Annotated in this window: 122 protein-coding genes and 1 pseudogene (1 of these 123 only partly in view); 63 read left to right on the plus strand and 60 right to left on the minus strand. The window is 69.1% G+C overall.

Translation table 11 applies throughout. The features are described from left to right. Nucleotides 1–426: 426 nt before the first annotated feature. Both BM140_RS12905 and BM140_RS12910 read right to left on the minus strand, forming a co-directional pair. A complete protein-coding gene (locus tag BM140_RS12905; protein WP_091946621.1) occupies nt 427–1,605 on the minus strand; it encodes a complex I NDUFA9 subunit family protein in 1,179 nt (392 codons plus the stop codon). A 156-nt stretch (nt 1,606–1,761) separates the two neighbouring features. Continuing rightward, nucleotides 1,762–2,370 (minus strand): alpha/beta hydrolase, encoded by a 609-nt coding sequence (locus BM140_RS12910; protein WP_244535429.1) that lies wholly within the window; start codon nt 2,368–2,370, stop codon nt 1,762–1,764. Nucleotides 2,371–2,640: 270 nt separating this feature from the next. Here BM140_RS12910 and BM140_RS12915 point away from each other — a divergent pair, with 270 nt between their 5' ends. From BM140_RS12915 to BM140_RS12925, 3 genes are all read left to right on the plus strand, one after another. Next, on the plus strand, nt 2,641–3,795 hold the full coding sequence (locus BM140_RS12915) for an MFS transporter (RefSeq protein ID WP_091946627.1): 1,155 nt from the start codon (nt 2,641–2,643) through the stop codon (nt 3,793–3,795). 27 nt (nt 3,796–3,822) lie between these two features. Then, nucleotides 3,823–5,997 carry a primosomal protein N' gene (locus BM140_RS12920; protein ID WP_091946629.1) on the plus strand — a complete coding sequence of 725 codons (2,175 nt, stop codon included), beginning with the start codon at nt 3,823–3,825 and terminating at the stop codon, nt 5,995–5,997. A 63-nt stretch (nt 5,998–6,060) separates the two neighbouring features. Beyond that, nucleotides 6,061–6,423 (plus strand): SpoIIAA family protein, encoded by a 363-nt coding sequence (locus BM140_RS12925; RefSeq protein ID WP_056242302.1) that lies wholly within the window; start codon nt 6,061–6,063, stop codon nt 6,421–6,423. 136 nt (nt 6,424–6,559) lie between these two features. On the opposite strand, the gene BM140_RS12930 is transcribed toward BM140_RS12925, so the two are convergent. From BM140_RS12930 to BM140_RS12985, 12 genes are all read right to left on the minus strand, one after another. Continuing rightward, nucleotides 6,560–6,940 carry a hypothetical protein gene (locus tag BM140_RS12930; protein ID WP_091946631.1) on the minus strand — a complete coding sequence of 127 codons (381 nt, stop codon included), beginning with the start codon at nt 6,938–6,940 and terminating at the stop codon, nt 6,560–6,562. 522 nt (nt 6,941–7,462) lie between these two features. Beyond that, nucleotides 7,463–7,714, minus strand: coding sequence for a hypothetical protein (locus BM140_RS12935; RefSeq protein WP_091946633.1), 252 nt, complete (start codon nt 7,712–7,714; stop codon nt 7,463–7,465). A gap of 66 nt (nt 7,715–7,780) precedes the next feature. Continuing rightward, nucleotides 7,781–8,002 carry a hypothetical protein gene (locus tag BM140_RS12940; RefSeq protein ID WP_091946635.1) on the minus strand — a complete coding sequence of 74 codons (222 nt, stop codon included), beginning with the start codon at nt 8,000–8,002 and terminating at the stop codon, nt 7,781–7,783. Nucleotides 8,003–8,050: 48 nt separating this feature from the next. After that, nucleotides 8,051–8,227, minus strand: a complete 177-nt coding sequence (locus tag BM140_RS25875; protein WP_091946637.1) for a hypothetical protein — start codon at nt 8,225–8,227, stop codon at nt 8,051–8,053. A gap of 29 nt (nt 8,228–8,256) precedes the next feature. Beyond that, nucleotides 8,257–9,258, minus strand: a complete 1,002-nt coding sequence (locus tag BM140_RS12950; RefSeq protein WP_091946639.1) for an SDR family oxidoreductase — start codon at nt 9,256–9,258, stop codon at nt 8,257–8,259. A gap of 92 nt (nt 9,259–9,350) precedes the next feature. After that, the gene (locus BM140_RS12955; RefSeq protein ID WP_091946641.1) at nt 9,351–9,965 is read right to left on the minus strand and encodes a cysteine hydrolase family protein; all 615 of its coding nucleotides are present in this window, start codon (nt 9,963–9,965) and stop codon (nt 9,351–9,353) included. Between the two features lie 45 nt (nt 9,966–10,010). Next, nucleotides 10,011–11,183 carry a zinc-dependent alcohol dehydrogenase gene (locus BM140_RS12960; RefSeq protein ID WP_091946645.1) on the minus strand — a complete coding sequence of 391 codons (1,173 nt, stop codon included), beginning with the start codon at nt 11,181–11,183 and terminating at the stop codon, nt 10,011–10,013. A 166-nt stretch (nt 11,184–11,349) separates the two neighbouring features. Further along, nucleotides 11,350–12,003: an FUSC family protein gene (locus BM140_RS12965; RefSeq protein WP_091946648.1), complete on the minus strand. Its 654-nt coding sequence runs from the start codon at nt 12,001–12,003 to the stop codon at nt 11,350–11,352. 861 nt (nt 12,004–12,864) lie between these two features. Continuing rightward, the gene (locus BM140_RS12970) at nt 12,865–13,143 is read right to left on the minus strand and encodes a hypothetical protein (RefSeq protein ID WP_244535416.1); all 279 of its coding nucleotides are present in this window, start codon (nt 13,141–13,143) and stop codon (nt 12,865–12,867) included. A gap of 98 nt (nt 13,144–13,241) precedes the next feature. Continuing rightward, nucleotides 13,242–14,498, minus strand: coding sequence for an NAD(P)/FAD-dependent oxidoreductase (locus BM140_RS12975; RefSeq protein ID WP_091946651.1), 1,257 nt, complete (start codon nt 14,496–14,498; stop codon nt 13,242–13,244). Next, nucleotides 14,495–14,791: a c-type cytochrome gene (locus BM140_RS12980; protein WP_425287061.1), complete on the minus strand. Its 297-nt coding sequence runs from the start codon at nt 14,789–14,791 to the stop codon at nt 14,495–14,497. The genes BM140_RS12975 and BM140_RS12980 overlap by 4 nt, the downstream gene beginning before the upstream one ends. 313 nt (nt 14,792–15,104) lie before the next feature. Beyond that, entirely contained in the window at nt 15,105–15,353 is a 249-nt protein-coding gene (locus BM140_RS12985) for a hypothetical protein (protein ID WP_091946654.1), read from the minus strand. 98 nt (nt 15,354–15,451) lie between these two features. Between BM140_RS12985 and BM140_RS12990 the strand changes: the two genes are divergently transcribed. Continuing rightward, nucleotides 15,452–16,423, plus strand: a complete 972-nt coding sequence (locus BM140_RS12990) for a LysR family transcriptional regulator (protein ID WP_091946656.1) — start codon at nt 15,452–15,454, stop codon at nt 16,421–16,423. Here the strand turns inward: BM140_RS12990 and BM140_RS12995 are convergent. From BM140_RS12995 to BM140_RS13010, 4 genes are all read right to left on the minus strand, one after another. Next, nucleotides 16,408–17,097: a haloacid dehalogenase type II gene (locus BM140_RS12995; RefSeq protein ID WP_091946659.1), complete on the minus strand. Its 690-nt coding sequence runs from the start codon at nt 17,095–17,097 to the stop codon at nt 16,408–16,410. The genes BM140_RS12990 and BM140_RS12995 overlap by 16 nt on opposite strands. A 121-nt stretch (nt 17,098–17,218) precedes the next feature. Beyond that, a complete protein-coding gene (gene trpS / locus BM140_RS13000; protein ID WP_091946662.1) occupies nt 17,219–18,280 on the minus strand; it encodes a tryptophan--tRNA ligase in 1,062 nt (353 codons plus the stop codon). A gap of 227 nt (nt 18,281–18,507) precedes the next feature. Further along, nucleotides 18,508–19,224, minus strand: a complete 717-nt coding sequence (locus tag BM140_RS13005) for a PhoH family protein (RefSeq protein ID WP_091946665.1) — start codon at nt 19,222–19,224, stop codon at nt 18,508–18,510. Between the two features lie 380 nt (nt 19,225–19,604). After that, nucleotides 19,605–21,953 carry an ATP-dependent helicase gene (locus BM140_RS13010; protein WP_244535417.1) on the minus strand — a complete coding sequence of 783 codons (2,349 nt, stop codon included), beginning with the start codon at nt 21,951–21,953 and terminating at the stop codon, nt 19,605–19,607. 119 nt (nt 21,954–22,072) lie between these two features. On the opposite strand from BM140_RS13010, the gene BM140_RS13015 reads away from it, so the two are divergent. The 3 genes from BM140_RS13015 (at nt 22,073) to BM140_RS13025 (ending at nt 26,303) form a co-directional block, all read left to right on the plus strand. Then, nucleotides 22,073–22,330 (plus strand): hypothetical protein, encoded by a 258-nt coding sequence (locus BM140_RS13015; protein ID WP_091946668.1) that lies wholly within the window; start codon nt 22,073–22,075, stop codon nt 22,328–22,330. 89 nt (nt 22,331–22,419) lie between these two features. After that, nucleotides 22,420–25,368 (plus strand): bifunctional [glutamine synthetase] adenylyltransferase/[glutamine synthetase]-adenylyl-L-tyrosine phosphorylase, encoded by a 2,949-nt coding sequence (locus BM140_RS13020; protein ID WP_091946671.1) that lies wholly within the window; start codon nt 22,420–22,422, stop codon nt 25,366–25,368. 47 nt (nt 25,369–25,415) lie between these two features. Continuing rightward, nucleotides 25,416–26,303 (plus strand): 3'-5' exonuclease, encoded by an 888-nt coding sequence (locus tag BM140_RS13025; protein ID WP_091946674.1) that lies wholly within the window; start codon nt 25,416–25,418, stop codon nt 26,301–26,303. Here BM140_RS13025 and BM140_RS13030 read toward each other — a convergent pair. Both BM140_RS13030 and BM140_RS13035 read right to left on the minus strand, forming a co-directional pair. After that, a complete protein-coding gene (locus tag BM140_RS13030) occupies nt 26,281–29,805 on the minus strand; it encodes an AsmA family protein (protein ID WP_091947130.1) in 3,525 nt (1,174 codons plus the stop codon). The genes BM140_RS13025 and BM140_RS13030 overlap by 23 nt on opposite strands. Nucleotides 29,806–29,971: 166 nt before the next feature. Further along, the gene (locus BM140_RS13035) at nt 29,972–30,934 is read right to left on the minus strand and encodes a GlxA family transcriptional regulator (protein WP_091946677.1); all 963 of its coding nucleotides are present in this window, start codon (nt 30,932–30,934) and stop codon (nt 29,972–29,974) included. Nucleotides 30,935–31,092: 158 nt separating this feature from the next. Here BM140_RS13035 and BM140_RS13040 point away from each other — a divergent pair, with 158 nt between their 5' ends. Together BM140_RS13040 and BM140_RS13045 are read left to right on the plus strand one after the other, a co-directional pair. After that, the gene (locus BM140_RS13040) at nt 31,093–31,707 is read left to right on the plus strand and encodes an alpha/beta fold hydrolase (RefSeq protein ID WP_207549457.1); all 615 of its coding nucleotides are present in this window, start codon (nt 31,093–31,095) and stop codon (nt 31,705–31,707) included. 376 nt (nt 31,708–32,083) lie between these two features. Next, nucleotides 32,084–32,572, plus strand: a complete 489-nt coding sequence (locus tag BM140_RS13045; protein ID WP_091946680.1) for a DUF302 domain-containing protein — start codon at nt 32,084–32,086, stop codon at nt 32,570–32,572. Between the two features lie 94 nt (nt 32,573–32,666). On the opposite strand, the gene BM140_RS13050 is transcribed toward BM140_RS13045, so the two are convergent. The 6 genes from BM140_RS13050 to BM140_RS13075 form a co-directional block, all read right to left on the minus strand. After that, nucleotides 32,667–34,139 carry a methyl-accepting chemotaxis protein gene (locus tag BM140_RS13050; RefSeq protein WP_091946683.1) on the minus strand — a complete coding sequence of 491 codons (1,473 nt, stop codon included), beginning with the start codon at nt 34,137–34,139 and terminating at the stop codon, nt 32,667–32,669. Then, on the minus strand, nt 34,136–34,474 hold the full coding sequence (locus BM140_RS13055) for a hypothetical protein (protein ID WP_091946687.1): 339 nt from the start codon (nt 34,472–34,474) through the stop codon (nt 34,136–34,138). The genes BM140_RS13050 and BM140_RS13055 overlap by 4 nt, the downstream gene beginning before the upstream one ends. 213 nt (nt 34,475–34,687) lie before the next feature. Then, nucleotides 34,688–36,106: a sensor histidine kinase gene (locus BM140_RS13060; protein ID WP_091946689.1), complete on the minus strand. Its 1,419-nt coding sequence runs from the start codon at nt 36,104–36,106 to the stop codon at nt 34,688–34,690. Then, complete coding sequence (locus tag BM140_RS13065; protein ID WP_091946692.1) at nt 36,103–36,792, minus strand: response regulator transcription factor; 690 nt, start codon at nt 36,790–36,792, stop codon at nt 36,103–36,105. Before BM140_RS13065 ends, BM140_RS13060 begins: the two co-directional genes overlap by 4 nt. 140 nt (nt 36,793–36,932) lie before the next feature. Beyond that, on the minus strand, nt 36,933–37,442 hold the full coding sequence (locus BM140_RS13070) for an OsmC family protein (protein WP_091946695.1): 510 nt from the start codon (nt 37,440–37,442) through the stop codon (nt 36,933–36,935). Between the two features lie 64 nt (nt 37,443–37,506). Beyond that, nucleotides 37,507–38,286, minus strand: coding sequence for an ABC transporter ATP-binding protein (locus BM140_RS13075; RefSeq protein ID WP_091946698.1), 780 nt, complete (start codon nt 38,284–38,286; stop codon nt 37,507–37,509). Between the two features lie 202 nt (nt 38,287–38,488). Between BM140_RS13075 and BM140_RS13080 the strand changes: the two genes are divergently transcribed. Beyond that, complete coding sequence (locus BM140_RS13080; protein ID WP_091946701.1) at nt 38,489–40,486, plus strand: methyl-accepting chemotaxis protein; 1,998 nt, start codon at nt 38,489–38,491, stop codon at nt 40,484–40,486. Nucleotides 40,487–40,543: 57 nt separating this feature from the next. Here the strand turns inward: BM140_RS13080 and BM140_RS13085 are convergent, their stop codons facing one another. From BM140_RS13085 to BM140_RS13095, 3 genes are all read right to left on the minus strand, one after another. Beyond that, entirely contained in the window at nt 40,544–41,380 is an 837-nt protein-coding gene (locus BM140_RS13085) for an ABC transporter permease (RefSeq protein WP_091946704.1), read from the minus strand. Between the two features lie 66 nt (nt 41,381–41,446). Continuing rightward, a complete protein-coding gene (locus BM140_RS13090) occupies nt 41,447–42,079 on the minus strand; it encodes a LysE family translocator (protein ID WP_091946707.1) in 633 nt (210 codons plus the stop codon). 4 nt (nt 42,080–42,083) lie between these two features. Further along, a complete protein-coding gene (locus tag BM140_RS13095; protein ID WP_091946710.1) occupies nt 42,084–43,058 on the minus strand; it encodes an aliphatic sulfonate ABC transporter substrate-binding protein in 975 nt (324 codons plus the stop codon). A 165-nt stretch (nt 43,059–43,223) separates the two neighbouring features. Here BM140_RS13095 and BM140_RS13100 point away from each other — a divergent pair, with 165 nt between their 5' ends. Together BM140_RS13100 and grpE are read left to right on the plus strand one after the other, a co-directional pair. Beyond that, nucleotides 43,224–46,010 carry a [protein-PII] uridylyltransferase gene (locus BM140_RS13100; protein ID WP_091946713.1) on the plus strand — a complete coding sequence of 929 codons (2,787 nt, stop codon included), beginning with the start codon at nt 43,224–43,226 and terminating at the stop codon, nt 46,008–46,010. Between the two features lie 268 nt (nt 46,011–46,278). After that, nucleotides 46,279–46,890 (plus strand): nucleotide exchange factor GrpE, encoded by a 612-nt coding sequence (grpE, locus tag BM140_RS13105; RefSeq protein WP_091946717.1) that lies wholly within the window; start codon nt 46,279–46,281, stop codon nt 46,888–46,890. A 6-nt stretch (nt 46,891–46,896) separates the two neighbouring features. On the opposite strand, the gene BM140_RS13110 is transcribed toward grpE, so the two are convergent. After that, nucleotides 46,897–47,568 carry a spermidine synthase gene (locus BM140_RS13110; RefSeq protein WP_091946720.1) on the minus strand — a complete coding sequence of 224 codons (672 nt, stop codon included), beginning with the start codon at nt 47,566–47,568 and terminating at the stop codon, nt 46,897–46,899. Between the two features lie 149 nt (nt 47,569–47,717). On the opposite strand from BM140_RS13110, the gene BM140_RS13115 reads away from it, so the two are divergent. Next, nucleotides 47,718–47,972: a hypothetical protein gene (locus tag BM140_RS13115; RefSeq protein ID WP_091946723.1), complete on the plus strand. Its 255-nt coding sequence runs from the start codon at nt 47,718–47,720 to the stop codon at nt 47,970–47,972. A 117-nt stretch (nt 47,973–48,089) separates the two neighbouring features. Here the strand turns inward: BM140_RS13115 and BM140_RS13120 are convergent, their stop codons facing one another. From BM140_RS13120 to BM140_RS13130, 3 genes are all read right to left on the minus strand, one after another. After that, complete coding sequence (locus BM140_RS13120; RefSeq protein WP_091946725.1) at nt 48,090–49,961, minus strand: HAD-IIIC family phosphatase; 1,872 nt, start codon at nt 49,959–49,961, stop codon at nt 48,090–48,092. Between the two features lie 3 nt (nt 49,962–49,964). After that, a complete protein-coding gene (locus BM140_RS13125; RefSeq protein WP_091946728.1) occupies nt 49,965–50,213 on the minus strand; it encodes an acyl carrier protein in 249 nt (82 codons plus the stop codon). A gap of 70 nt (nt 50,214–50,283) precedes the next feature. After that, nucleotides 50,284–51,393: a hypothetical protein gene (locus BM140_RS13130; RefSeq protein ID WP_091946730.1), complete on the minus strand. Its 1,110-nt coding sequence runs from the start codon at nt 51,391–51,393 to the stop codon at nt 50,284–50,286. Nucleotides 51,394–51,580: 187 nt separating this feature from the next. Between BM140_RS13130 and BM140_RS13135 the strand changes: the two genes are divergently transcribed. Beyond that, nucleotides 51,581–51,760 (plus strand): putative motility protein, encoded by a 180-nt coding sequence (locus BM140_RS13135; protein WP_091946733.1) that lies wholly within the window; start codon nt 51,581–51,583, stop codon nt 51,758–51,760. Nucleotides 51,761–52,091: 331 nt separating this feature from the next. On the opposite strand, the gene BM140_RS13140 is transcribed toward BM140_RS13135, so the two are convergent. The 16 genes and pseudogenes from BM140_RS13140 to BM140_RS13215 all read right to left on the minus strand — a co-directional run bounded on the left by BM140_RS13140 (nt 52,092) and on the right by BM140_RS13215 (nt 60,280). Next, on the minus strand, nt 52,092–52,739 hold the full coding sequence (locus tag BM140_RS13140; RefSeq protein ID WP_091946736.1) for an HNH endonuclease: 648 nt from the start codon (nt 52,737–52,739) through the stop codon (nt 52,092–52,094). Next, nucleotides 52,700–53,785, minus strand: a complete 1,086-nt coding sequence (locus tag BM140_RS26090; protein WP_091946740.1) for a tyrosine-type recombinase/integrase — start codon at nt 53,783–53,785, stop codon at nt 52,700–52,702. The genes BM140_RS13140 and BM140_RS26090 overlap by 40 nt, the downstream gene beginning before the upstream one ends. Nucleotides 53,786–53,802: 17 nt before the next feature. Further along, nucleotides 53,803–53,967: pseudogene (locus tag BM140_RS26695) on the minus strand (helix-turn-helix domain-containing protein); the annotation flags it as partial. After that, entirely contained in the window at nt 53,960–54,472 is a 513-nt protein-coding gene (locus tag BM140_RS13155; protein WP_091946747.1) for a hypothetical protein, read from the minus strand. The pseudogene BM140_RS26695 and the gene BM140_RS13155, both read right to left, overlap by 8 nt. A 63-nt stretch (nt 54,473–54,535) precedes the next feature. Next, nucleotides 54,536–54,823 (minus strand): hypothetical protein, encoded by a 288-nt coding sequence (locus tag BM140_RS13160; protein WP_244535418.1) that lies wholly within the window; start codon nt 54,821–54,823, stop codon nt 54,536–54,538. Nucleotides 54,824–54,885: 62 nt separating this feature from the next. Then, nucleotides 54,886–55,791, minus strand: coding sequence for a hypothetical protein (locus tag BM140_RS13165; protein WP_091946754.1), 906 nt, complete (start codon nt 55,789–55,791; stop codon nt 54,886–54,888). Between the two features lie 6 nt (nt 55,792–55,797). Next, entirely contained in the window at nt 55,798–56,613 is an 816-nt protein-coding gene (locus BM140_RS13170) for a DNA cytosine methyltransferase (RefSeq protein WP_091946757.1), read from the minus strand. Continuing rightward, nucleotides 56,610–57,059, minus strand: coding sequence for a hypothetical protein (locus BM140_RS13175; RefSeq protein WP_091946759.1), 450 nt, complete (start codon nt 57,057–57,059; stop codon nt 56,610–56,612). Before BM140_RS13175 ends, BM140_RS13170 begins: the two co-directional genes overlap by 4 nt. Then, the gene (locus BM140_RS13180) at nt 57,053–57,361 is read right to left on the minus strand and encodes a helix-turn-helix domain-containing protein (RefSeq protein ID WP_280142591.1); all 309 of its coding nucleotides are present in this window, start codon (nt 57,359–57,361) and stop codon (nt 57,053–57,055) included. The genes BM140_RS13175 and BM140_RS13180 overlap by 7 nt, the downstream gene beginning before the upstream one ends. A gap of 72 nt (nt 57,362–57,433) precedes the next feature. Then, nucleotides 57,434–57,820: an HNH endonuclease signature motif containing protein gene (locus BM140_RS13185; protein WP_091946766.1), complete on the minus strand. Its 387-nt coding sequence runs from the start codon at nt 57,818–57,820 to the stop codon at nt 57,434–57,436. Then, nucleotides 57,817–57,978 (minus strand): hypothetical protein, encoded by a 162-nt coding sequence (locus BM140_RS13190; protein ID WP_244535420.1) that lies wholly within the window; start codon nt 57,976–57,978, stop codon nt 57,817–57,819. Before BM140_RS13190 ends, BM140_RS13185 begins: the two co-directional genes overlap by 4 nt. Before the next feature lie 44 nt (nt 57,979–58,022). Continuing rightward, entirely contained in the window at nt 58,023–58,319 is a 297-nt protein-coding gene (locus BM140_RS13195) for a hypothetical protein (RefSeq protein ID WP_091946771.1), read from the minus strand. Beyond that, on the minus strand, nt 58,316–58,636 hold the full coding sequence (locus BM140_RS13200) for a hypothetical protein (RefSeq protein WP_091946774.1): 321 nt from the start codon (nt 58,634–58,636) through the stop codon (nt 58,316–58,318). The genes BM140_RS13195 and BM140_RS13200 overlap by 4 nt, the downstream gene beginning before the upstream one ends. Then, entirely contained in the window at nt 58,636–58,932 is a 297-nt protein-coding gene (locus BM140_RS13205; RefSeq protein WP_091946777.1) for a hypothetical protein, read from the minus strand. The genes BM140_RS13200 and BM140_RS13205 overlap by 1 nt, the downstream gene beginning before the upstream one ends. A gap of 5 nt (nt 58,933–58,937) precedes the next feature. Next, a complete protein-coding gene (locus BM140_RS13210) occupies nt 58,938–59,504 on the minus strand; it encodes a hypothetical protein (protein ID WP_091946780.1) in 567 nt (188 codons plus the stop codon). 92 nt (nt 59,505–59,596) lie between these two features. After that, nucleotides 59,597–60,280 carry a hypothetical protein gene (locus BM140_RS13215; RefSeq protein WP_091946783.1) on the minus strand — a complete coding sequence of 228 codons (684 nt, stop codon included), beginning with the start codon at nt 60,278–60,280 and terminating at the stop codon, nt 59,597–59,599. Nucleotides 60,281–60,487: 207 nt separating this feature from the next. On the opposite strand from BM140_RS13215, the gene BM140_RS13220 reads away from it, so the two are divergent. Both BM140_RS13220 and BM140_RS13225 read left to right on the plus strand, forming a co-directional pair. Next, nucleotides 60,488–60,736 carry a hypothetical protein gene (locus BM140_RS13220; RefSeq protein ID WP_091946786.1) on the plus strand — a complete coding sequence of 83 codons (249 nt, stop codon included), beginning with the start codon at nt 60,488–60,490 and terminating at the stop codon, nt 60,734–60,736. Beyond that, the gene (locus BM140_RS13225; protein WP_091946788.1) at nt 60,726–60,983 is read left to right on the plus strand and encodes a hypothetical protein; all 258 of its coding nucleotides are present in this window, start codon (nt 60,726–60,728) and stop codon (nt 60,981–60,983) included. Before BM140_RS13220 ends, BM140_RS13225 begins: the two co-directional genes overlap by 11 nt. 9 nt (nt 60,984–60,992) lie before the next feature. On the opposite strand, the gene BM140_RS25400 is transcribed toward BM140_RS13225, so the two are convergent. The 3 genes from BM140_RS25400 to BM140_RS13230 all read right to left on the minus strand — a co-directional run bounded on the left by BM140_RS25400 (nt 60,993) and on the right by BM140_RS13230 (nt 62,918). Then, nucleotides 60,993–61,868, minus strand: a complete 876-nt coding sequence (locus tag BM140_RS25400) for a hypothetical protein (RefSeq protein ID WP_131803814.1) — start codon at nt 61,866–61,868, stop codon at nt 60,993–60,995. After that, nucleotides 61,831–62,040: a hypothetical protein gene (locus BM140_RS25405; RefSeq protein WP_131803816.1), complete on the minus strand. Its 210-nt coding sequence runs from the start codon at nt 62,038–62,040 to the stop codon at nt 61,831–61,833. Before BM140_RS25405 ends, BM140_RS25400 begins: the two co-directional genes overlap by 38 nt. A 146-nt stretch (nt 62,041–62,186) precedes the next feature. Further along, complete coding sequence (locus BM140_RS13230; protein WP_091947133.1) at nt 62,187–62,918, minus strand: S24 family peptidase; 732 nt, start codon at nt 62,916–62,918, stop codon at nt 62,187–62,189. A 94-nt stretch (nt 62,919–63,012) separates the two neighbouring features. Between BM140_RS13230 and BM140_RS13235 the strand changes: the two genes are divergently transcribed. Next, nucleotides 63,013–63,255: a helix-turn-helix domain-containing protein gene (locus BM140_RS13235; protein WP_114435994.1), complete on the plus strand. Its 243-nt coding sequence runs from the start codon at nt 63,013–63,015 to the stop codon at nt 63,253–63,255. Nucleotides 63,256–63,290: 35 nt separating this feature from the next. On the opposite strand, the gene BM140_RS25410 is transcribed toward BM140_RS13235, so the two are convergent. After that, entirely contained in the window at nt 63,291–63,914 is a 624-nt protein-coding gene (locus BM140_RS25410; protein ID WP_131803817.1) for a hypothetical protein, read from the minus strand. 62 nt (nt 63,915–63,976) lie between these two features. On the opposite strand from BM140_RS25410, the gene BM140_RS25885 reads away from it, so the two are divergent. Both BM140_RS25885 and BM140_RS13245 read left to right on the plus strand, forming a co-directional pair. Continuing rightward, the gene (locus tag BM140_RS25885; protein ID WP_165616454.1) at nt 63,977–64,123 is read left to right on the plus strand and encodes a hypothetical protein; all 147 of its coding nucleotides are present in this window, start codon (nt 63,977–63,979) and stop codon (nt 64,121–64,123) included. Beyond that, the gene (locus BM140_RS13245) at nt 64,120–64,344 is read left to right on the plus strand and encodes a hypothetical protein (RefSeq protein ID WP_091946796.1); all 225 of its coding nucleotides are present in this window, start codon (nt 64,120–64,122) and stop codon (nt 64,342–64,344) included. The genes BM140_RS25885 and BM140_RS13245 overlap by 4 nt, the downstream gene beginning before the upstream one ends. A gap of 106 nt (nt 64,345–64,450) precedes the next feature. Here BM140_RS13245 and BM140_RS13250 read toward each other — a convergent pair whose 3' ends face one another. Next, nucleotides 64,451–64,699 carry a hypothetical protein gene (locus BM140_RS13250; RefSeq protein WP_091946798.1) on the minus strand — a complete coding sequence of 83 codons (249 nt, stop codon included), beginning with the start codon at nt 64,697–64,699 and terminating at the stop codon, nt 64,451–64,453. A 290-nt stretch (nt 64,700–64,989) separates the two neighbouring features. Between BM140_RS13250 and BM140_RS13255 the strand changes: the two genes are divergently transcribed. The 13 genes from BM140_RS13255 to BM140_RS13310 all read left to right on the plus strand — a co-directional run bounded on the left by BM140_RS13255 (nt 64,990) and on the right by BM140_RS13310 (nt 73,437). Continuing rightward, nucleotides 64,990–65,382, plus strand: coding sequence for a hypothetical protein (locus BM140_RS13255; protein ID WP_244535421.1), 393 nt, complete (start codon nt 64,990–64,992; stop codon nt 65,380–65,382). Then, on the plus strand, nt 65,379–65,666 hold the full coding sequence (locus BM140_RS13260) for a hypothetical protein (RefSeq protein WP_091946803.1): 288 nt from the start codon (nt 65,379–65,381) through the stop codon (nt 65,664–65,666). Before BM140_RS13255 ends, BM140_RS13260 begins: the two co-directional genes overlap by 4 nt. 61 nt (nt 65,667–65,727) lie before the next feature. Next, nucleotides 65,728–66,246 carry a Ros/MucR family transcriptional regulator gene (locus BM140_RS13265; protein ID WP_091946806.1) on the plus strand — a complete coding sequence of 173 codons (519 nt, stop codon included), beginning with the start codon at nt 65,728–65,730 and terminating at the stop codon, nt 66,244–66,246. Between the two features lie 68 nt (nt 66,247–66,314). Beyond that, nucleotides 66,315–66,653 (plus strand): VRR-NUC domain-containing protein, encoded by a 339-nt coding sequence (locus BM140_RS13270; protein ID WP_091946809.1) that lies wholly within the window; start codon nt 66,315–66,317, stop codon nt 66,651–66,653. Continuing rightward, complete coding sequence (locus tag BM140_RS13275) at nt 66,650–66,868, plus strand: hypothetical protein (RefSeq protein ID WP_091946811.1); 219 nt, start codon at nt 66,650–66,652, stop codon at nt 66,866–66,868. Before BM140_RS13270 ends, BM140_RS13275 begins: the two co-directional genes overlap by 4 nt. Then, nucleotides 66,852–67,145 (plus strand): hypothetical protein, encoded by a 294-nt coding sequence (locus BM140_RS13280; RefSeq protein ID WP_091946825.1) that lies wholly within the window; start codon nt 66,852–66,854, stop codon nt 67,143–67,145. The genes BM140_RS13275 and BM140_RS13280 overlap by 17 nt, the downstream gene beginning before the upstream one ends. After that, the gene (gene dnaN, locus BM140_RS13285; protein ID WP_165616455.1) at nt 67,142–68,257 is read left to right on the plus strand and encodes a DNA polymerase III subunit beta; all 1,116 of its coding nucleotides are present in this window, start codon (nt 67,142–67,144) and stop codon (nt 68,255–68,257) included. The genes BM140_RS13280 and dnaN overlap by 4 nt, the downstream gene beginning before the upstream one ends. A gap of 11 nt (nt 68,258–68,268) precedes the next feature. Continuing rightward, complete coding sequence (locus BM140_RS13290; RefSeq protein ID WP_091946831.1) at nt 68,269–69,654, plus strand: DEAD/DEAH box helicase; 1,386 nt, start codon at nt 68,269–68,271, stop codon at nt 69,652–69,654. Beyond that, nucleotides 69,651–70,712 (plus strand): DNA methyltransferase, encoded by a 1,062-nt coding sequence (locus BM140_RS13295; protein WP_091946834.1) that lies wholly within the window; start codon nt 69,651–69,653, stop codon nt 70,710–70,712. The genes BM140_RS13290 and BM140_RS13295 overlap by 4 nt, the downstream gene beginning before the upstream one ends. 7 nt (nt 70,713–70,719) lie before the next feature. Further along, the gene (locus BM140_RS25415) at nt 70,720–71,604 is read left to right on the plus strand and encodes a hypothetical protein (protein WP_131803820.1); all 885 of its coding nucleotides are present in this window, start codon (nt 70,720–70,722) and stop codon (nt 71,602–71,604) included. After that, entirely contained in the window at nt 71,576–72,187 is a 612-nt protein-coding gene (locus BM140_RS13300; protein WP_131803822.1) for a hypothetical protein, read from the plus strand. Before BM140_RS25415 ends, BM140_RS13300 begins: the two co-directional genes overlap by 29 nt. A gap of 51 nt (nt 72,188–72,238) precedes the next feature. Then, nucleotides 72,239–72,934 carry a transcription termination/antitermination protein NusG gene (nusG, locus tag BM140_RS26280; RefSeq protein WP_244535422.1) on the plus strand — a complete coding sequence of 232 codons (696 nt, stop codon included), beginning with the start codon at nt 72,239–72,241 and terminating at the stop codon, nt 72,932–72,934. A gap of 176 nt (nt 72,935–73,110) precedes the next feature. Further along, complete coding sequence (locus BM140_RS13310; RefSeq protein WP_091946840.1) at nt 73,111–73,437, plus strand: HNH endonuclease; 327 nt, start codon at nt 73,111–73,113, stop codon at nt 73,435–73,437. On the opposite strand, the gene BM140_RS13315 is transcribed toward BM140_RS13310, so the two are convergent. Next, nucleotides 73,432–73,800 carry a hypothetical protein gene (locus BM140_RS13315; RefSeq protein WP_091946843.1) on the minus strand — a complete coding sequence of 123 codons (369 nt, stop codon included), beginning with the start codon at nt 73,798–73,800 and terminating at the stop codon, nt 73,432–73,434. The genes BM140_RS13310 and BM140_RS13315 overlap by 6 nt on opposite strands. A gap of 161 nt (nt 73,801–73,961) precedes the next feature. Between BM140_RS13315 and BM140_RS13320 the strand changes: the two genes are divergently transcribed. The 17 genes from BM140_RS13320 (at nt 73,962) to BM140_RS13395 (ending at nt 86,189) form a co-directional block, all read left to right on the plus strand. Then, nucleotides 73,962–74,552, plus strand: a complete 591-nt coding sequence (locus tag BM140_RS13320) for a hypothetical protein (protein ID WP_131803824.1) — start codon at nt 73,962–73,964, stop codon at nt 74,550–74,552. Next, on the plus strand, nt 74,552–76,237 hold the full coding sequence (locus tag BM140_RS13325; RefSeq protein WP_091946847.1) for a terminase large subunit: 1,686 nt from the start codon (nt 74,552–74,554) through the stop codon (nt 76,235–76,237). The genes BM140_RS13320 and BM140_RS13325 overlap by 1 nt, the downstream gene beginning before the upstream one ends. A gap of 10 nt (nt 76,238–76,247) precedes the next feature. Beyond that, nucleotides 76,248–78,020 carry a phage portal protein gene (locus BM140_RS13330; protein ID WP_244535423.1) on the plus strand — a complete coding sequence of 591 codons (1,773 nt, stop codon included), beginning with the start codon at nt 76,248–76,250 and terminating at the stop codon, nt 78,018–78,020. A gap of 157 nt (nt 78,021–78,177) precedes the next feature. Beyond that, on the plus strand, nt 78,178–79,098 hold the full coding sequence (locus BM140_RS13335) for an HK97 family phage prohead protease (RefSeq protein ID WP_091946850.1): 921 nt from the start codon (nt 78,178–78,180) through the stop codon (nt 79,096–79,098). A gap of 20 nt (nt 79,099–79,118) precedes the next feature. Further along, nucleotides 79,119–80,471: a phage major capsid protein gene (locus BM140_RS13340; RefSeq protein ID WP_091946854.1), complete on the plus strand. Its 1,353-nt coding sequence runs from the start codon at nt 79,119–79,121 to the stop codon at nt 80,469–80,471. A gap of 6 nt (nt 80,472–80,477) precedes the next feature. After that, entirely contained in the window at nt 80,478–80,807 is a 330-nt protein-coding gene (locus BM140_RS13345; protein WP_165616456.1) for a hypothetical protein, read from the plus strand. Between the two features lie 5 nt (nt 80,808–80,812). After that, entirely contained in the window at nt 80,813–81,313 is a 501-nt protein-coding gene (locus tag BM140_RS13350; protein ID WP_091946862.1) for a hypothetical protein, read from the plus strand. 195 nt (nt 81,314–81,508) lie between these two features. After that, nucleotides 81,509–81,673, plus strand: a complete 165-nt coding sequence (locus tag BM140_RS26285; protein ID WP_244535424.1) for a hypothetical protein — start codon at nt 81,509–81,511, stop codon at nt 81,671–81,673. Between the two features lie 107 nt (nt 81,674–81,780). After that, on the plus strand, nt 81,781–82,017 hold the full coding sequence (locus BM140_RS26290; protein WP_114435996.1) for a hypothetical protein: 237 nt from the start codon (nt 81,781–81,783) through the stop codon (nt 82,015–82,017). Beyond that, the gene (locus BM140_RS13360) at nt 82,014–82,667 is read left to right on the plus strand and encodes a hypothetical protein (protein WP_091946868.1); all 654 of its coding nucleotides are present in this window, start codon (nt 82,014–82,016) and stop codon (nt 82,665–82,667) included. Before BM140_RS26290 ends, BM140_RS13360 begins: the two co-directional genes overlap by 4 nt. Further along, nucleotides 82,664–83,011: a hypothetical protein gene (locus BM140_RS13365; protein ID WP_131803825.1), complete on the plus strand. Its 348-nt coding sequence runs from the start codon at nt 82,664–82,666 to the stop codon at nt 83,009–83,011. Before BM140_RS13360 ends, BM140_RS13365 begins: the two co-directional genes overlap by 4 nt. Further along, entirely contained in the window at nt 83,012–83,689 is a 678-nt protein-coding gene (locus BM140_RS13370) for a hypothetical protein (protein WP_091946873.1), read from the plus strand. Nucleotides 83,690–83,691: 2 nt separating this feature from the next. Further along, complete coding sequence (locus tag BM140_RS13375; protein WP_091946876.1) at nt 83,692–84,117, plus strand: phage tail terminator-like protein; 426 nt, start codon at nt 83,692–83,694, stop codon at nt 84,115–84,117. A gap of 98 nt (nt 84,118–84,215) precedes the next feature. Beyond that, entirely contained in the window at nt 84,216–85,145 is a 930-nt protein-coding gene (locus BM140_RS13380) for a phage tail tube protein (protein WP_091946879.1), read from the plus strand. Nucleotides 85,146–85,213: 68 nt separating this feature from the next. Continuing rightward, nucleotides 85,214–85,435 (plus strand): hypothetical protein, encoded by a 222-nt coding sequence (locus BM140_RS13385; protein WP_091946882.1) that lies wholly within the window; start codon nt 85,214–85,216, stop codon nt 85,433–85,435. A gap of 62 nt (nt 85,436–85,497) precedes the next feature. Further along, nucleotides 85,498–85,851, plus strand: coding sequence for a hypothetical protein (locus BM140_RS13390; protein ID WP_131803827.1), 354 nt, complete (start codon nt 85,498–85,500; stop codon nt 85,849–85,851). A 47-nt stretch (nt 85,852–85,898) separates the two neighbouring features. Continuing rightward, nucleotides 85,899–86,189, plus strand: a complete 291-nt coding sequence (locus BM140_RS13395) for a phage tail assembly chaperone (protein ID WP_091946889.1) — start codon at nt 85,899–85,901, stop codon at nt 86,187–86,189. Here BM140_RS13395 and BM140_RS13400 read toward each other — a convergent pair. Then, a complete protein-coding gene (locus BM140_RS13400) occupies nt 86,186–86,605 on the minus strand; it encodes an Arc family DNA-binding protein (RefSeq protein ID WP_091946892.1) in 420 nt (139 codons plus the stop codon). The two genes, BM140_RS13395 and BM140_RS13400, sit on opposite strands and share 4 nt — an antisense overlap. A gap of 103 nt (nt 86,606–86,708) precedes the next feature. Between BM140_RS13400 and BM140_RS26590 the strand changes: the two genes are divergently transcribed. From BM140_RS26590 to BM140_RS13415, 3 genes are all read left to right on the plus strand, one after another. Beyond that, a complete protein-coding gene (locus BM140_RS26590) occupies nt 86,709–86,957 on the plus strand; it encodes an Arc family DNA-binding protein (RefSeq protein ID WP_091946895.1) in 249 nt (82 codons plus the stop codon). Then, complete coding sequence (locus BM140_RS13410) at nt 86,854–87,828, plus strand: ORF6N domain-containing protein (RefSeq protein ID WP_207549459.1); 975 nt, start codon at nt 86,854–86,856, stop codon at nt 87,826–87,828. Before BM140_RS26590 ends, BM140_RS13410 begins: the two co-directional genes overlap by 104 nt. A 75-nt stretch (nt 87,829–87,903) precedes the next feature. Continuing rightward, nucleotides 87,904–88,704: a hypothetical protein gene (locus BM140_RS13415; protein WP_091946901.1), complete on the plus strand. Its 801-nt coding sequence runs from the start codon at nt 87,904–87,906 to the stop codon at nt 88,702–88,704. 63 nt (nt 88,705–88,767) lie between these two features. Here the strand turns inward: BM140_RS13415 and BM140_RS25425 are convergent, their stop codons facing one another. The 3 genes from BM140_RS25425 to BM140_RS25890 form a co-directional block, all read right to left on the minus strand. Beyond that, nucleotides 88,768–89,151 (minus strand): hypothetical protein, encoded by a 384-nt coding sequence (locus BM140_RS25425; RefSeq protein ID WP_131803829.1) that lies wholly within the window; start codon nt 89,149–89,151, stop codon nt 88,768–88,770. 103 nt (nt 89,152–89,254) lie between these two features. Then, nucleotides 89,255–89,830, minus strand: coding sequence for a hypothetical protein (locus BM140_RS13420; RefSeq protein WP_165616457.1), 576 nt, complete (start codon nt 89,828–89,830; stop codon nt 89,255–89,257). Next, complete coding sequence (locus tag BM140_RS25890; protein ID WP_165616458.1) at nt 89,802–90,263, minus strand: hypothetical protein; 462 nt, start codon at nt 90,261–90,263, stop codon at nt 89,802–89,804. Before BM140_RS25890 ends, BM140_RS13420 begins: the two co-directional genes overlap by 29 nt. A gap of 9 nt (nt 90,264–90,272) precedes the next feature. Here BM140_RS25890 and BM140_RS13425 point away from each other — a divergent pair, with 9 nt between their 5' ends. The 5 genes from BM140_RS13425 to BM140_RS13445 are packed head-to-tail and all read left to right on the plus strand — an operon-like array spanning nt 90,273 to nt 101,650. Beyond that, a complete protein-coding gene (locus BM140_RS13425; RefSeq protein ID WP_165616459.1) occupies nt 90,273–97,226 on the plus strand; it encodes a tape measure protein in 6,954 nt (2,317 codons plus the stop codon). Continuing rightward, a complete protein-coding gene (locus BM140_RS13430; protein WP_091946909.1) occupies nt 97,226–99,034 on the plus strand; it encodes a hypothetical protein in 1,809 nt (602 codons plus the stop codon). Before BM140_RS13425 ends, BM140_RS13430 begins: the two co-directional genes overlap by 1 nt. Then, a complete protein-coding gene (locus BM140_RS13435; RefSeq protein WP_091946913.1) occupies nt 99,034–99,888 on the plus strand; it encodes a hypothetical protein in 855 nt (284 codons plus the stop codon). Before BM140_RS13430 ends, BM140_RS13435 begins: the two co-directional genes overlap by 1 nt. Further along, nucleotides 99,888–101,198: a glycine-rich domain-containing protein gene (locus BM140_RS25895; RefSeq protein WP_165616460.1), complete on the plus strand. Its 1,311-nt coding sequence runs from the start codon at nt 99,888–99,890 to the stop codon at nt 101,196–101,198. Before BM140_RS13435 ends, BM140_RS25895 begins: the two co-directional genes overlap by 1 nt. Nucleotides 101,199–101,209: 11 nt before the next feature. Beyond that, nucleotides 101,210–101,650: a hypothetical protein gene (locus tag BM140_RS13445; protein ID WP_091946916.1), complete on the plus strand. Its 441-nt coding sequence runs from the start codon at nt 101,210–101,212 to the stop codon at nt 101,648–101,650. Nucleotides 101,651–101,723: 73 nt separating this feature from the next. Here BM140_RS13445 and BM140_RS26595 read toward each other — a convergent pair whose 3' ends face one another. Continuing rightward, the gene (locus BM140_RS26595) at nt 101,724–101,858 is read right to left on the minus strand and encodes a hypothetical protein (protein ID WP_280142592.1); all 135 of its coding nucleotides are present in this window, start codon (nt 101,856–101,858) and stop codon (nt 101,724–101,726) included. A 158-nt stretch (nt 101,859–102,016) separates the two neighbouring features. Between BM140_RS26595 and BM140_RS13450 the strand changes: the two genes are divergently transcribed. The 6 genes from BM140_RS13450 to BM140_RS13485 all read left to right on the plus strand — a co-directional run. Further along, complete coding sequence (locus BM140_RS13450; protein ID WP_091946919.1) at nt 102,017–102,676, plus strand: lysozyme; 660 nt, start codon at nt 102,017–102,019, stop codon at nt 102,674–102,676. A 196-nt stretch (nt 102,677–102,872) separates the two neighbouring features. After that, on the plus strand, nt 102,873–103,382 hold the full coding sequence (locus BM140_RS13455) for a hypothetical protein (protein ID WP_091946922.1): 510 nt from the start codon (nt 102,873–102,875) through the stop codon (nt 103,380–103,382). A gap of 189 nt (nt 103,383–103,571) precedes the next feature. Further along, on the plus strand, nt 103,572–103,934 hold the full coding sequence (locus BM140_RS13460) for a hypothetical protein (RefSeq protein WP_091946925.1): 363 nt from the start codon (nt 103,572–103,574) through the stop codon (nt 103,932–103,934). 8 nt (nt 103,935–103,942) lie between these two features. Then, nucleotides 103,943–104,431 carry a hypothetical protein gene (locus BM140_RS13465; protein WP_165616461.1) on the plus strand — a complete coding sequence of 163 codons (489 nt, stop codon included), beginning with the start codon at nt 103,943–103,945 and terminating at the stop codon, nt 104,429–104,431. Between the two features lie 272 nt (nt 104,432–104,703). Further along, the gene (locus BM140_RS13470; RefSeq protein ID WP_165616462.1) at nt 104,704–104,994 is read left to right on the plus strand and encodes a hypothetical protein; all 291 of its coding nucleotides are present in this window, start codon (nt 104,704–104,706) and stop codon (nt 104,992–104,994) included. A gap of 893 nt (nt 104,995–105,887) precedes the next feature. Continuing rightward, a protein-coding gene (locus BM140_RS13485; protein WP_165616463.1) for a helix-turn-helix domain-containing protein crosses the window boundary here: on the plus strand, nt 105,888–106,668 show its 5' portion. Its footprint extends 401 nt past the window's final position; 781 of the gene's 1,182 nt are visible here — the first part of the coding sequence; its start codon is at nt 105,888–105,890; its stop codon lies beyond the right edge, outside the window.

Genomic DNA, 106,668 nt, shown 5'->3' on the forward strand with positions numbered 1-106,668 from the left:
CTTCTGCCGAGAACGCGCCATCGCTCCGGTTGCCCGGCCCGATCAGCCCCGTCTTCAGCGATAGTACCGCGGCGGTCCCGTTCACGCAGCGACCGCAGTCGCCGCCGGGAAGTCCGCCCGAGCGGTCCGTGGCGTCTAGAGCCGGCGAACCGTCCTGTCAACCGTCGATCCGGCTGACACATCCGAGACACCGAGGACAGCGATCGTCCGATCCAGTCGCCCGGATCAGCCGTGCCGCCAAAACAGTCCCGAAGACCTCAAGACCACCGTGCCACCCAGTGGGTGGGCCGCGGCGCCCCGTCGGTGAGGTGCTTCTACGAGCCCCCAACCCCGGCGTCAATCGAAAAATCCAGAAAAGTGCGAGAAACGCCGCTGGCGGCCCTTCTGGTGCAATCGAAGGGCGTTTGGCGGTTCGGGCGCACGCCCTCAGGCGCGCGTGCCCCAACGCTGACCCATGCGGCTCGCGCCAGCGGCGTCGGCACCGATCGCCGGGCCGCTGGCGCGGGCGGGGCGATGCTGCGATTCCGGTGCTTCCGTGCGCGATGCGATCAGGTCGGGCACCTCGGCCATCACCTCGGTGCCGCGGCCTTGCGCGAACTGGCCGGCCTTGCGGAAGGGCCAGAGATAGCCGGGCACCACCGCTTCGACCGCAGTCGGGACGATGCCGAGCCCCTCGATCGTGCGCCCCTCGAACTTGGCGGCTTCCGAGACGACGTTGTCGCTCTGAAGCAGCGTGACCTGATCGCGGGTGAGCTTGAGGCTCGGCGGAAGCAGCCCGAAGGTGAGCGTGTCGACGATCTCCAGCACGCGGGCTTGGAGCCGAGCCGCAGGCTCGGGCAGATCGATCACCGCGCGACGGCGCATGATCACCTCGAGCATGTAGCGCACGAAATATTCGAGCGTGTTCACCTCGGGCCCGCCGAGTTCATAGGCCGCGCCCGGCTTCGCGTCTCCATCGACCGCGCGAGCGATGGCCTCGGCGACGTCGCCGACGAAGACCGGCTGGAACCGCGATTGCGCGCCGGCCAGCGGCAGCACCGGCAGGAAGGTCGCGAGCCCGGCGAAGCGGTTGAAGAAGCCGTCGCCGGGGCCGAACACCAGGGAGGGACGGAAGATCACCGCCTCCGGGCTGGCGCGGCGCACCTCCGCTTCGCCGAGCGCCTTGGAGCGGGCATAGAGCGAGGGCGAGGCTTCGTCGGCGCCGATGGCCGAGACGTGGATCACTTTTGCCCCCACTGCCGCGGCGGCGCGGGCGATGGTGCCGGCGCCTTCGGTCTGCAGGGTCGAGAAGCGCTGGCTGCCCTGCTCCTGCAGGATGCCGACGAGGTTGATGACGATGTCCGAGTGCTCGACCGCGCGGCGGACGGACTCGGGATAGCGGAGGTTCGCCTGCACGGCGACGATCTGGCCGACCTTGCCGAGCGGCTGAAGGAACAGCGCGAGGTCGGGCCGGCGCACGGCGACGCGGATGCGGTAGCCGCGCTTGGCCAGGGCCCGCACCACGTGGCGTCCGAGGAAGCCGGAGCCGCCGAACACGGTCACGAGCTGCGATTGCGGGCGCAGCGGCGCGCCGTCGTTGCCGGGTCCGGTGCTGGGGCTGGTCATGGCCGACGAAAAACCTCTCTCGCGGAACACCGCGAGACCGGCATCACGGGCCGGCCGCGCGGCCGACGGGCCACGGACGGGACCCTCGGCAGCACGCTCCTTAGACCAGTTTCAGGGCGGAGGGCAGTCGGTAGCGGGGACGAAATCGGCGAAGTCTCACGCATCCGTGCATCCCGCGCCGAAGCGGCCCTCCGCCAGGAAGCGCAGCGTCTCGGCCTGGACGCGGGGCGCGCGCATCATGGTCGGGTGGGCCACCGGCAGGACGCGGTGGTCGGCCATGCCGTCGAGCCGGGTGCGGGCGACGGTAACGCGGCCGTCGTTCGGCCCCCGCAGCCAGAGCCGCGAGGCGAGCAGGTAGAAGCTGCGGCTGCCGGCGATGATGCCGAGGGGATAGTCGACGACCCCGAGGCGTGCTTCGAGCGCCGCATCGCGTCGCGTGACGAGTTCGAGGCCGGCCGGGCCGAAGATGCGGCGATAGAGGGTCAGGCGGCGCAGGGCGTCGGCGACTTCACTCCCCTGGTTCGGCGGCCCGAGCATCACCACCCGCCCGAGATTTTTTGGGCGATGGCGGCCGAGCAGCACGCGGGCGACGAGGCCGCCCATGGAATGGGTGACGACGTGGAGCCGGGCGCAGTCGCTCGCGAAGGCCGCGACCGCGGGGGCGATGGCCTCGGTGCAGCCGGCGAGGTCGGCCTTGCGGGCCGGATAGCCGAGATTGAGCGTGCGGTAGCCGGCAGCCGCGAGACGCCGTTCCATCGGGCGCATCGAGGCCGGGCGCCGGGCGATGCCGTGCAGCAGGAGGACGCCCTCGCGGGCGGGGTCGGTGGCGGTCACGCTAAAGCATCGGCCCGAAAGGTGGATACCGGCTTTTCAGAGAAAGCCGATGCGGCACAGCAACTTAGACAATTGTCCTGGATTTCGTATCCAGGACGATTGTCTAGACGGTGGATCGCCGCGCCGGCCCGCGTCAAGGGCGGCGCTCTTCCAGGCGCGGCGCCCCGCGCCAGATCGGGGATGGGGTGAGCGGGGGTATGCGTGAGCGAGGGGGGCATCGGACGGGCGGTCGCGCTCTACGCGGCGCTCTACGGCGGATACGGCGCGCTCTCGCCGTTCCTGCCGGCCACACTCGCCGCGCGCGGGTTCGCGGCGTCTCAGATCGGCACGCTGCTCGCCGCGGCGATGCTGGTGCGGCTCGTCGTCGGCCCGCCGACCGGGCGGCTCGCGGACCGGTACGCTGCCGTGCGGGGTTTCCTGGCGTTCGGCCTCGCGGCCTCGAGCGGGCTGACCCTGGGGCTGCTCGCGGGCGACGGGCTCGCCCTGCTGGTCGTCCTCGTGCTGATCCATGCGGCGACGAGCGCGGCGCTGAGCCCGCTCGCCGACGCGCTCGTGCTGTCGAGCCGGAGCGGTGCGGTCTACGGGCGCATCCGCGGCGCCGGCTCGGCCGCCTTCATCGCGACGACCGTGCTGACCGGATGGCTCGTCGGGCGCTTCGGCAACGGAGCGGGGCTCACCGCCTGCGCCGTCCTGTTCGGGGGCGCCGCGCTGGTGACGCTGGGATTCGCGCCGGGTGCGCCCGCCCCGATGCGGGGCGATGCGGGCGGCGTTCGCGCGCTCCTCGCCAACGGCCCCTTCCGCCGCCTCGTCCTCGCCGCCGCCCTGGTGATCGGCGCGCATGCCATGCACGACGCCTTCGCGGTGATCGCCTGGACCGGGGCCGGGATCGGCGCCAGCGCCGCTGGCCTGCTCTGGGCGGAGGCGGTGGCCGCGGAAGTTCTGGTGTTTCTCTGGCTCGGGCCGCGGCTGCTCGGCCGGATCGGACCAGCCCGCGCGCTCGAACTCGCGGCACTCGCCGGGGCGTTGCGCTGGGCGGTGCAGGCGCAGACGACGTGGCTGCCGGCGCTCGTCGCGATCCAGGCGCTGCACGGGCTGACCTTCGCGCTCCTGCACCTCGCCTGCCTGCGGATTCTCACGCGCGCGGTGCCGGAGGGGCTGCGCGCCACCGCGCTCACCGTCTACGGGAGCTTGGGCCTCGGGCTCGCCTCGGCGCTGGCGACGCTCGCCGCCGGCCCGCTCTACGGAGGCTTGGGGCTGCCGGCGTTCTGGTTCATGAGCGGATTGAGCCTCCTGGCGGTGCCGGTCGCGCAGCGGCTGCGGCCCGACAGTCGCCAGAACGAGGTGGGACATATATAGAACGAGCGTTCGAAGACCCGTGATGCCATGCCCGCCGTCGCCGACATCCTGATCCCGCTGGCGCTCGACACCGCCTATAGCTACGCGGTGCCGCACGGCCTGACGCTCGCCGCCGGCGACGTGGTTCAGGTGCCGCTCGGGCCCCGCGAGACCATCGGCGTGGTCTGGGGCGTCGAGGAGCGGGCCTCTGGGGGCAATCTCCGGCCGGTGACGGGGCGGGTCGAGGCCCCTCCCCTGTCCGAGCCTTTGCGCAAGCTGGTCGATTGGCTCGCCCGCTACACCCTGGCGCCGAAGGGCTCGGCGCTCGCCATGGCTTTGCGCCTGCCCGACGAGGCGGCGCAGCGCGAGACCTCGCGCATCGGCGTGCGTGCTTCCGGCCGCCCGGCATCCCGGCCGACGACGGCGCGGGGCAAGGTGCTGGCGGTCGCCGCGGACGGGGCGGTGCGGGGCAAGAGCGCGCTCGCCAAGGAGGCGGGGGTGTCGCTGAGCGTCGTCGATGGGCTGATCGACGACGGGGCCCTGGAGGCGGTGGCCCTGGTGCCGGAGCCGGTGGCCCTGCCGCCCGATCCGGATCATCCGCGTGTGCCGCTGTCGGAGGCGCAGGCGGAAGCGGCGCGCGATCTCATCGCCGCCCCCTCCCCTTCCCCGGCCGAGACCGGAGGGACGATCCTTCTCGAAGGCGTCACCGGCTCGGGAAAAACCGAGGTCTATTTCGAGGCGGTGGCCGAGTGCGTGCGCGACGGGCGCCAAGCCCTGGTGCTGATGCCGGAGATCGCGCTGACGGCGCAGTTCCTCGACCGGTTCGCCGGCCGCTTCGGCGTCCGCCCGGCGACGTGGCACTCCGGGATCGGGGGAAAACGGCGCGAGCGCATCCGCGCGGGCGTGGCCTCGGGCGAGGTGTCGGTGGTGGTGGGTGCCCGCTCGGCGCTGTTCCTGCCCTTCGCGCGGCTCGGCCTGATCGTGGTCGATGAGGAGCACGAGAGCGCCTACAAGCAGGAGGACGGGGTCCATTACCACGCCCGCGACATGGCGGTGGTGCGCGGGCGCTTTGAGCGCTGCCCGGTGGTGCTCGCCTCGGCCACGCCCTCGATCGAATCGCGGGTGAACGCTCAGAGCGGGCGCTACCGCCACGTCTCGCTCCCCGGCCGCTTCGGCGGGCGCCCGCTGCCGGACATCAAGGCGATCGACATGCGCCTCGACAAGCCGGAGGTCGGCCGCTTCCTCTCGCCGCCGATGGTCAACGCCGTGAAGGCGACGCTGGCGGCGGGCGAGCAGGCGCTGCTGTTCCTCAACCGCCGCGGCTACGCGCCGCTGACGCTCTGCCGCGCCTGCGGCCACCGCTACCAGTGCCGCAACTGCTCGACCTGGCTCGTCGAGCACCGCTTCCGCCGGGCGCTGGTCTGCCATCAATGCGGCTATGCCGAGCGCAAGCCCGAAGCCTGCACCGAGTGCGGCGCCTTCGACCACCTCACCCCCTGCGGTCCGGGCGTCGAGCGCATCGCCGAGGAGGCGGCGGAGCTGTTTCCCGACAAGCGCATCGTCGTGCTGTCGAGCGACTTTCCCGGCGGGGCCGAGCGGCTGCGCCAGGAACTGGAGACGGTGGCGGCGGGCGAATGCGACATCGTCATCGGCACGCAGCTGGTCGCCAAGGGCCACAATTTCCCGCACCTGACGCTGGTCGGCGTGCTGGATGCCGATATCGGCCTCACCACCGGCGACCCGCGGGCGGCGGAGCGGACGTTTCAGCTTCTCCAGCAGGTGACGGGGCGCGCGGGGCGCGGCGAGCGACCGGGGCGGGCCCTGGTCCAGACCTACCAGCCCGATCATCCGGTCATCGCCGCCCTGCTCTCGGGCGATGCCGAGCGCTTCTACGAGGAGGAGATTTCCGCCCGCGAGGCGGCGGGGCTGCCGCCGTTCGGGCGGCTCGCGGCGCTGATCGTGTCGGGCGAGGAGCGCGAGAAGGCCGAGGCGCACGGGCAGGCGCTGGCGCGGGTCGCCGACCCGCCGCCGGGCGTCATGGTGCTGGGGCCGGCGGAAGCCCCGCTGGCTCTGGTGCGCGGACGCTGGCGGTTTCGCCTGCTCGTGAAGACCGAGCGCGGCATCGACGTGCAGAGCTACCTGCGCGACTGGCTGGCGCGAGGGCCCAAGCCCCGGGGTAATCTCAAGGTCGCAATCGACGTGGACCCGCAGAGTTTCCTATAAGCGGCCTCCCGCGCGGCCGGTGCGGGTCTCCTGCGCCGGCGCCATTTCGAGGAGCGCCGCGCCTTGCTGACCTACGAGAAGAAGCCCGATTCCGCGATCGCCGAGATCGTCGTCGACGGCAAGATTTCCGACGAGGAGATGAACGCGGTCATGACCGCGATGAAGGCCGACCTCGACAAGGGCGGCAAGCTCAAGCTGTTGGAGGACGTGCGCGCCTTCGAGGGCATGGAGCCGGCGGCCTTTTTCAAGGACCCGCGGTTCGGCCTCTCGATGATGAAGGGCGTGAGCCACGTGGCCCTCGTCACCGACGCGACCTGGCTGCGCGCGGTGGCCGAAACCTTCGGCTTCGTCTCGCCGGTGCAGATCAAGGTGTTCGAGCGCGCCCGGATCGCCGAGGCGCGCGCTTGGTTGGAGGCGGGCGTCTAAGGCTTTTGCCGAGTTGCGCGGAATAGGACCGATGGTCCTGCTCCGCGCGTCCGGCGGACGACCGCCGCCCCGCCCTCGTGGGGGCCATCGATGATGATGCTCATCATCATCGATGGATGCTGAAGATGCGGGCGGATCACTCCGCCTGCGCGGTGCGGACGGTGTGGCGGCGGGCGGTCCAGCGGCCGGTGCAGAGGCCGCCCGAAACGCGCCACGTGCCGGAGCCGCCGCGCACCTGAAGCCGGCCCGAGGCGGTGCCGTTGGCCGCCGCCGTCGCGACGGTGAGGCCGACGCTACCATCGCTCCCGACCCGGCCCGACACCGTGGTGCCGTTGGTCGCCGCGGTGGTGATCGGGCGAACCTGACCGTCCTGAACGCTCAGGGTGTAGCTGTACTGCGCCTCGCACAGCCCGCCTTCCGTCACCAGCTGGACCGACCACGTGCCGTCGAACCCGCCCGCGACGGCCGGAGAGGCGAGCAGGGCGGCCAGGGCGGTCGTCAGAGCGAGCTTGGACATGCGTCATCCGGTGCAGCGACGAGGGTAAGGTGACCGGATGCGCCGTCGCTCGCGCTCCGAACCGTCGATCCGTGAGATGCCCGCACCATAAGAGAACAAGAGGCGAGAATATGACGGCAGCCCATGGCAGGGTTGCCGATATAGCGCGCCTCGTCGTGGAACTTTTTACGCGCAAGTCGCGCGGAAGTTCCGCCGATGCGCTCGTTCCGAGGTATTTGTGTTGAAGCTTGAGCGCCCGGCTCGGATATAAACTTGCATGACCGAGGAGGTATGGGCGCTCCGTGTCGGCTGGGGCAAGGACAGTGCAGGAGCCTGCGGCGGGTGACGATCGCGCTTCCCGCGACTTGTCATCGAGCAAAAGGATGCCGCCGTGACGGCGGCATCCGGAACAGTTTCATTTCGAGAAATATACGGACCGGTCGACCTATGGCGCCGACACCGGGAACATCGAAGTTCATCGAACGGTCATCGGCCCCGAGGGGACGCCCGTCTTCGACTTCGATGTCGTGAATTGAAGAAGGATCAGGCCGAAGGCTCGGACAGCCGGGCCCGGTGTCGGTCGAGGGCGTCCCGCAGGAGCGGCATGAAGGCCGAGGCGGCGTCGAGCCCGGCCACAGCCCGAACCAGGCGGTCGAGGGCCTGCATCTGCGCGGCGAGACCCTGGATCGGGGCGAGATAGGCCCAGATCGCCTCGTCCGCCGCGCCGACATCGGCGGGCGGCGCGCTGGCGAGCAGAGTGGAGAACACGTCGAGGGTCGATTCCAGGCTCGCCACGGCTGATCCCCTCGTTGAATGAAGAGGAACTCCCGGCCACGGGCGGCCGGGAGCGGGTCGATGCGGTCAGTGCGAGCGAGGGCCGTCGTTCTTGCCGGATTCGCTGCCGCGGTGGTGGCGGTCCTGCTCGCCGCCGCCGCCGGAGACGTTTGCGTGCGATCCGCTGGTCGAAGCGCCCGGTTGCGGTCCCCGGTCCTCCGTCGGGTCCGGCCGGTCGGAGCGCTGGTGGCTGCTGCCGGGGCCGCCATGGTGCCGGTTCGCGGCGGGCGTCTTGCTGGACGTGCTCATGCGCGTCGTTCTCCTGAAGCGATCAGGCCCGGTGGGGCCCGGTAGGGCTCAGCGATCCTGCTGGTGGCCCTGATGGGTCGTGTTGACCTTGGAATTGCCCGCCTGCCCGGTCTTGTCCGGGTCGTTGGGAGCCGTCTTCGTGGTGTCCTTCGGCGCGGCCTCGGCGCTGCCGGGACCCTTGTCGGAGCGGTTGGCCGGCGGAACCGGCGGCGGCTTGGTCGACATCGTGCGTCTCCTTGTTCGGGATCGAAGGCTCAGCGGTGGCGGGGGCCGTTGAGGAGGCTCGCGGCGGCGAAGCCCATGCCGGCCACGACCGCGGCGGTCGTGAGCGGATGCAGGCTTGCGCGGGTGTAGAGGCTGCGGCGCATGACGTATCCGGGATGCCCGCCCTTCACGTTGCCGCCTTCGCGGGGAGCGTAGAGGGCGCCGTCGCGGTGGGTGGCCGGCTTGTCCTGCAATTGCTGGCCGATCATCGTGCGCCCGATCCGATCGAACGTGCGCGGCGCCACCGCCTGCGCGGCGCTCATGATCCGGCCGGCGCCGCCGACATAGATGTCACGGCGCGGGTTCTCGGCCGCGTGAAGGATCGCCTCCGCCACCTCCTCGGTGCGGTAGACCGGCGGCGGGAGCTTGGGGGCCCGGCCGGTGTAGTTCTTGGCGTTCTCGGCGAACGGCGTGTCGATGGCCGCGGGCTTGATCAGCGTCACGGCGACGTCGGCGCCCTCCTCCTCCAGCTCGATGCGCAGGGCATCGGTGAAGCCTTTGATGGCGTGCTTGCTGGCGCAGTACATGCCCTGGAGCGGGAAGGCGACGTCGGAGGCGACCGAGCCGAGATTGATCAGCGTGCCGCGGCTCCGCTTCAGATGCGGCAGGCTCGCCAGGGAGCCGTGGACGAGGCCCCAGAAATTGGTCTCGAACAGCCGGCGGTGATCCTCGAGCGAGACCTCCTCGATCCGCCCGAAGATCGAGAGGCCGGCATCGTTCACCCAGGTGTCGATGCGGCCGAACCGGTCGATCGTCGCCCGCGCCAGGGCCTCGACCTGGGCGCGGTCGGTGACGTCGGTGACGATGGGGAGCGCCTCGCCGCCGGCTTGCTCGATCTCATGGCGAATCTCGGTCAGCGCCCCCGCGTTGCGGGCAGCGAGCACAATCTTGGCGCCGCGCTCCGCGGCCATCCGGGCGCTGGCGAGCCCGATGCCGCTCGATGCGCCGGTGATGACGACGACCTGCCGGTCGAGCGGCTTCTTGCTCGGCATGGGTCTCTCCTGGTTTTTTGGGATTCTCGCGTCGGCGAGGTGCCGGTTCGTCGGGGTGAACCCCGTCGGGAACGGCGCAGTTTCCGGACGTCTCAGCCCGGCCAGGCGTCGAGGATTTCGGCGACCGGCGCCGTCTCGATCTGGGTGCCGAAACGCGAGTGGTACAGGAACATCATCGCGTCGTAGGTCGGATCGGCGGAGGAGCAGACGGCGTCGCAGGCGACGATCACCCGGTAGCCGCGATCGACCGCGCCCATCACGGTGGCGAGCACGCAGACATCCGTCTCGCCGCCGGTGACGATCAGGGTGTCGATTCCCTCCCCCGCAAGGATCGCCTGGAGGTCGGGCTCCATCCAGGGCGAGTAGGCGCGCTTGTCGACCACCTTGGCCGGCGGGGCGAAACGGGTGAGTTCCGGCAGGAGATCGACCATCTCGGGGCCGAGCGCACCGAGCGTCATTCCCTCCCAGCGCTCGTAGTAGCGCCGCCACGTGCCTCGGCCCTCCTCGGCGCGGTGGGGCGGAACGAACCGCGTGAACACGGTCCGCTCCGGATGCGCCGCGCAGAGGCGTTCGAGATTGGGCAGGATCTTGCGCAGCCAGGGCGTGTGCCAGTCGGTCTCTTCCGAGAACAAAAGCTGGGCATCGACGCAGACATGCGCCGCCCGGTGCCCGATGCTGCCGAACTTCAGGCCGTCGTCGCCCGCCATGGTCTTTGCCCTGAATGATGCCGGTTTCTTGGGGTGCCGGAACGATCAGGTCGGGTGGAACACCACCTTCACGCAACCGTCCTTCTTGTCCCGGAACGTCTTGTAGAGGTCCGGGCCGTCGGCGAGGTCGGTCGAGCGGTGGGTGATCAGGGAGGCGGTGTCGAACTTGCCCTGCTGGATCAGCTTGGTCAGCGGATCGAGGTAGCGCTTCACGTGGGTCTGGCCGCTTTTCAGCGTCAGGCCCTTCTGCACGATCGAGCCCATATTGACCGGGATCGGCCCGCCATAGACGCCGGGAACCGAGACGATGCCGCAGGGGCGCACCGCCTTGATCGCCTCGGTGAGCGCGTAGGGGCGCTCGGTCGAGGTCAGCTTCTCCTGAAGCGTCGAGATCACGCTGGAGAGGCCGTGGCCGGCGGACGCTTCCATGCCGACGCAATCGATCACCGCGTCCGCACCCTCGCCCTTGCTGATCTCCTTGATGCGCTCGAACACGTCGTCCTGCGCGTAGTCGATGATGTCGGTCGCGCCGTATTTCCGCGCGAGGGACAAGCGCTCCGGCACGGTGTCGATGGCGATGATGCGCTCGGCGCCCATGATCTTGGCCGACTGGATCGCGAACAGGCCGACGGGCCCTGCGCCCCACACGGCGATGATCTCGCCTCCTTGGATCTCGCAATGTTCGGCGCCCTGCCAGCCGGTCGGCAGGATGTCGGTGAGGAACAGGACCGATTCGTCGTCCATGCCGTCCGGCACCTTCATCGGCGCGACGTCGGCCATGGGGACGCGGACATACTCGGCCTGTCCGCCCCAGTAGCCGCCGGTGATGTGCGAGTAGCCGAACAGGCCGGCGGTGGTGAAGCCGAACTGCGCCGCCGCCATCTCGGCGTTGCGGTTCGAGCGCTGGCAGACCGACCAGTTGCCGAGCTTACATTGGCGGCACTCGCCGCAATTGATGTTGAAGGGCACGACGATGCGGTCGCCCTTCTTGAATTTGGTGAAGCCCGGCGCGGTCTCGACCACCTCGCCCATGAATTCGTGGCCGAGCACGTCGCCCGACTTCATGGTGGGCATCTGCCCGTCCATCAGGTGGAGATCCGAGCCGCAGATCGCGCAGGAGGTCACCTTGATGATGACGTCGCGGGAATCCTCGATGGTCGGGTCCGGCACCGTATCGCAGCGGATGTCGCCCTTGCCGTGCCAGCACAACGCCTTCATGGACCATCCTTCCCCGGATCGAGCCGTCACCCCGAAGGGCTGTCGCGGCGGGAACCCCGGGCGCGTACGGCCAAGTTCCTCGGCAAGTTTTTCGGCGAGTTTCTCGGCAGGTTCCTTTGCAGGTTCCCTGGGTCGCGTTCCCCAGGTCAGGATCTGCCGGGAAGGCTCAGGCCGAGGTTTCGGGCGCGAGGCGCCGGCCGGCCCGCGTGACGATCCAGACCGTGGCGATGGCTACGCACACGCCCCAGCCGACCTCGACGACCCGCGAGCCGGCCATGCGCTCGACCGGACCGACATGGGGCACGAGCAGGATGATGGTGGCGGTGATGCCGGCGAGCCGGCAGGCGCTCGCGACGTTGACGAGCCAGCAGGCGAGCGTTGCGAGCACCACCGCGGCGGCGTAGGCCCACAGCGAGGGCCCGAGGCCGAGATAGGCCGAGAGCCCGACCCCGCCGCCGATCGCCGCCCCGGTGAACTGGTCGCGCGCCGTCGTGCGGGTGGCACCGAACTCGGTCTGGGCCACCGCGACCGCGGTGATCGCGGCCCAGAATCCCTCACGCAGGCCGAGGATCTGCGTCGGGACGTAGGCCGCGACCGCCGCGAAGGCCGACATCAGGCCGTGGGCGAGGCCGCGCGAGAAGCGGCGGCGCAGCGGCAGGCGCTTGGTGAGCCGCACGACCTGTCCGCGCAGCCAACGGATGCGTCCGACATCGCGGTCGACCTGGCGGTCGGCCCGGCGGGTCGCCGCACGGTCCGCTTCCTGCACCACCTTGTCCGCGGCGATCTCCGCCGTTTCCTCGTCGACCGCCCGCGCGTCCATCGATCCCTCGCCCCCGCCACTTGCGGAATCGGCTCACCTGGCTCGAACGCCGTTCCCCCCGCGTCGTTGCCGTGCGAAACCGATCGGGAAACGGCGGGGCGGGGAAAGTACGCTTGCCCTGGCAGGCCCATCCCCAATCAAGCCAAGCGAGGCCGGGCGACGGACAGGTCGTGATCGTCATGCGCGGCCTTCGGACACCGGTCGGTCCGTGGCTCAGGCCCTGTCGACGAGACGGCCGCCCTCACGACGGCCGGTTCGATCGCCACCGTGTCGGCCACGGCCCGCCTCCGAAGGGTCGAACGACCGTTCCAGCTCCTCCGTCAACCTCGTGGGCCGGCACGCCGATCCTCTGACCGGGAGGGGTAAGATAGCCGATTCTCACCGGCGCTTCTGAGAGCTCCGTTCACACCTGCGGGACCATCGCCCTCCATGGCATTTCGAGATGGCGACGGCCCGCAGGTTCCAAAGGATCAACGTGAGCCCGTCTTCGTCTTCTGAAATTCTTCCTTTGCGATCTGAACGATCTTGCGATTGCGAAACTCTTCTGATTCTAAATAATTCTTCAAGACATCGGCTAGGTCGTTGCCGATATGCGCTTTTGCATGAACGGAAATCTCTTCGGCTGACGGCTCTCGACCGAGGATAATTCTAAAACACGCGGCGATATCCGATAGGGTTGCCTTCACGCTCTGCCCCCTGTGGTCATCGAAGGGGTAAAAGCAGATTTTGCGTCGCAGCGAAATGGCCGTGCGTCTCAAAAATCGCAACGGTATCGGTCTTTCCGACCGCCTCCGTAAAAAAATGGCCCCGCCACGGCCGAGCCGAGCGGGGCGCCTTCCGGGTGGGCGGAAGTCTCGCCCGTCAGTTGTTGCCGCCGCTGGCGCCGCCGCCGCTGCCCTGGGGGACCGAGCGGGCCGGCTGGTTGGCGTTGCCGCCGACCGCGGAGTCCGACTGGAACGTGTCGGCCCCGGTCGCGCCGAACGGAACGGTCACGTTCGCGTCGCCGCCGGTGTTGTTCTGGCCGCGGGCGATGGTGCCGGTGGTCGCCGGCTCGTCGAGGGGCAGCGGATAGGCCGTCTGCGCCAGGGCAGGCGCGGAGAAGGCCATGACGCCCAGAAGGGCGAGGCTGAACTTGGTCATCGTCGATCCTGAGACAGTTGTTTTCACCTCAACGGTGGACAGCCGGCAAATATCCCCCCGGTCCCGGCACATGATGCCGCAGTGCAGCATCGAGGGGGTCACCCAAAGAGCTGGCGCGTCATGCCGTCGTACCAGGACCGTCCGAGCTTCGCCTCCCGCGCCCGGACCTCCGGCGGCGCATCGTCCGGGCTGAGGCCGTCCGAGCCCGGCACGGTGACGAGCCGATCCCATTCGGGCTGGTAGACCCCTGCGATGGAGAAACCGTAGTCCGGTGCGGCGAGGCTGTAGCAGACGTTGATCAGCCTCGGATCGGGCGGCGTGCGGCCCTCCAGAAGGTCCGTTACGCCGCGCGCGCAGACCTGGGCCTGGCTGTAGGCGGCGAAAGCCGATTTCGGCATGGCGCCGGCGATCGCCGCGTCGCCGATGACGTGGATGCCGGGTTGGAGGGTCGATTCGAACGTCACCGGATCGACTGGGCACCAGCGGCTGGCATTCGTCAGCCCGGCGGCGAGGCAGAGGGCCGGTGCGGTCTGCGGCGGGATCACGTTGATCACCGCCGGGCGGAACACCCCTGCTCCCGTCCGCAGGGTCCGGGCGGCGGCATCGACCGCCTCCACCGCTCCCCCCTGCGCGAGCGGCACCCATTCGAGATGGTCGGGATAGAGCGCCGTCCAGGCCGCCTGGAACAGCGGCTGCTTGGAAAAGCTGTCCTTGGCGTCGAGCACGATCACCTTGGAGCGGGGCTTACGCGTCTTCAGGAGATGCGCGATCAGACTCGCCCGCTCGTAGGGGCCCGGTGGGCAGCGATAGGGCAGAGCCGGCACCGTGAGGGCGACGAGACCGCCGTCGTCCATGGCCTCGATCTGGCGGGCCAGCAGCGCGGTCTGCGCCCCCGCCTTCCAGGCATGCGGGATCGTGGCGGCGGCGGCTTCGTCGTAGCCGGGGATCGCGTCGAAGCGCAGACCGATCCCGGTCGAGACCACCAGCCGGTCGTAGGCGAGGCTCCCGCCATCGGCGAGCCGCACCCGGCGCGCCGCCGGATCGATGGCCGTGACGGTGTCGTGGATCACCGTGACGCCGGCCCTTCGCACGCCGTCATAGCCGAAGGTGATGCTCGAGAGCGGCCTCAGCCCGGCGATCACCGCGTTGCTCGACGGGCAGGTGGCGTAAGCCGTCGCAGGCTCGATCAGCGTCACGGTGATGCCGCCTCGGGCGAGCGCGCGGGCGGCGGCCACGCCGCCGAACCCGCCGCCGACCACCACCACGCGCGGCGCCGCGCGGGCCAGTGCCGGCGCGGCCACCGTCGCGGCGGTGAGGCCCGCGAGGAGCCGGCGGCGCGTGGGGCCGGCGCTCATCGGCCCGCCGCCCCGGTCCGGCCGAGCGATTCGGCGATGGCGCGGGATTCGTCCGCGGAAAAACCCTTGGCGAGGCGCGGCATGACCGTGCCCTGACGCGTGCCGTCCCGATAGGCCGCGAGCGCCGCCTCGATCGCCTGCGGCGGCAACGCAGCGAGATCGGGCAGACCGCCACCCGGCCCATGGCAGGCAAGGCAGGAGGCGGCGCCGGGGGCGAGCGGATCGGCCGAGGCCGCCGGGACGAGCGGGGCGGCGGCCGCCATCGCCAGCGCGGCGCGGATCACGCTTCTCAACCGGCTCCCCCTTCGATTCCGAGCGATCACGATGTGCTCGCCCGTGCCGAGGCGGGACGCAAGGGGCGGTTCGCCGCGCTCGTCGGAGCACCGAGGCGAGGGGTGCGAACGAAATGCCCCGCCGGCCCGTGGACGCACGGATCGGCGGGGCTATTCATTGTTTCTTAACCCTATCGGTCTCACCTTGCGGTTATGCCGATCACGATTCCGTCGTTCGATCGGACACGGCCACGAAGCCGGGATTTCGGGTGACGCCGGATGTACGCGCACCCTGGATCCCGGCCTCCGTGGCCGTTCCCTTTTTCGAATCCGCTCAGAACGCGGCGGCCTGCTTGATGCGGTCGTCGGTGGCCGGGACCTTCCACTGAACGGCGCCGGGCAGGGCGTAGCCGCCCTGGCGGTGCACCGAGCCGGTGTCGGTGGCGAGACCCTGGGTCTCCAGGGTCAGCGCGCCGACCGTCTTGGCGTTGTCGATGCGGCCCGGCTCGCCTGCGAAGGCGGCGGTGGTCAGGAGGGTCAGCGCGAGGCCGGTGACGGTGCGCACGACGATCTGCTTGGACATGTCAGCCTCTTTTTCGGTTTTCGCGGCGGGCCCCCCGTCGCTTCGTGAGACCGAATGTGCTGATGTCGAGCCCATGAATCAAATGGGCTGATTTCATAATGCGCATCGATCACGTGCATCTTGCCCGTCTCGACCTCAACCTGCTCGTCGCCCTCGACGCGCTGCTCACCGAGCGGAGCGTGACGCGGGCGGCGGCGCGGATCGGCATCAGCCAGTCGGCGATGAGCCACGCGCTCGGGCGCCTGCGCACCACCTTCGCGGACGAGCTGCTGACGCGGGGGCCGGACGGGATGCGCCCGACGCCGCGGGCGCTGGCGCTGATCGAGCCGATGCGGGCGGCGCTGGCTCAGATCCAGCAGATCACCGCGCCCCCTGCCGCCTTCGATCCGGCGAGCGCCGACATCACCTTCACCCTCGGCATCCCGGATTCCACCGAGGTGCTGCTGATGCCGAACCTCATCGCGCATCTTCAGGAGCATGCGCCCGGGGTGAAGCTCCTGCTGCACACCGTCGATCGCCACCGCATCCTCGACGACCTCGACAGCGGGCGGGTCGATGTCGGCATCGGCGTGTTCGAACAGGGGCAGACGCACCACAAGCGGCGCATCCTCAACAAGGAGAGCTATCTCTGCCTGTTCAACGCCGACCTCGTCGGGCTCGAAGCCCCGATCTCGCTCGACGACTACCTGCGCTTCCCCCACCTGCTCACCAGTCTCGTCGAGAGCGCGCACGGCGTCGTGGACGATGCCCTGGCCAAGATCGGCCGTCGCCGCGTCATCGCGCTGACTTCGCCGCGCTTCTCGGTGATGCCGTTCGTGGTGCGCCAAGCCCCGGTCATCGCCACGATGCATTCGCGGCTCGCCCGCTTCTTCGCCGACAGCATGGGGCTGACCGTGAGCCCGGCCCCGGTCGATCTGCCCGACGTGTCAATCTCGATGATCTGGCACGCCTCCAACGACGACGTGCCGAGCCAGCGCTGGCTGCGCGAGACCATCGTGGCTCTGCGCCGGGCCGAGCGCCGGCCGCCCCCCCTGCGCGAGGGGAATGGCACGGTTCAGGCGCCGAGCTGACGCGCCAGATCCGCGAGGTCGCGCGCCGCGAAGGTGACCGCCACGGCGGGCCCCGTCTCGCCGCCCGCGGGGCCGTTCTCCGAAGGGCGCGCGACGTGGGCGGTGGAGAGCCCCTCCCCGGCCGCCGCGGCGAGGTCGTCCGAGTGGGCGGCGACCATCAGGGTTTCGTCCGCGCAAAAGCCCAGGGCGGCGACCGCGTCGCGGTAGAGGGCGGGTTTGGGCTTGTAGTCGCGGGAGAACTCGGCGCCGAGCACCGCGTCGAAGACGAGGCCGTTGCGGCGGGCGAGCGCGACGATCAGCCGGACATGCCCGTTCGAAAGCGGCGCCAACACGAACGCTTTCCGCAAGTCGGCCATCGCGGCCGGCACCTCGGGCCACGCATCGAGGCGGTGCCATGCGAGGACCAGTTCGCGCTTCACCGCGGTGCCGGCATCGGCACGGCCGAGATCCGCCAACAGGCCGTCCAGGCTCTCGGCCTGAAGCGTGTCGAGATCGACGAAGGGGCGCTTGCCCGAGCGCACCGCCTCCATCGACGGCTGGTAGCGCGCCCGCCACGCATCGGCGAAGGCGCCGCCGTCGAGGCCGGGGATCAGGCGCTCGGCCTCGCGGGCGACGCCCGAGCGCCAATCGACCAGCGTTCCGAACGTGTCGAAGACGAGCGCCCGGATCGCCACGGGCCTATACCGAGCGGCACCGAACAGGACCGACGGTCCTGTTCAGTGCGTCCGGCGGACGCCCGCCGCCCCGCCGTCGCGGGGGCCATCGGTGATGAGTCACAATCATCGCCGATCGAAATTACACGGCCCGCAAAGCCGGCCCGCGCCGGACGAACCCGACGATGTCCTTGACGGCGTCCAGCGTCGGCGCGGCGATGGCCTCGGCGCGCGCGGCACCGTCGGCCAGCACCGCATCGATATGGGCCGGGTCGGCCACGAGCCGCTTCATCTCGGCGTTGATCGGCGCCAGGGTCTCGACCGCGAGGTCCACCAGCGCCGGCTTGAAGCTCGAGAACTGCGCGCCGCCGAAATCCTTCAGCACGTCCTCGCGGGTGATGCCGCGGAGCGCGGCGAAGATGCCCACGAGATTGTCGGCCTCGGGCCGGCCCTTCAGGCCCTCGACCTCGGACGGCAGCGCCTCCGGGTCGGTCTTGGCCTTGCGCACCTTCTGGGCGATGGCGTCGGCGTCGTCGGTGAGCGCGATGCGCGAATATTCGGACGGGTCCGACTTCGACATCTTCTTCGTGCCGTCGCGCAACGACATGACGCGGGCGGCCGGGCCGCCGATCAGCGGCTCGGTGATCGGGAAGAACTGCTCGCCGTGGCCGTGCGCCTGAATCGAGCTCCCGAAATCGTTGTTGAACTTCTGGGCGATGTCGCGGGTCAGTTCGAGATGCTGCTTCTGGTCCTCGCCGACGGGGACATGCGTTGCCCGGTAGGCCAGGATGTCGGCGGCCATCAGCACCGGATAGTCGTAGAGGCCGATCGAGGCGTTCTCGCGGTCCTTGCCGGCCTTGTCCTTGAACTGCGTCATGCGGTTGAGCCAGCCCAGCCGGGCGACGCAGTTGAAGATCCAGGCCAGTTCCGCGTGCTGCGGCACCTGGGACTGGTTGAAGACGATGGAGCGCTTCGGATCGATGCCGGCGGCCAGGAACGCGGCGGTGACCTCGCGGATCTGTCCGCGCAAGGCCTGCGGGTCCTGCCAGAGGGTGATCGCGTGCAGATCGACCACGCAGTAGAGGCACTGCGCGTTCCGCTCCTGCATCTCGACGAAGCGCTTGATGGCGCCGAGATAATTGCCGAGGTGGAGGTTTCCGGTCGGCTGGACGCCGGAGAAGACGAGTTCGTTGAACGCGGCCATCGGCTCGGGTCCCAGGTGCAGGCCGGGCCGAGGCGATCTCGCATCCCGTTCGAAGGGGCGTTCTCTGGCCCGGCGCTGCCGCCGGGTCAAGGCGAGGGGGCGCGCGTTCCCCTCCCCTTGCGGGGAAGGGTTAGGGGTGGGGGGCGGGCAGAAGGCACCCTTACGGTTCCGCCTGAACCACCCCCACCTCCCTCTCCTCCCCGCAAGGGGGAGAAAAGTGCCCTTCCTTACAGGCTCGCCTCCTCGAACGCCCGCACCCACTCGGCGCAGATGCCGGAGCGGACGATGTCGTCGAGGGTGAATTCCACGATCGGAATGTTCATCATCCGGCTCTTTGCCAGATGGATCACGGTGCGAAGCCCCGAGGTCTCGCGCAGGTCGGTCTGCGAGACGTCACCGTTGATGATGACCTGGCAATCGTCGCCGATGCGGGTCAGGAACATCTTGATCTCGGCGGTGGTGGTGTTCTGGGCTTCGTCAAGGATCACAAGGCAGTTCTTGAAGGTGCGCCCGCGCATCACCTCGAAGGGGACCACCTCGATGTCGCCGGCCTTGACCGCGACGTCGAAGGCGCCGGGACCCATGCGCTCCTTCATGGTCTCGGTCAGCGGCGCGACCCAGGGGGCGATCTTCTCTTCCAGCGTACCGGGGAAGAAGCCGAGCGAGCGGCCGGAGGGAACGTTGGGGCGGGTGATGACGACCTTGGCGATCCGGCGCTGGCGGAGCTGGTCGGCGGCGCGGGTGCCGGCGATGAAGGTCTTGCCGGTGCCGGCGGGGCCCAGGACGATGACCTGGGGCGAGGTCGCGAGAGCGTCGAGGTATTGGCCCTGTTTGTCCGTCAGGGGTTGGATCGGGGCGGGATTGCGTTCCTCGTCGAACCGGGTCCGATGCATCCGGATCGGTCGGTCCTCAACCAGTTCAAGCCGTGCGCGTCGTCTCTTCATGGATCAACACTCCACCTGACTCGTGCGTGACTTCAGCAGCCTCGATGTCTCAACCGGCCTCGACTGTCCTAAAACCCCCTGAAGATTGTACAGCATCGCGGCCAGGGCCGCCCCTGCGATTGCAAGAGCAAAGCCAACCCTGCCGAGTCGGTTCCACGCCCGCGATGAATCGTTGTGGATGCGTCTTGGAGGTCACGCCGCTCCTCCCGCGAAGCTTTTCAGCCGCGGGCGACGATGGCGTGACGGGTGGGCGAAGAAGCGATGACGCGGCCCTTTTCGGACCGGAGCCGGCGGATCGGGACGATCCAGGCATCGTCATCGCGGGCGTCGCCCTCCTCGGGCGAGCGGCACGCCAGGGGCAAAGCCACTGGCCGGAGGCTTCATCCGGGCTGGAGGAAACTCTCGAGAACCATCTTCCGACCGGCCTTGTCGAAGTCAACGGTGAGCTTGTTGCCGTCGATGCCGGCGACCGTGCCGGGGCCGAACTTGGTGTGGAAGACCCGCGCCCCGTTGGTGAAGGCCGAGACGGTGGCGGTGGATTTGGCCACCAACTCACCTTCGATCTGCCGCGGGCCGCCGGAGCGCCCGCCGCCGCGATTCCCGCTTCCCAGATTTCCCGAAAAGTTGCCGGAGGTGTTGGCCTGCGCCCGTTGCCAGCCGGGCGTGGCGTAGGAGGAGCCGAACGGGGCCGGGTTGCGGTCGAACCGCGAGGCGCCGGCCGAGAAGTGGGCGGGCGCCTCGATCACGTCGACGGCCTGGGGCGGCAATTCGTCGATGAAGCGCGAGGGGATGGTCGAGGACCAGAGCCCGTGGATGCGCCGGTTGACCGCGAACGATAGCTTCGCGCGCTTGCGGGCCCGCGTCAGGCCGACATGGGCGAGCCGCCGCTCCTCCTCCAAGCCGGCGCGCCCGCTCTCGTCGATGGCACGCTGGTTGGGAAACAGGCCGTCCTCCCAGCCGGGCAGGAACACGGTGTCGAATTCCAGACCCTTGGCGGCGTGCAAAGTCATCAGCGAGACGCGATCTGCTCCCTCGGCCTCGGAGGCTTCCATTACCAGCGAGACGTGTTCGAGGAAGCCCGCCATGTCCGGGAATTCCTCCATGGAGCGGACGAATTCCTTGAGGTTTTCCAGCCGCCCGGCGGCGTCGGCCGAGCGGTCCTTCTGCCACATCTCGGTGTAGCCGGACTCTTCCAGGATGGTCTGCGCCACCTCCGGATGGGGCTTCGACTCGATCAGCCGGGCCCATCGCGAAAAGCTCTCGACGAGACCCCGCAGCATCGAGCGGGCGCGGGGCTTCAACTCGTCGGTCTCGATCAGCCGTCCCGCCGCCGCGAGCAGGGGAATCCGGTCGGCGCGGGCGAAAGCGTGGAGGGTCTGGAGCGTCGCGTCGCCGAGGCCCCGCTTCGGGGTGTTGAAGATGCGCTCGAAGGCGAGGTCGTCGGCCCCGTTCATGGTGACGCGCAGATAGGCCAGCGCGTCGCGAATCTCGGCCCGCTCGTAGAAGCGCGGGCCGCCGATCACCCGGTAGGGCAGGCCCACCTGCACGAAGCGGTCCTCGATCTCGCGCATCTGCGCCGAGATGCGCACCAGCACCGCGATCTCGGAAAGCGGGTGCTGCCTGCGCTGGAGCGACTCGATCGCCTCGGCGATCTGGCGTGCCTCTTCCTCCGAATCCCAGGCGCCGGAGACGGTGACGGGTTCGCCCGCCTCGTCCTCGGTGCGAAGCGTCTTGCCGAGCCGCCCCTCGTTCTTGGCGATCAGCCCGGAGGCGGCGGCCAGGATGTGGCCGGTCGAGCGGTAGTTGCGCTCCAAGCGGACCACGGTGGCGCCGGGAAAGTCGTGCTCGAAGCGCAGGATGTTGTCGACCTCGGCGCCGCGCCAGCCATAGATCGACTGGTCGTCGTCGCCGACGCAGGCGACGTTTTTTCGAAGTTGCGCGAGCAACCTCAGCCAGAGGTATTGCGCGACGTTGGTGTCCTGATACTCATCGACCAAAATGTATTTGAATCGATCTTGGTAGTTGCGGAGAATGTCCGGATTCTCGCGCCACAGCTTGAGGCAGAGCAACAAGAGGTCGCCGAAATCGACGGCGTTCAGCGTCGCGAGCCGGGCCTGATAGGCGGTGTAGAGCGCGCCGCCCTTGCCGAAGGCGAAGGCCTGCGCCTCGCCCGGCGGCACCTGCTCGGGCGAAAGGCCGCGGTTCTTCCACCCGTCGATGGTGTGGGCGAGCGCGCGAGCCGGCCAGCGCTTCTCGTCGATGTTCTGGTCGGCGATGACCTGCTTCATCAGCCGGATCTGGTCGTCGGTGCCCAGGATCGTGAAGTCGGATTTCAGCCCGACCAGCTCGGCATGGCGTCGCAGGATCTTGGTGCCGATGGCGTGGAAGGTGCCGAGCCACGGCATCCCCTCGCCGGCCGGCCCGATCAACGCACCGATGCGGTGCTTCATCTCGCGGGCGGCCTTGTTGGTGAAGGTCACCGACAGGATGTCGTAGGGCCGCGCCTTGCCCGTCGCGATCAGGTGGGCGATGCGGGTCGTCAGCACGCGGGTCTTGCCGGTGCCCGCGCCCGCCAGCACGAGAACGGGACCTTCGGTGGCCTCCACGGCGCGGCGCTGCTCCGGGTTGAGGCCCGACAGGTAGGACGCGCTCTCGGGCCGCAGGGCCGCCATCGCGCGGGCGGCGATCGAAGCGGGCGCGCTCGGCCCGGTGTCACGGTCTTCCATCATGCCCGCATCCCTGGACCAAAAGGCGAACGCCGTCGAGACCCGCCCCGGAACCGGCCCCCGCCCTCGGGCGTCACTCCCTCGAGACACCCCCCTCACCTCCTCAAAGGAACAGCGAGGCCATGAGCGCCCGGCACCTTTCGACAATCAGCGTTGCCGTTTTCACGTTGCTCGCCGGCTTCACGGCGGCCGAAGCCCAGGTCCTCGGACAGGGCGGCAACAGCGGCACCAGCCGCATGAACCAGAATTTCGAGGTTCAGAACCAGAACCGCAACTTCCAGCAGCGCCAGACGCTAGAGAACAGCGCGATCCGCAACCAGATCCAGCGCGCCCCGCTCAACCAGCCGCCGCCGAGCGGCCCCGGCTACATCCGGCGCTGAGGCACGACGCGCCCCTTGAAGGCGCCCCGATTGCGCGTTTCAGTGGCAGCGCCGCGGTACGGGCGGCGCTGCGAACGCTGCGGACCGGCATGAACAGGCGAACGAACGGGCAGGATGCTCAAGCAGGCGGCAGCGACGGGCCGCTGGCCGAACGCCTCGGCCCGCCCCCGCCGCTGTCGGACGGGCCCCGCGCGGAAGAGCGCTTCGCCGAGATCGCTGATGCCCTTCCGACCGCCTTGCGCGAGGGGCCAGCCCGCAGCCTGCTCCTGGCGCTCGCCGACCACTCGCCCTTCCTCTGGTCGCTCGCCGCCCGAGAGCCCGATCGGCTCGCGCGCCTGCTCGGCGAATCGCCCGAAGCGTCGGATGCACGCATCCTCGCCGACCAGCGCGCGGCCGGACGCACCGCCCCCGATCTCGATGCTCTCGGCAAGACGCTGCGCCGGAATCGGGCCGAGCACGCGCTTCTCGTGGCGCTCGCCGATATCGGCGGCGTCTGGCCGCTGGAGCGGGTGACGGCGGCGCTCTCCGATTTCGCCGACGCCTCCGTCTGCGCGGCCTTCGACGCGATGCTGCTTCAGGCCGCGGCTGCCGGCCGCTTCCTCCCGCCCGACCGTGAGAATCCGCAAGCCGGCTCCGGTCTCGTGGTGCTGGGGCTGGGCAAGCTCGGCGGGCGCGAGCTGAACTATTCGAGCGACATCGACCTGATCGTCTTCTTCGATCCCGAGGCCGCCCCCCTCAAGGAGGGCCTGGAGCCGACGCCGTTCTTCACCCGCCTCGCTCAAGGGGCGGCAAAGCTGCTGCAGGAGCGCACCCGCGACGGCTATGTCCACCGGGTCGATTACCGCCTGCGGCCCGATCCCGGCTCGACGCCCACCGCGCTCAGCCTCGCCTCGGCCTACGTCTATTACGAGACGACCGGGCAGAACTGGGAGCGCGCCGCCTTCATCAAGGCCCGGCCCATCGCCGGAGACATCCCGGCCGGGGAGCGATTCCTGGCCGAGCTCACGCCCTTCGTCTGGCGCAAGTATTTCGATTTCGCGGCCATCGCCGACGTCCACGCGATGAAGCGCCAGATCCACGCCGTGCGCGGCCACGAGGCGCTCGCCGTCGCCGGCCACGACATCAAGCTCGGCCGCGGCGGCATCCGCGAGATCGAGTTCTTCGTCCAAACCCAGCAACTCGTCTTCGGCGGACGCCGCCCCACCCTGCGCGGGCGCTCGACCGTGCCGATGCTGGGTCGCCTCCACGAGGACGGCTGGATCTCTGGGCAAGCCCGCGACGAGCTGGCGCAAGCTTACGCTTTCCTGCGCACCATCGAGCACCGCCTGCAGATGGTGCGCGACGAGCAGACCCAGCGCCTGCCGACCGATGGGGCCGAGCTCGACGCCTTCGCCCGTTTCGCCGGTTTTTCCGACCGGCCGGCCTTCGAGGCGGCCCTGCTCCACCACGCCCGGCGGGTGCAGGCGCATTATGCCCTGCTGTTCGAGGCCGGCCCCGATCTCTCCTCGGAGGTCGGCGATCTCGTCTTCAGCGGCGCCGCCGACGATCCGGCGACGCTGGCGACCCTGCGCAGCCTCGGCTTCCGCGAGCCGGAGACCGTGGCCGAGACCGTGCGCGGCTGGCATTTCGGCCGCCGCGCCGCCGTGCGCTCGCCGCGCGCCCGCGAGGTGCTGACCGAACTCGTGCCCGCGCTCCTCAAGGCGCTCGCCGGCACGCCCGACCCGGACGCGGCTTTGGCCAACCTCGATCGCGCCTTCGGCCGGATGCCGGCGGCGGTCGAACTGCTCACCATCCTGCGCGAGCACGAGCGCCTGCGCCTGCTCTTCGCCGACCTGCTGGGGAGCGCGCCGCGGCTCGCCGGCACCGTCGCCTTCAGCCCGCACGTGCTCGACGCGGTGATCGACCCGGATTTCGGCGATCCGGTCATCGATCCCGCGGGGATCGCCGCCCATTACCGCGCCTCGCTCGGCCAGCCTGCCGAGCACGAAATCTTTCTGGACCGCAGCCGCGATGCGGCCCGCCAACTGCGTTTCGTCGCGGGCGCGCGGCTCCTGTCCGGCATCCTCACGCCCAAGGGCGCAGGCGAAGCCTTTTCCGCCATCGCCGACGCAGCGGTGACGACCGCGCTCGAGGCCGTCAGCCAAAAATTCTTTGCCGAACACGGGGCGGTGCCGGGGGGACGCCTCGTCGTCATCGGCTTCGGCCGCCTCGGCAGCCGCCAGCTCACGGCGGAATCCGATCTCGACCTCGTCGTGCTCTACGATTTCGACCCGGAGGACCGCACCAGCGCCGGCCCGAAGCGGCTCGACGCGGCGGTGGCCTATAACCGGCTGACCCAGCGCCTCGTCGCCGCGCTCACGGCGCCGACCCGGCGGGGCCTGCTCTACGAGGTGGACTTGCGCCTGCGCCCCGGCGGCGGCCAGGGCGCGACCGCGACGCAGTTCCGCAGCTTCCGAAGCTACCAGAGCGAGGAAGCCGAGTTGTGGGAGCACATGGCGCTGACCCGCGCGCGCGTCATCGCGGGCGATGCGAGCCTCGCGGAGGAGGTCTCGGGCGTGATCGAAGTGGCCCTGCGCCGACCCCGCGAGGCCAAGGCCGTCTACGCCGCCGTGCGCGACATGCGCGCCACCGTCGAGCGCGAGAAGGGCGATCACGGCCCCCTCGACCTCAAGCTCGCCCCCGGCGGCCTGCTCGATCTCGATTTCCTGGGTCAGGCCCTCGTGCTGGCCCATGCCCACGAGCATCCCGATCTCGTCGGCCTCGACGCCCCGGCCCTGTTCGCCCGCGCGGCGGAAGTCCGCCTCCTCGACGGCGACGAGGCGGAGCGGCTGGCGCAAGCCTACCGCCTCCTCGACGACGTGCATCAGTGGCAGCGCCTGATGGTCGAGGGCGACCCGACCGAGGCCTCGGCCGTCGCGATGGCGCGCCTCGCCCGCGCGGCCAACCTCCCCGACGCCAAGGCGCTCGCCGCGCAGCTGGAGGCCGAGCGCCGCGCGGTGCGGGCGATCTTCGACCGGCGGCTCGGTCAGGCGGGGTAAAGGATGTCGCCTTGCCGGCACCCCACCCCACCTCCTAATCTCCCCCGATGAGCGTCGTCGCGATCGATTTCGAGACCGCCAACGAGCGGCGCGACAGCGCCTGCGCGGTCGGGCTCGCCTGGATCGAGGGGGGCCGCGTCGTACGGCGGGAATCGCGGCTGATCCGACCGCCGCAGATGCGGTTCTCGCCGGGCAACATCCGCATCCACGGCATCCTGCCCGCCGACGTGCGCGAGGCCCCGACCTTTCCCGAGGCGATGGCGCCGTTCCTGCCCGATCTCGCGAAGGGCATCGTGCTCGCCCACAATGCCGGCTTCGACATGGGCGTGCTCGCCGCCTCGCTCGGGGCCTACGGCGAGTCGGTTCCCCAGCTCACCGGTCACTGCACCCTCCAGATCGCCCGTCGCATCTTCCCCGATCCGGCGGGCTGCGGGCTGTCGAAGGTGGCGGGGCGCCTCGGCATCCGCTTCGAGCACCACGATGCGGGCGAGGACGCCTATGCCTGCGCCGAGATCGCGCTCGCCGCCGTGCGCGAGACCGGCGCCCGCGACGTGCCCGATCTCGTCCGCGGCCTCGGGCTGACGCCGATCCGCGCGGTCGACGCCCCGCGCCGCGACCTCGTGCGCTCCACCTCGGCCCGCGCGCTCCGCGTGGCGGGCGTCGCCGCGGCCCCGGTGGAACTGCGCTTCTCCCTGCGCGGCAGCACCGGCAACCGCTACGTCGTCGTGCTGGAGGAAAATACCGGCGGGCCGTATCTGCGCTGCTCCTGCCCGGCCGGCACCCACCGCCGCCGCTGCCGCCACGTCGATGCGCTGGTGGACGGCGACATCACCGACCTGATCTCCAACAATCCCGACGACGTGGAACGCCTGCGCCTGCGCATCGGCGAGGCCACGGTGGGACCGGTGCGGGTCAAGGGCGCGGCGGCGGCGTGATATCGAGGGGCGCGGGCGCCTCCGATGAGGGCGCCGGCTCCGCCTCCTGGCGGGCGCGTCGGGCCGCCTCGTCCGCCTCGCGCTGGCGCTTGGCGGCTTCCTTTGCCGCCTCCCGTGCAGCCTCCTCGGCGGCCTGCTGCGCCTTGATCCGGGCCTGGCGCGCGGCCTCCTCCACGGCGGCGCGGGCGCGGTCCATCTCGATGCGGGCGCGGCGCCGCTGGCGCTCGGCCTGATCGGCGTCGAACAGTTCGATCTTCTCGAGTTCCCGCTGCAGCACCAGGGCGGCGAGCCCGGTCGTCAGCGGCGCGGCGTCGACCCGGCGCTCGGGCGAGGCCAGCGAGCCGGAAAAGCCCAACTGCACGGCGGGCGGCGCGCCGGACCAGCCCTTCGGCGCGGTCGTACTCGTCAGCGTCCCGCGGGCGTCGAGGCTCCCCTGCCGCAGATCGACCGCGACCGTGCCGGTCCAGCGGCCGGGGCCGAGATCGAGGGTGAACGGGGCGGAGCGGAGCACGCCGCCGACCAGCGTCACGGCGGCGCTCACGGGCCCCTTCGCGACGAGGGGACCGGCGGCGAATTCTTCCGAGACCAGGGCCTGGGGCCGCCCGTCGCGCAGGGGGTCGTCCTCGGCGAGCGCGCGGACGAGCGCCCGGTCGAGGGCGGCGGGATCGGCCTCGGGCAGGCGGATGTCCGATAGGCGGACGTCGCCGTTGCCCGAGAGGTCGTCGGCGAGCGCGGCCGGGCTCGGCCCCGAGGCGCTGAAGCGCAAGGCCCCCGAAACGGTCGCGGCGAGGCGCCCGCCATTGAGGAGACGCGGCAGGCTCACGTCCTGAAGCCGTGCCTCGCCCGCGACGGCAGCCCCCCCGGCCGGTCGCGACAGCGTCAGGCTGGCGCCGATCCGCCCCCCGCCGAGGCCGGCCGTCAGGTCGGCGATCCTGAGGGCGTCGCCCTCGCGCTGGAGCCGGAAGGTCGCGGCCTCGGCGGTGAAGCCGCGGCCGAGATCGAGCCGGCCGACCCGGAGGTCGAGGCTCCCCAGCGGCAGGCTCGGCGCCGGGGCGAAGCGGGTGCCGTGGGCCTCCGTCGGCAGGATCAGCGCCGCGCTCAGCGCCGGAAGCCCGAGCTGCCCGAGGGAGGCGGTGCCGGACCACGCGCCGTCGAGGCCGCGATCCAGGCTCGCGGTGAGATCGGTGCCGCCGGCTTTTCCCGACAGGTCGAGATGCGGAGCCTCGCCGCGTCGCGACAGGGCGAGCGTCAGCGCGGCCGGCAACGGGGTGGGGACGGCTGTGCCGGCGAGCGCCAGGGCGGGGCCGAGATCGGCGCCCGCGATGCCGATCTCGCCGCCGAGCGGTGGCCGGTCGGCGGCGTCGAGCAGGATCGGCTTGCGCGTGGCGAGCGTCAGGCCGGGAAAGCTGCCCTCCGCCGTGACGGCGAGGGGCGGAACGCCGCGCCCGGCCGTCGCCGCCTCGGACGTGCGCGTACCGGTCAGGCGCAGGCGGGCGGGTTGGCGGAATGCGGCGAGGTCGTCGCGGCCGAACCACAGGCCGGCGCGGGCCACGTCGAGGGTCGCCGCGAGGTCGTCGATCCGGCCGGCGCGGGTGAGCGCCGAGAGATCGACTTCGCCGCCGCCCGCCTTGCCGCTTGCATGCGCCCGCAGCGCGTCGGCCTCGCCGGCTTCGCGCTCCAGAGTGACGGCGAGGTCGAGACCGGCTTCGCGGAAAGCGCGCGGCACCAGCCGCGCCTCCGCGAGGTAGCCGCGCTCCAGCAGCGCCAGCAGCGGGGCGGCCTTCGGCGCCGAGACCCGGCCCTCGATCCGGCCCGATCCGTCCGGGGCGATCCGCCCGGCGAGGCGGGCGCTGGCGCCGGCGAGGTTCTCGATGTCGAGGCTGTCGACGACGAGGCTCGCCCCGTCCGATTGGAGCCGCACCGTGATGGCGCCGCCTCCGGTCGAGCCGCCGTAGCGTACGTCGCGGGCGCTCAAGGTCAGGCCGAGATCGTGCCGGTCGAGCCCCTCCATCAGGCGGCCGGTAGGGGGCAGTTCGGCGATGTCGATGCCGTTGGCCGCAATCTGCGCCTCCAGCCGCCCGCGGTGCCCCGATTGCGGACGGGTATAGGCGGCGTTGCCGGTGACCCGCAGGGACCCCAACGTGAGGCGCAGGTTGCGCAGGGACAGGTCGGCGGCGGTGGAGGACACGTCCGCGCCGAGATCGAGCGCACGGCCGTCGAGGAGCGCGGCCACCGCCTCCTCGGCGCCCAGGCGTCCGAGATAGCGCCCGAGCCCTTCGGAATTGCGCGCCGCGACCTCGATATGCCCGTTGAAGCGGGCGGCGGCCGAGAGATCGATCTCGCCGGTCGCCGCGACGGTGGACGCGCCTGGGGCCTGCCCGGAGAACCGGCGCAGGACCAGCCCGCCGGAGCGGTCGAAGGTGCCGCGGAAGGCCACGTCCGACCAGTCGTCGAGGCCGAGCGCCACGCTCTCGGCCTTGAGGTCGAGGTCGAGCAGCATCGGCAGCGAGGGGGCGAGGCCGGCGGCGCCCCGCGACATCAGCGCCCGCCCGCCCGGCGTCAGCAGCAGGCCGTCGAGGTCGAGGCGGCGGGTGCGCAGCTCCAGCCCGGCGCGGGGCGCCCGCAGGTCGATCCGGCCGGTGCCCGACAGGCGCACCGCCTTTCCGCCGGGATCGAGTTCGAGTTCGACGCTTTTGGCATTCACGGTCGTGCCGCGCGCCTCGAACTTGGCCGCGAGCGTCAGCGGCAGGGAATCGCCCGCCGGCTGGACCGGCGGGCCGACGGTGAGCTTGGCCGATCCCTCCGCCTCGGGCACCAGCCCGCGGCGGGATTCGACGGATTCCGGTTTGAACGCGAGCCGGGCATCGGCCTCCAGCCGGGGCAGCGCATCGCCGCCGCCGGTCAGCTTGAGGGCGAGCGCGCCGTCGGCGCTCATCGTGCCGGTGGCGAGGTGGAACGGGCTCCCGGCCACCATTCCCTCCGCGAGCCAGGGCCCGGCCAGCGCAGGGGCCTTCAGCCGCACGTCGTCGGCCGAAAACAGCTCGTTCGGCGCGGCGCCGTCATGGACGGTCGCCACGGAGAGGCGGCGCACGCTCAGCGCCTCGATCACCACGTCCCGGCGCGGGCCCTCGCCCGAGCGCGGCAGCAGCAGCGCGTCCTGCGCCACCGGAACGGTCACGCGGGCGCGCTCGATCACGGTGCCGGTGAAGCGCACCTCGCCTTTCAGCAGCGGCGCGAGGGCGATCTCGGCATCGACCGTATGGGCGTCGAGCGCCGGCCCGTCCTCCGCGCCGAGGATCAACCGGTCGAGGCGCAGGTGCGGCGAGGGCAGGAGCCGCAGATCGACCGCGCCCTCGCTGCGGGCCGGGGTGCCGAGGGATTGGGTGATCGCCCGGTCGATCAGCGCGCGCTGGCCCGACCAGTCGATGAAGGGCGGGACAGTGAGCGCCGCCACGAGGATCAGCACGACGGCGCCTGCGAGCGCGGTCAGGAGGTCACGCACCGAATTCGCTTTCGCCTCGCGGGGCACCGGCGCACCCCTTCGGGACGCACCGCCGCCGCGCGACGGGACAACCCCTCCGGCGGCCATAGCACAGGCGGCGCCGGGATCGAATCTTGAGCGTGACGGTCTTGAACTTGAAGGTCCCGGGCGGCCTGGTCGCACCGGCTCAAAGGGCGGCCTCCGGCTCGGTTGCCGCATGGTGGCGCACGTTCCGCTTGATGACCTGCGGCGGCTGGCCGAACGCCCGGAGAAAGGCCCGCCGCATCCGCTCCCGGTCGGCGAAGCCCGTCTCCCGCGCCACGGTGTCCAGCGAATGCCGCCCGTCCTCCAGCATTGTCCGGGCGGCGTCGAGGCGCAGGTTCTCGACCGCCTTCGCCGGCGACTGGCCGGTCTCCTCCCGGAAGATGCGGCTGAACTGGCGCGGGCTGAGCCGGGCGGCCTCGGCCAGCTCCTCGACGGAGAGTTCGTTGCGCAGGTTGTGCCGCGCATAGGCCAGAACCTTCTGGACCCGGTCGGACCGCGGCTGAAGCTCCAGCAGGGCGGAGAACTGAGACTGGCCGCCCGTCCTGCGGTGATAGACGACGAGCTTCCGGGCGATGCCCTTCGCCGTCTCGGGGCCGAGATCGTCCTCGACCAAGGCCAGCGTCAGGTCGATCCCGGCGGTCATGCCGGCCGAGGTCCAGACGTTGCCGTCGCAGACGAAGATGCGGTCGTCATCGACCTTGATCGATGGGTAGAGCCGCTGCAGCTCCCGCGCATGGGCCCAGTGGGTCGCCGCCCTCCTTCCGTCGAGCAGGCCCGCCTCGGCCAGCAGGAACGCCCCGGTGCAGGTCGCGGCGACGCGGCGCGCGCTGGCGCCCGTCTCGCGCAACCGCTCGATCAGGCCGGGGGGCGAGGCCTCCACCGTGATCGACCCCACCACCAGGACCGTGTCGAAGCGCCGGCCCGAAAAGGGCTCGGTCTCGATGACCATCCCGATGGAGCTTCGGATCGGGCCGCCCCCCTCGGACAGGAACGTCACGTCGTAGAAGTCCCGGCCGAGTTCCAGATTGGCGAACTCGAACGCCGTCAGGGGGGCGAGGTTCATCACCTGAAAGCCGGGAAACAGGACGACACCGATCGACGGCATGGCGGCCCCGCGAGAGGAATGTCCGAAAAGGTCGGATATTCGACATATGGGACATGACGGGACGCGTCTAGGTTCGATCACGACAGGCGTGGGCATCACCTCGCGCCGGATTCCTTGCCCAGGACCCTCCCCCGATGACCGCCCCCATGACCGCCCCCATGACCGCTCCCAGCATCACCCCCCTCGGCCCGGAAGCCCGGGATTACACCCGCCGCTGGCTCGGCTCCGGCGAGATCGCCGCCACGACCCTGCCGGACGGGACCCGCATCCGCTACGTCCGGGCGGGAAGCGGGCCGAACCTCGTCCTGATCCATACGGTTCGCACGCAGCTCGACCTGTTCCAGCGCGTGATCCCGCTGCTGGCACCGCACTTCACGGTCTACGCCCTCGATCTCCCCGGCTTCGGCTGGTCGGACCTGAAGCCGGGCGCCCCGAAGGACGAGCCCACCCTGCGGGCCGCCCTGAGGGCGTTCATCGCCACCCTCGGCATCGAGCGACCGATCCTCGCGGGCGAATCGATCGGGGCGACGCTGTCGCTCTCGCTCGCCGCCGAACTGGGCGAGGGGGTGGAGCGGGTCTTCGCCTTCAACACCTACGACTACCTGCCGGGCCTGGAGCGGTCGAACCTGCTCGCCTCCCTCATCATCAAGAGCGTGCGGGCACCCGTGATCGGCCCGGTCTTCGCGGCCCTGGAGAACCGGGCCATCACCGGCGGCATCATGAGCGGGGGTTTTCACGATCCGCGCAGCCTGCCCGCCGACTTGCTCGACTAGTACGCCCGGGTCGGTGGTCGTGCCGGCTACGCCAAGGCGGCGCGGACGCTGCTCAAGGCGCTCCCGAGCTTCGTCGCCGCCCGGGCCCGCTATCGCCGGATCACCGCGCCGGTCACGCTCGTCTGGGGCGACAAGGATTGGGCCGACCTGCGGGACCGCGCGGGTGTCGAGGCCGCCCTCCCGTCACCGGAGGTCATGACCCTGGATCGCACCGGCCATTTCAGCGCCCTGGAGCGTCCCCAGGCCTGGGCCGACATCATCCTCGCACGCACGGTGAAGCCCAAGCTCTCCGCCGTCGGCTGACGGCCACGCCGCTGCATGGGCGGCCGTCCCGCCCTGCCCCGCATCCCCTCCCCCGCCGAAGCGAGGTTGCCCCATGTCCGCACAGACGACCTCGACCCACATCACGGTCGAGCACGTGACGCTTCGCTCGCAAAAGTCCTTCGAGGCGGTGCGTTCCGCCTTGGAAGCCGCGGTGCCGCCCCTCGACCACGCCTATGCCGCGCTCCTGCGGGACGGGAAGGTGGACGCGGCGCGCGATCTCCTCGAAGGCCAAGCCCCGCTCTCGATCTTCGGTGCCCGCGACCATGGCGGCCTCCTGCTCACCGCCGGGCTGACCCGCAAGGCCGTCCAGTACGATATCGGCAACCCGCTGACGGCGGCGCGGATGACCCGGCACGTCCTCTCGGCCGCCCTCTACGCGCCGATCCGGGTGCTGCTGCGCGAGGACGAAGCGGGCGGCGTCGCGTTCGAATACGACCGCCCGGCCACCACCTTCGGGCAGTTCGGGCAGCCGGAGGTCGATGACGTCGCCCGGGATCTCGACGATCGGCTTCGTACGGTCCTCACGGACGCCGCCGGCTGATCCGCATCCCGAACGGCTCGAAACGGGCCCTTCCAGGGCCTGCCACGGGTCGCACCAAGCCTCCGCAGGGTCGGATCGCCGGGCGTGGTGATCCTCACGCCGCCCGCAGGGTCGCCACGAAGCGGCGGACCGTGTCGGCCAGGGTCTCGCATTCGCCGGCCAGCCGGGAGGAGGCGTCGAGGCCGGAGGCCGCGGCGGTGCCGGTGAGGTCGGCGGAGCGGGTCAGGCCGTCGAGGGTGGAAAAGACCTCGCCGCTGCGGCGGGCGGCGCGCTCGGCGTTCTCGGCGATGGCGCGGGTCGCCGCGCCCTGGCCCTCGACCGCGTCGGCGACCGAGCGGGTGATGACGTCGAGTTCGCCGATGGTGCCGCCGATCCGGGCGATGGCGGCCACCGCCTGATCGGTCTGGTCCTGGATCGCGCGGATCTGCGCCTCGATGTCCTGGGTGGCGCGGGCGGTCTTCTCGGCCAGCGCCTTGACCTCGCCCGCCACCACGGCGAAGCCGCGGCCCGCCGCGCCCGCGCGGGAGGCCTCGATGGTGGCGTTCAGCGCCAGCAGGTTGGTCTGCTCGGCGATGGTGCCGATCAGCGTCACGATCTGCTCGATGCGCTGCGCCGCCTCCGCCAGCGAGCGCACGGTCCGGTCGGTCTGGCCCGCCTCGCCGGTCGCCCGGTCGGCGATCTCGGCGGCCTGGGCCATGTGGCCGCCGATCTCCCGCACCGAGCTCGAGAGCGTGCCGGCGGCGGCGGCGACGCTGCGCACGTCGTCGGCGGTCTCCTGCGAGGCGGCCGAGAGGGCGGCCGTGCGCTGCGCCGTGTCGCTCGCCGCGTTCGAGAGGTCCTGGGAGGCGTGCCGCACCCGGGCGGCGGTCTCGGCGGCCTGCCGGACGAGGTGATCGACGCTGCCCTCGAAGCGCTCGGCCAGCTCGTCGGCGGTGCGGCGGCGGGCGGCGCGGGCCTCGGTCTCGCCCGCGATCTCGCGGGCATGGGCTTCGGTCTCGGCGGCGCGCGCCGCGTCGGCGGCGGCGATGGAGCGGGCCGAAAGAGCGAACAGCCCGACGAGCTGGGCGGCGAGCCAGGCCAGCACCGCCGTCTCCAGCACGACGATGACGGCGTGCAGCACCACGCGGCCGAGATCGGCCCCGTCGGGATAGACCGCCGCCGGCAGCAGGAGGTTCAGCGCCAGATGGTGCAGGGCGGTGGCCCCGGCGGCGGCGATGAGCACGCGCCAGTCGCAATAGACCGACAGCACCGCCAAGGCCGCGAAGAAGTACATGTGCAGGTCGAGCTGCCAGGGATGTCCGGCCATCGCCTGGAGCAGAAGGGCGACCATGCCGACGAGCGCGACCGCGACCGTCAGCCGGGTGGCGAGCACCTCGCCCCGCATCCGCCACGTCGCGGTCGCCGCCGCGGCGAGGCCGAGCGCCGTCAGCCCCTCGGCCATGGCCGCGCCGCCGCGCCAGAGGGCGATGCCGGCGATCAGCGGCACGTGGAGCCAGATCAGGGCGATCAGGCCCCGGCTCGCCGCGCGGCGCAGGCTGTCGAGATCGCGCGAGGAAGCGGTCGTCATGGTTGGCGTCTTCCGGGGGAGGTGCAGAGGCCGAGGCCTCTCGGATCGAACAGGAGCCAGGCGCCCGCCGCATGGAGGCGGGCCTCGAAGCCCGGCGCGGAGGATTGCGCGACGACGAGGCCGGAGGGGGCGGTCCGCAGCACCGCGCCGCCCGCCGCCACCGCGGCCGCCAGCCTTTCGGCCGGGCTCCACCAGGGCGGAAACAGCGCCGCGACCGGCTCGCCCGCGGAGGCCGCCGGAAGGCCGAACCACACCGAGGCCGTCAGGCTCGCGGCGAGCAGCGCGGCCGGCAGCGGCCAGGACGCGGGTGCGGGGGATGCGACGGGTGCGGACATGGCCGCGGCTCCTGTCGGAGGCAGGGCGGAAAAAGTTCCGCCGGAATCACAACATGGGATATTTTATTCGCTCGTCCCCTTAAAACCTCGTTACCGCACTGTCCGACGCCGGACGGTCTTCCGGCCTAATCCACTTGGTCCGGCCGAATGCCCCGAAGATGGCGTGCAGATCTTCGAAGCTCAGGCCCCGGGGAAAGCGCTCCGGCCCCGCCGTCAATTTTTCGCGGCGGGCAGTGTCAGGGTGACGATCAATCCCGGCGCGTTGTCGCCGAGGCTCAGGCTGCCGCCGTGGAGGCGCGCCACCGCATTGACGAGGCTGAGCCCCAGTCCGAAGCCGGGCCGGGTGCGGGCGGCGTCGAGGCGCACGAACCGGTCGAGCACGCGGGCCCGCTCGGCTTCCGGTACGCCGGGGCCGTGGTCGGCGACCTGAAGGATCACGCTGTCCCCGTCGCGCCGCGCCGCGACCGTGATCGCGGGCGCGCCCCCCGCGCCGTACTTGATGGCGTTGTCGATGAGGTTGGCGAGCGCCTGACCCACCAGTTCGCGGTTGCCCCGCAGCGGCAGGTTCGGCTCGCGCGTGAAGCCGAGATGCAGGCCGCGCTCCTCGGCCAGCGCTTCGTAGAGTTCGGCCATCTCGCCCGCGACCTCGCCCGCGTCGAAGTCGATTCCGGTGGTGTCCGGTGCGCTGCCGGCCTCGAGGCGGGCGATGGTCAGGAGCGCGTTGAACACCCGGATCAGCCCGTCGCCGTCCTCCACGATTCCCTCGATCGCCGCCCGCAGGTCGTCCGGCGTCTGCGCGGTCCGGAGGGCCTCGTCGGCGCGGTTGCGCAGGCGGGTGAGCGGGGTCTTGAGGTCGTGGGCGATGTTGTCCGAGACCTCGCGCATGCCGCGCATCAATTCGCCGATGCGCTCCAGCATCAGGTTGAGGTTCAGGGCGAGGCGGTCCAGCTCGTCGCCGCTGCCCGAGACCTTGAGGCGCCCGTCGAGGTCGCCCGCCATGATGGAGCGGGTGGTCTCGGTCATGTCGTCCACGCGCTTGAGCACCCGGCTCGCCACGAACCAGCCGCCGACGACGCCGAGCACCAGCACGAGGGCCAGCGACGACCCGAAGGTGTTGCCGATGGCGTCGCGCAGGCGGTCGCGTTCCTCGGTGTCGCGGCCGACCAGCAGGCGAAAGCCCCCGGCGAGCGTGTAGACCCGCATGATCGCCCGGTGCTCGGCTTGGTCGGATTCCGAGCCGCGACCGTAGGGCCCCTCGTACTGGCCGGGCGAGGAGAGCACGCCGACGGGCACGCGGCTGACATTGCCGACGATGTGCTCGCCGGCCGGCGTAGTGACGAGATAGAGCGAGGCGCCGGGCTCCTTGGCGCGGCGCTCCACCACGGCGATGAGGCGGCGCAGGCCCCCGGCGGTGTACTGCTCCGACAGCCCGTTGATCTCGGCCTCGATGGTCGAGACGATCTGATCGTCGAGCACGCGCCGGGCGTTCCAGGCGACGTAGCCGAGGCCGCCGCTCGCCAGCAGCGCGAACAGCACGAGATAGGCGAGCGACAGCTTGAACGCCGTCGTCCGGAAGACCTTTTGGAGCCGCGCGAGGGGGCCCTCGCGCGCCGGTTCGGCGGGAGCCGTCACGGCTCCTCCGTCCGCACCACGTAGCCCGCGCCGCGCACGGTGTGGATCATCGGCCGCTCGAACCCGCGGTCGATCTTGCCCCGCAATCGGGAGACGTGAACATCGATCACGTTCGTCTGCGGGTCGAAATGATAGTCCCAGACGTTTTCGAGCAGCATCGTCCGGGTCACGACCTGGCCGGCATGGCGCATCAGGTATTCGAGCAGGCGGAACTCGCGGGGTTGGAGCGGGATCTCGCGGCCCGCGCGGCTGACCCGGTGGGACAGCCGGTCGAGTTCGAGGTCGCCGACCCGGTAGGCGGTGGGCTCGGCCGCCCCCGCGGGACCGGCTTGGCGCCGCGCCAGCACCTCGGTGCGGGCGAGCAACTCCGAGAAGGCATAGGGTTTCGGGAGGTAGTCGTCGCCCCCGGCACGAAGGCCCTTCACCCGATCATCGACTTGGCCCAAGGCGGAGAGAATCAGCACCGGCGTGGCGATGGCCTGCTCGCGCAGCGACCGCACCAGGGACAGCCCGTCGAGCTTGGGCAGCATCCGGTCGACGATGAGCACGTCGTAGGCGCCCTCGCGGGCGAGCGCGTAGCCGTCGAGGCCGTCGCCCGCGTGATCGACGCTGTGGCCGGCCTCGCGAAAGGCCTTGGTGAGGTAGGCGGCGGCCTCGCGGTCGTCCTCGATGATGAGCAGGCGCATGGGGCTTCGGTCGATGATGGGCGCCGAACCCGACCGGGGGTCGAGTTCGGGGCGTCCGGCGGACGCCCGCCGCCGCGCAGTCGCGCGGGCGTAAGGCAACGGATACTCAGTCCGTCGCCTTCCGATGTAAGGTGACGCGCTCAGGAGCGGGAGGCGCCGACCGTCAACTCGGGCTTGTGATTGAGGGTCTGGAACACGACGCAATAGCGCTCGGTCAGCTTGAGGAGCTGGTCGAGCTTCTCCTGCGGGGCGTCGGTGTCGAGGTCGAACTTCAGGCGGATCGCCCGGAAGCCGACCGGGGCCTCCTTGTCGACGCCGAGTGTGCCGCGGAAATCGAGGTCGCCCTCGGCGCTGACGGTGCCGGCCTTGATCGGGATTTCGAGCGCGGTGGCCACCGCCTTCACGGTCACGCCTGCGCAGGCCACGAGCGCTTCGAGCAGCATGTCGCCCGAGCAGAGTTCCGCGCCCGAGCCGCCGGTCGCCGGATGCAGGCCCGCCACCGCCAGGGCGCGGCCGGTCTCGACCTTGCAGGCGATGTTGGCGTCGTCCAGCGCGCCCCTGGCCTTGAGGGTGATGACGGCGGAATCCGGGTTCTCGCGGTACTGGCCCTTCAGCGGGGCCTGGAGTGCGCGCAGGGCGTTGGCGTCCATGGGGCTTTTCCTCTTGGTATTCTTGATGCGAGGGGCTTAGCGGCTTTCGCGCGGACGCGACAGGTCAGAACGAGGAGCCGCCGGCCAGTTCCGGCGTGCGCGCGGCGTCGCGCGGGCGCAGCGAGCGGTCGAGCGCCCCTAGAATGGCCCGCGTGGCGGCCTCGCTCGTGGGCGCGGACGGCTCGCGGGGGCGGGCGAGATCGAGGGCGACGCTCTCGTCGAGGCGGCCGGGCTTGGGCCGCATCACGATGGCCCGGTCCGCGAGCGCCACCGCCTCGCCGACATCGTGGGTGACGATCAGCACCGTCGGACGCACCTCCTCCCACAGGGCGAGCAGGTGGCGGTGGAGATCCTTGCGGGTGAAGGCGTCGAGCGCCGAGAACGGCTCGTCGAGGAGCAGCACCCGCGGGTTGGCCACGAAGGCGCGGGCGATCGAGACCCTCTGCTGCTGCCCGCCGGACAATTCCCGCGGCCAGCGCCCGGCATGCTCGGCGAGCCCGACCCGCTCCAGGGCGTGGGCCACGCGCTCGGCCCGCGCGCGCCGGGGCAACTCACCGAGCCCGAAGCCGACATTGCCGGCCACATCGAGCCAGGGCAGCAGCCGCGGCTCCTGAAACACCAGCCCGACCCCGGGATGGGGTCCGGTGATCGGCTCGCCGTCGAGGGCGATGGCGCCGGCGCTCGGCCGGTCGAGCCCGGCGATGAGGCGCAGCAACGTGGTCTTGCCGCAGCCCGAGCCGCCGATCAGCGCGACGATCTCGGCATTCGGCACGGAAAGATCGATGGCGTCGAGGGCGCGGGTGCCGTCGGCATAGGTCTTGGACAGGCTCTGGAGGCTCAGCATGGCCGGAGGACGATGCACGGGAGGCCGCCGGGAGCAAGGCCGCCGTTGCGATGCGGTCTCCGGCCCGACCGATCATCTCTGCCGGGGCCGATCACATCCGCCGTGATCCGCCTTAGCGTATCGGCTTCTTAACGGCCCGTTATGCCGGGCGTGACTATCGAAAGCTTAACCAAGGTTCTTCGACTAGGACGGTTCGCCTGACATGACGCTCGGTCTTCGCCATCGTCTCTACGCTGGGTTCGGCAGCCTCATGCTGATGGGAGCCGTACTGGGCGGGTTTTCGTATCACGGGCTCGGCCGGGTGGTGGATCAATACGAGGCCCGCGGACGGATCGAGGAGAACACCCGCAAGCTGTTCACCGTGAACGGGCTGGCCGACCGCTTCATCGGAGAGGCTCTCGACTTCCGGGCCGATCCGAAGCCCGAGACGCTCCAAGCCATGGAGAAGACCCGCGCCGGACTCGTGACGCTCAGCCGCGAGGCGGCGGCCAATACGAACAACGAGGAACGACGCAAGCTCTACGGCCAGATCACCGGGCTGGCCGAGGAGATGAAGGGCGACCTCGACCGTCTCGGCCGCAGCGGCATCACCATCGCGGAGACCCGGGCTCGGCTGTTCAGTGGCGGCGACGAGCTGACGAAGCTCACCAGCGACCTCGTGCGCGAGGTGCGCCTGGATGGCAGCCAGTCTCAGCTCTCCCAGGTGCAGTCCGCGGAGGCCGCCGTGCTGCTGGTGCGGGTGGCCAACTGGCGCTTCCTCGCCACCCTCGATCCGAAGGGCCCGAAGACCTTCGCGGACAACGTCGTCAAGGCGCAGGCGGCCATGAAGGTCTTGCGCAGCTCGGACACGGACGGCCAGTTCACCGCGACGCAGAAGGCGGCCGAGGGGGCGCTCGCCGCCTACGACAGCGCGTTCCGGGCCGCCGCCGCCGCGATCGAGGAAGGCCGCGTGGCGTTCGCCGACGGCGTCAAGCCGAAGGCCGACCGGATCAAGGCGGTCGGCCTCCAGGCGCGCGGCATCGCCGAGGCCCAGATGGCCGCGATCTTCGCGGAGACGCAGGCGAGCGTCGACACCGCCGAGACGGTCCAGCTCGGCTTGATCGCCCTGGTGCTGGCGCTGGGCGCCGGCCTCGCCGTCCTCGTCGCCCGCAGCATCGTGCGCCCGCTCTCGGGCATGACGGCGGCGATGAACCGGCTCGCCGCGGGGGAGACCCAGATCGCGGTGCCGGGCCGCGGCGGCGCCGACGAGATCGGCGAGATGGCCCGCGCGGTCGAGGTGTTCCGTCAGAACGCGCTGGCCCGGATCGAACTGGAGGCGCTCCAGGTCGACGAGCAATCGGCCCGCCAGCGCCGGGCCGACCGCGTCGATGCCCTGGTCCAGGGATTCCAGCGCTCGATCAGCGGCTCCCTCGACATCGTCACCGCGGCGGCGACCGAACTCGACGCCACCGCCCGTTCGATGACGAGCGTCGCCGACGCCACCCGCCATCAAGCCGACGCGTCGAGCGGCGCGGCGGGCGAGACCGCGGGCAACGTCCAGATGGTCGCCGCCGCCGCCGAGGAGATGGTCGCCTCCCTGCAGGAGATCGAGCGGCAGGTGCTGCGCTCCAGCGCGGTGGCCGAAGGCGCCCGTCACGAGGCGCAGGCGACGGATGCGGCGATGACGCAGCTCGATGCGGCGGCGAGCCGCATCGGCGATGCCGTGACCCTGATCTCCGGCATCGCCGCGCAGACCAATCTGCTCGCCCTCAACGCCACGATCGAGGCGGCCCGCGCGGGCGACGCCGGCCGCGGCTTCGCGGTGGTGGCCTCCGAGGTGAAGGAACTCGCCGGCCAGACCGCGCGGGCGACCGACGAGATTTCCGGGCAGATCGCGGCGATCCAGTCCGCCACCGGCAAGGCGGCGGCGGCGATGCGGCAGATCGGCGGCACCATCGCCTCGATCAACGAGATCGCGGGGGTGATCAGCGCCACGGTGGCCGAGCAGACGACCGCGACCCACGAGATCTCGCGCAGCGCCGCCGACGCCGCCCGCGGCACCCAGGACTTGAGCGCGAATATCGGGCGGGTGCGCACCTCCTCGGCCCAGACCGGAGACGCCGCCTCCCAGGTGCTCTCGGCGGCGGCCGATCTGTCGATGCAGTCCCTAAGCGTGAAGCGCGAGGTCGACGGCTTCCTCGAAGCGATCCGGGCGGCGTAGGCCGCGCCCTCTCGTCCTCATCGACAACACCCCCGGTCATCGGCCGGGGGTTTTTCGTTACAGGCTGTCGCGCGCGGTGTCCTGCCAGCGCACCAGAGGGTTCGTCAGCGCCACCAGAGCCGTGTCGGCGAGCTTGCCGACGACGGCGAAGCTGATGATCGCCGCCAGGATCTGGTCGGGCTTGCTGAATTGCTGGCCGTCGACCAGCAGGTAGCCAAGCCCCTCGGAGGCGCCCATCAATTCGGCCGCGACCACGAACAGGAAGCCGAGGCCGAGCCCGGTGCGCAGCGCCGTCAGCGTCGCGGGGAGCACGGCGGGGAGCAGGATGCGCCGGGCGAGCGCGAGGCGCGACAGGCGGAAGATGCGCCCGACCTCGACGAGCTTGCGATCGACCGAGGCGATGGCCCCCGCCACGCCGACATAGACCGGGAAGAACACGCCCACCGCGATCAGCGCCACCTTCGGCGTCTCGAGGATGCCGAACCACAGGATGAACAGCGGCACCCAGGCGAGCGAGGGCACGGCGCGGAGCGCCTGGAGGCTCGGATCGATGAGCCAGCGCAAGGGGGGCAGGGTCGCGGTCAGCGCGCCGACGAGGATGCCGGTGCCGGCCCCGAAGGCGAAGCCGAGCCCGACGCGGATCAGCGTCGCCTCGACATGCATCCACAGCTCGCCGGACGCCGCGAGCGACCAGAGCGCGGCCCCGATCCGGCTCGGCGGCGGCAACAGGCGCCCCGTCGCGAGGCCGCTCGCCACCGCGATCTCCCAGGCGCCGGCCAGCACGAGCGGCAGGAGCAGCCCGAGCACGGCCCGCCCTCCCCCGCCCAGCCAAGCGGAGCGTCGCGGCGCCGCGACGGGCGCGGCGATGTCGGATGTGATGGCGGGGCCGCTCATGCGAGTCTGTCGGGAGGAACGGGCATCCGGGCGGGCTATCATACCCGAGGCGAGCGGCGAAACGGCTCAGCGCCGGGCGTCGGTCGCCATCCGGAGCGCCAACCCGGCGAGCACCGTCCCCATCAGCCAGCGCTGCGCCAGGAGCCAGAGCGGACGCCCGGTGAGGAAGGCCGCGACCGAGCCCGCCGCCAGCACGATTCCCATGTTCACCGCGAGGCTCACCGCGATCTGCACGAGGCCGAGCGTGAGGGACTGCGCCAGCACCCCGCCCCGCTCCGGATCGATGAATTGCGGCAGCAGCGACAGATACATCACCGCGACTTTCGGATTGAGCAGGTTCGTCAGCAGGCCCATCGCGAACAGCCGGCCCGGCCCGTCGGGCGCGAGCCGGCGCGGGGCGAAGGGCGTGGTGCCGCCCGGCCGCACGGCCTGCCACGCGAGGAACAAGAGGTAGGCCGCGCCCGCGAGCCGCAGCGCATCGTAGGCCAAGGGCACGGCCACGAGGAGCGCGGTGAGGCCGAGCGCCGCGCAAAGCAGATAGACGAGGAAGCCCGCGGCGACGCCGAGCAGGGACACCAACCCGGCCGCCCGGCCCTGCACCAGGGTGCGGGACAAGAGGTAGACCATGTTCGGGCCCGGCGTCAGCACCATCCCGAGCGCGATCAGGGCGAAGGCGATCAGGTGGCCGGCGTCGGGCATGGCGTCAGCGCCCCGGCGCGGGGTTGAATTGCGGGTCGATCAGCCCGTCCACCGCCGCCGCGACGTCGGTGCCCGCCGGGATCACGCCGGCCTGCTGCAGGGCCACGCCCGCCGCCTTGATGCTCTCGGCCTGGGCCGGGCCGACCGCCGGCTGGCTCAGGTCCGTGCGCTCGATCTGCTTGGCGATGACGGCATCGGGCAGCTTCGTCGCGGCGACGAGCGCGCTCTTGAGCGCGTCCGGATTGGCGATGGCGTAGGTGCGGGCCTGTTCGTAGGCGGCGATCACCGTCTTCACCAGATCGGGGTGGTTCTTCAAGAAGTCCTCGCGCACGTCGAGGACGCCCCAGGTGTTGGCCGCCGCGTCGCGGTGGAACAGCACCGCGCCGCCCTCGATCTCCGAGGCCGCCATCATCGGGTCGAGGCCGGCCCAGGCATCGACATCGCCGCGCTCAAGCGCGGTGCGCCCGTCGGCGTGCTGGAGCAGGACGAGCTTGGCGTCCTTCTCAGTCAGGCCCGCGCCCTGGAGCGCACGGATCAGGAAGATGTGCGGATCGGTGCCGCGGGTCACCGCCACGCGCTTGCCCTTGAGGTCGGCGGGCTTGGAAATCCCCGTGTCCTTGCGGGTGACGAGAGCGGTCCATTCCGGTCGCGAGAAGGCGTAGACGATCTTGATCGGGTTGCCGTTGATGCGCGCGAGCAGCGCGGCGGCCCCCGCCGAGGAGCCGAAATCGATGGCGCCGCCATTCAGGAATTCGAGCGCCTTGTTGGAGCCGAGGGACTGGGTCCAGCGCACCTTGATGCCGCGGGGCTTCAAAGCCTCCTCGAGAAAGCCCTTCTCCTTCAGGACGAGGCTGACCGGATTGTAGGTCGCCCAGTCGAGCCGGATCTCCGCCGGGTCCGTCGCCCGGGCCGCCGGTGCGGCCAAGGTCATCCCGAGGGCGCCGGCGAGCGCGGACAGAAGGGTGCGGCGGTGCAGCATGCGGCTCTCTCCCTGACGGTCAGGCGCGGTTTCTGCAGGCGCCTCGAGAGGAAGGGCTAAAGCAGCGGCGTTCGTTTCGTCAAACGAAAATTCGCGAAACAGAACGCCGCGGTTGCGCACAACCCGCCGCTGCCGAACCTCGCGTAACATGCTAACGGAACGGCCATGTTCGATCCTGTGACCGCTCTGGAAAAGGTCGTCGACGACCTCGATCGCGACGCGCGCGAGCCGACCAAGCTCCGCAGCCTGCTGGTGCCCGAACTCCGCAAGGTGCTGGAGGCCGGCCACAAGGACGCCGAGCGCCTGCTCCTGAAGGAGCGCGACGGGCTCGCCTGCGCCAAGCGCATCAGCCGCCTGACCGATGCGGTGGTCCGGGCGATCTACGACGCGGTGGTCTGGCGGCTCTACCCGAACGACAACCCCTCCACCGGCGAGCATCTCGCGGTGATCGCCACCGGCGGCTACGGCCGGGGTACGATGGCGCCGGGCTCCGACATCGATCTGCTGTTCCTGCTGCCCTACAAGCAGACCGCATGGTCGGAGAGCGTCGTCGAGGCGATGCTCTACGTGCTGTGGGACCTGAAACTCAAGGTCGGCCACGCCACCCGCTCCGTCGAGGAATGCCTGCGCGAGGGCCGCGCCGACATGACGATCCGCACGGCTCTGCTCGAATCGCGCTTCCTGTTCGGCTCCCGCGCGCTGTTCGAGGAGATGGTGACGCGCTTCGACACCGAACTCGTCATCGGCACCGCGCCGGAATTCGTCGATGCCAAGCTGCGCGAGCGCGACGCGCGGGTTAGCAAGGCGGGCGCCTCGCGCTACCTCGTCGAGCCCAACGTCAAGGACGGCAAGGGCGGTTTGCGCGACCTCAACACCCTGTTCTGGATCGCGAAATACGCCTACCGGGTCCGCGACCAGATCGAACTGGTCCATGCCGGCCTGTTCACGGCGGACGAGTACAGGCTGTTCGAGCGCTGCGACGAGTTCCTGTGGCGGGTGCGCTGTCACATGCATTTCGTGACCGGGCGGCCCGAGGAGCGCCTGTCGTTCGGCCTCCAGCCGAAGATCGCCGAGCGGCTCGGCTACGGCGCCCGCGGCGGCCTGTCGGGCGTCGAGCGCTTCATGAAGGCGTATTTCCTCATCGCCAAGGATGTCGGCGACCTCACAGCCATCGTCTGCGCGGAACTCGAGGCGCGGCACGCCAAGCGCACCCCGGTGCTCGACCGCTGGATCGGCCGCTTCCGCGACCGCTTCCGCGCCACCGCGATGGAGGCGGAGGATTTCTGGATCGACAACGGCCGGGTGAACCTGCGCGGCGAGGACGCGTTCGAGCGCGATCCGGTCAACCTGATCCGGATGTACTGGCTCGCCGACCGGCACAACCTGCCCGTCCACCCCGACGCCACCCGGCTCGCCAACCGCTCGATGCGTCTCATCACCCATGCGGTGCGCAACGATCCGGAAGCCAACCGCCTGTTCCTCGACATCCTCACCTCGAAGAACGCCCCCGAGACGATCCTGCGCCACATGAACGAGGCCGGCGTGCTCGGCCGGTTCATCCCGGATTTCGGCCGCATCGTCGCGATGATGCAGTTCAACATGTACCACCATTACACGGTGGACGAGCACCTGCTGCGCACCCTGGGCGTGCTCTCGGCGATCGATTCCGGACGGGTCCGGGAAGAGCATCCCCTGGCCTCCCGCCTGATCGACACGATCCACAACCGCCGCGCCCTCTACGTCGCGATCCTGTTGCACGACATCGCCAAGGGCCGCCCCGAGGACCATTCGATCGCGGGCGCCGCCATCGCCCGCAAGCTCGGGCCGCGCTTCGGCCTGTCGCAGGCCGAGACCGAGACGGTCGCTTGGCTGGTCGAGCACCACCTGCTGATGTCGATGACGGCGCAGAGCCGCGACCTGTCGGACCGCAAGACCATCGAGAAGTTCGCCAGCACCGTCCAGAGCCTGGAGCGCCTGAAGTTGCTCGCGATCCTGACGGTGGCCGACATCAAGGCGGTCGGCCCCGGCGTCTGGACCGCCTGGAAGGGGACGCTCCTGCGCACCCTCTACGACGAGACCGAGGTGGTGCTCTCCGGCGGCCATTCCGAGATCGCCCGCACCGACCGGGTGCGCCTCATCCAGATGGCGTTGCGCGAACAGCTCGCCGACTGGAACGCCGAGACCTTCGACGCCTATGCCAGCCGCCACGGTCAGGCCTACTGGCTGAAGGTCGACGGCACGCGCCAGTACAAGAACGCCCGCTTCCTGCGCACCGTCGTCGAGGAGGGGCGCACCAGCGCAACCACCTACGAGACCGATCCGGTGCGCGGCGTGACCGAGCTGACGGTGTATTCCCCCGACCATCCGCGGCTTCTCGCGATCATCACCGGCGCCTGCGCCACGGCGGGCGGCAACATCGTCGATGCGCAGATCTTCACGACGTCGGACGGCTTCGCCCTCGATTCGATCTTCATTTCCCGCGCCTTCGAGCGGGACGAGGACGAGCTGCGCCGGGCCCAGCGCATCGCCACCGCGATCGAGCGCGCCTTGAAGGGCGAGATCAAGATCGCCGAGCTGGTGGCCGACAAGCACCCCAAGGAGCCGCCCAAGACCTTCCTCGTGCCGCCCGACGTGTCGATCGACAACGCGCTGTCGAGCCGCGAGACGGTCGTCGAGATCACCGGCCTCGACCGGCCGGGCCTGCTCTACGAGCTGACCACAGCGCTCAATCGGCTCAGCCTCAACATCACCTCGGCCCATGTCGCGACCTTCGGCGAGCGGGCGGTCGACGTGTTCTACGTGACCGACCTCACCGGGACGCGGGTGATGCAGCCCGACCGGCTGGCCACCATCCGCGCCGCGGTGATGGAGGTGTTTGCCAGCGACGTGGCGGCGTTGAGGGCGGAAGGGCTCGACGCGCTGGTGGATTCGCCGCCGCCGCGGGAGCAGTAGCCCGAATCGCCATCGCTTGCAGGATGATTGGCCGCGTGGCCCGGCGCGAAGAGCGCCGCGCTTGAGCGGCCTCGGCACCGCCGAGACGTCGAGCGGAGCGAGCAGCTTAAGCCCGCGGATGCGGGCGCCGGCGCTTGAGGCCAGCAAAAAAATTTGGAGCGGCAGCGCCACGCTTGCCCAGGCTCGGTGCTGCTCCAAAGCTTGATTTCGGCATTTCGCCGAATGATATCAGCGACCATCCCGACACGAGAGCGCAACCGATCGTACGATGATGGCTGACGACACGGAACACCAGAACCGGACGAACGGCGCCGAGGCGAACCCGGAGGCCGCCCAGGCTGCCGTCCAGAACGCCGGCGCCGATGCCGAGGCGCTCGCCGGCGCCATCGCCGAGCGCGACGAGTTCAAGGACCGGCTTCTGCGCACGATGGCCGAGATGGAAAACCTGCGCCGCCGCACCGAGCGCGAGGTCGCCGACGCCCGGACCTACGCGGTGACGAACTTCGCCCGCGACATGCTGAATGCCGCCGACAACATCCGCCGCGCGCTGGAAAGCGTGCCGGCCGAGGCCCGCACTTCGGCCGAGGGGGCGTTCAAGGGCCTGATCGAGGGCATCGAGCTGACCGAGCGCGACCTCGCCAAGACCCTGGAGCGCCACGGCGTGAAGGTGGTGGAGCCCCACGGCCAGCGCTTCGACCCGAACCGTCATCAGGCGATGTTCGAGGTGCCGAACACCGAGGTCCCCAACGGCACCGTCGTCCAAGTGGTGCAGACCGGCTACGTCATCGGCGACCGCACCCTGCGCCCCGCCCTCGTCGGCGTGTCGAAGGGCGGCCCGAAGCCGGACGCCGGCAAGGACAAGCCCGCCGACGCGGCTTGACGCGGCTCACGCCCGGCTCGCGATCCACACCACGTGACGCGGGCCGCTGGTGCCGTTGGCCGGGATGCGGGTCTCTTCGACGGAAAAGCCCATCCGCTGGAGCCGGGCCTTGAACTTGCGGTCCGGCGTGCCGGACCAGACGCCCAGCACGCCGCCGGGCTTCAACGCCCATTGCGCCCGCTTGAGGCCCCATTCGTCGTAGAGCCGGTCGTTGGCCCGCCGCATCAGGCCCTCTGGGCCGTTGTCGACGTCGAGCAGGATCGCGTCCCAGGCCTCCGCTCCGGCCTGCACCAGCCGGTTCACGTCGATTTCCCGTACCTCGACGCGCGGGTCGTCGAGGCAGCCGCGAAACACCTCGGCGAGGGGCCCGCGGGCCCAGGCCGCCACCGCCGGCACCAGTTCGGCCACGACGATTTTCGCCTCCGGCCCCAGTTCCCGCAACGCCGCGCGGAGGGTGAAGCCCATGCCGAGGCCGCCGATGAGCACCCTGGCGGCGGGGCGACGCGACAGGTGCGCGCAGGCGAGCGTGGCCAGGGCTTCCTCCGAGTGGCCGCGGGTGGAGTTCATCAACTCCTTGTTCTCGACCACGATCGAGAACTCGCGGCCCCGCCGCATCAGGTCGAGGCTCTTGCCGCCGCCGGGCACGTGCCCGGTGTCGAGATGGACCCAGGCGTTCATGGCGACCTTTCGAAGCTTGCGCCGAGGGGAAGCGGGCGCGTCGTCCCAGGCCGAACGCCGGTGGCCAGATTCGGCAAGATGCGCTGGACGCAACCCCAGCCGCGTCGGCGGCGATTGCCCTTCCTGCGCCCCCGCGTCTATCAGCGCGCATGGCCAAGCGCATCAAGTCTCTGCCGCAGCAACGCGGGTTCGTGAGTTTCGACGTCGTCTTCGCCGACGGCTCGCGTGCCTCGAACCGGCGCGTCCCGATGGAAATCCTGGGCGGCCTCGACGGCGACCTCCCGGCGCATCAGCTCATCGCTGAGCAGGAGGCCGAGATCGCCCAGAAGGCCGGACGCCCGCCCCGCGAGATCGAGAGCCTGACCCGCTCCCCGGCGCCGCAGAAGCCGGCGGTGGCCGGCTGATTCCTTTCGGGTTTTCCGGTCGGATGTCGGGTTGCCGCCCCACGCCGTCATCGCTTCTGCTCCGCATCGCAAGGAAGGAGAAAGTCCGGGGCGCTCCCGTCGGGCCGCTGCGCGGTGCTATTCCTCCGCCTCGATACGGATCGCGACCGCCTGCGGCGCAGCCTCGTCCAGCGCGAGCCCGAACCGCCGCTCTTCCTCGCCGCAGGGGCCGAGGCTGCTGAAGCCCAGCCGCGGATAGAGATCGCGCACCATCCCGTTCTTCGGGCTCGGCCGGTAGATGCCGACGAGGCGGGCCGCGCCGAACTCCCGCGCGGCCGCGACCGTCACGTCGCGCATCGCCGCTTCCACGCCGCGGCCGATCACCCGGCAGCTCATCAGCCACGTGTCGAGGACGAGGTCGCCGCCGGAGCGCCGGCCGATCACGACGCCGACGATGCCGTTATCGGCGAGCCGGTCGATCAGGCGGAAGCGCAGGGTCAGCGCGTCGGGATCGGTGAGCAGCGCCTGCGCCTCCCCGTCGGCGATGCGCCGGGTCGTCAGGTTGAACTGGTTGGTCTTATTGACGAGCTGGACGATGCGGGGAAGGTCCCGCGCGGCGAAGGGCCGCCACAGCAGCCGCATGTCGAGGCCGGCGAGGTAGGCCGGCAGATCGCTGGCCTGCGCCGGCACCTCCTGCCGGGCGGCGTAGTGGCCGCTGCGGGCGCGGTCCTCGGCGGTGACGTGGAGCGCCTCGAAGTAGCCGGCCTGGGCGATCCGGTCGGCATAGCCGCTCGGGTCGGGCGGCAATTCGGGCACGGCGACCTCGGGCAGGGCCGAGCGCACCCGGTCACGCTCGAACGGGTTGTCGTCGGCGAAGACGAGGGCGTCGAGGCCGAGGTTCAATTGCGCCGCGACCCGGCGCAGGTTCTCCGCCTTGTCGTCCCAGTTCGCCAGGAAGGCGGCGATGTCGCTGCGCTTGAGCACCATCTCGGGGTGGCGCGCGAAGGCTTCGAGGGCGTTGGCCTCGTCGTTCTTCGAGACCACCGCCAGCACGACGCCGCGTCGCGACAGGTCGCGGGCATAGGCCTGGAACGCGGCGAACGCCTCGCCCTCGGCGCTGCCCGGCCCGAGCACGAGGGCGGCCGGGCCGTCGTCGCCGACGATGCCGCCCCACAGGGTGTTGTCGAGATCGAGCACCAGCGCCTTGCGTGACAGGCCGCGCCGCGCCGCCAGCACCCGGGCGACGAGATCGCCGTAGAACGGGGCCGCCGCCGGTGCGATCTCCTGCTTGGCGCGCCACCACCCCACGCTCTCGTGCCACGCCGACAGGCCATGGCGCTGGACCGCCGCGTCGAGCGCCAGCACGTCGATCCCCTCCTCCGCAGCCATCGCCGGGAGGGCCGCGTTCAGCCGTGCGACCGCCGCGGCGCGCGAGCCCGGCAGCCGATGCTCGCCCGCGCCCGCGAGCGGCACCGGCGTCGGCAGGATCGCTTGCTGGATGAGACCGCAGCCGAGGCCCGTCCGCGCCGCCCGCCAGAGCTGGCGCCAATCGGCCAGCACCGCCGCCTCGGCCCGGCGGGCCTGCTCGGCATCCTGCGCCGCCTCGAAGCCGGCGGTGGCGTGGGCCGCATCGAGAACGAGCAGGATCTCATCGGGGGCGAAGGCGTGGAGGCCGGAGCCGGGATCGAGGATGTCCTGCCGGTAGGCGCCGTAGGGTCCCTCGTAGAGGTCGATCCACAGCCCGCGGCGCAGCCCGGCGATCCGGATCGCGGGCAGGAGATGCGAGACGGTGGACGAGCCGAGCACCGCCAGCCGCACCGGCGGGCGGGACAGCCCCGGCGGCGGCGCGGGATAAGCGGCGTCGAGGGCGCGGGCGAGGGCGTTGGTGCGGACCCCGTTGAGGCGGGTGTTGGCGAGTTCGACGAAGCCGTCCCACGAGGGCGCCCCTCGTAAGGCGGACAGCCGCTCGGCCCAGGGGCCGGGATCGGGCAGCCAGTCGAGGTCGGGCACGGGTCAGCCCCCGGCGAGCTTACGGGCCACGGTCTCCGCGAGGTCGCCGACGCGGGCGAGCGCATCGACCTCCCGCGTGGTGAAGGTGATGCCGAACGCCTCCTCGGTCGCCATCAGGATGTCGACCATCCGGCCCGAATCCCAGCCGGCCACGTCGCGGGCGGTCATCTCCGGTCGCAACACCAGGGCGGGATCGTCGAAGACTTCGCGGAAAATGTCGGTCAGGCGGGCGTCGATCTCGTCCGGGGTCATGCGCGGTCCACGTCTTTCGTCGGTCGGGGCGCTCATAGCAGGCGACCGGGACGGCGGCACCCGGCCCGCATCATCCGCGCCTCAGCAGCCGGGCCGCGCGCGGTGGGCGCTCGGCGGCGGCGGGCTCGGGGCTCTCGGCCAGGAACCAGCCGGCCGAGCGGAAGGGGCCGGCGTCGCGGCCGCGGGAGGCGAGGCCGATCCGCAGCTTTCGATGCTCCTCGGGAAGCGTCGCCGAGACGTGAATCTTCTGCCACCGCTCCCGCAATCCGAGATCGGCCTCGCGCCAGCGGATGCGCCGGTCGCCGATGGCGGCGGCGATGCCCTCGCCGCGATAGCTGCGCGGAATCCAGACCCAGCAGGTCAGGGTATGGACCGCCTTGCGGTCGAGCGGCTGCAGGTCGATCAGCGGGCCGAACACCGTCTGGTCCGCGCCGGCCTCGGGCCGGTGCCGACGCGGCCAGCCGCTCGAGAGCCGCAGACGGGACGGCAGCAGGTTGCGCGGCGGCGGCGGGAGCGTATCGGGTCGGCCTTGGACGAGGTTCTCCGTGCGGCGGCACAGGTCGAGCCAGGGCGGCAGGTGGACCGCCGCCGCCAGATCGTAGGGGGCGAAGCGCGTCACCGTTCCCTCCAGCCAGCCGCCCTCGTGCCGGCGCACGGAGGCCGGACCCTCCGCCGCCCGCACGATCAGAAGCTCCGCGGGCCCATGCCGCCGCAGCGCCCGCAGCAGAGCGGCGGCCTCGGCGGGCCCCTCCTGCGGCCCGGCCTTCCGGACAAGGATCTTCTCGCCGAGCCGGAGGTCTTCGAGGAGGCGGCGCTTGAGGTAGCCGACCTTGCGGGCCTCGCGCTTGAGCACAGCGGCGGGGTCGTCGCTGCCGGCCAGGTGGCCGGTGTTGTACTCGAAGTCGTAGCGGCGGCTGCGGCAGAACAGGTAGTTCGTCACATGCGGGTAGACGAAGAGATCGTCGCCCTGGCCGTAGAGCGCGAAATCCGAATCGAGCGCGTGGAGGAGGTGGTCGATCCGCGAGGCGGAGAACCGCATCAGACCGAGGGGCTCGATGCCGCCGTAGCGCTGCACGAGCCCGAACTCGCAATTGTCGCCGATGCTCTCGAACCGGCCCAGCAGCGCGTGGAGGGGCAGGGTCGCCCCGCCGGACGCATCGTGTGGGCTGTCGGGAGGCATCGCGGAAACCGATCGTGGGGACGCGCAAGGCGGCGTCACGGGAGGCACCCGCGCGCCCTGCGGCCCGGATGCGACCGAAGGAGCTCCCCCTCGGCTGGGCCGCGTTATGGCGCGGCGGGCCGCCTCCGCCAACCGGCCCGCTCGCCACCGATACGGTTCGTTCACCCCCCGTCCCTACGCTTCCGACATGAGCACCATCGCCGCCCAAGCCGTCCAGATGCAGGCCGCCGCGTTCTCGCAGCAGGTCGGCACCGCCATGGCCCGTCAGCAGATCGACGCTGAGCGCTCGGTCGCGCAACTCGTGGCACAAACGGCGTCCCCGCCGGCCCCGCCCGGCCAGGGCCAGGTGGTCGACATCAAGGTGTAGCGCGGGATCGCCGGCCCCTCCGCAGCCCTCGCCCGAGGGGGCTGCACGGGTTTCGAGGCGTCGCGCCGGCGCACAGGCACGGCCAAATCGCGCTCAGCGTACGGGCGTGAATGCCGCGATGTCGATCGTCAGGATGATGTGGGGATTTGAATGGTGCTGCGAGAGAGGATTGAACTCTCGACCTCCTCATTACCAAAAAGGCGTTCTGGCCGATCTTCTGTGTTTGTTTGCGCGCTGTGCGCAACCTGTTCCGCGCCGGAAGCGCTCTCCGATACCGAGATCGCGGTTCAGGGGTTCACGCGAACCTGAGAGCACTCCATTGATCCGCGTCCTACGGCAGGTGCTGGTAGCTCTCCCGTCTGACGATCTGACCGATGGCCGTTCGCCCCACCCCAAAGCGCCTACCCACGTCCGCCTGCCTCTCGCCGGCCGCGCAGCGTGCTCGCGCCTCGGCCACCTCCTCGTCAGTAAGCCTGCGTCTCGTGTGGAAGGCGGGGACCGCGTGGCCGATGCTGGCCCACCTGCGTCCGGTGATTGCGTCAGCCAGGGTCCTCTCGGCGACGCCGAGGTCGAGGGCTATGTCCTTCATTGGCTCTTTCGCGCGGGCGCGCTCTCGGGCCTGCATCAGGATAGCTTCGGATAGGACTGCGCCCGAGACGGCCTCCCCGCATAAGCGGGTGCCGTGCTCCACCTTGTGTCCTTCATTCTCGGCCTTGGTTGCCCAGATGAGGTTGGCCAGCCGGCAGTCGCTGCGGACGCCGTTGAGGTGTGCGCACTCCGTGCCGGTCGGCGCCGGGCCACGAAACGTCTCGCACACCAGTCTGTGCACGTAGCGGCTATGGGTTTTGCCGCTCAGCCGCAGAAAGACACGAAGGTAGCCCTTGCTGTTAGGTATGCGGACAAGCGTGCGCCCGCGGCTGTAGACTTCACCCTGGTCGTCTATTTCGTAGTTCGGGAAACCAGGGATGGTCGCGCGCATACCTCTAGGCTCCCCGCTGCAGTTCTCAGGTACTGAGGGCTCAATTTAGCATAGACCCGCTGTGTGATGGCATCGTCAGCGTGGCCGAGGAACGCAGCGATCTCGCTCATCGGTCGCCCAGCTTCCGCTAACCAGCAGGCCGCCGAGTGTCTGAAGACGTGCGGCGTCACGCCGATGAGCCCTGCCCGCTTCGTCGCCTTCGAGAGCGCGGTCCTGACGCTCGCCACCGGCTCGCCGGCCCACTCGATGACGCGATCCGTTCGGCGATGGGCGTGCGCGTTGGCGAGCGCAGCCCGTAGGGCGTTGGTCATCGGGACGGTCGCCCTGCCCTTCTGCGGCCGGAGCATGTTGCGCTCGCCGAGGAAGACGAGGCCGCGCTCGAAGTCGATTCGATCCCATGTCAGTTCGAGGAGCGCCGCGTTCCGCCCGGCGGTCGAGATCGCGAGCAGCAGGTAGAGCCGCAGGTGCGGCGTCTCGGAAGCGTCGAGCAGCCGCTCGAACTCGGTGCGGGTCAGGTGGCGCTCGCGCGGCGCCGGCACGCTCGGCATCTCGATCGCCGGCGCCTTGCCGATGATCTTCGCCTTTTCCGCCCACAGCAGCGCGGCGCGCAGCTGGTTCAGTTCGGTGCGGATCGTGCCGTCCTTGACGCCGGTCCATTGCGTCGACGGGCGGCCCGCCGCGCGCCAGCGCTCCTGTTGAGCGGCCGACCCCTTCGGCGCCGTCCTGCGTTGGGCCGCGTAGGCGCGGCAGAGTTTCGTCGTGATCTCCTCGGGCTTGTGGTCCCCGAAGAAGCCAAGCACCGCCTTTGCCGACCAGCTCATGTTCCTGGCGATTCGCCGTCCTTCCCGGTCGGCGCAGTAGGCCTCCCAGATCGTGCGGATGTCCGGGTCTATCGGCCGGGAGGCGTCCGCGACGATTCGGCTGAATTCCGCCGCCGCTCCCGCTGCATCGCCGCTTTCAAGTTGCCGGCGGCTGACCCGATTGCCCCCTTCGTAGAGGCAGATGGCGTAGCCCCCGCGGAACTTCTGGAGCTTGTATTCCGGCATGCCTCGTACTCCCGGACGGCGCGCGCCGTGACGCGTAGCAGCTTGCCGCCGACCCGGAACGCCGGCAACTCGCCATTGTCGATCATGCGGCGCACGAACGAGGCCGAGCACTTCCACCGGGTCGCGACCTCAGCGGGGGTGAACACCTCGTCGTCGGCCTCGGACAGGCTGGCGCTAAGCATCCCTGCTCTCCCCGATCCGGTCGAGCGCGTCCCGCAGGATCGCCGCCGACGCCTCGTAGCGCTCGCGCCGGCCGCTCCCGCCCGCGAGCATCCGCGACGGGTCGAGGTTGTCCTCGTTGTCGGCGAGCTTCACGATCATGGCGACCGGATCACCGCTGTCGGCGATGGCCTGGATCCAGACGAGATAGGGCGGCCCCTCGGGCCGGCTGAGCGCGAGCACCGGGCCGATGGCGTCGCCGAAGCCTGCCGCGCGCAGATCCTCCGCGGTCGTGTCGGTGTCCTCCACCGTGTCGTGTAGCCATCCGACCTGAGCGCACAGGGCCGCGGTCTCGTCGCCCAGCCCCAGCCGTTCGGCATGGGCTCGCGCCCGCGCCGCGACCCGGCCGAGATGCCCGGTGTAGGGCGCGCCACCCTTGTCGGTCTGGCCGGCGTGCGCGCGGCGGGCGAAGGACTCGGCCGCGCTGATCTGGTGGGCGAGTGCCCGCAACGTCTCCACGTCAGCCATGGTCGCGATCCTTCTGAGGGGTGGGGTCGTCATGCGCCGCGCCCCTTCCGTCCTGATCGGGGGTCATGACCGGTCTCCGAGGCTGTCGATGTTCTGGGGGATGGCCTGCCAGTTTCGGCAAGCCGGCGAGGTCGCGAGCACGTCGGTGCCCGTTCCGCCGGTCCAGTGCGCGCGCATCAGCCCGCACTTCCGGTAGACCTTCGCCATGACCTTGCGGACGAGGTGGTCGCAGGAGCCGCAGGTCTCGCCAGCCGGGCCGGTGCCGGGCTGGGCCGCATAACCCTTGGCCTGGGTGCCGCGCCGCTGCATCCGTCGGCGCTCGGTCGGCGTGAGGGCGCGATCCTTCATCATGGACAGAAGGTCGGCGCCCCTCCCGTCCTGATCGCCAGGACGGTCTGATGGTGGGTGGGGGGTCATGCGGCGACTCCCGATGCGGAAGGTTGCGCGGAGAGGGGCTCGAACCGCTCGTCGTCGCGGTCTCCCCTCAGGGGCGTGCTGCTGCCTTGTTCGCGCCAGAGGCCGATGCACGACAGGTCCAAGCCCAGAGGTCGGAACGGGATGACCGCAGCCATCCGCTCGCCCGATTTTCCGTCGTGCTCCCACCTCAGGCGGACCCAGTGCTTGACGTGGCCGTAACCCTTTGGGCTGACGTACAGGGCGGGCCGGAAGTGGCGGCGGGCTTTCATCTCCCCGCGCAGCTTGGCGCGCTCGCGCTGCACCCATCGCCAAGCTCGATGCCACGCCGGCTCCTGCGCCTTCATGGTCGCGGCCCAGAGCTTTGCCGCTTCGTAAGTCCAGCGAGCGCCGGGCGGGTAGCTGTAGACGATGTCTTCGCCGTCGCCCGTGATGTCGTAGATGCGCGCGGCTGTGAGATCCTGATCGTCGCGGAAGGCTCGGACGGCGTCCTTGCGATCGCGGGTCTTATCCGCGTCTCCGCCGTATTCGTCGCATAGGCGCTCAAAGAGATCAGGGCGGGAGCCGTGGCGCAGGCTCTCATAGCCGTGTTGGATCGCGCCATCGACCGTCGCATCACGGTCGAACTCCTTGCGGCTATTGCCTTTCTCGCAGAGATAGTCGAAGTCGGCGCGTGAGATGAAATCGACGGCGTCCCACAAGGTGCTGAAGCTCGGCCACACCTGATAAACCGCCTCGCCGACGTCGCCACTCACGCAGACGACGCCTGGGGCCCAAGTGACGCGGAAGGAATAGGCGCTGCGGTTGGACCGCCCCATCCGCCACGAAAAACCCGGCCCCTTGGTGAGGCGGTGATCCGCGAAGCTCTTCGCGGCGATGCGCTGAATATCGGTGTGGTCAGCCATAGCGGATCACTCCATCGCGCCGGCCCGAGGGCCGGGTGTCGGGGACGGGAGAGTGTCGAGTGCAGCTGCTATGAAGGCCGCCGCGGCTTCCGCGTTGATCGCGTTGCCGGCCCGGTGAAGCAGCCCCATGCACTCGGCACGCCCATGATCCACGCGGCGAACAAGGGGTTGAGGCCAACGATCTCCGGCGACGAGCGGAGCGTCGGTGACAGCGCGCAAATCCGCTTCGCCACGCCATCGCCGCGGTCGAGCCGGGCAAGGACTTCCGCTCGTGAACTGTCCTTGTGTTCCCGAGCCGAGATGCTGGGCAACAAAGTAGAGCCGCTTCCGCGCGATCGGCTCGCCGATGTCCGAAGCTCTGAATACAAGCGCCCCGCAGGCGTAGCCCGCTCCCTCCAGGTCGGTTGCGACAGCGTCCCACCATCCTTCGGCGATGGCGTCGGGAACCTGCTCGCCAAGGATCGTGTCAGGGCGGCACTCTCGGATGAGATCAAGCCAAGCGGGCCAGAGATGGCGCTCGTCTTCGAAGCCGCGGTTTCGTCCGTGTACGGCTCCGGCCCGCGTCCACGGCTGGCAAGGACATGACCCGGTCCAGACAGCGCGCCCTTCCGGCCATCCGGCAAGTGCGAGGGCATAATCCCAGGCTGCCCAGCCAGCGAAGAAATGACAGCGCTCGTACCCGGCCACGTCGGCAGGTCGAACATGGACAATTGATCGGGCATCGACCCGACCAGGCATGATGTGGCCGCCCGAGATAAGCGCGCCGATCTGAGCGGAGGCATCGAAGTCGATCTCGTTGTAGTACGCGAGAGGCCGGCTCATCCCCGCCCTCCATCCGAGAGATCACCGAGGCGGGCTTCAGCCGCGAGGGTGCGGCAGTGGCGGGCGGTAAGCGGTGCGCCGGAGATCGCGGCCAGGGCCTTCCGGATGAGGTCTAGGGCGGACAGTGTTCCGCCCCGCGTGCCGCGTCCCTGCTCCTCTGTCTGCTGGCCGCTGCCCTGGTCGGCCAATAGGCGGCCCACCAAGCCCACCGCGCTTGCGGCCTCAGCCAGAAGGCGCGACTCTTCATCCAAGGCCGCAATGCCGTCCTCGACCTCCGGAAAATCCCTGTCCCCAATGACGTGATCGTCGGGGCCGAGCGGAGCGTATTTCTGCGCAAGAAGACGCGCACCTTGGCGGTGCGCGAGCCCGCGGCGAGCCGACAGGGCGAGGAGCCCTTCGGACAAGCCCTCGAAATTGTAGCCGGCGAGATCGGCAGCGCTCAGCATGTGCGCGCCTCCGGGCCGGCGCCGCGTAGGCCCATTAGCTCGTCCAGCGCGGCCCGCTCGCTCGGGGGCTGGCTATAATAGCCATCGAGGATTCGGCGATCCTTGCTCGTGACGACGTAGGTCTCGGGATCGGTCAGGCGGGCCGGGTCGATGCCGAGGATCTCCGCGAGACGCTCGCGCCGGGCGAAGGTGATGGTCTCGTAGCCGCGCTCCCATCTCGAGATGGTGGCGGCGCAGACGCCCACGCGCTGGCCGAGTTCGGACTGCATCATGCCGCGGCGCCGGCGATGGTGGCGGACCATCTCGCCGGCGTGGGTTGGATATCGGAGACGGGAGACCGGCACGGGTGCGATCCTTCCGAGTTGCGGGGTGATTCAGCGACGGGTGACGCGGCCGTCGAAGCCGCGCTTGAGGCCGGAGGCTTTGGTGCCGTCCATCGGGCGGCCGGGCGGAATAGGTCGCCGTGTCGGCCCGGCGCAGGTCTCGCCTGCGAGCCGCTTTGCCCGGGCGATCACGCCCTGGTCGGCCGCCGTCTTCGGCTTGTCGCAGTCGTGGCAGAGCGGACGCATGTCGTCCGGCTCGTCACGACCGCAGATTTCCAGCGGGATTTCGTGGTCGTAGACGTACTGGCTGCGGGCGGTGAGCGGCTTTCCGCAGCCGCCGCAGCGGGCGTAGCGCCGGAGAATCGCGACCTCGCGCGCCAGGGTCATCTCCTTGCGCTCAGGGATGACGACGCGCTCGCGCTGCGGGAGCTTGCTCATAGGCTGCCCGCCTCCTGCGGCGTGCGGCCGGCAACCCACCAGCGCTTCACGTACTCCTGCAGGTAGACCTCGCGCTCACAATTCGGGCAGTCGAGGCAGGTGATCCGCTCTTGGCCCCAATAGGTGACGTGGCCTTGCAGGACCTCGCCATCGGTCATCGGGATTTCCTGCCGGCAGTGCGGGCAGGTGACGCTGTCGCCGCTCACGACCGATCCCCCATCGCAGCAATGGCCGCTTCGACAAGCTCACCAGTGGCAGGGGCGAGAGCGGTATCGGTGTCGGGATCGCGGCAGTCGGAGCGGACGGCTTCCAGGGCGGCGCCGGCCGGGCCGAAGGCGTTCACGGCGCGGCAGATGTCGGCGGCGGCCTTCGCGCAGAGCGGGCCGTCAATCTGCATGTGCTGGCCCTTGGTGGGGTCGCCGAAGCTGATCCACGTCGTGCCATCGGGGTGCTGGCCGTAGGTAGCCGGGAGTGGGAGATGGGCGAGGCTGGCGGTCACCACAGCCTCCGTGCATCAGCATCGTCGAGGAGATCGTGCGCCGCGGCCTGGAGCGTGACGCGCGGGCCCCGCAGTCGGGCCAACCCGAGTCCGCCGAGGCAATCGATCATCCCGGGAAGCTGGACGACCCGGCTGGACATCAGCCCGAGGCGGATGTCGCGGCACGCCTGGATCACGTCGTCGGGCGAGCGCTCGCGACCAGCCAGCACGGCCCGAAGGGTGGCGACGGTCCGGGGCTCGGCCAACTCCCGCGTATAGGCCCGCGGAACGCCGGAGAAGTGCCGCCGCGCAGACCGGACAGAGAGCTTGCCCTGCATCACAGCCACCCGAGCGTGCGGGCGCAGAGAACGCCGACGGCCGCGGCGGTGAAGATCGAGCCCGGCCCGGCGATCGCGATGGCCGTCGCGGTGAGATCGAAGCTGCGCGCGGCCGCGGGCGGCACGAGATTGGGCACGGGAGCCTCGTTTGAATTGGCGGGAAGCAGAGTCGGGCAAGCGCGGCGGCGGGCCGGCGGCGCGGGCCGGAAGAACGGCCGCAGCGCGTAGTGGACGCTCGTTGCGAGGAAGAGCAGCGACGCGCCGAAGGCGATGTACGGAACGGGGTCGCCGGACATGTCGGTCAGGCCGCGGCGGGACTGACGAACCCGCGTTCGTAGGCGCCGTGCGAGGCCGACGCGTTCGCCGCCGCCGACCGCCCGTAGTCGAACCGCTCCGCCTCACGAGTGAGATCGGCACAAGGCGCGGTCTCGGTGGTGCCGTAGAGGGCGGCGGAGATGGCGTCGCCGCGGTCGTGGGCATCGGCGGTCAGGGCGGCGTCGGCGGCCTCGGCCGTCTCCACGCGGCGCATGGCGGTCGAGAGGATCGCCCGGTTGTTGCGCTCGATGCGGGCCTTGAGCGCCTCAGCCAGATCGGTCTCGCTGGCGTAGGTCGTGGCGGTGCCGGCGAGCGCGTTGCAGAAAACGGCGCGCAAGGCGATCACACCCTCCTCGAACCGCATCCGCAGCAGGTTGGCGTGCTGCGCGCCCCGGGCGCCGAGCTGCGCGCTGGTCGCGTCGTCGATGGCGACCATGCGGACCACCTCCGTCACGGCATCGACCATCAGGCGGGTGTGCTCGGCAGCGTCGGTGAGATCGAAGGCGGTGACGGTGGGCTCGGAGGTGTCGGTGGGGCTGAACGGCGCGCACATGGGCGGACCTCGGGCGGCTGGAGGAAATCGGTATTTTGTGAAGCGGGGGCAGGGGCTTGGGCGCTGAAATCGGGCCAGAGGAAATCAGTGCGTCAGGCGGCGGGCGCGGCCAGGGGCTCGCGGAAGCCGGCGCGGCCCGCGATGACATCGACATCGTGGACGAGGAGGCGCCCGGCGCCGGCGGCGTGCAGGGCGTCGGCGAGCCAGCCTGCGTCGGCGGCAGTGGCGTGGATGCGGATCAGCGTGGACTTGACCGTCGCGGTGCGCAGATGAGCGGCGGCGCGGGCGGCGGTCGCGTTGCCAGCGTCGGCGGCGGCGTCGAGCGTCGCCAGGACGGCCTCGAACTCGAAACCGCAGAGTTCGATGGGCCGGCCCGCGGGTGCCGGAGCGCCGGCGATCTCATCGAGACGAGCGAGGGCTTGGCAGAACCCATCGACACCGCGCTTGCGCAGGTAGGTGGCGAGCGTCGCGGCCTGGGCGGCGTCGGGGGCGACCGCCACGAAGCCGGAGCGCTTGGTGGGCACGCGGCGGTCGAGGATGGCGTAGGCGGAGGCCGCGCCGCCGTCACCGGCCCGCTGCAGCCGCAGCAGCGCGGTCGTCAGGCGCTTATGATCCTCGGCGCCGAAGAACGCCGCGACCTTCTCCTTCTTCGCCCACTCGGCGCGCTTCTCCTTCAGGCGGAGAGCGCTGTCGCTGCTGCGGGGGCGGCGGCGGCGCGTGAACCGATCCTCACCCGAGGTCAGATCGGTGACGGTCAGGGTTCGGGAGAAGGACATCGGGGAGGGCTCCACCGCGTGAGGCGATAGAGCCAACATACCGTATTGGTATCGACGGTCAATACCATTCGGGTATCATTCGGTATCGAAACCGTGGCCCGCCTTTCCACACTTGTCCACAGGCCACAACCTTACGAGGGGACTCGACACAGGCACACGCCCGCGCCAGCTTAGAACAAACAGGGAACAGGCAGGCGGGGGATTCGGGTGGGGGCAAGGCTTGGGACTGCCGACTCGGACCTCGCCGACCTCGCCTACCTCTACGTCCACTGCGACGACTGCGGGAACGTCCGCCGGTGGTCGCGGGCGAGGCTCAACGACGCCGAGCGCCGGGGCTACCGCAGCCTCCCGACGCTGGCGAGCAAGTTCAGGTGCGTGCGGTGTTCGGAACGAGGCGGCAGCGGCCGGAACATCAACCTCCGGCCCATCCTGAAGGAGGACGACGATGTCGGGTGACGAGCGGTATGGCGCGACGACCTTCGTGCGCGATCGGTTCGGCCAGCTGCGCGAGGGGCGGACCTATCCGTGCGCCGACGGTGAGGTGGCCAGGAAGGTCGCCGAGGATCGGGTCGCGCAGGGCTGGGCGCCGGGCGCCGCGGCATTCCTACGGCGCGGCGGCGGGGAGTTCGACGAAGGCGAGACCGTCACCCTCGCGGCGTTTGGAGACGTGCCGCGAGAGGTGCGGGATCAGATGCCGTTTTAAGAATAAATATCAGTCCTCAGTTGTGACTTCTCGAAAGATCAAGATCGGAGTTATGCCATATGACATAGGAGGGCGACCTATGATGCCGCGAGAGGCATGAAACAACCTCGCGGCAATTTGCCCGACGGCAGTTTCTGCAACCTTTGCCAGTATGTCCTCCGCGCTCTCGCCGTCATCATTTTTATAATTAGGGTCCCAAGGCGTTGCATCCAGCACGCCTAAAATATTCCACTCGCCGTCAAGCAACGCTCCATGTTTAAGCAGGAGGTCGCTTGATTTGCCAATTAATGATTCTTCATTCAAAGTGCACCATAATGAGCACTCTCCATTGACCAGCCTCATCTGCAGCGCGTGCGGCAGAATTGATAGAAGCGCAATTAGCAGATCGAATTCACTATTTTTTCCACTTTCGCCCTTATTGCCTAGGGCACGCCTTTCGGCTCTACTTAGCGCAGGCGCAGGGGTTGTGTCATTCATCCCAGCTTTTATAAGTTTTTGTATAACGGGCTTATCCCATGATGTTTTTAGCAATCCCAAATCGAGCAATAATATTTGTCCTGTTGATAAAATGAAACTTCCGATACGACTGTTTGGAATATCCTTTTTAATCAAATCGCGTCGCTGCAATTCATCAAGTAGGTTGAGGGGAGAAAGCCACTGAGGATCAAATTGCCTTGTTTGGTTTTCCTGAGTGGTTGTTGTTTTATCTATTTTTGCCGCACCGACGTTTACCCCACCGCCGCCGGAAACATTTTTGCCGTCAACGCGCGTCAATCCCGTAAGATGTCCGAATTTACCGAATTGACTTAAAAATTGAGCTACCCGCCTATTATCGACATAGATAAAATCATATGCGGAATCTACCTCTTGCTCGTCTTGCGCCATTTTCTAGAGCCTCTTCCACCCGGTTTTTGTGCTCTTTATCTTTTTCGTCATCACCAAAAACGGTCGAGGCTATAGAAGCCGCGGCCTCATCGGGCCGAGCCTTCAGCAGGCGCGCCAGAGTCTCACCAAACGGCATATCCTGCCACTTCGGTGCATTCTTGCGTTCGGTCATAACGCGCCTCCTCTGAAGGCCCGACCTGACGTTGAACCGCCGACACAGCCTCTGTGTATGGTGCCCCGAGATCGGTTGACAAGCCGTTTTGATGTGCCTGCGAAGACGCGCCATTTCGTCCCTGATCGAAGGCCCGGCGCGCACGATCATATCCCAATCAATTCCGGCCACGGGATCACCCGATGCACCCGCACGACATCAGCCTCGTCGATCGGGGGCAATTCCTTCGGGTCGATGTGCTGTTCGAGGTAAAGCTTCCCGCCGCCGCGTTTCACCAGGCGTTTGACCAGGGCCGGCCCCGGCTCGCCCTCGACCTCGCCGCGCTTCTCGACGAAAACGTAGTCCCGCGGCTGCGGTCGGCGGTGCGGATCAATATAAAGCGGGTCGCCGTCCTCGTACTTCGGTGAGACGCTGTCTCCGACGAGATACACGACATAGACGTCCTTCCGGTTGGTGATGCCGGGCGGACGTGGGGCGTGGTCGATGATCTGGCCGTTGAGGGTGAAGTCACCTTTGCCGTCGCCGCCTGACCCGGTGCCATAGACCGGGACGTTACGCGGACCCTTGAAGGCGCCGGTATCGACGTGTTCGGCCTCGGGCGGAACGATGACGTTCGACGCGATGTCCGGCATCTGTGATCGGCCGGGCGGCGGCGGCGTCGAATCGTCTCCGCCTTCGTTCGCAAGATCGGCGGGCGGGAACAGCAGCGTGCGCGCGTCGATCCCGATGTGCGGAGCGAGTCGCTCGGCCCAATCCTTCGTAAGCGTCCGCTCCCCTGTCTCAAGGCGCTTGATCTGGGGTTGAGAGGTGCCCGCAGCTGAGGCAAGCGCCGCCTGGCTCAGGCCGGCCTTGCTGCGGAAATGGCGGAGGGCGCTCATACCGAAATGATATTTGCCCACAGCGTCATCGTCTAAGTCCGTTTCGGTATGGATGGGCTTGCGGCGACGATACCGTAATGGTATTGGTATCGTCATGACGCTCACCGACTATCTACGCGAGCACGGCCTCACGCACGCTGAGTTCGCCGCTCAAATTGGGGCCACCCAGGCTGCCGTGACGCGGTACGCGAACGGCCGCCGTAAGCCGAGCTTGGCGAAGATCATCCGCATCGAGAGCGTCACCGACGGCGCGGTTCGAGCGATCGATTTTGCGCCGCCCGCCGAGGGCTTCGGCGCCGTTCGCCCCACCCCCTCCAATCCTGAGGTCGCAGCATGAGCGGCCAAAATCGAAAGCTGGCACATGGACTGGCTTCATCTCGTGCTGTCCGTCGCGCTGGCGGTCCAGTCGATTTCCTCGCTTCTTATCTTCAGGCGCATCACCTCTGCGCTGGACGAGATCGACTCGACTTCAACAGCGACGACAAGCCTTCTTCTCTTCATGCGACGCAACCACCAGCTTGCCGTCTCGGACACAAAGAATCTGAATGTCGACTCGTTCGCCGTGTAAGGCCCGCCCGAGCGCAGGCGCGTATCGGGCTTGATGTCGGCATCAACAATCCATTTCTTGGCGTAGTCCTTCGGGCTGTAGCCAATGAATTTTCCGCCGTCCCAGTTTCCTTTTGCGGGCGCGATCAAGCTACCTCTTGGCTTCAAAACTTGCATGCTGAGCATGCGGAATGCGTTCTCTTTTGGCTCCTTCAGTGTAAGAAGGAAGGTAAGACCACCCTCAGTCACGGGGTCTTTGCTTCTACGAAGCTTCCAAACAGCGTCCGCCTGTCGCTTTTCGCGCTTCTTCGTGTCTCTACGAGTGCGCCAATTGAGATACAGGCTCCAGAGTCCGATACCACCGGTCACGGCCCAGCCGATAAGGTCTTTCGTCTCAACAGCCATCACAGCTCCATCGGTCGTCTCGCAAACTCCGATGTAGAGCAGCACGACCGGTCGGCGCGGGCCGCCGATGTCCGTCCCGGTCGTGCCTGCCTTTCGGCGAGGTCGGCATGACGACCCGCCCCATCCTGTTCCGCCTCGGCATTCTCGCCCTGGCTGCGGCCGTCACGGGCGCTGTCTTCGGCGGCCTCGCCCTGCGCGCCGCCGCCTCTCGCGGCGATCTTCCGGTTCTGCATCTCGGGAGGGCGGAGCCGTGAGGCGCAGCTTCCGAGTCCTCAATCCCGAAGCGAAGCGCTGGCGCGCCGAAGCGGCCTGTGGCGCGCCCGTGCGCCGCCTCGCCAAGGCCGCGGCGCGCGATCCGAAGACGATCCGTCGTCATCTTCTCTGCGAGCAGTTCGCGTCCATGCGGGCGCGGGCCGTACGCCTGGAAGGCCTGTTCTCCGCCTGCAACCGCGCGCTCGCGCGAGCGGCCCGATGAGCCGCGCATCCCTTTCCCCCGTACCAGCGGCGGCCCGCCCCCGGCCCGTCGCTGGATCGCGCCCGGTCCTCGATCTCGTTCCCGCGTCACCGGGATCGGGCGCACCCTATTGCAGCCCCGCCGGCGCCTCGCTCGCGCCCGCGGCTCGGGCCACGCTGGCGCACGCCGCCTGCGCTGCCCCCAGCAAGTCCGGATCACGCCGCACCACCGCGGCCATCGCGATCTCGACGTGCGTGAGGAGGCCCGCCCGTGCCTCGGGTGCCCGCTCGATCTCCCGCCGCACCAGCCACGTCACCATGGCGTGGAGCGCCAGGAGCGAGGCGGCCGCGCCGCCGTCGTCCGCCTCATCCTCCATCCCGTTTCCCCTCCTGCACGCGCCAGCCGTGCGCGCGCTTCACCCCGTTCATCATCTGGCGACCGCGCTTGCCGGCGCTGTCGCTCGCGTTCGCCGCCGTTGGGTTGCCGCCCGCGGCGTCGGTCTGTCCCTGCGCTTCCGGTCCTGCCTGCAAGCTCTGACCCTTCGCGCCCCCGTTCATAGTGCTGCGTCCCCTTCCTTAAGCTTTCGTCCGACGCCTCGCGTCCCCGAGATGCAATTCAGCAAATCGGAGTGCGCAGGTGCGGACAATTTTTGCCCGGAAACGGACAATGCAGACCGCGGCTAATCTCGCGAACCCTCTCGTCGGCGCGCTGGTGAAGCACGCCGAGCGCCGCACGGGCTCGCGGATGCTGGCCTACGAGGCCGTTGGCCGCACGATCGGCACGACCGCGTCGTGGGTGCGCAAGTTCATCGGCAACCAGCCGGTTCGGCTCGACGCGGATGTCTTCCTGCGTATCCGAGCGACCTACCAAGCCAATTGCGACCGCTGGGATGCCCAGGCGGACGAAGATCGGGCCGCGTTCTTCGCGCTCGGGGAGGCAGACGATGCGATGGATTCGGTCGCCCCTCCGGGCGGCGCTGTGGCGAAAGGCGCGAACGCTGCGCGAGGCAGGCAAGCCTCTGCCGTGGTGGCTCCGCTGGTGGACGAGGGCGGGCGATGACTAGCGCCCTCACCGTCGAACTCGCGAGCGACGGCTTGGTCTGGCGGAACGCCACCGGCCTCGTCGTCGCCTCCATCACGGCCGTCGCCGGCATCGACGAGGTCGCCGCCGTGATGCGCGGCTTTCCGCCCGAGGTCTGGTCGATCGAGGCGACGCAGCACCTCTCCGCCGTCCTGTCCGAGGTCGCTCGCAATGCCGGGATCGCGGCCCGGTTCGACGATGTCGAGCCGCTCGTGCCGCGCCGCGCTCCGGCGCCCGCCGACGCCGTCGCGCCCTGGGGCTGACGCCCCACCGTTCCCGCCGCCGGGCGGCTCCCGGCATCTCGTGAACCTCAGGAGGCCCATCATGGCCGACGACGACAAGCCGTTCCCGATCCTCGAAGCCTACGCCGTCTTCGATCCGACGCTCGGCTACACCGCCGACATTGTCTCCGCCTATCTCGGCAAGAACCCGACGGCGATCGACCAGCTGCCGAAGCTGATCCTGTCCGTCAGCAGCGCGCTCAAGGCCTCGGTGGCGGTGGACGTGCCGGCGGGAGACGGCGGCGCGGCGCAGGCCGAGAAGCCGAGCGAGGCGCAGATCTCCGCTTCGATCACCCCGGACGCGCTGATCTCCTTCCTCGACGGCAAGCCCTACAAGACGATCCGGCGCCACCTGACCACGCACGGCCTGACGCCCGAGGGCTACCGCGCGCGCTTCGGACTGCCCGTCGACTATCCGATGGTCTCGCCGAACTACTCGGCGGCCCGGTCCGAACTGGCGAAGGCGGCGGGGCTCGGCCGCGGCGGCGCGGCGCCGGAGGCACCGGAGGCCGGCCCGAGCGCGGGCGACGCCGCTCCCGTCGACGAATCCATCGCGGCCTGACGCCCATGCGCGCGCCCGGCTCCACATCCCGACGCACGGGCGCGCGTAAACTCGCGGGCGCCGTGCCGATGCGCGAGAGCGCCATCCAGGCGGCCGTCGTTCAGCACTGGCGCCTGTTCGGCCAGCCGCACACGCTTGTGGCGGCGATCCCGAATGAGGCGGCCAAGGGCCAGCCCGGCCTCACCAAAGGCCTGCCCGATCTCCTCGTCATCGGCGGCCGCGTCCGCATTGCGTTCCTCGAACTGAAGACGCCCAACGGCAGCCTCAGCTTCGAACAGAAGCTCTTCCGCAACCTCTGCGCCTTCGTCGGGATCGAGTGTGTCGCCGCCTACGGGCGCGATGAGCCGATCGCCGTGCTGGAAGGCTGGGGGATCCTGCGGCCGAACCTGAATGGGCCGGTGCGATGAACGCGCCCGCACCCACCGCCGACACTTGGCCCGACACGCCCCGCAACCGCGTCGAGATCGCGAACCGCTGGGCCAAGGGGCACGACACCCTGACCATCGCCAAGGCGATCGGTCTCACCGAACCGCAGGTCTGCTGGGTCCGCGCGCGCGTGCAGGACGAGCGGCACGCGGCCCGAACCTGCTCACAAGGAGGCGACCGTGCTGGCCTGCGATGATGCCCTGTTCGGCTACGACGACGATCCGGCCGCGGATGCGATGATCGCTGCGGCGAACGCCCTGGAGCGGCGCGACATCATCGAGGCGCGCGTCGCCCTGGGGGCCGCCGAGCGATGGCAGTCGACCGCGCAGATCGGTTTTGAGGCGCTGTCGCTGCTCGACGATGGCCGGCCAGACGAGGCCGCGCGGCGCATCGATCTCTTCCTGCATCCGAAATGGCCGTCCGCCGCGGCCTGCGCCGAAGCCTACGAGCAAGCCATGGGAGTCCGGTCGTGAAGGTCGCCGTCGAGCGTGACAACCTGCTGGCGGCGCTCGCGCACGCCCATCGTATCGTCGCCAAGAGCGACAGCATTCCGATCCTCTCGACCGTCCTGATGACGGCCGGCGATGGCCGGGTCGCCATTACGGCGCGCAACGCCGACATGGTGGCTGAGACGGCATGTCCGGCCGACGTGTCGGAAGCGGGGCCGGTCGCCGTTCCGCTCGCGCCCGTGGTCGAACTTCTCCGGCGCCTGCCGGCCGGCACGGCGATGCGCATGGAAACCGATGCGGACCGGTCCGAACTCGCGGTTCGCTACCGCCGGTCGGCCCTGTCACTCCCGACGCTCGACAGCACGACCTTCGCGACCTTTTCCATGGAGGCCGACGCCGTTGCGTTGGCGATCGATGCAGCGACGCTGATCCGCCTCATCGAGACCCCGCTGCACGCGTCCAACGCCGACGACCAGCGCTCGTTCGCTCAGGGGGTTCACCTCCACTTCGCCGAGGATGTCGGCGCTCTCTGCGGGGTTGCGACGGACGGGCGCCGCATGACGCGGGCCATCGCCACCGGGTTTCCGGACGCCCGGCGCTTTCCGCCCACCACCATCGGCACCCGGTCCTGCGGCGAGATCATCAAGCTCGCGCAGGAGGTCTGCGGCACCGGCATGATCCAACTGCGCATCAGCGACCGGCTGTTGTCGGCAGAGGCTGGCGGGACGCGGCTCATCACGAAGCTCGTCGAGGCGACCTATCCCGACTACGCCCGCTCGCTGCCGAAAGACCTGAGCAAGCTCGCCGCGATGGCGGCCCACGAGTTCGAATCGGCACTCCAGCGCACGCTGATCCTGGCCGACGACCGGGACCGGATTGTTCAGTGCGAGGTCGCGGACGGTGTGCTCAGCATCGCGGCCCGCAGTTCGAAGGGCGGCGCGATCAGCGAGGCGGTCGAGGTCGAGGGCGGCGACGGCATCCGCTTCGGCATGAACGCCCGCATGGCGGTCGAGGCGCTCAGCGCCCTGAAGGCCGACGTGGTCGAGATCAGCAACGCGGGTTTCGGCTCCCCAATCCTGATGCGCAAGCGCGGATCGTCCGATGCCCTGTGCATCGTGATGCCGACCCGCACCTGAGGGCCGCCGCCATGGATTATGCAGCCTTTCTCGCGGCCAAGCGCCGGGCCGATCCGCCGACCGGCCTTACCGATCTGCCGCCCCTCGCCGAGGCCTTGTTCCCGTTCCAGGCCGACATCGTGCGGTGGGCGCTGCGCCGCGGCCGCGCCGGGGTGTTCGCCGGCACCGGCCTCGGCAAGACCCTGATTGAGCTCGCCTGGGGCGACGCCATAGCGCGCGCCACCGGCGGCATGGTCCTGCACCTCGCGCCGCTGGCCGTGGCCGCCCAGGTCATCCGCGAGGCCGACAAGTTCGACGTCCCGGCGCGGCAGGTGCGCGAGCAATCCGAGTGCGGGCCCGGCATCAACGTCACGAACTACCAGAAGCTCGGCCACTTCGATCTCGGTCGGTTCGTGGCCGTGGTGTTGGACGAGTCCAGCATCCTGAAGAGCGCGACCGGCCACTACCGCACGCACCTGATCCAGGCTTGCGCCACGATCCCCTACCGCCTCGCCGCGACCGCGACGCCGGCCCCCAACGACTTCATGGAGCTCGGCAACCATGCTGAGTTCCTGGGGGCGATGTCCTACACGGACATGCTCGCCACGTTCTTCACGCACGACGGCAGCGAGACGCAGAAGTGGCGCCTGAAGGGCCACGCCGAGGCTGCGTTCTGGCGCTGGCTCGCCTCATTCTGCGTGATGCTGCGCCAGCCCTCCGACCTCGGATACGAGGACGGCGCCTATCGGCTGCCGCCGCTGCATCAGGTCCAGCACACGGTTCGGGCCGAGCACGACCCGGCCGCGACCGGCACGCTGTTCCCGATGGAGGCCCGCACGATGCGGGAGCGCCTGACGGCCCGGCGCGACACGGTAGCGGAGCGCGTGGCGCTGGCTGCCTCGATCACGCCGCCGGATCGGCCCTTCGTGTGGTGGTGCAACCTCAACGCCGAGAGCGAGGGGCTGGCCCGCGCCATCCCCGGCGCGGTCGAGATCCGCGGCTCCGATGACGAGGATGAGAAGGAGCGCAAGATCCTCGATTTCGTCGAGGGCCGCAGCCTGCACCTCGTCACCAAAGCCTCGATCTGCGGCTACGGGCTCAACTTCCAGCACTGCGCCGACACCGGCTTCGTCGGCCTGAACGACAGCTGGGAGCAGGTCTACCAGTCCGTCCGCCGCTTCTGGCGCTTCGGACAGACCCAGCCCGTCACGGCCCATTTCATCGCCGCCGAGACCGAGGGCGCCGTCGTCGCCAACCTCAAGCGCAAGGAGGCCGACGCCGAGCGGATGGCCTCCGCCATGGTCGCCCACATGGCCGACCTCGGCGCGGCCGCGATCCGCGGCGCCGAGCGCGACCGCCCCGTCTACGCGCCCGCGCAGGCGCTTTCGCTTCCTGCCTGGATTGGAGACGCCGCATGAGCCACTTCGCCAACATTCGCGCCGTCAACCAAGTCGTGACCGACGACTATGCAATCTATGAGGGCGACGCCTGCGAGATGATCCAGGCCCTACCGAGCGGGATCATCCATTACGGCATTCACAGCCCGCCTTTCGAGGGCCTGTATAAATTCTCCAGGCACGAGCGCGACCTCTCGAACAGCGAGGGCGAGCAGTTCTGGCAGCACTACGCCTTCCTGATCGCCGAGTTGCTTCGCGTCACGGTGCCGGGCCGCCTGCACTCCGTCCACGTCATGCAGTTGCCGACCAGCAAGCGCCGGGACGGCTTCATCGGGATGCGCGACTTCCGCGGCGAGGTCGTGCGCGCCTTCGAGGCCGCGGGCTGGCACTTCCATTCCGAGGTGTGCATCTGGAAAGACCCGGTCGGCGCGATGACGCGCACGAAGTCGATCCGGCTCCTGCACAAGCAGATCACCAAGGATTCGAGCCTGAGCGGTCAGGCCGCCGCCGACTACGTCCTGACGTTCCGCAAGCCGGGCGAGAACCCCGAGCCGATCGGCGGATCGTTCGAGGAGTACGTCGGCACCGACCTCGACATCTCCCGCGACGCCTACGAGCGCGAGATCGCCGAGCGCCGCGGCCAGTGGAAGGGGCCTGGCCCCTACAAGCCCTGGCCCTACGAGCAATGGGCCTCGATCATGGTGTGGCAGCGCTACGCCTCGCCGGTCTGGACCGACATCGACCAGCACCGCACCCTGCAGAACAAGCGCCACAACCCGGCCGCGCGCGACGAGCGCGACGAGGCCGACGAGCAGCACATCTCGCCGCTTCAGCTCGACGTCATCGAACGCTGCGTCGATCTCTGGTCGGCGCCGGGCGACACGGTGCTCACGCCGTTCCTGGGTATCGGCAGCGAGGTCTGGGCGGCCGTCAACATGGGCCGCCGCGGCATCGGCTTCGAGCTCAAGGACACCTATTTCGCCCAGGCCGCCCGCAACCTCGCGGCTCGCCCCGCCAAGGAGGCTGAGCCGAGCAAGGTGCTCGACTTCTTCACCGCGCTCGCGCCGGCTGCGGAGTAGGTGCGGAGTGGCCCTCTCACCCGACATGATCGACGCCATGCTCGCTGCGGGGCTGACCCGCGAGCAAATGGCCGCGCTGATGAAGGTCGAGGCGGCCAAGGACCTCGCCGACGCTGAGGCCAAACGGCTGGCCGAGATCGCTGCGCAGCAAGCGAAAGAGGAAGAGCGTCGCGCGCGCCAGAACGAGCGGCAGCAGCGTCGGCGCCGTCTCGCGTCACACGTTGTCACACATCAGACGTGTGACAACGTGGTTGATGCCGTGACACGGCGTGACAACCCCGCCCCCTCCCTGAATGGTCGCCCCCCTTCCCCGACACCCCAACCCCCCACCCTTAATCCCTCCCCCGCCCCGATTTCCGATGCTGCCGCATCGGCCGGGACTGCCGTCCCGCCGCCCGCCACCGAGCTTTCGACTTCGGATCGGGTTTGGGTCGAGTTTCCCGCCGTCCTCGCCGATCTCAGCGGCCGGTCGGACAAGAGCGTCCGGACGTGGATCGGCAAGCTGCTGGCGAAGCACAGCGCCGAGGAGGTCCACGGGGCGCTGAGCGCCGCTGTCGCGGCCGGGACCGGCGACCCCTTTGGCTACACGGTGCGCGTGCTGAACCCGATCAAGCCGCGCGATGCGCCCGCGCGAGGCCGCTCGGCATCCGCCGCCGACCTCTGGGCCGCCGACGCCCACGAAGCCCACCACTCCCGCCAGCGAGGCTCGGATGACCAGCGCCCTTTCGACCGTAGCCGAACCGGAACAGCGGCTTCCGGCGATCCGTGGGGGTATCCCGCCCGCGCCGCAGCGCACGGCGGCCCTGATCGGCTACCTGCACAACAACCTGGAGCCGATCCCGGGGAACTTCCGCCGCTACGCCTTGTCGGCGGCGGCCGCGCCGACCGATGAGCAGCGCGGCCTGCTGCTGGATCGCCGCAGCGAGATCGACGCCGGGCTGAAAGGCGCCGACGACATCACCATCCGCGAGAATGTCGGCATCCTACGCTCCAGCATGGCGACGGCGCCGCTCGGCCCCGAGGCGATGCAGCTCGCCAAGCAGGGCTTCATCATGGTTCTCGGCCAGTACCCGGCCTGGGCCGTGGTGGAGACGACGATGCGGTTCCTGTCCGGCCGCACCGGCAACGGCACCTACGCGCCGACGGCGGCCGAGATGGCGAACGTCTGCCGCGAGCTGATCTCGGGCCACCTCGCCGAGCGGGCGCGGATCAACGCCATCCTCGACGCCGAGGTCTACCACGTCGCCAGCGAGGCGGATCGGGCGGAGATCAACCGCGCGCACGCCGAGTTCGTGGCCGAGACCACGAAGCGCGCCGCTGCACCGACCGGGCCGGCTCCGGAACCGCTCCCCGAGCGCCGCGACTCGAAGCTTGCCGCCGACCTTGAGCGGCGGCGAGCGCGCCGTGAGGCGGGCAAGCGCGAGGGCGCGCCTGCGCCTGCTTCGGCTCTGTCCGAAGAGGACGGCGAGACCTGATCGCCGATCCTCTCCCTACCCCCTCCCGTAGCGTATCGAGGAACAGCCGCCATGACGAACAAGCAGCGCCGCGCGCAGCGCCGGATGAAGGCCAGGGAGAAGAAGCGCCGGAACGTCAGGAAGGCGGTCGCCGTGAACATGCAGTCTGTTCGCGCGGGCGATTACACCGCGGCCCGGGAGGAGTTGCCCCGATTCGAGGTTGCGACCGGCCTGACGTGGTATGTGGTCCGGACGCTGCCGCGTTGGGCGGCGCGGGCGGCCGAGCAGATCAGGGCCATCGGCATCCCGGTGTTCGAAGCGCGGGAGGCGATCCGGCTCGTCTCGGACATCGGCAAGGTGCGAGTCGCCCTGGTGCCGGTGCTGAACCGGCTGCTGTTCGTCGGCATCGCGGAAGGTACGAGCGAACTGCGGCGCGTGGAGGAGCATCCCGGCGTCTACGACGACCTGACGAGCTATCGTCGTGGCGGCGTCATGCGCAGCGCCAGCGGCCTGCCGATGACGATCCCGGCGACCGAGATGCAGGACTTTGCCGACGCCATCACTGGACACGGCGAGGAGGTCCAGTTGGCGGCCCAGATCCTGTACGAAATCGGCCATGCCGTTGTGGTGGAAGACGGCGCCTTCGCCTCCTTTCGAGGGATCGTGGAGGAGGTCGACGAGGAGCGGAGTCGGCTCAAGGTCGCCGTGGAGATCTTCGGGCGCATGACGCCTGTGGAACTCGAATACAAGCAGGTGCGCGTCGCTTGACTTTCGCCCCGCGCGCGCGGCAGGCTCGCACTTAGGATATCCCGCCCGCGGCGACAGCGCATCGCGCAGTCTGGCCCAGGCGGCGACCCGGCCCACGGCATAGGTCCGAGGCGCCGGGATTGTTGCGCCCCGAGCGACGGGATCGCTACGGGGCTTTTTCATGCTCGGGGTAGGGCATGGCCCGTCTCGCGACCCTCGCCCCCCGCCTTGGCACCCTCGACACGAGGACAGCCCGCCCAGCCCCGAAGCGCGCTGATCCCGAGTTGCTGACCATCGAGCACAGGGCCTGGCGCCTTGAGGTACTGAAGCGCGCGCATTGGCGCTGCCAGTGGGCAGGATGCGGGGTTCAAGGCGGGCGCGGTGGCGTCAGGCTCTATGCCGACCACATCATCGAGCGGAAGGACGGTGGCGCTCCACTGGACCCGGCCAACGGACAGGCGCTCTGCCCGAAGCACCATCAGGTTAAGACGGCGCGGGCGAGGGCTGGGCGGATGGGTCTATGAAGCGACAGCACTTGGTCTCCACCACGCGATGTAGACCGCTTGGTTGGGCAGCGCCTTCTTGACTGATCCGAAGTAGCTCACGCTCCCATGGTTTGCGTACTTCGTGTTGGTCTTCAAGCGCTCAAATAGCCAGCGCTCCATGGCCACGGCTTGCCCGCCTGTCCGGTCCCAGTCGAGGAGCGCGAAGCCCTCAAGGGTCTGCCCCTCAAAGGCGAGAGCTCTTCGGTACTCGTTGCGGCGAGCCTTCGGGCGGCCCGTGATGCCGATGCAGAAGGTGTGAACTGCCGGCGCAGAGATGATGGCTTGGGCAGCTGCCAGGGTGAACTCAAGGCGGGCAAGATTCTTGTCCGTGATTGACTGCATCGCTCGCCCCTAGTCGGCCCGCTGGCGGAGCATGGCACCTAGGGAGGGGCGGGGTCAAAAGTCGGTAGCGGCAGGGGCCGGCAACCGCACAGGGTCCCATTCGCAGATTTTTTCCCGGTGGGTGAGCGCGAGGCCTGCGGAGTGCTGCGGACGTTCTGACGATGGCGAAGCCGAAAAAGTCGATCGACTGGAAAGCGGTCGAGCGCGATTATACGAAAACGGCGTTGCCTGTCAGAGAGTTGGCGCGCTGGTACAACTGCGACGAGAAGGCGATCCGCCTGCGTGCCAAGGCCGAGGGGTGGGTCCGGCCCGGCGCCGAAACTCCGCAGCCCGCTCCGCAGAGTCCGCAGCCTCTGGACGCCCTCGTAGCGCCCATCGTCGAGCGCCTGCGCGAGTTGGCACCGGATGAGCCGGCCACGACGCCGGACATCGTCGAGCGGGCCCGCCGCGTAACCCTTCGGCTGGTCGATGAGCTTGAGGCGGTGACGACGCGCAAGGGCGAACTCGGCGAAATGATCGACGAGGCCCTGGCTGGCAAGGACAACGCGAAGCAGCGCGAGAGCCTGCGGAAGGCGCTGAGCCTGAGCGAGCGGGCGACCGTGCTGAAGAACATCGCCCTGACGACCAAGACGCTGGCCGAGGCGCAGGCGCCCGCTGGCAAGAAGGCAGCAGCGGCAGAGGACGCGAAGTCGGCGGGGCTCGGCTCGGATTGGGGGGATGACCTCGCCATGCCGGACGCCCGGCCGAACTGATGGCCTGGAACACGGCCTGCCCGGACTGGGAGGATCGCATCCTCGCCGGGCGCACGCTGGTGCCGGACCTGCCGCTGTTCGAAGGCGAGGCGGCCCGCGCCGTCCGGATCTTCAACCGGCTGCGCATCCCGGACGTGATCGGCAAGCCGACCATGGCCGAGGCCGGGACCGAGTGGCTTCTGCCGATCGTGCGGGCCATCTGTGGCGCCTACGACCCGGCGACCGACCGGCGGATGATCCAGGAATTCTTCTGGCTCGTCCCGAAGAAGAATTCCAAGTCGTCCGGCGCCGCGGCCATCATGGTCACGGTGCTGATCGTGAACCGGCGCCCCTTGGCCGAAGCGCTGCTGGTGGCGCCGACCAAGGAGATCGCGAACATCGCCTACAAGCAGGCGTGGGGCATCATCCAGGCCGACCCGGAGTTGGCGAAGCTCTTCCACGGCCAGCACCACGTCCGGACCATCACCCATCGGCGCACCGGCGCCTCGCTCCAGATCAAAGCGGCCGACACCGACGTCATCACCGGGTCGAAGGCGACCTACACACTGATCGACGAGACGCATGTGTTCGCTAAGAAGCCGCGGGCGGCCGATGTCTTCGTCGAGATCCGCGGTGCGCTGGCCGCCCGGCCGGACGGCTTCCTGATTCAGGTCACGACGCAGTCGAAGGATACGCCGGCGGGCGTCTTCAAGCAGGAACTCGAGACCGCACGCCGGGTGCGCGACGGCGAGATGGCGCTCCCGCTGCTGCCGATCCTCTACGAGTTGCCGGCCCGGCTGACAAAGGACGGGGGATGGAAGGACCGGACGCTCTGGCCGCTGGTCAATCCGAACATGGGCCGGTCGGTGGATGAGGGGTTCCTCGCCAACCAGCTGACGAAGGCCGATCAGGAAGGGCCGGAGGCGCTGGCGCTGCTGGCCTCGCAGCATTTCAACGTCGAGATCGGCATGGGCCTACGGGCCAACCGCTGGCCCGGCGCCGAGTTCTGGGAGCGCGCGGCGGAGCCGGAAGGCCTCACTCTGGACGACCTGCTCCACCGCTCCGAGGTTATCTGCATCGGCATCGACGGCGGCGGCCTGGACGATCTCTTCGGCCTCGCCGTCGTGGGCCGCGACAGTGTCACCCGCGATTGGCTCGCCTGGACGCATGCTTGGGCCCACAAGGGCGTGCTGGAGCGCCGCAAGAGCATCGCGACGAAGCTGCGCGAGTTCGAGGCCGCGGGCGAGATGACGATCGTCGCCGACGAGCTGGACGACATCTCGGCCATCGTCGCCATCGCGGAACGGGTGAAGGACGCGGGCCTGCTCGCCTGCATCGGCGTCGATCCGGCGGGCCTGGGCGAGCTGATCGAGGCCTTCGCCGAGGTCGGCATCACCCAAGATGAGAAGCTCCTTATCGGCGTGAGCCAGGGCTACGGCCTGATGAACGCGATCAAGACGGCGGAGCGGAAGCTGGCGTCGGGCACGCTTCGGCACTCGGGCTCGGGCCTCGCGGCGTGGTGCGCGTCGAACCTCAAGATCGAGCCCACCGCGACCGCGATCCGGGCGACGAAGCAGAACGCGGGCGACGCCAAGATCGACGTGGCCATGGCCTTGTTCAACGCGGTGGCGCTGATGGCAACGAATCCCGAGCCGGCCGAGATCTCCGACCCGAGCGACTTCCTCCGGGAACCGCTGTTCGCCTGAAAGGCTGCGCATGGGCCTGTTCCGAAAGGCGGCGCTGACGGTCGCCCGCGGGCTGGGCCTGACGGACCAGCGCCTCACTACGTGGTTCGGCGGCGAGCCCAGCCATTCCGGCGAAAGCGTCACCGTCGACACCGCGCTGACCTTGGACGCTGTCTGGGCATGCGCCAGGCTGGTCTCGCAGACGATCGCGACGCTGCCGCTACCGCTCTACGAGCGGGACGGCCAGGGCCGCAGCCGCTCCGCGCCGCAGCACCCCCTCTATCGAGTGCTCCACGACCGCCCGAACGCGGAGATGACGGCCGTCGAGTTCTGGCAGGCGATGTTCGCCTGCAAGCTGCTGTGGGGAAACGGTTACGCGGAGATCGTCCGGGGCGCGGGCAGTCGCGTGATCGCATTGCTGCCGATGCGTCCGGATCGCGTGCAGGTCGCCCGCGAGACGGACGGCTCGCTGACCTACCGGCACACCTACCAGGGGCAGACCCAGACCCTGTCCGAGGATCAAGTTCTGCACCTCAAGGGCTTTTCGCTCGACGGCCAGATGGGCATGTCGGCGGTTGCGGCAGGTCGGCACAGCCTGGGCACGGCGATGGGCGCCGAGCGCGTCGCGGGACGCATCTTCAAGAACGGCATGCGCCCCTCGGGCACCTTCGTGGCGCCGGCCTACTTGACGAGGGAGCAGCGACAGGACGCACGGGCGTTCCTTGAGCAGTACCGGGGCGCCCAGAACGCGGGAAAGGTGCCGCTGCTGGAAGGCGGCTGGTCCTTCGTCCCGCTGAGCCTTCCGCCGGAAGATGCGCAGCTCCTCGAGACCCGCGGCTTCAACATCGAGGTCATCTGCCGCTGGTTCGGCGTGCTGCCCGTCATGATCGGGCACATGGACAAGGCCACGGCCTGGGGCACCGGGCTGGAGCAGATGAACCTCTGGTTCCTGACATACACCCTCCGCTCGCATCTGAAGGCCGCCGAGCAGGCGATCTGGACGAAGTGCCTGACCCCCGCCGAGCAACAGCGCTTCTTCGCCGAGTTCAACGTCGAGGGCTTGATGCGCGCCGACAGCAAAGGGCGCGCCGAACTATACAGCGCGGAGGTCACCCACGGCCTCAGCACCCCGAACGAGATTCGCGCCCGCGAGAATAAGCCGCCCCTGCCCGGCGGCGATCAGCTGTTCATGCAGGGCGCGATGTTGCCGATCGACAAGCTGGGCACTGCGCCGAGCGGGTCTGCCGCAGAGGCCCTGGCGAACGGGACCAACCGGGCGGGAGGTGCGCTCGACGGCCCCCCTTTCGACTTCGATGACCTCTTCAAGCGGCTTGGCGACTGCAAGGCGTTCGACCCATCGAAGCACCCTCGAGACCAAGATGGGCGTTTCTCCGGATCTGGCGGCAAGGGGCGAGCCGCGAAGCGAATGGCACGCCGCTCGCTGGAAGACAGAACACTGATGGATGTGCTCGATCTCGGACGCGTTTCGGGCGGGCGGTTTTCCCAGGCGGCGGGCCGAGACGTCGATGGGTGGCGCTTTGGGCTGGCGTCCGAGCACGTCCGCCACATCGCGGGCCGTCACGGCTTCGGATCAGGCGACCGCAGTCCAATCCTCGCCGCCGACTACGAGAACCTACCTCGACTGCTGACCCGAGGGCGCGTCACCGCCGGTGGCAATACCGAACACCAAGGGCTGGCGACGGTCATCGTGACCCTGAGCATTCGCGGCCACCGCTATCGCGCCGTTCTGGCCGTTCGGAAGCGCAAGCGGTCGCTGACCGTGCACACATTCATGAAGCGATGAGGGCGCGCAGCCCCGCGATGCCTCGTGCCTGGTCTCGCGACCATCCTTGGGCCACCGGCTGAAAGCCTACGTCCGAAACGTCTCGCCGGGCCTGCGCTGATTGCGAAGGTAGCTCTCCGGCCGCCTGCAATCAAGATCATCGACTGGGAGCTTAAGCATGCAGCCCGATGTCTTCGTGGCTCCGCTGGAGTTGAAGTTCGCCGAGGCCGGCGCCGACGGCACGTTCTCCGGTTACGGCGCGGTGTTCGGCAATATCGACAGTCACGGCGACCTGATCCTGCCCGGCGCGTTCGCCGAATCGCTCGCGGAACGCAAAGCACAGGGCCGTGGCGTCCCGATGCACGTCATGCACGGGGTATACGGCGGCGACGGCGTGCCGGTGGGAATCTGGACCAAGGTCGAGGAGGACGAGCACGGACTTCGTGTCGAGGGTAAGCTCTCCGGCATGAACACCGACGTCGGGCGCATGCGCTACGAGCTCGTCAAAGACGGGGCGCTGTCCGGACTGTCGATTGGCTACCGGATCAAGAAGAACGGCGCGGTCTACGGCCAGAAGGCGGGCGACCCAAAACGCACCCTGAAAGCGCTGCACCTCGGCGAGATCAGCCTCGTCGACGATCCTTCGAACGCCATGGCGCGCGTTACCGAGATGAAGCGGCTCGCCCGCGTCGAGATGAAGGCGGCCGTATTGACCGATCCGGACACCGCGACTGCGGCCGACCGGATCGAGGCGGCGATCCGCCTGCAGGACGGCTTCATGGCCTCCTACTTCTTCGGTTCCTCAGGCAAGGACGGCGCGCTCCTGATGGATGCGCTGCGCGACGCCTACGAGGCGCTGACAGGTTCGCGTGCCCCGGACGGCCTGATGGGCTGGACGAAGGGCGCGATCACGGAACGGGAGGTGAAGGCTTGGCTCCGGGAGGAGTTCGGGCTGTCACACACCCAGGCGGGCGCCATGGCCGGGCGCTTGTTCAAGGCGAGTCCTCGGGACGAGGGGCGCGACCAGGCCGATCAGACCGAAGCCCACACGATGCTCGCCGACCTTGGCAGCAGCCTCGCCGGCTTCAAGCTCCCCTGAACCAACCGAAAGACGACATCATGACCAAGCTCATCGTGAGCGCCGGGGCGATCCCGGCGGCGTTCCTGGCTGCCTGCAGCATCGGCGGCCTCCGCGTGGCGCTCGCCCCGCCCGACAGCGGCGCAGCCGCAGCGTCCGGCACCCAAGGCGGCGCTGGCGACGGCGAGATGAAGGTGCTGGCCCAGGGCCTCAAGGCCGCCACCGACGAGGTGAAGCGCTTCGCCGAGAAAGCCGAGGGCGAGATGAAGAGCCTCGGCAAGCTGACCGACGAGACCAAGGCCGCCGCGGATAAGGCGATCACCGAGATGAACGGCAAGATCGGCGAGTTCGACGCCCGCCTCGCCGAGGTCGAGCAGAAGGCGGCGCGGCGCGGTGGCAGCCATGCGACCGAGGTGAAGTCGCTCGGCCAGCACTTCATCGACAGCGAGAAGGCGAAGTCGATGCTCGCCGACGGCTCCTCGCACAAGGGCTCGGCTCGCGTGTCGATCGAGACCAAGAACATCACCTCGGCGACCTCGACTGTCGGCACCGGCGTGTCGGCCGGCAACTCGCTCGTCCCCGCCGACCGTCAGCCCATCGTCGGGCTGCCGAACCGTACCCTGCGTGTGCGCGACCTGATCACGCCCGGACAGACCAGTTCCAGCAACATCGAGTACCCGGCCGAGACCGGCTTCACCAACGCGGCCGCCCCGGTCGCCGAGGGCAATCTGAAGCCCAAGTCCGACATCACCTTCGACCTGCGTTCGGCCCCGGTTCGCACCATCGCGCACTACTTCAAGGCCTCGCGGCAGATCCTCGACGATGCGGTCGGGCTCGCCTCCTACATCGACGGCCGGGCCCGCTACGGCCTGCAGTTCGTGGAGGAGGCACAGATCCTCTACGGCAACGGCTCGGGCGCCAACCTCAACGGCATCATGCCCCAGGCCAGCGCCTACGCCGCGCCGTCCGGTGTGACCGTGACGGGTGAGACCCCGATCGACCGGCTGCGCCTCGCAATCCTGCAGGCGACGCTCGCGCTCTATCCGGCCTCGGGCATCGTCCTGAACGACACGGACTGGGCACGGATCGAGCTGACGAAGGACACGCAGGGCCGCTACATCATCGGCTCTCCTCAGGGGCAGATCGCGGCGACCCTGTGGGGCCTGCCGGTGGCGACCACCCTCGCCATGGCGGTCAACGACTTCCTCGTCGGCGCCTTCCAGCTCGGCGCGCAGCTCTTCGACCGCATGGCGATCGAGGTGCTGGTGTCGTCCGAGAACGAGGACGACTTCATTCGCAACCTGCTCACGATCCGCGCCGAGGAGCGGCTGGCGCTTGCCGTCTACCGCCCGGCGGCCTTCGTGAAGGGCAACCTCGTCACCCCCACCCCCTGATCGGTCGTGACGATCACCATCCATGACCGGCGGCGGCCCGCTGCCGCCGGCATCGCACTCACGGGAGGTGGACAGATGGCAGAAGCCGACGACGTGATGGTGCAGCCCCTCACCAGCTACATGGAGGGTGCCGAGCACAAGAACGCACAGAGCGATCCCTATAAGATGCCGCGGTGGCAGGCGGCCGAACTCGAGGCGCTCGGGCATGCCCGGATCGTGGGCCGCGAGGACGAAGGCAAGGCGCCGGTCGAAGACGGTCGGGCGGATGCCGCCGACGAGGCTGCTATCGACAACGACGGCAAGCCCCGCGGGCGCCGCGGAACCGCGCGAGGCTGACCGTCATGCGGCGTCGCTGGGTCATCGGCGGCCTCGCGCTTGGCGCCTTGGCGCTGTTGGCTGGTCAGGCGTCCTATGAGCCGTGGCATCAGCCCGACTGCTTCGGTGTCATCGGGCAGGTCATTTTCTGCGCGACCGGCAAGGGCCGCGAGGCCGTGCCGTGCGGCCTGATGACGAGCCCGCTCAACGTCATGACGGCGCCCTTCGTCCGCGCGACGATCGATCCGATCATCTTCGACGGCGTGACGACGACGCCGAAGCAGTTCGCGATCTCGAAGCCCGCGAACGCCACGACCTACCGCTTCGTGAACCCGTGCGACGTGGATGTCCGCATCCGCAAGGTTGGGAGCCTGTCTGAGACCGTCACAGCGACGACCGGCGTCCGCTATCTCGCCCGTACGGTCGAGGTGATCGGGACCAGCAACCCGAGCTTCGTATCGATCATGGCGGTGTCGGCGCCGAGCACGCCGTGCGCGCCCGAGCTTCAGTATGGGAACGGGTCGTGATGCGTCCCGGCGCCGTCCTCTGGCTCTTCGCCTGCCTCTCGCTCGGGCTCGTCTCGCCAGCCGAGGCGCGCGGGATCGGCAGCCCCGGCATGGGGCCGCCCGGCCCGGCGGGCGAGGCCGGTGCGCAAGGGCCGCAGGGTGATCGGGGCGCCCCAGGGGTTCCCGGTACTTCAGGCGCAAAAGGCGACAAGGGCGATGCAGGACCGCAAGGACCGAAAGGCGACGCCGGACCGACCGGACAGCCAGGAGCGAGCGGAATCGCAGGCGAGCGAGGCCCGGCGGGTCCGGCAGGGCCAACTGGACCGGCAGGCCCAAAGGGCGATGCGGGCCCTCAAGGCGTCGCAGGTGCCCAAGGACTGAAGGGCGACACGGGCGCCGCGGGCAAGGACGGGACACCCGGCGCCACCGGGCCGGCCGGTCCGAAATCCTCCGTCCTCGTCTGCACCACGACCGTTTCGGCGACCGCCTTGCTGCAGGTCGCGGCGGGCGTCCGATCCTTCACCGGGATCGCCTGCGCGGGTGCGCTCACGACCGACCTGCTTGAAATCTACCCCGCGAGCGCCGCAGCGCTGCCGACCGGCTGGGCGCTTCACCATGCCCTGCCGACCGCGGCCAACACCCTCACGGTCGTCGCGAACGTGCCGGTGGTGTCGGTCGCGGCGAATTTCGCCATCCCGGTCGTCGTCTACGCGGTGAATCGATGAACGCTTCCATCATCGTGCCGCCCGTGAGCACGCGCCTGACGACCGCGGCGAACGCCCGGGGCGATCTCGGGTTGCCGGCGTCCGCGCCGACCGACACGCAACTGGAGCGCTGGATTGACCAATCCTCCGCCCAGGCCTCGACGTTCTGCCGCCGCGTCTTCGGCCGGACCACCTACCGCCAGCGATTCGACATCGCGAACCGCTGCCGCGACGAACTCTATCTCGGCCTGCTGCTCGACGCCGGCCCGGTCGTGTCGATTCAGGCGGTGGCGGTGGACGGCCTGCTGCTGAGCCCCGACACCTACGAGGTGGACGACCGGCTGCTCTATCGGCTGCAAGACGGCGACCGCCGAGCCTTCCACGGCCGCATCGTCGCCGTCGAGTACGTCGCCGGCTGGGTGCTGCCGGGCGACGACGATTATGCGAGTCCGCCCGCCGGCGCGGAAAAGCTACCCGGCGACATCGAGCGCGCCGTGATCCAACTGGTAGGCGGCCCGGCCTTCGGGGTCGGGCGCGACCCGATGGTGAAGAGCCAGGACGTTGAGGGCATCGGCTCGCGTAGCTTCTACGTCCAAGGCGCGAGCGCGGCGCTGCCGCACCCGGAAGCCGAAGCGACGCTGGCGCAGTATCGGAGGCTCGCCTTCGCGTGACGCCCGCCGCTGCCATCGCTATGCTAGATCAGGAAATCCGCGAGCACGGACAGGACGTCGTCCTGCGCCGGCCCGTGGCGAACGCCGCGGCGATCGAGAAGCCGTCCCGCGCCTTCGTCCGCGGCTACCGGCCCGATGAGCTGGCCGGCGGCCTTCAGCAAGGCGACACGCAGGTGGTGCTCTCGCCGACGGGGCTGCCCGTCGAGTTCGCCGATGCCGACGCGACCCGACTGAGAAAACTCGACCGCATCATCTTCGACGGACGCACCCGCACGGTGAAGTTCGTGGAGCCGGTGCGGATCGCCGGCACGCTGGTGCGGATGAACGTGACCGTGGAGGGCTAGATGGCGCTCGCCCGCTTCAAATCCTCCGGCCTCGACGTTCGCCTGACGGTGGCGGCCTCGCTCTCGCCGGAGCGCCGCCGCGCCCTCATCGCCGAGCACGCCCGCGAGGGCCTGCGCGAGAGCCAGGAAATCAACCGGGCCGCGCTCGGGCACGTGCCGGGGCACGACACCTTCGTGGACGGCCGCGCCGAGGCGCCGCTGACCAGCGTGAACCCCGACCGCGGCGTCATCGTCTTCCGCTTCCACCTGCTGAGGCAGGTCATCAAGTGGGTGGACGAGATGCTGATCGTCCACTCGCCGGTGCTGACCGAGCGCTACGCCCGCAGCCACATCTGGTTCGCCGACGACGGGGAGATGGATCCGCTCAACCCGCCGCCCGCCGAGCGGTACATCGTCCTGAACGGCCAGCCGTACGCGAGAAAAGTCGAGCGCGGCCAGTCGCGGCAGGCGCCCGACGGCGTCTACGAGAGCGTCGCCGTCATGGCGAAGAAGCGGTTCGGGCAGGTCTCCTACATCGGCTTCGGCTTCCGCTCGCTCCCGAGCGGCGCCATCGGCGAGTGGGCGCAGACGGCCTCGGCTGAGCGGCTGGCCGCGCGCTTCCGCAAAGGCGACCCGAGCAAGCGCGAAGACTGGCTGACGCGCCAGCCCGCCATCATCATCGAAGAGGGGACTTGGTAGGCATGGCGCTCTCTGCGGTCTCCGCCGCGGTCGAGGGTCGGCTGACGGCGTGGTCGGCGGCGCTGACCGGGCGTCCGCCGGTGCGCGGCCTCAACACCCAGGACGCCGAGACCCCGGCCGACAACAGCGCCTACCTCGAGGTCCACTATCCCGTTTCGACCTCGGAGCAGATCAGCATGGGCGCGCCCGGCGCGAACGTTTGGCGTGACGAGGGCGCGTTCCGGGTGCTGCTGAACGTCGAGTCGGGATCGGGCGTCGTCGGCGCGCTCGCCCTGGTCGATGAGATCGCCGCCCTGTTCCGCGGCAAGAACTTCGACGGCGTCCGCTGCTTCGCGCCGTCCCAGCCCGTGATCGACGACCGCAACGATGCCGGCGGCTGGTTCACCCTGTCGTTCGCCGTCCCCTACGACCACGACATCATCGCCTGATCCGGCCGCCTGCGCGGCCCGACCTCGATCCTCTCCCGCGTCGGAGAGGCCTTCCGCGCGCCGCGTCGCGCCCTTTCACGACCATCAGGAGCAGGACTATGGCATTCGCCAATGGGTCGGAGCGGCGTACCGCCTACGTCGCCGAGACCGTCTTCGGGCAGACCCCCGCCACGCCCTCATTCAAGCTGCTGCGCATCACCGGCGGCGGCCTGCGCACCAACAAGGGCACCGCCACGATCGACGAGATTCAGGCCGACCGGAACGTCCGCGACGAGCTGATGACCTCGCAGGACGTGACCGGCTCCTACGATTTCGAGCTGTCGGGCGACACCTTCGACGACTTCATCGCTGCCGCGCTGCGTGGCGCCTGGGCGACCAACGTCCTGAAGAATGGCGTGCTGCGTCCCTCCTTCACCATCGAGGAGACCATCAACTTCGGCGGCACCAACAGCTTCAGCCGGTTCGCGGGCGTGATGGTCAACACCATGTCGCTCAACCTGCCCTCGCGGCAGAAGGTGACGGGCTCGTTCGGCCTGATGGGCGTACAGGAGACGCTGGACTCGGCCATCGTCACCGGCGCCACCTACGCGGCGGCCAACACCAACCAGCCGGCCACGTCATCGGCGAACGTCGGCACGCTGACGGTGGGCGGCACCACGACCCCGATCCGGCTCAAGTCGCTGCAGCTGGAGGTGAACAACGAGATGCGCGTGCGCGACTCGGTCGGCACACTCCTTTCGGCCGAGTTCGGCGTCGGCCGCTGCAACGTGACCGGCACCGCCGAGATGTATTTCGAGGGCAACGACCAGTACGCGGCCGTCCTCGCCCACGGCTCCGGTGCGATCTCCTTCACGGTCGGCGTCGAGGCCAACAAGAAATACACGATCCTGATCCCGAAGGCCCGGTTCCTCGACGGCGCGCCGAACAAGGGCGGCAACACCGACGACGTGATGCTGAGCCTGCCGTTCCGCGGGATCTTCGACAGCACCACCAACGCGTCGATCCAGATCACCCGCGCGGTCGCCTGATCGCTCGCCTCATCCTGACCCGCGGCGCTTTCTCAGCGCTGCGGCCCTGATGCGCGAGGAGGCGCAGCATGAAGACCGTCACCATCCTTTCCGACTTCTCGTCCTACCCGAATGGGAAGGACGAGCGTGCGTTCCGGACGGGCGAAGAGCCCGAGCTGTCGAACGAGCACGCCGATCTGCTGATCGGCAAGGGCCTCGCCCGCCTCAAGGGCTCCGACGCCAAACCCTCCACCACCAAGGCCGAGCCGGCGCCCGCCGCCGAGGTTGAGAAGAAGGATTCCGACGCGTGAAGATCCAAAAAGTCGACGCCGAGAAAATCGAAAACGGTGCCTGGGTTGGCGAAATTCCCGACATGGGCGACCTCCGTCTCAAGACGAAGGGCCTCAACAACGCGGGCTTCCGCAAGCTCCAGCAAACGCTGATGGCCGCCGTGCCGCGACAGGACCGGCACCAAGGCCGACTGCCGCCGAAGGTCATGGACGAAATCAGCGCCAAGTGCCTGCTCAACCACGCCCTGATCGACTGGGAGAACCTCGAGGACGAGAACGGCCAGCCGATCCCGTACTCGAAAGATCAGGCTCGCGCCTTCCTCACCGACCCGGCCTACCGGCCGTTCTTCGACGCCTGCGTCTATGCGGCGACCGTCGTCGGCGAGGAGCAAGCCGCCGCGGACGAGGCGGACGAGGGAAACTCGCAGACTGCCTGAGGTGGTCGCTGGTTTGGGGCAAGGAGATCGAATGGGCCGAGCGGGAGATGGAGCACGACCCCACCTTCTGCCCGCCCTTCATGGCCGACCGCCCCGAACTCGCGCCCCATCTTGGGGTCTACAGCGAGGCGTTCTCCGACCTCTCGACGGATCGGCCGCTCGGCGCCTTCGGCGGCGCCGGGCCCATCCCGTGGTCGGCGATCGACCGCTACGCAGCCCGGCACGAGATCGACGACGCCGACGATTTCGACCGGCTTCGCCGCATGATCCGGGTCCAGGATCGGGTCTATCTGGATCATATGGCGGAGGAGGCGAAGACGAGAGGCGGGAAAAGCTAAGACGATCTGCGCTTCTGCCTTAGATCGTTCATCTTGCGCTCTGCGGCTTCTACCAGAGCCGTACGCATCAACTTTCCCTCCTCGTCGCCATCATCAATCGTTTTGCCAAGACTGGCCCGATAGCCCTGCAAATAATTCAGAAGATCGACCCCATTTTTCCCCATGCCAATGACAAGATCTACAAATACGTACAGGGCCGCATTGCTTGTTGACAAAGCTTGTCGTGTAAGCATTTCATAAATGACCTCATCAGGAATGTGCTTGTTATTGAAGCTGGCCTCAATGCGCGCTATGATCTCAGCGTTCATAGATCTATTGTTCGACTCAGCCTCAGCTTTGAGGCGATCGCGTAGTCCGTCTGGCATGCGGAGCATGAATTTGTCGGCGGTGTCACTCGGCGCGGGCGGCTTGCTCATGCCGACAGCGGTAGTAGCGATCTGACACTTTTGCTATGGTAGCGAATTGACATGATGTCAGAACGACATCATCATATGTCGAGTCGCTACCACGGAGGCGCGAATGCAGCGGCAGGCGCAGGCACGCGAGCACGACAAGTTCATCGTCAGGATGCCGGACGGCATGCGTGGCCGGATCGCGGAGGCGGCAAAGCGCAACCACCGCAGCATGAACAACGAGATCGTCCATCACCTCGCACAAGCGTTCGGTGACGGCGAAAGGCCGACGACGGGGGGAGAGTTTGGCGACACGACCCCCGCCGCCGGTTCCCACGACAGCGCCCGGCAAGGCGCTCCCGCAGTCCACGGATGAGGAGCATCCGCAGATGGCCCGACATAATAGCAGCCCGCCGACCGTTTCAATCGGCGGCGTCGATCTCTCCCGGATCGAGTTCCGCGGTGAGCAGGTTGTGACCTTCGCGCAGGTCGATCGCGTCCACGAGCGCCCTGAAGGGACCGCGCGGCGCACGTTCAACGACAACCGCAGTCGCTTCGTCGAGGGCGAGGACTACACCACCGAAAAGCTGGACGTTTTACGTACGGCTTTCCCTGGCGCCTTTCCGGCCCGGGGCGGGGGCGATGTCACCCTTATCACCAAGCGCGGCTACCTCAAGCTGGTGAAGCCGATGTCCGACGACCGGGCGTGGGCCGTCCAGGGCGAGATGATCGACCGCTACTTCGCGATCGAACGGGCCGCCGAGATGGCGCCGAAAGCCGGTAACGCCGAGATGGCACGGATCGCCCGCGCCCGCGAAGCCCGCCTGAGCTTCAACGGCTTCCTGAAAATCTGCCGCATGATCGGCGTGACCGGCAACCACGCGGTGCTCTCGGCCGACGGCGCGACCCGCGAGATGACCGGCGTCAGCATGCTCGGCCTGCTCAAGACGCCGCGCTTGGAATCGGACATCGGCGGCGCGCAGATCACGGTGACCGACATCGGCCGCGCGCTCGGGCTCAGCGCCCGCGAAACGAACAAGGCGCTCATCGATCACGGCTTTCAGACTGCGTTCCGCGATGCGAAGGACCGCATCGTCTACGAGCCGACCGATAAGGGCCGGGAGCATGGAGGTCGGATGGCCGCGACCGGCAAGAAGCACCACAACGGCACGCCCGTGACGCAGCTCATCTGGTCAACGGCGACGACCGAGGCCCTGCGGGGTGATCTCGGGACGGTGACGGCCTGATACGAAGCGGCCCGGCGGGAAGGTAGGAGCTTCCGCCGAGCCATCGAACCCCCGAGATTTTCAGGAGAAATCCCGATGGCCTACGCCAGCGATAGCACACGCTTGCCTTCTACGGGAGGCCCCGTCTCCCTCGCCATCCGCGCCGTCGAGCGCGAGCACGATCCGGGGCGGCGTCTCCTGCTTGCCGCTGCTGCGGCGCTCCCCTTCATCCCGCAGCCGGCGCGGGCCGCCGAGGCCCATCCCGACGCCGCGCTTCTCGCCCTCAAGGAACGCTGGACCGCGATGGACGACGCCTTCATGCGGACCAGCAGCGCCGCCTCGGAACTGGTCGATATCGGTCGGCCGGCGATGCCCGAGGCGCTGTTCTTCCACGATCAGGACCACGACTTCGGCCTCCACCTCTTTGCGAAACAGCGGGCCGACGGCCGGCTCTGGTACGTGATGGGGGCGCCCAATCGGTTGGGCCGCAACGCCGACGAGCTGCGCAGGCCGCAGATGCGGGTGCAAACCGTACCTGTCGAGCCCGGCGACAAGGTCCATCCCGGCGCCACGCACATCACGAAGAAGGTGGCGTGGCCGGAGCGGCAGGCCCGCGCCGACGAGATCGTAGCGGCTTGGGATGGCTGGATGGCCGACATCCAAGCCGCGCAGGATGCCAGCGGATATACGGCCATGCGCGCCGAGGCCGACCGACTCTGCGTGGCGGCCAGCGCGATCGAGGACGAGATGGAGGCGATCACGCCCCGTACCCTCGACGGGCTCGTGGCGCTCGCGGCCTACGCTCGGCGCGTCCAGGCCGACGCGGACGACGAGGAGGTGAAGGGCGGGATGCTCGCTCGGGCGATCTTGGCGGTGGCCGCGGTCGGCGTGGCCTGACGCTTAAATGCGATCCTCGCGGCGCCTCATGCAGGCATGCATGCGCGTGCCGCGAGGATCGAACTACCTGAGTGGCGTCCCAGTTTTTTCGCAAGCGTAGTATACTCCGGCGCGATCGCCGTCTGAACTGCCAAAGCCGGTTACAAAAAAACCTTCGCCCTTCACACCTAAGACGCCACTGAAGGGCGTGTTTCCGGCATACGCGCCGTAGCTATTTTTTCCGTTGACGAACCCGCAAACGCCTATCGCTGCCTCATTCATCTGCGCGGCAAGAAATGGCGCTTCAAAACGGGCGCTGGTGTAGTCCTTGAGCTTAGATGCCACTTCCTTTTTTATTACGGCTACTTGCTTAGGGCTGAGTTTAATAAGCTTTGGCGCCTCCGACTGAGCCCCCGCCGTCCCGGCCCACAGGCACACCACCGCCACCACGGCCCACAACCGAACCATCACCCATCTCCCCATTCCACCGGGGGCGCACCATGACGCGGGGTGGGGTTGGGTTGCAACTTCGAGAAGAGGGACGATCCTACGTGGCTGACTGGTGTCTCCTTCAGTTCGGGTTGACGATGATGGCGCTGCTGATCTGCACCGTCACGTCCAGGGCGACGTACCTTTTGGCCAAGTCGGTCGCGGACATGCGGGCGCGGATGGATAGCGCCTTGATGGATTTCGACGAGCGAGGCAGGCGCACGGCCATGCCGACCGTGCCCGAGCCGCCCGGCTCGACGGTCAGCAGAACCTCGTGATTGTTGTCTAGACCCGAATCCAGCAGGGTGGAGCTTTCGATGTTCTCGATTGGCCTCACCAGCCAAGCGACCCGGCACCTGCGCGGGCTCGTGACCGTCAGCTTGTCGATAGTCGCGGTGGCGGTCCCTCGGTTGCGAAGAATAATCTGGACCTCAGCGGTTTGATCGTCATGCAGCCAGAGGCGGGCGTCGAGGTTCCTGCCCAGTGTTTTGCGCGCAATGCCGAGGCTCTTTATGGCGGGTACCAGGCCAAGCACGCCGAACAACGCGGTTAAAAGCATTCCGGCAATCGCGATATTGCGATCAATGTTCAGACTGTCCGCTATAGTCCGGACGATCTCGGCGCTTCGTTCATAAACAGACACAAAGAAACTTTGCACGTCGGCGCGCCCCGGTGATTCGGCGTCCGATCCTACACCCACCCTCCGTTGAAACGACGCTGTGCTTCGCGCGGCGCTTTCGCGTGGAGTTTCCATGGTCGCTACTCGACAGCTCGTCGATGAAACGACGTTTCGCTACAAAACGGAGGGCGCTGAAAAGGCGGTCGCCGATGCGAACAAGGTCGCCGACGCGCAGCAGAATGTTGCGAAAACTGGCGAGGAAGTCGCTGCCTCGACCGAGCGGTCGGAGCGAAGGGTCCTCAGCGCGAAAGCCGCGCTGGACCGTTTTGCTGCTGCCAACGATGCCGCGTTCCGCGCTCAACAGCAGGTCGAGAAAGCTCAAGCTCTGGTCAATCGCGCCCTCGAACAGGGCCTTGGGGGCACCGTCGCCTATCAGCGGGCCACCGCCGCCCTCGCGGAGAAGCAGGCGCATCTGGCGCGCGTGACCGCTCAGGCTGCGGCAGCGAACGACAATGCCGCCGCGAAAGCCAGGGCGGGCTGGTCAGCCCTATCCGCACAGGGGGCTGCGCAGGAGAAGGCGACCCTGGCGGCCGAGCGGGCGGCGGCGCAGTGGCGAAACCTCTCGGCTCAGGGCGCAGCGCAGGGCCGCGCGCTGGAGAACCTGCGAGCAGCCAACGACAACGTGGCCACCAGCTTTGCCACGCAGGGCGCCCAGATCGGCGCGCTGCTGCCGGGCTACAGCAAGCTCATCGCGCTCGCCGGCGCGCTCGGCGCCGTCTTCACGGCCGGGCAGTTCATCCAGACCGTGACGAGCTTCCAGGCGATCGACGCCAGCCTGAAGGCCGCCACGGGCTCGACCGAGGCGGCGCAGTCGGCGCTCGCCTTCATCCGCGCGGAGTCCGACCGGCTCGGCCTCAGCCTGGGCTCGACGGCCAAGGACTTCGCCAGCTTCGCCGCCTCGACCCGCGGCACCGAGCTTGAGGGCGAGAAGGCCCGCAAGGTGTTCTCGTCGATCGCAGAGGCCGGCACCGTGCTCGGCTTGTCCGCCGACGACATGAGCGGCGCGCTCCTCGCCCTGAGCCAGATGGCCAGCAAGGGCACCGTGTCGTCCGAAGAGCTGCGTGGCCAGCTTGGCGAGCGGCTGCCCGGCGCCTTCAACATCGCCGCGAAGGCGATGGGCGTCACCACCGCCGAACTCGGCAAGATGCTTGAATCCGGGCAGGTGCTCGCCTCGGACTTCCTGCCGAAGTTTGCCGACGAGATGCACCGAGTGTTCGGGCCGGAGGCAGCCAATGCGTCGAACAACCTGCAGGCCAACATCAACCGGCTTCAGACCGCGATCACCGACTTGTTCCTCGCGGCCGGCAAGGGCGGTCTCACCGAGGCGCTGAACGACGCGACACGGCAGGCAACGACCTTTCTCAAGGCCAGCCAGGACGCGGCCATGGGCTTCGGTGGCGCGCTGGCGAGCGGTATCCGCGCGGCTGGCGGCGCCTTCGAGTTCCTGCGCCGGAACAGCGATCTGGCCGGGGCCGGGCTGGCGGCGTTGATCGCATTGCGGTTCGGGCCGTCCGTCGTCGAGATCGCGGCCAGCATCGCCCGCGCCATCGCGGCGATGGGCGTCTACGACGTGGCGACGAAGTCGCTCGTGGCCAGTCAGACTGCGGCTGTCGCATCGAGCCGGGCGCTGTCGATCGCTATGGGCGCGTTCGGCGGGCCGATCGGGCTGGCGCTGACGGCGGCTGCTGCGGGCGTCGCCTACCTTGCGCTGCGCCAGGACGAAGGCTCGAAGTCGGCAGAGGCTCAGGCGGCCAGCGTCAAGACGCTCGACGCGGCGCTGGCCGCCTCCAAGGGGTCGCTGGCCGGCGCGGCCGACGAGACGAAGCGGTTGGCAGCCGAGCAACTGACGGCAGCCCAGGCGGGCGTCGCAGCGGCGCAGGCCCGTCTTCAGGTCGCCGAGGCGGAGCAGGCCCGCGTGCGGGCGCAGGCCGGCGGCGGGGGCGTCGATGCCTTCTTCTACGAAGGACTGAATACGGCCGTGGCCGACCGGGACGCCGCACGCGCTGCGGATGACCTGTCGGCCGCGAAGGAGCGGCTGTCCGCCGTGCTGAGGCTTCTTGCGGGCGCCGCAACGGACGCAGATCGGGCGCTGCTCGGGCTGCCCTCGACCATTGCCGCGGGCGCCGCCGCAGCCGAGGCGGCGCTCCCAAAGATCATGGCCTACGGTGATGCCCTCGCCAAGCTGATTGCCATGGCGCCGCAGCTTCAGCAGGCGGTGGACGCCGCCGCCAAGGCCGCCACGGCGCAGGCCGAGTTCAATCGCGGCACTGTGGCGGCAGAGAAGGCCTATCTCGCTGGCGAGATCAACCAGAATGACATGGTCGATCGCAAGGCGAAGATCGCGGAGGCCTACAAGGCGGCAACGGACGAGGTGACCGGCTACGGCGCGGCCCTGAAGAAGGTCCAGTCCGACGAGCGCGCCGCGGCCATCGCCGGGATGGACGACCGGCAGGCCGCCATCGCGAAACTGAACGACGCGCAGGCCGAGTTCGTCAAGAGCCTCTCCGTCGGCGCCAACACGGCGATGAGCGCGGCACAGCGCAACGAGATCGTGGCTCGCTCCGAGGCAACGCTCGCGCAGCAGGTCGCCAACACCAACCGCGAGTTTGACGAGCGGGAGGCGAAGAAGGCGGGTGTCGCCGCAACTCGCGAGGCCGGCAAAGCGGCGCGCGAAGCAGCCAGAGAGTTCGAGGCCTTCCGCAAGCAGGCCGAGGCTGCGTTTGAGAAGCTGTTCCCCGAGGAGGCTTTGAAGCGCAAGGGCGCTGAGTTGCAGAAGCAGGTCGCCGAGTTCGGTGATCGCCTCACTCAGATCGATCCGCGCTTCACCGAAGCAATGAAGGTCAAGATTGGCCTAAATCTCGACGGCAAGGACATTGAGACCGTCAAGACCAAGACCGACGACCTTGCCAGCGAAATTTCGAGCACATTCCGCGGCGTGTTCGATGATATGTTCAGCAGCGCGAACAAAGGCTTTGACGGCCTGCTGAACAACTTTACCCGAGGCCTGAGCCGCATCGGCACGCGAGGGATCGAGAGGAACCTGATCAACCCGCTGTTCACGGGCGAGGCCGGGGGCTCTGGAATCGACTTCAGCGCCGACGGTCTCGGCAAGCTCGTGGACTCGGTCAAGAAGGGTTTCGAGAACGGCTACGACACGACCTTCAAGGACTGGCTGAAGCCCCGCACCGGATCGGACGGGAAATCCCTTGGCTTCGCCTCGTCGCCTCTCGGTAGCGGGCTTTTGGCTGCGGGCACTGGAGCTGCGATCGGATACCAAAGCAGAAATCCGGTTGTCGGCGCCCTCGGTGGCGCGGTCTCCGGATTCGCGACGGGCGGGCCGGTCGGCGCCGTGGTGGGCGGTTTCAGCGGCCTGATCGGCGGCTTGCTCGGAAAATCCGAGGCCAAGAAGGCGGCGGCCAAGAAGCTCCGGGAGCAGCTGGAGGCCTACAAGGAAGCCTACCGGCAGGCCGAGCCCGAGATCAAAAAGCTCGAGGCCACGTTCCGCGGCGAATCCGTCGGCAACGTCGGCGGCCAGATCGACGCCGCGTTCCAGCAGGCGGTTCAGGCCAATAAGACGGCCTCGCAGGCCGGCGACCAGAAGCGCGCCGACGCGATCATGGTGGACTTCACCAAGTACGCGTTCCGCCTGCGCGATGTGTTCATGCACGCCTTCGAGGGCACCCTTGCCGAGGTCGCCGCAGGGTTCGGCACGTCTGGCCCCTTCGCGCAGGCGAACGCTGCGATCTCGACCTTGGGTGAATCTCTGAAGGCCTTCGTCAAGGACGCCGAGAGCCTGCCCGACGCCGCGGCCAACACCGCCCGCGCCCGCGCCGCGGCGCAGCAGGCCGCGCTCGCCGCCCTCGACCCGCCCAAGGCGCTGTCCGACACGCAGAGCCGCCTCGCCGCGATCCAGGGCACCGCAGCCGGCCTGAGCCGCGTCCTGCAGGATCTCGGCATGTCCGCCGACGAGGCGGCCAAGGCCATCGCCGACCGCACCACGAAGGCGATGGACGCCCTGCGCGCGCAGTTCTCCGCCGACCTCGGCTCCAAGATCAACGACGCGGCGGGCAAGTCCTACCTCAACGACATCGCCGACCTCGTGAAGGAACGTGACGGCCTCCTGGCGGACGCCAAGGCCATCGGCGCCGACACCGCGCAGGTGGGCCGCTACTTCTCGCTCGCCGCGCAGAAGATCGTGGACGGCTCCGAGCTGACCGGCGACGCCTTCACCGCCCTGGTGCGCCAGTTCCCGGCGCTGAAGGGCGCGGTGGTCGAGTTCGGGCAGGCGATCGACACCGCCGCCGCGAAGGCCGAGGCGGCGGCCCGCGCGCTGGGCTATCAGGACCGGGCGTTCGCGGCCGGCAACGACACCTCGACGCTCGCCGGCGCGCTCGCGGCGCAGGATCGCAAGGCGGCGCAGGACCGGGCGGCCGAGGCCAAGGCCGGCGGCCGGGCGATGGCCGACCTCGAAAAGGCGCTCGCCGCCGAGCGCACGGCGATCATCAAGGACTTCGCCGCCCGCGCGGCCGAGGCCGAGGCCGCCGCCCGCGAGGCCGGCGCGCGCCGCGTCCTGTCGGCTGAGGATCGCATCTTCGCCGCCCGCAACGATGCGAGCACGCTCGCCGGCAAGCTGGCCGAGATGGACCGCCAGCACGCGCAGGAGCGCCTGGACGAGGCCGCGGCCGGCGGGCAGGCGATGGCGAAGCTGGAGGAGGCGCAGGCGGCCGAGCGGCTGAAGATCGTGCGCGAGGCCGGCGCCGCGGAGGTGGCCGCCCGCAAGCAGGCGCTCGCCGAAGCGCAGACCTTCCTCGACGGGGCGACGAAGAACATCCGAACCTATCTCGACGGGCTGAAGGCCGGGCCCGCGACCAACCTCTCCCCGGGCGACCGGCTGAAGGAAGCGCAGGCGCAGTTCGACGCGCAGATGAAGCTCGCCAAGGGCGGCGACCGCGACGCGCTGTCTTCTATCACCACCTATGCCGACCGGCTCCTCGACGCCGGCAAGGGGCAGTTCGCGAGCGGCAAGGGCTATCAGGACATCCTCGGCGCGGTGACGAAGCAGCTCGGCGCGCTGCCGTCCCAGGTCTCGGCCGAACAGTTCATCGTGGACGCGATCAAGGCGCAGACGATGGCGCTTCAGAGCGCGATCGGCACCGGCAGCGCCAGCGAGATCGCCAAGGCGCTGAAGGGCGACTTCACGAGCCTGGACACCAACACCGACGGGCTGCTGTCTCAGGCCGAGTTCCTGAGGGCGCTCGGGCCGAAGGCCACCGTCGAGGAGCAGCGGAAGGCCCTGCTGAAGTTCGCCGAGATCGACCTCAACGGCGACGGACAGCTGTCCAAGCTGGAACTGCTCATCGCCGAGACGAAGGGCGGGCTGGCCGCGGCCAAGGCGAGCGAGGTGGCGAAGGCCCTAAGCGCGAACTTCAACAAGCTCGACGCCAACACCAACGGTCTGATCTCGCAGAAGGAATTTCTGGCCGCGCTCGGGCCGAAGGCGACCGTGGCCGAGCAGCAGGAGGCGCTGAAGGTGTTCCGGTCGATCGACATCGACGGCGATGGGCAAATCTCGAAACTGGAGCTTCTGCGCGCGGAACTCGGCAGCAACCTCGCCGGCATCAACGGCGTGTCGAAGGCGGTGAACGATAACTTCAGCCGGCTCGACAAGAACGGCTCCGGCGGGCTGTCGCTCGCCGAGTTCAAGGCCGCGTTCGGCCCGCTGGCGACCAAGGCGGACCAGAAGCTCGCCGAGGCCTACTTCAAGAACATCGACGCGGACGGCGACGGGATCATCTCCAGGCTGGAGCTGACCCGCGTCGATCTCGTGGCGGGCCTGAAGGCCAACGCGCCGGCGCTCGTCGCCAAGGCGCTGAAAGACTACTTCCCGACCATCGACGTGAACAGCGACGGCGGCATCACCTATGCCGAGTACGTCCAGGCGCTCGGGCCCCTCGCGACGAAGGCGGAACAGCAGGCCGCCAAGAAGGTGTTCGACGCGATCGACGCCGATGGGAACGGCATCATCACGAAGGCGGAGGCCGTCCGCGTCGATCTCCTGGCGCAGCTGAAAGCCAACGATCCCGGCAAGATGGGGGCTGCCATCGCCGCGTCGTTCAAGACGATCGATCTCAACGCCGACGCGAAGATCGACTGGAACGAGTACGTCAAGGCGGTGGGTCCGGCCACGAAGGCGGAGCAGGCGGCGGCCAAAGCCGTGTTCGACCGGATCGATGCCGACGGGAACGGCGTCATCACCGCGATCGAGGCGGCCAACAGCGCCATCGCCGGTGCGGTGAAGGCCAACAGCGCCAGCGCCTTTGCCGCGGCCCTCAACGCCAACTTCTCGACCCTCGACAAGTCGGTGAACGGCATCCTCGACAAGGCCGAGTTGCAGGACGCGATCAAGGGGCTCTCGACCGCGGCCGAGCAGCGGATCGCCACCGACTGGATCAAGGCGCTGGACGCCAACGGCGACGGCCAGCTCACGCAGGCCGAGCTGACCGCGGGCCGGATGTTCGACCTGAAGGGGCTCGTTGGGGGCACCACCAAAGCCGTCAACGACAACAAGACCGCGACCGACGCGGCGACCGGCGCGGTGAAGGACGGCAACGGCACCGCCGCGGCCAGCAAGGCGCTGCTCGACAGCCTCAAGGGCTTCGCCGCCGATCAGAAGACCATCCTCACCACGATCCAGGGCTACCAGAACACGGCCAAGGACACGCTGACGAGCCTGAAGACCTCGGGCGGGCTTCAGGAAGAGCAGCTGCGGCTGCTCAACAAGCAGTTCACCCTGGCGAGCCCGGTGCGGGTGTCGGGTACGAGCACCGTGCTCAACAACGGCATGATCGATGCCCTGAACAAGATCGTCTTCAACACCGGGCAGACCGTCAACGGCCTCATCAAGCTCATGAGCACCAACCGCCCGGATGGGCTGCTGTACGCCTTCGCCGAGGGCGGTTGGGTGCGCGGGCCGGGCACGGGCACCAGCGACAGCATCGGGGCCAAGCTTAGCAACGGCGAATTCGTCGTCAACGCCGCCGCGGCCCGCCTGAACGCGCCGTTCCTCCAGGCCATGAACGACAACCCCGGCATGGTCCCGGCGGTGCCGATGCCGATCCCGGTCGCGGGCGGCGGCATGGATCTTGGCGCGCTGCTCTCCGAACAGCGGGCCACGCGGGACGAGCTGCGCAGCCTGCGCGCCGACAACAAGGCGCTCCTCGAGATGCTGGCCCGCGTCACCAAGACCGGCGCCGACAAGGTCGCCGGCAAGATCGAGGAGGCCACCGACGAGGTGGCGGGCTCCCGCGAGGACGCCCGGCGCGACGCCGCGCCGAAGCGTGCGGGCCGGGGCGAGCCGATCAAAAGGACTGCGTGATGAGCAAGCTCAGCGATCTACTCGGTAGCAGCGCGCCGGACTTGCGCTATGCCGTCATCGCCCATTGCATCGATACCCAGCTCCTTGCCCCGCGGATCGTCCCGGTATCGACCCACGGGTTCATTTCACTCCCATCGGACGAGACGGCAAACGCTTACTTCGCCCCCAGGATCAACGACCTTCCAACCTTCGAACGGGCCCTGTTTTCCGAGGGAAAGCTGTCCGGCCGCTCGTCGTCGAACAAGACGCAGATCTCTTTGGTCAACAGCGATGGCGGTCTCGACTTCATCTATCCGTTTGCCTGGGCCGGTCGGCCGCTGTTGTTCTACGTCGGCGGAGAGGGCTTTTCGTTTTCGGACTATGGTCTGGTTACCATCCTGACGTGCGATGAACCGACGTTCACCGATGAGCTGGTGACGCTCCCTCTGCAGGACGTGTCATTCTACCTCGACCGCGAAATTCAGAGGACATCGTATCTGGGCACGGGGGGGGCTGAAGGCAGCGGGCAACTCTACGGGAAGCTGAAACCCGACGCATGGGGATGCTGCCGCCACGTCGAACCGGTCTATCTCGGGGTCGACACCGCAACCGGCCGGCATAGCTTCGGCATCGGCTCGGGCCCGATCGTCGGCGTGCTCAACCTGTGGGATCGCGGCTCGAAGCTTACCTATGCCGCCGACGGCGTGACACCCCAACCGGGCGAATACATCGTCGACGTCAACACCGGCACGATCACGCTCGGCGGCGCCTTCCTCGGACCCATCCAGGTCGATGTGCTTGGCCGTCGCTATCTGGCCGTATCCAGCAGTTCGCCGGTCACCATCGGCCTCGGCACCAAGACGTTCACCGTCGAGGTCGGTGGAAGCAGTGGGGGCGACGACGACGACGGGAACGGCGGGAGCGGAGGGGACGAGCGGCAAATCTCCTTCGGGATGCGGGTGCGCTGCCTCCTCGCGACCGATCCGGGCGGGACCTGGATGGATGGGGTCGTTACCGGCACCCGGCCGGGAAACACGATCACGGTCAACGTCGATAGCTACCGAAGCACCGGCCTCAACCCATCCTCGTCCTGGATCATCTGCCCGTGGGGCACCGTCGCCGGCATCATGCACGCGATGGCCGAAGCGCTCGATCTCACCGAACAGCAGGGCTATCAGGACAGCGCCGCGCGAATCGCCCTCAACGACCTCCTGCCTGCAACCGCGGGCTATTGGGTGCCGCAGGGCGGGAACGGTCTGCAGTTGCTCGACGCAGTCGCCGAGGGCGGCGGGTGCTACTGGTACATCACGCGCGCCAACACCTTCCGCACCGGTCGCATCGATCTTCCCTCCGGAGAGCCGGACGCCGCCTTCGACGATCTGACTATCACGTCCATCAATCGGATCACCACGGGCCAGCCGACTTACAAATTCACGCTCAAGTTCCGACGCAACTGGTCTACGCTGAGCACCGATCAGATCGCGGGCGTTGCCGAGGCCGCCACCTTCACCGAAGAATGGTCGGCCGCATTCGGCACATATCCCCCGGCCCTGCTAACCTATCAGAGCACAAAAAGCGTCGAGATTGAAACCGTCTTCGACGAATTTAACCCGGCGCAGACGGAGTTGGCTCGGCAGTTCTCATTCTTCGGAGTGCGGCGGGACTATTTCAAGATCACTCTCAAGCAGGCCTTGCTAAGCCTTTCCCTCGGCATGGTGGTGTCGATTAAAACCGGGCGCTACGGCCTCTCCGCCGGCAAGCTGTTCCGCATCGTCGATCTCAAAGAATACTACGAAACGGGATTGGTCGAAATCGGAGTTTTCGGCTGATGTCGAACGTTCATATCCTGTTCGACAACCCCGCCGACGACGGTGAGTATTCTGGCGGAGGCTGGCTCATTAACTCCCTCAACCGGCTCAAGACACCGCTGCCGGGCGAGGCCGCACGATCGGTCGGAGCTTCGGTCGGATCGACGACGTTCACGTGCGATCTGCTCACGCTGCACGCGCTCCGCATGTTTGCGCTGATCGGCACAAACCTTACCACCGCGGCGACCGTGCGCATCATCGTGTCGAATGCGGCCGATCTGACGGCGCCAGTGCTCGACGTGACGGTCCCGGCCTATCAGCCGAACGTGCCGTGGGGCTCGATGCCGTGGGGAGCATTCCCTTGGAACGGGTTTCGCTCGGACTATAAGCCCGGCGGGGCGATCACCTTGTATCGACATGCCACCTCGGTGTTCGGGCGCTATGTCCGGATCGAGATCAGCGACGCGGCCAACCCCGACAAATTTGTCCAGATCGGACGGTTCATGTGCGGTGAGCCGTTCGTGCCGCGCATCAACATGGCCTACGGCGTCGGCCTGCGCTTCCTCGACGAGAGTGTGAAGACGAAGTCCAGGGGCGGTTCGGTCTACTGGGACAAGAAGCCGAAAACCCGGCTGATGACACTTCAGCTCCCGTACCTCACCGAGGGCGAGGCCTGGGGCGCAGCCTACGACCTTCAGGCCCGCCTCGGGCTCACCGGCAACCTGCTCCTCGTCTACGACCCGGCCGAATCCACCGCCGTGCGGCTGCGCCGGACGATCTACGGCTCGCTGACGCAGCTTGACGACATCGTCACCGCCTCTCCGTCGGTCGATTATCCGTATTCGTGGAACCTCGCTGTTGAGGAGCTGATCTGATGGCCGGCGAATATCCGTTCAATATAAACGGCAATACCTATTCCGAGACGGATTTTGCCGCGTATTCCTATGTCTTCAGCTTTCCGCGGCTGGCGAAGGACGTTGCCGCCGTCGGACAGTCGGTGCAGGACGCCGCCGCCGTCATCGCCGGCTCGGCCCCTGGCGAGACCACCCTCGCCTCGGCCGCGACCGTCAACATCGGCGGCACCAACACCACCCGCGTGGCGATCACGGGCAGTGCGACGATCACCAGCTTCGGCACGATCGCCAACCGCATCCGGATCCTGCGCTTCACCGCAGCGGCGACGCTCACGCACAATGCGACGAGCCTGATCCTGCCGGGCGGCGCCAGCATCGCCGCGGCGGCCGGCGACACCGCGATCGCCACCTCGGATGCATCGGGCAACTGGCGCGTCATCGATTACCAGCGGGCGGATGGCGGCAGCAGCCCGGCCGTCCTCACCCAAGTCGACATCATCACCACGACCGGGACGTGGACGCGGCCGTCCTGGGCGCGGGATGTGAAATTCGTCCTCATCGGAGGCGGCGGAGGCGGTGGTTCGGGTCGGCGCGGAGCAGCCGGCAGTGTGCGGACGGGCGGCGGCGGCGGCGGCGCGGGCGGCCTCGTCGAGGAGACTTTCGCGGCTGCGGACCTCGCCGCGACCCTCACCATTCAAATTCCGGCCGGCGGTCTCGGCGGAGCCGCCGTCACGGCCGACAACACCAACGGAAACGGCGGTGGGCAGGGTGGTGTCACCGTCGTCTTCTCGAACGGCGTCGGCATTCTCGCGGCCAGCGGCGGGGGCGGCGGTGGCGGCGGGTATAACGGCTCTGCGGGCGGCGGGCCGGCTGGATCGACCTTTACGTTCGACACAAGCGGTAACGGCAACGGGGCCAGCTCCTCCGGCTCCGGCGACCTCGCCAACCAAGGCGCAAACGGCTTTCGCGCGGGCGCAGGCGGGGGCGCGGGCGGGGGCATCAACGCCGGAAACGCCCCGGCCGCGGGCAGCACCAGCGGTTACGTCAACATCGCAAGCAACGGCCGCGTGGGGCAGATCTCGTTGGGCGGCAATGCACCGGGTGGGGCCGGTGCTCCGGGCGTCGCCAAGACTTGGGCGCGCGGCTTCGGCGGGTCGGGCGGCGGCGGCGCGGGCGGCAACGCGGCCGGTACAGTCGCGGGCGGGGCCGGCGGAACGGGCACCCCTGGCGGCGGCGCGGGCGGCGGCGGCGGCGCCTCGACCAACGGCGCGAACTCCGGCGCGGGCGGTGACGGCGCCCGGGGAGAGGCCTTCATCATCTCTCGCGGCTGAGGAGGAACGCCATGGCCCGCTACCAGATCACCGACACCGCCACCGGCCGCAAGCTGAACATCGTCGAGTGGGACGGCGAGACGCCTTTCGAGCCGCAGGACGGCCAGCGCATCGAGCCCGACGACGGCGCGCCGCTTTGGGATGAGGTGCCGGCGGCTGCCGACGCCCCGCCGGCCATCTCCGACCGCCAGTTCGCGCAGGCGCTCGCGGACCTCGGCGTCATCACCCGGCCGGAGGCGCTCGCCTTCGTGAAGCGCGGCGAGGTGCCGGCGGCGCTCCAGTCCGCCATCGACGCGATTCCTGACGAGGCCGAGCGCTTCGCCGCCGACATGCAGGTCTCCGGCGCGACGATCTTCGAGCGCGCCCACCCGAGCACCCTGGCGCTCGCCCACGCGCTGGGCTGGGCCCCGTCGCGGATGGACAACCTCTGGCGCAGCGCCGCAACCTTGTAATGCCTGTGCCATCCTCTGTCAGGGGCCGGTCCGCCATCCCAGGCGCCCGGCCCACTCTATCAGTGCCTGGGCCTCAGTAGCGTCCGACGTTGGCGAAAATCACCACGAGGTAGCTCGCGGCCCAAATCGAACCGCCGATGATCGCCAGCACGATCAGCGCGCGGGCAGTGGCGCGGAAGATCACGCCTAGGTCGTTCCAGTTATTCACGATGGCTTGCTCCTATCAGGGATACGTCCACCCCGAGGAGGCGCTGAAACGATGCATACGACACGAACTTTTTTGGCCGTGACCTGAAGCGCAGGCGCGGTCCCGTAGCTGGCTCAGCCCGCGGGCGGCCCCCCTTCACCCACCACCGGAGAAACACCATGGACCTCAGCCCGATTGGCGAGGCCGCTCTCATCGCGCGCGAGGGGCGGCGGCTCGAAGCCTACAAGGACAGCGTCGGCATCTGGACCATCGGCGTCGGCCACACCGCCGCCGCCGGAGCGCCGACGCCCCGCGCCGGCCTGCGCATCACCTCCGCCGAGTGCGATGCGATCTTCAAGCGTGACGTGCAGAAGTTCGTGAAGACGGTGCGCGACGCCGTCCCGGCGGACCTGCCGCAGCACGCCTTCGACGCCCTGGTCTCGCTCTGCTTCAACATCGGCCCGGCGGCGTTCCTGCGCTCGACCGTGTTGCGCAAGCTGCGCGAGGGCAACCGGCCGGCGGCGGCCGAGGCGATTCTGATGTGGAGCCGCCCGGCCGTCATCATCCCGCGCCGGCAGGCCGAATACGACCAGTTCCGCACGCCCTACGCTGAGACGCTGCCGAAGGCCCGGCGCAACGATGTGAGCCGGGTCGCGGTCGCCGCACCCGTGGCGGCCGCGCTCGACCCGGTGAAGCCGACGCCCGTGATCGAGCCGGTGATCGTCCCGCCCTCGACGAGCTGGTGGGGCGGCCTCGCCGGCTGGCTCGGCGGGCTGTTCCGCAGTGCGCCCGCAGCCGAGGCTCATGCCGAGACGAAAGGGGGCGTGAGCAGAGCATAAGACAGCGAGCCGACGTGAGGGGGCGTTACGCCGGCTCGCCAGCCGCCGACCTCACCTGATCGGGTTCGGACGGCGACGGCTCCTCATGCCGCTATGCCGCATCAACGCTCAAGTGCCATCCCACACGCTGAGTGCTTCGTAATCCCTCGCCGGCTGGGCCCGCCGCGCGCCTCCCCCTGACAGCAAGAGACCCACCATGAACCGCATGCTCCCGCTCGCGGCGCTGGCGCTCGCCTGCATCGCCGCGCCCGCCCTCGCCGACGAGGTCGCCAAGATCGGCGACGCCTCGGTGACGCTCTCGGCCGAGGCCATGGTCGCCGCCGCCGCGCCGACCGTCTCCTCGTTTGCCGTGACCGCGCTGTCCGGCCTCGCCACCATCCTGCTCGGCCGTATCGGCCCGGTGTGGCTGTCCTCGCTCCTCGCCGGGCGCATCGAGATCGTGGTCCGCACCGCCGTCGATTACGCGCTCAACGCCGTCGAGGGCGCGGCCAAGGGCCAGGTGCTCACCATCCCAGTCGGCTCGGCCGTGGTGGCGAAGGCGCTTCAGCGCGCGCTCGATTCGACGCCCGCGTGGATCGTCCGGCTGGCCGGCGGCCCGGCCGAGATTGGGGCTCGCATCTTCCGCTCGCTCAACCTCGAAGCCGATAGCACCGCAGCGAAGGTGTTGGAGCCGGCGCTCCAGGGCCTCGGCAAAGCCGCTCGGTAAGGGCGGCGGCATGCCGGCCCTCACCCTTCACGTGATCCATCCGGAGCCATCATGGGACCGCGTCGCCGGAAACCCGAGCCCAAGCATCCGCGCGCCGTGGCAGAGGGGGCTGCCCGCTGTCTGGAATGCGAGACCCCGCCGAGCGAGGGATTCGCCGACGGGGTCGAGGCTGAGCGGAACCGGCGACGGATGGATCCGGCCTATGGCGAGGCCTACGGGCTCGGTGAGTACCGCGAGCCGCCTCCCGATCCGGACAAGCCGCATCACATCGGCGGCGCCGCGCGGGTGCTCAAGTTCCCGCGTTGGCTCGAGGATTGGTTCGAGCGACAGGACGAGGACAGCCTGTCCACCATCGACGAGCTTGTGGCCGAGCGGCAGGAACGGGCCGTCGTCCGCAAGTGGATGCGCCGTATCTGGCACGGCGCCATCGCCACGCTCGTCACCACGGCGCTCGCCGCGCACTGGTTTTCCGATCAACTCGCCTGGGTGGCCGAGCGGCTGCCTGTCCTTCGCCAGTTCTGGCAACTTGTGACAGGGAGCTTCCAGAAATGAGCTTTCGCATGAGCCGGCTGCTCAACCGCCTCTGGTTGCTCGGCGTCCTCGCGCCCCTGGTGATCGGCTTCTCGGGCTACATGGGCATGGTGATCGGCGTGCGGCGCTGGCCCTACGAAGTGCTCAACACCGCCGTCATTACCCCGAACGTGCCGCCGGGCTACACCCTCAACATGGCCCGGACCATCGACTATCAGGACGATTGCGAACTGCACTACGACCGCAAGATGGTCAGCGACGTGCCGGGGCCGAAGGGAGCATTCCGCCGCGACGTGCTGCCCGACATCAACTTCGCCCGCCCGCCGATGGAGCTGGACGGGCGCCCCTGGTACATCTCCGAGCGCGTGCCCGAGGATTTTCCCTGCGGCCCCGCCAAGATCATCGACAGCCCGTCCGCGGCTTGCAACTGGTTCCAGCGCCTCTTCTGGCGCCAGACGCGCCCTGATGCGGTGACCGGGTTCAACGTCGATTGCTCGGGGACGACGCTGCTCCCGTAGCGCACTGCCCTCCCGCTTCCTCCGCCTTGATCCCGCCCGGTGCTGCGACGGCGGAACAAAAAAGTAGGGCACGCCACCGGATCGATGAGCGTGCCCCGAGTAAGTCCCTGGTCTCAGGAAGGAACAGCGGCTTCCATAGCCGATTTGAGTTCACAAAGGCGTGACACCCGAGCCACAATCCAAGCGTGGAGACGGTCATCTCATTGTCATGCTAAGCTGGGCCTCCGAAGAACCTCACCCTGGTGAGATGTCACAGGGGCATCAGGTGCGACATGGCCTCGATTGAAGAACTTGCGAAGACCCTGCGCGGCATCGCCGCCACTGGCATAAAGCCCAAGGCGTTGCTTGCCGCTGTCCGTGAGCGACACCCGGAGGCGACCAAAAAGGAAGTCGTCCGGGCTGCGTTCTACGCGGTGGCCGAAGGCCAAAGCGGCGACCATAGCGATCTGTATGATTTCGCCCTGGCGGAACGGGCGGTGGACGACGACGAGCCAGTGAAAGCCGCCAAGCTACCCAAGAAAAAGAACCGCAAGACGAAGCCGAGCGGAGAGGCTGCCCACTAAAAGCGGCCTTGGATGCGGCAGTCTTGGCGCGCGAGTCGCTCCTGACGTTGATCGACACTGGCCTGAAGGAAATGGCCGAGTCGGGTGCTGCCGGCCCTGCAGTCGCGAGAGACTTCTTGCAGCACCGTTTCCAGTGCGACGATTCGTTCGCTTGGTCTACGGTAGGCCCTTTCCAGCTCATCCAGGGCGGCATCAACCTGGCCCGCGACGGTGCTGCCCGGCGCGGCGGAGAGACTATCGACCTTGCGGAGACAGCGACTCACATATGACATGGGACTCATTTTTACGCCGCAGTTTCAGCCTGTCCAGTCGAGCGATCTGTCTAGGTCGAGAGGCTTAGGCACGGCCGCCGAAATCGCGGCTTCTTGAGTTGGGTGAGCCATATAATCGCCAGAGCGTAATCGATCATAAGCTAATGGCTTTCGCCCCGCCCGGCCCCGCCGCGGCGGGGTTTTTCGTTTGCGATCACCCCTTCGCCGGCGCCTACCAAACCGAGCTCGTGTCCGCGCAGACTCGCGAGGCCGACCTGTCACGCGGCCTCGGGGGCGAGCGCATCGAGCGCCTGCCCTTGGCGCTGCCGTCCGGCCGGCTTCTCGCCCCTCCCCCGTTGCGGGCCTCCGGCGGTCCCGGCTTCCGGATGGTTGGACCGCGCCCTGGAGCTCATGGGCGAGGTGGCGAGCCGACCGGCGAACTGAGCCGACCAGGCCTTCCCCTTGGCGCCGATGCCTCATGCGCCCAGGCGCCTTTTAGGACACATTCGTAATCAAATCGGCGAAAACCGCAGGCGCTGAGACGGGGTGGTCATTGCGCGTTCACGCCGTTTGCCGCACACAGGAACGCAACGTTTTCTTGCGTTTTGACTCACGCAAGCCTACGTCGCCAGGATGCCTAACATGAATCAGAATCACATTGGCCAGCGCGTGAAGGCCCTGCGCGAGGCGCGCGGCATGAAGCAGGACGACCTGAAGGACCTGCTCGGACTCAACAGCCGTCAGATCGTTTCGCAGATTGAATCCGGTGCGCGTCGCCTGTCGGCAGGCGAACTCGTTATCTTGCTCAAGCATTTTGACACCACTCTCGATCGCATCACAAATCCGTTTCTGCTCACCGGCAAAAGCGCTTTCTCCTGGCGCCAGCGCAATGTCGCTCAGGACCAACTCAGCGCGTTCGAGGAGTTAGCTGGCGAATGGATTGGGGCCTACCGTGCCTTGAGCGACCTCAGCTCGACGCGCGTGTCGAAGCTGCTGCCAAACACGCGCCTCACTTACACCAATGCGTACGAAGACGCGGCCCATGTCGGCGAAACTGTCGCTCGTCAGCTTGAGCTTGGTGATAAGCCAGCCTTTGATCTGTCTAGCGTAATGGAAAGCAAGCTTGGCATTCTTGTTCTGATGGTCGATGCGATCAATGGAATATCTGGAGCCGCATGCCAACTGCCGGAACTCGACGCGGTGCTCATTAATCGCAACGAAAGCTTTGCGCGCCGAAACTCTGATCTTGCGCATGAGTTTTTTCATCTACTCACGTGGAATGTGATGCGACCGGCGCATGTCGAGTCATCCATTGCCACATGGGAGGATGTGCCGCGCGCGCATCGCACGCCGACGGCTGATCGCAACCAGCGCATTGAGCAACTCGCCGATCACTTCGCATCCGGCCTTCTTTTGCCGTCGT

Origin of the sequence: Methylorubrum salsuginis, assembly GCF_900114375.1 — a bacterium.
Lineage (GTDB): Bacteria > Pseudomonadota > Alphaproteobacteria > Rhizobiales > Beijerinckiaceae > Methylobacterium > Methylobacterium salsuginis.

What these genes read in the sequence shown, in the direction of transcription:
- BM140_RS13040 (WP_207549457.1), top strand. Translation starts at nt 31,093, where the DNA reads ATGACCGCTCCCAGCATCACCCCCCTCGGCCCGGAAGCCCGGGATTAC.
- BM140_RS13225 (WP_091946788.1), top strand. Translation starts at nt 60,726, where the DNA reads ATGTCGGGTGACGAGCGGTATGGCGCGACGACCTTCGTGCGCGATCGG.
- BM140_RS13070 (WP_091946695.1), bottom strand. Translation starts at nt 37,442, where the DNA reads ATGGACGCCAACGCCCTGCGCGCACTCCAGGCCCCGCTGAAGGGCCAG.
- BM140_RS13215 (WP_091946783.1), bottom strand. Translation starts at nt 60,280, where the DNA reads ATGTCCTTCTCCCGAACCCTGACCGTCACCGATCTGACCTCGGGTGAG.
- BM140_RS13295 (WP_091946834.1), top strand. Translation starts at nt 69,651, where the DNA reads ATGAGCCACTTCGCCAACATTCGCGCCGTCAACCAAGTCGTGACCGAC.
- BM140_RS12965 (WP_091946648.1), bottom strand. Translation starts at nt 12,003, where the DNA reads ATGGACGCGCGGGCGGTCGACGAGGAAACGGCGGAGATCGCCGCGGAC.
- BM140_RS13085 (WP_091946704.1), bottom strand. Translation starts at nt 41,380, where the DNA reads ATGAGCGGCCCCGCCATCACATCCGACATCGCCGCGCCCGTCGCGGCG.
- BM140_RS13055 (WP_091946687.1), bottom strand. Translation starts at nt 34,474, where the DNA reads ATGTCCGCACCCGTCGCATCCCCCGCACCCGCGTCCTGGCCGCTGCCG.
- BM140_RS13265 (WP_091946806.1), top strand. Translation starts at nt 65,728, where the DNA reads ATGGCCGACGACGACAAGCCGTTCCCGATCCTCGAAGCCTACGCCGTC.
- BM140_RS25895 (WP_165616460.1), top strand. Translation starts at nt 99,888, where the DNA reads ATGGCCGGCGAATATCCGTTCAATATAAACGGCAATACCTATTCCGAG.
- BM140_RS25890 (WP_165616458.1), bottom strand. Translation starts at nt 90,263, where the DNA reads ATGCGCCTGCTTCTCCGCGAGGGCGGCGGTGGCCCGCTGATAGGCGAC.
- BM140_RS13110 (WP_091946720.1), bottom strand. Translation starts at nt 47,568, where the DNA reads ATGAACGCCTGGGTCCATCTCGACACCGGGCACGTGCCCGGCGGCGGC.
- BM140_RS13015 (WP_091946668.1), top strand. Translation starts at nt 22,073, where the DNA reads ATGAGCGCCCGGCACCTTTCGACAATCAGCGTTGCCGTTTTCACGTTG.
- BM140_RS12920 (WP_091946629.1), top strand. Translation starts at nt 3,823, where the DNA reads ATGCCCGCCGTCGCCGACATCCTGATCCCGCTGGCGCTCGACACCGCC.
- BM140_RS13160 (WP_244535418.1), bottom strand. Translation starts at nt 54,823, where the DNA reads ATGATGAAGGATCGCGCCCTCACGCCGACCGAGCGCCGACGGATGCAG.
- trpS (WP_091946662.1), bottom strand. Translation starts at nt 18,280, where the DNA reads ATGGCCGCGTTCAACGAACTCGTCTTCTCCGGCGTCCAGCCGACCGGA.
- BM140_RS13270 (WP_091946809.1), top strand. Translation starts at nt 66,315, where the DNA reads ATGCGCGAGAGCGCCATCCAGGCGGCCGTCGTTCAGCACTGGCGCCTG.
- BM140_RS13170 (WP_091946757.1), bottom strand. Translation starts at nt 56,613, where the DNA reads ATGAGCCGGCCTCTCGCGTACTACAACGAGATCGACTTCGATGCCTCC.
- BM140_RS13390 (WP_131803827.1), top strand. Translation starts at nt 85,498, where the DNA reads ATGGGCGACCTCCGTCTCAAGACGAAGGGCCTCAACAACGCGGGCTTC.
- BM140_RS13335 (WP_091946850.1), top strand. Translation starts at nt 78,178, where the DNA reads ATGCAGCCCGATGTCTTCGTGGCTCCGCTGGAGTTGAAGTTCGCCGAG.
- BM140_RS13395 (WP_091946889.1), top strand. Translation starts at nt 85,899, where the DNA reads ATGGAGCACGACCCCACCTTCTGCCCGCCCTTCATGGCCGACCGCCCC.
- BM140_RS12930 (WP_091946631.1), bottom strand. Translation starts at nt 6,940, where the DNA reads ATGTCCAAGCTCGCTCTGACGACCGCCCTGGCCGCCCTGCTCGCCTCT.
- BM140_RS26090 (WP_091946740.1), bottom strand. Translation starts at nt 53,785, where the DNA reads ATGCCGGAATACAAGCTCCAGAAGTTCCGCGGGGGCTACGCCATCTGC.
- BM140_RS13430 (WP_091946909.1), top strand. Translation starts at nt 97,226, where the DNA reads ATGAGCAAGCTCAGCGATCTACTCGGTAGCAGCGCGCCGGACTTGCGC.
- BM140_RS13435 (WP_091946913.1), top strand. Translation starts at nt 99,034, where the DNA reads ATGTCGAACGTTCATATCCTGTTCGACAACCCCGCCGACGACGGTGAG.
- BM140_RS13385 (WP_091946882.1), top strand. Translation starts at nt 85,214, where the DNA reads ATGAAGACCGTCACCATCCTTTCCGACTTCTCGTCCTACCCGAATGGG.
- BM140_RS13275 (WP_091946811.1), top strand. Translation starts at nt 66,650, where the DNA reads ATGAACGCGCCCGCACCCACCGCCGACACTTGGCCCGACACGCCCCGC.
- BM140_RS13465 (WP_165616461.1), top strand. Translation starts at nt 103,943, where the DNA reads ATGAGCCGGCTGCTCAACCGCCTCTGGTTGCTCGGCGTCCTCGCGCCC.
- BM140_RS13290 (WP_091946831.1), top strand. Translation starts at nt 68,269, where the DNA reads ATGGATTATGCAGCCTTTCTCGCGGCCAAGCGCCGGGCCGATCCGCCG.
- BM140_RS13205 (WP_091946777.1), bottom strand. Translation starts at nt 58,932, where the DNA reads ATGTCCGGCGACCCCGTTCCGTACATCGCCTTCGGCGCGTCGCTGCTC.
- BM140_RS13450 (WP_091946919.1), top strand. Translation starts at nt 102,017, where the DNA reads ATGGACCTCAGCCCGATTGGCGAGGCCGCTCTCATCGCGCGCGAGGGG.
- BM140_RS25885 (WP_165616454.1), top strand. Translation starts at nt 63,977, where the DNA reads ATGACGACCCGCCCCATCCTGTTCCGCCTCGGCATTCTCGCCCTGGCT.
- BM140_RS13470 (WP_165616462.1), top strand. Translation starts at nt 104,704, where the DNA reads ATGGCCTCGATTGAAGAACTTGCGAAGACCCTGCGCGGCATCGCCGCC.
- BM140_RS13045 (WP_091946680.1), top strand. Translation starts at nt 32,084, where the DNA reads ATGTCCGCACAGACGACCTCGACCCACATCACGGTCGAGCACGTGACG.
- BM140_RS13135 (WP_091946733.1), top strand. Translation starts at nt 51,581, where the DNA reads ATGAGCACCATCGCCGCCCAAGCCGTCCAGATGCAGGCCGCCGCGTTC.
- BM140_RS26590 (WP_091946895.1), top strand. Translation starts at nt 86,709, where the DNA reads ATGCAGCGGCAGGCGCAGGCACGCGAGCACGACAAGTTCATCGTCAGG.
- BM140_RS13315 (WP_091946843.1), bottom strand. Translation starts at nt 73,800, where the DNA reads ATGCAGTCAATCACGGACAAGAATCTTGCCCGCCTTGAGTTCACCCTG.
- BM140_RS13330 (WP_244535423.1), top strand. Translation starts at nt 76,248, where the DNA reads ATGGGCCTGTTCCGAAAGGCGGCGCTGACGGTCGCCCGCGGGCTGGGC.
- BM140_RS13455 (WP_091946922.1), top strand. Translation starts at nt 102,873, where the DNA reads ATGAACCGCATGCTCCCGCTCGCGGCGCTGGCGCTCGCCTGCATCGCC.
- BM140_RS13080 (WP_091946701.1), top strand. Translation starts at nt 38,489, where the DNA reads ATGACGCTCGGTCTTCGCCATCGTCTCTACGCTGGGTTCGGCAGCCTC.
- BM140_RS13020 (WP_091946671.1), top strand. Translation starts at nt 22,420, where the DNA reads ATGAACAGGCGAACGAACGGGCAGGATGCTCAAGCAGGCGGCAGCGAC.
- BM140_RS13400 (WP_091946892.1), bottom strand. Translation starts at nt 86,605, where the DNA reads ATGAGCAAGCCGCCCGCGCCGAGTGACACCGCCGACAAATTCATGCTC.
- BM140_RS13210 (WP_091946780.1), bottom strand. Translation starts at nt 59,504, where the DNA reads ATGTGCGCGCCGTTCAGCCCCACCGACACCTCCGAGCCCACCGTCACC.
- BM140_RS12970 (WP_244535416.1), bottom strand. Translation starts at nt 13,143, where the DNA reads ATGACCAAGTTCAGCCTCGCCCTTCTGGGCGTCATGGCCTTCTCCGCG.
- BM140_RS13090 (WP_091946707.1), bottom strand. Translation starts at nt 42,079, where the DNA reads ATGCCCGACGCCGGCCACCTGATCGCCTTCGCCCTGATCGCGCTCGGG.
- BM140_RS25425 (WP_131803829.1), bottom strand. Translation starts at nt 89,151, where the DNA reads ATGGTTCGGTTGTGGGCCGTGGTGGCGGTGGTGTGCCTGTGGGCCGGG.
- BM140_RS13200 (WP_091946774.1), bottom strand. Translation starts at nt 58,636, where the DNA reads ATGCAGGGCAAGCTCTCTGTCCGGTCTGCGCGGCGGCACTTCTCCGGC.
- BM140_RS13140 (WP_091946736.1), bottom strand. Translation starts at nt 52,739, where the DNA reads ATGCGCGCGACCATCCCTGGTTTCCCGAACTACGAAATAGACGACCAG.
- BM140_RS13185 (WP_091946766.1), bottom strand. Translation starts at nt 57,820, where the DNA reads ATGAGCAAGCTCCCGCAGCGCGAGCGCGTCGTCATCCCTGAGCGCAAG.
- BM140_RS13460 (WP_091946925.1), top strand. Translation starts at nt 103,572, where the DNA reads ATGGATCCGGCCTATGGCGAGGCCTACGGGCTCGGTGAGTACCGCGAG.
- BM140_RS13350 (WP_091946862.1), top strand. Translation starts at nt 80,813, where the DNA reads ATGCGGCGTCGCTGGGTCATCGGCGGCCTCGCGCTTGGCGCCTTGGCG.
- BM140_RS13025 (WP_091946674.1), top strand. Translation starts at nt 25,416, where the DNA reads ATGAGCGTCGTCGCGATCGATTTCGAGACCGCCAACGAGCGGCGCGAC.
- BM140_RS13235 (WP_114435994.1), top strand. Translation starts at nt 63,013, where the DNA reads ATGACGCTCACCGACTATCTACGCGAGCACGGCCTCACGCACGCTGAG.
- BM140_RS13155 (WP_091946747.1), bottom strand. Translation starts at nt 54,472, where the DNA reads ATGGCTGACGTGGAGACGTTGCGGGCACTCGCCCACCAGATCAGCGCG.
- BM140_RS13130 (WP_091946730.1), bottom strand. Translation starts at nt 51,393, where the DNA reads ATGCCTCCCGACAGCCCACACGATGCGTCCGGCGGGGCGACCCTGCCC.
- BM140_RS12990 (WP_091946656.1), top strand. Translation starts at nt 15,452, where the DNA reads ATGCGCATCGATCACGTGCATCTTGCCCGTCTCGACCTCAACCTGCTC.
- BM140_RS12955 (WP_091946641.1), bottom strand. Translation starts at nt 9,965, where the DNA reads ATGGCGGGCGACGACGGCCTGAAGTTCGGCAGCATCGGGCACCGGGCG.
- BM140_RS13380 (WP_091946879.1), top strand. Translation starts at nt 84,216, where the DNA reads ATGGCATTCGCCAATGGGTCGGAGCGGCGTACCGCCTACGTCGCCGAG.
- BM140_RS13190 (WP_244535420.1), bottom strand. Translation starts at nt 57,978, where the DNA reads ATGACCGATGGCGAGGTCCTGCAAGGCCACGTCACCTATTGGGGCCAA.
- BM140_RS13255 (WP_244535421.1), top strand. Translation starts at nt 64,990, where the DNA reads ATGCAGACCGCGGCTAATCTCGCGAACCCTCTCGTCGGCGCGCTGGTG.
- BM140_RS12905 (WP_091946621.1), bottom strand. Translation starts at nt 1,605, where the DNA reads ATGACCAGCCCCAGCACCGGACCCGGCAACGACGGCGCGCCGCTGCGC.
- BM140_RS25400 (WP_131803814.1), bottom strand. Translation starts at nt 61,868, where the DNA reads ATGGCGCAAGACGAGCAAGAGGTAGATTCCGCATATGATTTTATCTAT.
- BM140_RS25875 (WP_091946637.1), bottom strand. Translation starts at nt 8,227, where the DNA reads ATGTCGACCAAGCCGCCGCCGGTTCCGCCGGCCAACCGCTCCGACAAG.
- BM140_RS13230 (WP_091947133.1), bottom strand. Translation starts at nt 62,918, where the DNA reads ATGAGCGCCCTCCGCCATTTCCGCAGCAAGGCCGGCCTGAGCCAGGCG.
- BM140_RS13065 (WP_091946692.1), bottom strand. Translation starts at nt 36,792, where the DNA reads ATGCGCCTGCTCATCATCGAGGACGACCGCGAGGCCGCCGCCTACCTC.
- BM140_RS13165 (WP_091946754.1), bottom strand. Translation starts at nt 55,791, where the DNA reads ATGGCTGACCACACCGATATTCAGCGCATCGCCGCGAAGAGCTTCGCG.
- BM140_RS13095 (WP_091946710.1), bottom strand. Translation starts at nt 43,058, where the DNA reads ATGCTGCACCGCCGCACCCTTCTGTCCGCGCTCGCCGGCGCCCTCGGG.
- BM140_RS13180 (WP_280142591.1), bottom strand. Translation starts at nt 57,361, where the DNA reads ATGGTCCGCCACCATCGCCGGCGCCGCGGCATGATGCAGTCCGAACTC.
- BM140_RS12975 (WP_091946651.1), bottom strand. Translation starts at nt 14,498, where the DNA reads ATGAGCGCCGGCCCCACGCGCCGCCGGCTCCTCGCGGGCCTCACCGCC.
- BM140_RS13250 (WP_091946798.1), bottom strand. Translation starts at nt 64,699, where the DNA reads ATGGAGGATGAGGCGGACGACGGCGGCGCGGCCGCCTCGCTCCTGGCG.
- BM140_RS13100 (WP_091946713.1), top strand. Translation starts at nt 43,224, where the DNA reads ATGTTCGATCCTGTGACCGCTCTGGAAAAGGTCGTCGACGACCTCGAT.
- BM140_RS13050 (WP_091946683.1), bottom strand. Translation starts at nt 34,139, where the DNA reads ATGACGACCGCTTCCTCGCGCGATCTCGACAGCCTGCGCCGCGCGGCG.
- nusG (WP_244535422.1), top strand. Translation starts at nt 72,239, where the DNA reads ATGACGAACAAGCAGCGCCGCGCGCAGCGCCGGATGAAGGCCAGGGAG.
- BM140_RS12950 (WP_091946639.1), bottom strand. Translation starts at nt 9,258, where the DNA reads ATGCCGAGCAAGAAGCCGCTCGACCGGCAGGTCGTCGTCATCACCGGC.
- grpE (WP_091946717.1), top strand. Translation starts at nt 46,279, where the DNA reads ATGATGGCTGACGACACGGAACACCAGAACCGGACGAACGGCGCCGAG.
- BM140_RS13035 (WP_091946677.1), bottom strand. Translation starts at nt 30,934, where the DNA reads ATGCCGTCGATCGGTGTCGTCCTGTTTCCCGGCTTTCAGGTGATGAAC.
- BM140_RS13375 (WP_091946876.1), top strand. Translation starts at nt 83,692, where the DNA reads ATGGCGCTCTCTGCGGTCTCCGCCGCGGTCGAGGGTCGGCTGACGGCG.
- BM140_RS13340 (WP_091946854.1), top strand. Translation starts at nt 79,119, where the DNA reads ATGACCAAGCTCATCGTGAGCGCCGGGGCGATCCCGGCGGCGTTCCTG.
- BM140_RS13115 (WP_091946723.1), top strand. Translation starts at nt 47,718, where the DNA reads ATGGCCAAGCGCATCAAGTCTCTGCCGCAGCAACGCGGGTTCGTGAGT.
- BM140_RS13325 (WP_091946847.1), top strand. Translation starts at nt 74,552, where the DNA reads ATGGCCTGGAACACGGCCTGCCCGGACTGGGAGGATCGCATCCTCGCC.
- BM140_RS13010 (WP_244535417.1), bottom strand. Translation starts at nt 21,953, where the DNA reads ATGATGGAAGACCGTGACACCGGGCCGAGCGCGCCCGCTTCGATCGCC.
- BM140_RS13370 (WP_091946873.1), top strand. Translation starts at nt 83,012, where the DNA reads ATGGCGCTCGCCCGCTTCAAATCCTCCGGCCTCGACGTTCGCCTGACG.
- BM140_RS13320 (WP_131803824.1), top strand. Translation starts at nt 73,962, where the DNA reads ATGGCGAAGCCGAAAAAGTCGATCGACTGGAAAGCGGTCGAGCGCGAT.
- BM140_RS13005 (WP_091946665.1), bottom strand. Translation starts at nt 19,224, where the DNA reads ATGAAGAGACGACGCGCACGGCTTGAACTGGTTGAGGACCGACCGATC.
- BM140_RS13360 (WP_091946868.1), top strand. Translation starts at nt 82,014, where the DNA reads ATGAACGCTTCCATCATCGTGCCGCCCGTGAGCACGCGCCTGACGACC.
- BM140_RS12960 (WP_091946645.1), bottom strand. Translation starts at nt 11,183, where the DNA reads ATGAAGGCGTTGTGCTGGCACGGCAAGGGCGACATCCGCTGCGATACG.
- BM140_RS26285 (WP_244535424.1), top strand. Translation starts at nt 81,509, where the DNA reads ATGCAGGACCGCAAGGACCGAAAGGCGACGCCGGACCGACCGGACAGC.
- BM140_RS13075 (WP_091946698.1), bottom strand. Translation starts at nt 38,286, where the DNA reads ATGCTGAGCCTCCAGAGCCTGTCCAAGACCTATGCCGACGGCACCCGC.
- BM140_RS13310 (WP_091946840.1), top strand. Translation starts at nt 73,111, where the DNA reads ATGGCCCGTCTCGCGACCCTCGCCCCCCGCCTTGGCACCCTCGACACG.
- BM140_RS13175 (WP_091946759.1), bottom strand. Translation starts at nt 57,059, where the DNA reads ATGCTGAGCGCTGCCGATCTCGCCGGCTACAATTTCGAGGGCTTGTCC.
- BM140_RS12940 (WP_091946635.1), bottom strand. Translation starts at nt 8,002, where the DNA reads ATGAGCACGTCCAGCAAGACGCCCGCCGCGAACCGGCACCATGGCGGC.
- BM140_RS13125 (WP_091946728.1), bottom strand. Translation starts at nt 50,213, where the DNA reads ATGACCCCGGACGAGATCGACGCCCGCCTGACCGACATTTTCCGCGAA.
- BM140_RS13415 (WP_091946901.1), top strand. Translation starts at nt 87,904, where the DNA reads ATGGCCTACGCCAGCGATAGCACACGCTTGCCTTCTACGGGAGGCCCC.
- BM140_RS25405 (WP_131803816.1), bottom strand. Translation starts at nt 62,040, where the DNA reads ATGACCGAACGCAAGAATGCACCGAAGTGGCAGGATATGCCGTTTGGT.
- BM140_RS12910 (WP_244535429.1), bottom strand. Translation starts at nt 2,370, where the DNA reads ATGCGCCCGATGGAACGGCGTCTCGCGGCTGCCGGCTACCGCACGCTC.
- BM140_RS13260 (WP_091946803.1), top strand. Translation starts at nt 65,379, where the DNA reads ATGACTAGCGCCCTCACCGTCGAACTCGCGAGCGACGGCTTGGTCTGG.
- BM140_RS12985 (WP_091946654.1), bottom strand. Translation starts at nt 15,353, where the DNA reads ATGTCCAAGCAGATCGTCGTGCGCACCGTCACCGGCCTCGCGCTGACC.
- BM140_RS13445 (WP_091946916.1), top strand. Translation starts at nt 101,210, where the DNA reads ATGGCCCGCTACCAGATCACCGACACCGCCACCGGCCGCAAGCTGAAC.